The organism is Pseudomonas graminis (genome assembly GCF_013201545.1).
In the GTDB taxonomy this organism is placed as follows: domain Bacteria; phylum Pseudomonadota; class Gammaproteobacteria; order Pseudomonadales; family Pseudomonadaceae; genus Aquipseudomonas.
The window spans coordinates 5,190,005-5,305,347 of record NZ_CP053746.1 but is presented as its reverse complement, the minus strand read 5'-3'; the positions used below and the strand labels follow the sequence as shown (position 1 = coordinate 5,305,347).

General features: G+C 62.2%; 98 protein-coding genes (2 of these 98 running past the window's edge). 37 read left to right on the top strand and 61 right to left on the bottom strand.

From position 1 onward, the window contains the following. Nucleotides 1-797 carry the 3' portion of an MFS transporter gene (locus FX982_RS23540; RefSeq protein ID WP_172612808.1) on the top strand. Its footprint begins 400 nt before the window's first position, so the window shows 797 of its 1,197 coding nt (coding positions 401-1,197); the start codon falls outside the window, past its left edge; its stop codon occupies nt 795-797. Between the two features lie 61 nt (nt 798-858). Here FX982_RS23540 and acpA read toward each other — a convergent pair whose 3' ends face one another. Together acpA and FX982_RS23530 are read right to left on the bottom strand one after the other, a co-directional pair. Then, nucleotides 859-2,565, bottom strand: a complete 1,707-nt coding sequence (acpA, locus tag FX982_RS23535; RefSeq protein ID WP_172612807.1) for an acid phosphatase — start codon at nt 2,563-2,565, stop codon at nt 859-861. 316 nt (nt 2,566-2,881) lie between these two features. After that, entirely contained in the window at nt 2,882-3,658 is a 777-nt protein-coding gene (locus FX982_RS23530; RefSeq protein ID WP_172612806.1) for a substrate-binding periplasmic protein, read from the bottom strand. A gap of 209 nt (nt 3,659-3,867) precedes the next feature. Between FX982_RS23530 and dnaX the strand changes: the two genes are divergently transcribed. The 4 genes from dnaX to recR all read left to right on the top strand — a co-directional run bounded on the left by dnaX (nt 3,868) and on the right by recR (nt 8,308). Next, nucleotides 3,868-6,003 (top strand): DNA polymerase III subunit gamma/tau, encoded by a 2,136-nt coding sequence (gene dnaX, locus FX982_RS23525; RefSeq protein WP_172612805.1) that lies wholly within the window; start codon nt 3,868-3,870, stop codon nt 6,001-6,003. Between the two features lie 95 nt (nt 6,004-6,098). Beyond that, a complete protein-coding gene (locus tag FX982_RS23520) occupies nt 6,099-6,425 on the top strand; it encodes a YbaB/EbfC family nucleoid-associated protein (protein ID WP_065988699.1) in 327 nt (108 codons plus the stop codon). A gap of 182 nt (nt 6,426-6,607) precedes the next feature. Then, a complete protein-coding gene (locus tag FX982_RS23515; RefSeq protein WP_122622663.1) occupies nt 6,608-7,636 on the top strand; it encodes an NADP-dependent oxidoreductase in 1,029 nt (342 codons plus the stop codon). Nucleotides 7,637-7,705: 69 nt separating this feature from the next. Then, the gene (gene recR / locus FX982_RS23510) at nt 7,706-8,308 is read left to right on the top strand and encodes a recombination mediator RecR (protein WP_065988697.1); all 603 of its coding nucleotides are present in this window, start codon (nt 7,706-7,708) and stop codon (nt 8,306-8,308) included. A gap of 221 nt (nt 8,309-8,529) precedes the next feature. Here recR and FX982_RS23505 read toward each other — a convergent pair whose 3' ends face one another. From FX982_RS23505 to ccoN, 12 genes are all read right to left on the bottom strand, one after another. Then, nucleotides 8,530-9,078 carry an adenine phosphoribosyltransferase gene (locus FX982_RS23505; RefSeq protein WP_122622664.1) on the bottom strand — a complete coding sequence of 183 codons (549 nt, stop codon included), beginning with the start codon at nt 9,076-9,078 and terminating at the stop codon, nt 8,530-8,532. Nucleotides 9,079-9,141: 63 nt separating this feature from the next. Next, the gene (fnr, locus tag FX982_RS23500; RefSeq protein WP_122537282.1) at nt 9,142-9,876 is read right to left on the bottom strand and encodes a fumarate/nitrate reduction transcriptional regulator Fnr; all 735 of its coding nucleotides are present in this window, start codon (nt 9,874-9,876) and stop codon (nt 9,142-9,144) included. Nucleotides 9,877-10,010: 134 nt separating this feature from the next. Next, nucleotides 10,011-11,393: an oxygen-independent coproporphyrinogen III oxidase gene (gene hemN, locus FX982_RS23495; RefSeq protein ID WP_172612804.1), complete on the bottom strand. Its 1,383-nt coding sequence runs from the start codon at nt 11,391-11,393 to the stop codon at nt 10,011-10,013. 70 nt (nt 11,394-11,463) lie between these two features. Further along, entirely contained in the window at nt 11,464-12,231 is a 768-nt protein-coding gene (locus FX982_RS23490) for a sulfite exporter TauE/SafE family protein (protein ID WP_172613167.1), read from the bottom strand. Nucleotides 12,232-12,236: 5 nt separating this feature from the next. Continuing rightward, nucleotides 12,237-12,437: a cbb3-type cytochrome oxidase assembly protein CcoS gene (ccoS, locus tag FX982_RS23485; RefSeq protein ID WP_172612803.1), complete on the bottom strand. Its 201-nt coding sequence runs from the start codon at nt 12,435-12,437 to the stop codon at nt 12,237-12,239. 25 nt (nt 12,438-12,462) lie between these two features. Further along, nucleotides 12,463-14,937, bottom strand: coding sequence for a heavy metal translocating P-type ATPase (locus FX982_RS23480; protein ID WP_172613166.1), 2,475 nt, complete (start codon nt 14,935-14,937; stop codon nt 12,463-12,465). A gap of 16 nt (nt 14,938-14,953) precedes the next feature. Then, nucleotides 14,954-15,487, bottom strand: a complete 534-nt coding sequence (locus tag FX982_RS23475) for a FixH family protein (protein WP_172612802.1) — start codon at nt 15,485-15,487, stop codon at nt 14,954-14,956. A gap of 12 nt (nt 15,488-15,499) precedes the next feature. Then, nucleotides 15,500-16,915 carry a cytochrome c oxidase accessory protein CcoG gene (gene ccoG / locus FX982_RS23470; protein ID WP_172612801.1) on the bottom strand — a complete coding sequence of 472 codons (1,416 nt, stop codon included), beginning with the start codon at nt 16,913-16,915 and terminating at the stop codon, nt 15,500-15,502. A gap of 56 nt (nt 16,916-16,971) precedes the next feature. Then, nucleotides 16,972-17,952 (bottom strand): cytochrome-c oxidase, cbb3-type subunit III, encoded by a 981-nt coding sequence (gene ccoP / locus FX982_RS23465; RefSeq protein WP_172612800.1) that lies wholly within the window; start codon nt 17,950-17,952, stop codon nt 16,972-16,974. Beyond that, nucleotides 17,949-18,170 (bottom strand): cbb3-type cytochrome oxidase subunit 3, encoded by a 222-nt coding sequence (locus tag FX982_RS23460; protein ID WP_172613165.1) that lies wholly within the window; start codon nt 18,168-18,170, stop codon nt 17,949-17,951. Before FX982_RS23460 ends, ccoP begins: the two co-directional genes overlap by 4 nt. 5 nt (nt 18,171-18,175) lie before the next feature. Next, nucleotides 18,176-18,787 carry a cytochrome-c oxidase, cbb3-type subunit II gene (ccoO, locus tag FX982_RS23455; RefSeq protein ID WP_172612799.1) on the bottom strand — a complete coding sequence of 204 codons (612 nt, stop codon included), beginning with the start codon at nt 18,785-18,787 and terminating at the stop codon, nt 18,176-18,178. After that, nucleotides 18,787-20,229, bottom strand: coding sequence for a cytochrome-c oxidase, cbb3-type subunit I (gene ccoN, locus FX982_RS23450; protein ID WP_172612798.1), 1,443 nt, complete (start codon nt 20,227-20,229; stop codon nt 18,787-18,789). The genes ccoO and ccoN overlap by 1 nt, the downstream gene beginning before the upstream one ends. 855 nt (nt 20,230-21,084) lie before the next feature. On the opposite strand from ccoN, the gene FX982_RS23445 reads away from it, so the two are divergent. Next, complete coding sequence (locus tag FX982_RS23445; RefSeq protein WP_172612797.1) at nt 21,085-21,774, top strand: alpha/beta family hydrolase; 690 nt, start codon at nt 21,085-21,087, stop codon at nt 21,772-21,774. Here FX982_RS23445 and FX982_RS23440 read toward each other — a convergent pair. From FX982_RS23440 to FX982_RS24610, 4 genes are all read right to left on the bottom strand, one after another. Then, a complete protein-coding gene (locus tag FX982_RS23440) occupies nt 21,749-22,246 on the bottom strand; it encodes a hypothetical protein (RefSeq protein WP_172612796.1) in 498 nt (165 codons plus the stop codon). The genes FX982_RS23445 and FX982_RS23440 overlap by 26 nt on opposite strands. A gap of 155 nt (nt 22,247-22,401) precedes the next feature. Further along, nucleotides 22,402-24,303, bottom strand: coding sequence for a hypothetical protein (locus FX982_RS23435; RefSeq protein ID WP_254074860.1), 1,902 nt, complete (start codon nt 24,301-24,303; stop codon nt 22,402-22,404). Nucleotides 24,304-24,363: 60 nt separating this feature from the next. Then, on the bottom strand, nt 24,364-26,229 hold the full coding sequence (locus FX982_RS23430) for a hypothetical protein (RefSeq protein WP_216843203.1): 1,866 nt from the start codon (nt 26,227-26,229) through the stop codon (nt 24,364-24,366). An 809-nt stretch (nt 26,230-27,038) separates the two neighbouring features. Further along, nucleotides 27,039-27,614: a hypothetical protein gene (locus FX982_RS24610; RefSeq protein WP_254074959.1), complete on the bottom strand. Its 576-nt coding sequence runs from the start codon at nt 27,612-27,614 to the stop codon at nt 27,039-27,041. Between FX982_RS24610 and FX982_RS23425 the strand changes: the two genes are divergently transcribed. Beyond that, nucleotides 27,501-28,820 (top strand): autotransporter outer membrane beta-barrel domain-containing protein, encoded by a 1,320-nt coding sequence (locus FX982_RS23425; RefSeq protein ID WP_254074950.1) that lies wholly within the window; start codon nt 27,501-27,503, stop codon nt 28,818-28,820. The two genes, FX982_RS24610 and FX982_RS23425, sit on opposite strands and share 114 nt — an antisense overlap. Nucleotides 28,821-28,894: 74 nt before the next feature. Here FX982_RS23425 and FX982_RS23420 read toward each other — a convergent pair whose 3' ends face one another. From FX982_RS23420 to acnA, 5 genes are all read right to left on the bottom strand, one after another. Then, nucleotides 28,895-29,560, bottom strand: coding sequence for a hypothetical protein (locus tag FX982_RS23420; protein ID WP_172612795.1), 666 nt, complete (start codon nt 29,558-29,560; stop codon nt 28,895-28,897). Between the two features lie 422 nt (nt 29,561-29,982). Continuing rightward, the gene (locus tag FX982_RS23415) at nt 29,983-30,636 is read right to left on the bottom strand and encodes a hypothetical protein (protein WP_172612794.1); all 654 of its coding nucleotides are present in this window, start codon (nt 30,634-30,636) and stop codon (nt 29,983-29,985) included. Between the two features lie 285 nt (nt 30,637-30,921). Beyond that, on the bottom strand, nt 30,922-32,487 hold the full coding sequence (locus FX982_RS23410; RefSeq protein WP_172612793.1) for a methyl-accepting chemotaxis protein: 1,566 nt from the start codon (nt 32,485-32,487) through the stop codon (nt 30,922-30,924). A gap of 100 nt (nt 32,488-32,587) precedes the next feature. Further along, on the bottom strand, nt 32,588-33,379 hold the full coding sequence (locus tag FX982_RS23405) for a CPBP family intramembrane glutamic endopeptidase (RefSeq protein ID WP_172612792.1): 792 nt from the start codon (nt 33,377-33,379) through the stop codon (nt 32,588-32,590). 507 nt (nt 33,380-33,886) lie between these two features. Next, complete coding sequence (acnA, locus tag FX982_RS23400) at nt 33,887-36,628, bottom strand: aconitate hydratase AcnA (protein ID WP_172612791.1); 2,742 nt, start codon at nt 36,626-36,628, stop codon at nt 33,887-33,889. A 235-nt stretch (nt 36,629-36,863) separates the two neighbouring features. Between acnA and rlmM the strand changes: the two genes are divergently transcribed. The 3 genes from rlmM to FX982_RS23385 all read left to right on the top strand — a co-directional run bounded on the left by rlmM (nt 36,864) and on the right by FX982_RS23385 (nt 40,088). Continuing rightward, complete coding sequence (gene rlmM / locus FX982_RS23395) at nt 36,864-37,931, top strand: 23S rRNA (cytidine(2498)-2'-O)-methyltransferase RlmM (protein WP_172612790.1); 1,068 nt, start codon at nt 36,864-36,866, stop codon at nt 37,929-37,931. A 76-nt stretch (nt 37,932-38,007) separates the two neighbouring features. Next, nucleotides 38,008-39,435 (top strand): FAD/NAD(P)-binding protein, encoded by a 1,428-nt coding sequence (locus tag FX982_RS23390; protein WP_172612789.1) that lies wholly within the window; start codon nt 38,008-38,010, stop codon nt 39,433-39,435. A gap of 164 nt (nt 39,436-39,599) precedes the next feature. Further along, entirely contained in the window at nt 39,600-40,088 is a 489-nt protein-coding gene (locus tag FX982_RS23385; RefSeq protein ID WP_172612788.1) for a hypothetical protein, read from the top strand. Here the strand turns inward: FX982_RS23385 and soxR are convergent. Continuing rightward, nucleotides 40,079-40,540, bottom strand: coding sequence for a redox-sensitive transcriptional activator SoxR (gene soxR / locus FX982_RS23380; RefSeq protein ID WP_172612787.1), 462 nt, complete (start codon nt 40,538-40,540; stop codon nt 40,079-40,081). The two genes, FX982_RS23385 and soxR, sit on opposite strands and share 10 nt — an antisense overlap. Before the next feature lie 180 nt (nt 40,541-40,720). Between soxR and FX982_RS23375 the strand changes: the two genes are divergently transcribed. Next, nucleotides 40,721-41,062 carry an antibiotic biosynthesis monooxygenase gene (locus FX982_RS23375; protein ID WP_172612786.1) on the top strand — a complete coding sequence of 114 codons (342 nt, stop codon included), beginning with the start codon at nt 40,721-40,723 and terminating at the stop codon, nt 41,060-41,062. A gap of 31 nt (nt 41,063-41,093) precedes the next feature. Here the strand turns inward: FX982_RS23375 and FX982_RS23370 are convergent, their stop codons facing one another. From FX982_RS23370 to FX982_RS23325, 10 genes are all read right to left on the bottom strand, one after another. Continuing rightward, nucleotides 41,094-42,197: a sigma-54 interaction domain-containing protein gene (locus tag FX982_RS23370; protein ID WP_172613161.1), complete on the bottom strand. Its 1,104-nt coding sequence runs from the start codon at nt 42,195-42,197 to the stop codon at nt 41,094-41,096. Nucleotides 42,198-42,342: 145 nt separating this feature from the next. Beyond that, on the bottom strand, nt 42,343-43,479 hold the full coding sequence (gene ssuD / locus FX982_RS23365) for an FMNH2-dependent alkanesulfonate monooxygenase (protein WP_172612785.1): 1,137 nt from the start codon (nt 43,477-43,479) through the stop codon (nt 42,343-42,345). A gap of 344 nt (nt 43,480-43,823) precedes the next feature. Further along, a complete protein-coding gene (locus FX982_RS23360; protein ID WP_172612784.1) occupies nt 43,824-45,440 on the bottom strand; it encodes an inorganic phosphate transporter in 1,617 nt (538 codons plus the stop codon). A gap of 130 nt (nt 45,441-45,570) precedes the next feature. Next, on the bottom strand, nt 45,571-46,587 hold the full coding sequence (locus FX982_RS23355; protein ID WP_172612783.1) for a transporter: 1,017 nt from the start codon (nt 46,585-46,587) through the stop codon (nt 45,571-45,573). A gap of 107 nt (nt 46,588-46,694) precedes the next feature. Next, a complete protein-coding gene (locus FX982_RS23350; RefSeq protein ID WP_172612782.1) occupies nt 46,695-47,528 on the bottom strand; it encodes an aldo/keto reductase in 834 nt (277 codons plus the stop codon). A gap of 289 nt (nt 47,529-47,817) precedes the next feature. Then, nucleotides 47,818-49,254 (bottom strand): efflux transporter outer membrane subunit, encoded by a 1,437-nt coding sequence (locus tag FX982_RS23345; protein WP_172612781.1) that lies wholly within the window; start codon nt 49,252-49,254, stop codon nt 47,818-47,820. Further along, nucleotides 49,251-50,171, bottom strand: coding sequence for an efflux RND transporter periplasmic adaptor subunit (locus FX982_RS23340; RefSeq protein WP_172612780.1), 921 nt, complete (start codon nt 50,169-50,171; stop codon nt 49,251-49,253). The genes FX982_RS23345 and FX982_RS23340 overlap by 4 nt, the downstream gene beginning before the upstream one ends. Further along, on the bottom strand, nt 50,168-50,377 hold the full coding sequence (locus tag FX982_RS23335) for a DUF1656 domain-containing protein (protein WP_122534409.1): 210 nt from the start codon (nt 50,375-50,377) through the stop codon (nt 50,168-50,170). Before FX982_RS23335 ends, FX982_RS23340 begins: the two co-directional genes overlap by 4 nt. Then, nucleotides 50,374-52,389 carry an FUSC family protein gene (locus FX982_RS23330; RefSeq protein ID WP_254074949.1) on the bottom strand — a complete coding sequence of 672 codons (2,016 nt, stop codon included), beginning with the start codon at nt 52,387-52,389 and terminating at the stop codon, nt 50,374-50,376. The genes FX982_RS23335 and FX982_RS23330 overlap by 4 nt, the downstream gene beginning before the upstream one ends. 80 nt (nt 52,390-52,469) lie before the next feature. Then, on the bottom strand, nt 52,470-52,922 hold the full coding sequence (locus FX982_RS23325; protein WP_122622691.1) for a MarR family winged helix-turn-helix transcriptional regulator: 453 nt from the start codon (nt 52,920-52,922) through the stop codon (nt 52,470-52,472). A 571-nt stretch (nt 52,923-53,493) separates the two neighbouring features. Here FX982_RS23325 and FX982_RS23320 point away from each other — a divergent pair. Then, a complete protein-coding gene (locus FX982_RS23320) occupies nt 53,494-54,162 on the top strand; it encodes a polysaccharide lyase family 7 protein (protein WP_122534411.1) in 669 nt (222 codons plus the stop codon). A gap of 24 nt (nt 54,163-54,186) precedes the next feature. Here FX982_RS23320 and FX982_RS23315 read toward each other — a convergent pair whose 3' ends face one another. Further along, nucleotides 54,187-55,578, bottom strand: coding sequence for a heavy metal sensor histidine kinase (locus FX982_RS23315; RefSeq protein ID WP_172612779.1), 1,392 nt, complete (start codon nt 55,576-55,578; stop codon nt 54,187-54,189). After that, complete coding sequence (locus tag FX982_RS23310; RefSeq protein WP_122534413.1) at nt 55,551-56,246, bottom strand: heavy metal response regulator transcription factor; 696 nt, start codon at nt 56,244-56,246, stop codon at nt 55,551-55,553. Before FX982_RS23310 ends, FX982_RS23315 begins: the two co-directional genes overlap by 28 nt. Nucleotides 56,247-56,559: 313 nt before the next feature. On the opposite strand from FX982_RS23310, the gene FX982_RS23305 reads away from it, so the two are divergent. The 3 genes from FX982_RS23305 to FX982_RS23295 are packed head-to-tail and all read left to right on the top strand — an operon-like array spanning nt 56,560 to nt 58,627. Continuing rightward, nucleotides 56,560-57,183, top strand: a complete 624-nt coding sequence (locus FX982_RS23305; RefSeq protein WP_172613159.1) for a hypothetical protein — start codon at nt 56,560-56,562, stop codon at nt 57,181-57,183. Nucleotides 57,184-57,240: 57 nt separating this feature from the next. Then, nucleotides 57,241-57,864 (top strand): cytochrome b/b6 domain-containing protein, encoded by a 624-nt coding sequence (locus FX982_RS23300; protein WP_172612778.1) that lies wholly within the window; start codon nt 57,241-57,243, stop codon nt 57,862-57,864. Beyond that, nucleotides 57,857-58,627 carry a molybdopterin-dependent oxidoreductase gene (locus tag FX982_RS23295; RefSeq protein ID WP_074889123.1) on the top strand — a complete coding sequence of 257 codons (771 nt, stop codon included), beginning with the start codon at nt 57,857-57,859 and terminating at the stop codon, nt 58,625-58,627. Before FX982_RS23300 ends, FX982_RS23295 begins: the two co-directional genes overlap by 8 nt. 1,071 nt (nt 58,628-59,698) lie before the next feature. On the opposite strand, the gene efeO (FX982_RS23290) is transcribed toward FX982_RS23295, so the two are convergent. From efeO (FX982_RS23290) to FX982_RS23270, 5 genes are all read right to left on the bottom strand, one after another. Next, nucleotides 59,699-60,523 (bottom strand): iron uptake system protein EfeO, encoded by an 825-nt coding sequence (efeO, locus tag FX982_RS23290; protein WP_122534417.1) that lies wholly within the window; start codon nt 60,521-60,523, stop codon nt 59,699-59,701. Between the two features lie 27 nt (nt 60,524-60,550). Continuing rightward, a complete protein-coding gene (gene efeB / locus FX982_RS23285) occupies nt 60,551-61,867 on the bottom strand; it encodes an iron uptake transporter deferrochelatase/peroxidase subunit (protein ID WP_172612777.1) in 1,317 nt (438 codons plus the stop codon). A gap of 65 nt (nt 61,868-61,932) precedes the next feature. Further along, the gene (gene efeO, locus FX982_RS23280) at nt 61,933-63,144 is read right to left on the bottom strand and encodes an iron uptake system protein EfeO (RefSeq protein ID WP_172612776.1); all 1,212 of its coding nucleotides are present in this window, start codon (nt 63,142-63,144) and stop codon (nt 61,933-61,935) included. An 8-nt stretch (nt 63,145-63,152) separates the two neighbouring features. After that, nucleotides 63,153-64,034, bottom strand: coding sequence for an iron uptake transporter permease EfeU (gene efeU / locus FX982_RS23275; RefSeq protein ID WP_172612775.1), 882 nt, complete (start codon nt 64,032-64,034; stop codon nt 63,153-63,155). A gap of 381 nt (nt 64,035-64,415) precedes the next feature. Further along, nucleotides 64,416-65,309: a LysR family transcriptional regulator gene (locus FX982_RS23270; protein ID WP_172612774.1), complete on the bottom strand. Its 894-nt coding sequence runs from the start codon at nt 65,307-65,309 to the stop codon at nt 64,416-64,418. Nucleotides 65,310-65,456: 147 nt separating this feature from the next. Here FX982_RS23270 and FX982_RS23265 point away from each other — a divergent pair, with 147 nt between their 5' ends. Genes FX982_RS23265 through FX982_RS23255 form a run of 3 tightly spaced genes read left to right on the top strand, consistent with a single transcriptional unit; the run spans nt 65,457 to nt 68,458 of the window. Continuing rightward, nucleotides 65,457-66,779, top strand: a complete 1,323-nt coding sequence (locus FX982_RS23265; protein WP_367948765.1) for a CitMHS family transporter — start codon at nt 65,457-65,459, stop codon at nt 66,777-66,779. After that, nucleotides 66,780-68,144 carry an acyclic terpene utilization AtuA family protein gene (locus tag FX982_RS23260; protein ID WP_172612772.1) on the top strand — a complete coding sequence of 455 codons (1,365 nt, stop codon included), beginning with the start codon at nt 66,780-66,782 and terminating at the stop codon, nt 68,142-68,144. Continuing rightward, entirely contained in the window at nt 68,141-68,458 is a 318-nt protein-coding gene (locus tag FX982_RS23255; protein WP_172612771.1) for an AtuA-related protein, read from the top strand. The genes FX982_RS23260 and FX982_RS23255 overlap by 4 nt, the downstream gene beginning before the upstream one ends. 210 nt (nt 68,459-68,668) lie before the next feature. On the opposite strand, the gene FX982_RS23250 is transcribed toward FX982_RS23255, so the two are convergent. Together FX982_RS23250 and FX982_RS23245 are read right to left on the bottom strand one after the other, a co-directional pair. Further along, entirely contained in the window at nt 68,669-69,439 is a 771-nt protein-coding gene (locus FX982_RS23250; protein ID WP_438826349.1) for a DUF3142 domain-containing protein, read from the bottom strand. After that, complete coding sequence (locus FX982_RS23245; RefSeq protein WP_172612769.1) at nt 69,409-71,574, bottom strand: outer membrane assembly lipoprotein YfiO; 2,166 nt, start codon at nt 71,572-71,574, stop codon at nt 69,409-69,411. Before FX982_RS23245 ends, FX982_RS23250 begins: the two co-directional genes overlap by 31 nt. Nucleotides 71,575-71,840: 266 nt before the next feature. Here FX982_RS23245 and FX982_RS23240 point away from each other — a divergent pair, with 266 nt between their 5' ends. Continuing rightward, a complete protein-coding gene (locus FX982_RS23240) occupies nt 71,841-73,967 on the top strand; it encodes a TonB-dependent siderophore receptor (RefSeq protein ID WP_172613158.1) in 2,127 nt (708 codons plus the stop codon). 511 nt (nt 73,968-74,478) lie between these two features. On the opposite strand, the gene FX982_RS23235 is transcribed toward FX982_RS23240, so the two are convergent. Together FX982_RS23235 and FX982_RS23230 are read right to left on the bottom strand one after the other, a co-directional pair. Continuing rightward, on the bottom strand, nt 74,479-75,819 hold the full coding sequence (locus FX982_RS23235; protein ID WP_172612768.1) for an ATP-binding protein: 1,341 nt from the start codon (nt 75,817-75,819) through the stop codon (nt 74,479-74,481). Next, nucleotides 75,816-76,556, bottom strand: a complete 741-nt coding sequence (locus FX982_RS23230; RefSeq protein ID WP_122534429.1) for a response regulator — start codon at nt 76,554-76,556, stop codon at nt 75,816-75,818. Before FX982_RS23230 ends, FX982_RS23235 begins: the two co-directional genes overlap by 4 nt. Before the next feature lie 305 nt (nt 76,557-76,861). Here FX982_RS23230 and FX982_RS23225 point away from each other — a divergent pair, with 305 nt between their 5' ends. From FX982_RS23225 to FX982_RS23205, 5 genes are all read left to right on the top strand, one after another. Then, entirely contained in the window at nt 76,862-77,125 is a 264-nt protein-coding gene (locus tag FX982_RS23225; RefSeq protein WP_074891841.1) for a DUF2790 domain-containing protein, read from the top strand. A 78-nt stretch (nt 77,126-77,203) separates the two neighbouring features. Then, entirely contained in the window at nt 77,204-77,458 is a 255-nt protein-coding gene (locus FX982_RS23220; RefSeq protein WP_172612767.1) for a hypothetical protein, read from the top strand. Between the two features lie 139 nt (nt 77,459-77,597). After that, the gene (locus FX982_RS23215) at nt 77,598-79,547 is read left to right on the top strand and encodes an AAA family ATPase (RefSeq protein WP_172612766.1); all 1,950 of its coding nucleotides are present in this window, start codon (nt 77,598-77,600) and stop codon (nt 79,545-79,547) included. A gap of 235 nt (nt 79,548-79,782) precedes the next feature. Further along, nucleotides 79,783-80,352 (top strand): DUF6036 family nucleotidyltransferase, encoded by a 570-nt coding sequence (locus tag FX982_RS23210; protein WP_172613157.1) that lies wholly within the window; start codon nt 79,783-79,785, stop codon nt 80,350-80,352. Then, nucleotides 80,336-80,791 (top strand): hypothetical protein, encoded by a 456-nt coding sequence (locus tag FX982_RS23205; RefSeq protein WP_172612765.1) that lies wholly within the window; start codon nt 80,336-80,338, stop codon nt 80,789-80,791. Before FX982_RS23210 ends, FX982_RS23205 begins: the two co-directional genes overlap by 17 nt. A gap of 63 nt (nt 80,792-80,854) precedes the next feature. Here the strand turns inward: FX982_RS23205 and qhpR are convergent, their stop codons facing one another. After that, entirely contained in the window at nt 80,855-81,931 is a 1,077-nt protein-coding gene (gene qhpR / locus FX982_RS23200) for an AraC-like transcriptional regulator QhpR (RefSeq protein WP_172612764.1), read from the bottom strand. Nucleotides 81,932-82,378: 447 nt separating this feature from the next. Between qhpR and eat the strand changes: the two genes are divergently transcribed. The 4 genes from eat to FX982_RS23180 all read left to right on the top strand — a co-directional run bounded on the left by eat (nt 82,379) and on the right by FX982_RS23180 (nt 87,645). Then, nucleotides 82,379-83,731: an ethanolamine permease gene (gene eat / locus FX982_RS23195; protein WP_122534432.1), complete on the top strand. Its 1,353-nt coding sequence runs from the start codon at nt 82,379-82,381 to the stop codon at nt 83,729-83,731. A 27-nt stretch (nt 83,732-83,758) separates the two neighbouring features. Beyond that, nucleotides 83,759-85,150, top strand: coding sequence for an ethanolamine ammonia-lyase subunit EutB (locus tag FX982_RS23190; RefSeq protein WP_172612763.1), 1,392 nt, complete (start codon nt 83,759-83,761; stop codon nt 85,148-85,150). 49 nt (nt 85,151-85,199) lie between these two features. Then, nucleotides 85,200-86,018, top strand: a complete 819-nt coding sequence (gene eutC, locus FX982_RS23185; RefSeq protein ID WP_172612762.1) for an ethanolamine ammonia-lyase subunit EutC — start codon at nt 85,200-85,202, stop codon at nt 86,016-86,018. Between the two features lie 208 nt (nt 86,019-86,226). After that, complete coding sequence (locus FX982_RS23180; protein WP_172612761.1) at nt 86,227-87,645, top strand: CoA transferase; 1,419 nt, start codon at nt 86,227-86,229, stop codon at nt 87,643-87,645. Between the two features lie 22 nt (nt 87,646-87,667). Here FX982_RS23180 and argC read toward each other — a convergent pair whose 3' ends face one another. Then, complete coding sequence (argC, locus tag FX982_RS23175) at nt 87,668-88,591, bottom strand: N-acetyl-gamma-glutamyl-phosphate reductase (protein WP_172612760.1); 924 nt, start codon at nt 88,589-88,591, stop codon at nt 87,668-87,670. A gap of 116 nt (nt 88,592-88,707) precedes the next feature. Here argC and FX982_RS23170 point away from each other — a divergent pair, with 116 nt between their 5' ends. Continuing rightward, complete coding sequence (locus FX982_RS23170) at nt 88,708-89,592, top strand: LysR family transcriptional regulator (protein ID WP_172612759.1); 885 nt, start codon at nt 88,708-88,710, stop codon at nt 89,590-89,592. An 86-nt stretch (nt 89,593-89,678) separates the two neighbouring features. Here FX982_RS23170 and FX982_RS23165 read toward each other — a convergent pair whose 3' ends face one another. Further along, nucleotides 89,679-90,110, bottom strand: coding sequence for a nuclear transport factor 2 family protein (locus FX982_RS23165; protein ID WP_172612758.1), 432 nt, complete (start codon nt 90,108-90,110; stop codon nt 89,679-89,681). Nucleotides 90,111-90,373: 263 nt separating this feature from the next. On the opposite strand from FX982_RS23165, the gene yghX reads away from it, so the two are divergent. The 3 genes from yghX to FX982_RS23150 all read left to right on the top strand — a co-directional run bounded on the left by yghX (nt 90,374) and on the right by FX982_RS23150 (nt 94,618). Next, nucleotides 90,374-91,261 carry a YghX family hydrolase gene (yghX, locus tag FX982_RS23160; RefSeq protein ID WP_172612757.1) on the top strand — a complete coding sequence of 296 codons (888 nt, stop codon included), beginning with the start codon at nt 90,374-90,376 and terminating at the stop codon, nt 91,259-91,261. Nucleotides 91,262-92,024: 763 nt separating this feature from the next. Then, nucleotides 92,025-93,845, top strand: a complete 1,821-nt coding sequence (atzF, locus tag FX982_RS23155; RefSeq protein ID WP_438826293.1) for an allophanate hydrolase — start codon at nt 92,025-92,027, stop codon at nt 93,843-93,845. Nucleotides 93,846-93,928: 83 nt separating this feature from the next. Continuing rightward, complete coding sequence (locus FX982_RS23150) at nt 93,929-94,618, top strand: GntR family transcriptional regulator (protein WP_172613156.1); 690 nt, start codon at nt 93,929-93,931, stop codon at nt 94,616-94,618. A gap of 42 nt (nt 94,619-94,660) precedes the next feature. On the opposite strand, the gene FX982_RS23145 is transcribed toward FX982_RS23150, so the two are convergent. Both FX982_RS23145 and FX982_RS23140 read right to left on the bottom strand, forming a co-directional pair. Then, nucleotides 94,661-95,533 (bottom strand): NAD(P)-dependent oxidoreductase, encoded by an 873-nt coding sequence (locus FX982_RS23145; RefSeq protein ID WP_172612755.1) that lies wholly within the window; start codon nt 95,531-95,533, stop codon nt 94,661-94,663. A gap of 151 nt (nt 95,534-95,684) precedes the next feature. Further along, complete coding sequence (locus FX982_RS23140; RefSeq protein ID WP_172613155.1) at nt 95,685-96,560, bottom strand: DMT family transporter; 876 nt, start codon at nt 96,558-96,560, stop codon at nt 95,685-95,687. A 146-nt stretch (nt 96,561-96,706) separates the two neighbouring features. Here FX982_RS23140 and FX982_RS23135 point away from each other — a divergent pair, with 146 nt between their 5' ends. Then, a complete protein-coding gene (locus tag FX982_RS23135) occupies nt 96,707-97,561 on the top strand; it encodes a LysR family transcriptional regulator (RefSeq protein WP_172612754.1) in 855 nt (284 codons plus the stop codon). Nucleotides 97,562-97,573: 12 nt separating this feature from the next. Here the strand turns inward: FX982_RS23135 and FX982_RS23130 are convergent, their stop codons facing one another. The 6 genes from FX982_RS23130 to FX982_RS23105 all read right to left on the bottom strand — a co-directional run bounded on the left by FX982_RS23130 (nt 97,574) and on the right by FX982_RS23105 (nt 103,330). After that, nucleotides 97,574-97,939: a glyoxalase superfamily protein gene (locus FX982_RS23130; RefSeq protein WP_172612753.1), complete on the bottom strand. Its 366-nt coding sequence runs from the start codon at nt 97,937-97,939 to the stop codon at nt 97,574-97,576. A gap of 57 nt (nt 97,940-97,996) precedes the next feature. Further along, nucleotides 97,997-99,205: an MFS transporter gene (locus FX982_RS23125; protein WP_172612752.1), complete on the bottom strand. Its 1,209-nt coding sequence runs from the start codon at nt 99,203-99,205 to the stop codon at nt 97,997-97,999. Nucleotides 99,206-99,433: 228 nt separating this feature from the next. Continuing rightward, the gene (locus FX982_RS23120; RefSeq protein ID WP_172612751.1) at nt 99,434-100,453 is read right to left on the bottom strand and encodes an alpha/beta hydrolase; all 1,020 of its coding nucleotides are present in this window, start codon (nt 100,451-100,453) and stop codon (nt 99,434-99,436) included. 281 nt (nt 100,454-100,734) lie between these two features. Then, nucleotides 100,735-101,100: a hypothetical protein gene (locus FX982_RS23115; protein ID WP_122534448.1), complete on the bottom strand. Its 366-nt coding sequence runs from the start codon at nt 101,098-101,100 to the stop codon at nt 100,735-100,737. A gap of 193 nt (nt 101,101-101,293) precedes the next feature. Further along, nucleotides 101,294-102,043, bottom strand: a complete 750-nt coding sequence (locus tag FX982_RS23110; protein WP_172612750.1) for a creatininase family protein — start codon at nt 102,041-102,043, stop codon at nt 101,294-101,296. A gap of 96 nt (nt 102,044-102,139) precedes the next feature. Beyond that, nucleotides 102,140-103,330: a GAF domain-containing sensor histidine kinase gene (locus FX982_RS23105; RefSeq protein WP_172612749.1), complete on the bottom strand. Its 1,191-nt coding sequence runs from the start codon at nt 103,328-103,330 to the stop codon at nt 102,140-102,142. Between the two features lie 289 nt (nt 103,331-103,619). On the opposite strand from FX982_RS23105, the gene FX982_RS23100 reads away from it, so the two are divergent. Together FX982_RS23100 and FX982_RS23095 are read left to right on the top strand one after the other, a co-directional pair. Continuing rightward, a complete protein-coding gene (locus FX982_RS23100; protein ID WP_172612748.1) occupies nt 103,620-104,957 on the top strand; it encodes a PQQ-dependent sugar dehydrogenase in 1,338 nt (445 codons plus the stop codon). Between the two features lie 308 nt (nt 104,958-105,265). Then, nucleotides 105,266-105,955 (top strand): ATPase, encoded by a 690-nt coding sequence (locus FX982_RS23095; protein ID WP_172612747.1) that lies wholly within the window; start codon nt 105,266-105,268, stop codon nt 105,953-105,955. A gap of 230 nt (nt 105,956-106,185) precedes the next feature. Here the strand turns inward: FX982_RS23095 and FX982_RS23090 are convergent, their stop codons facing one another. The 3 genes from FX982_RS23090 to FX982_RS23080 form a co-directional block, all read right to left on the bottom strand. Beyond that, nucleotides 106,186-108,609, bottom strand: a complete 2,424-nt coding sequence (locus FX982_RS23090) for a glucose/quinate/shikimate family membrane-bound PQQ-dependent dehydrogenase (protein ID WP_172612746.1) — start codon at nt 108,607-108,609, stop codon at nt 106,186-106,188. Nucleotides 108,610-108,833: 224 nt separating this feature from the next. Beyond that, nucleotides 108,834-109,259, bottom strand: coding sequence for an NUDIX hydrolase (locus FX982_RS23085; protein WP_172612745.1), 426 nt, complete (start codon nt 109,257-109,259; stop codon nt 108,834-108,836). Between the two features lie 659 nt (nt 109,260-109,918). After that, nucleotides 109,919-110,668, bottom strand: coding sequence for an SDR family NAD(P)-dependent oxidoreductase (locus tag FX982_RS23080; protein WP_172612744.1), 750 nt, complete (start codon nt 110,666-110,668; stop codon nt 109,919-109,921). A 151-nt stretch (nt 110,669-110,819) separates the two neighbouring features. Between FX982_RS23080 and FX982_RS23075 the strand changes: the two genes are divergently transcribed. Both FX982_RS23075 and FX982_RS23070 read left to right on the top strand, forming a co-directional pair. Further along, entirely contained in the window at nt 110,820-111,737 is a 918-nt protein-coding gene (locus tag FX982_RS23075; protein WP_172612743.1) for a LysR family transcriptional regulator, read from the top strand. Between the two features lie 24 nt (nt 111,738-111,761). After that, nucleotides 111,762-112,157: an ester cyclase gene (locus tag FX982_RS23070; RefSeq protein ID WP_172612742.1), complete on the top strand. Its 396-nt coding sequence runs from the start codon at nt 111,762-111,764 to the stop codon at nt 112,155-112,157. A 61-nt stretch (nt 112,158-112,218) separates the two neighbouring features. On the opposite strand, the gene FX982_RS23065 is transcribed toward FX982_RS23070, so the two are convergent. Further along, nucleotides 112,219-113,436, bottom strand: coding sequence for a cytochrome c (locus FX982_RS23065; protein WP_172612741.1), 1,218 nt, complete (start codon nt 113,434-113,436; stop codon nt 112,219-112,221). A 10-nt stretch (nt 113,437-113,446) separates the two neighbouring features. Beyond that, nucleotides 113,447-115,343, bottom strand: the 3' portion of a protein-coding gene (locus FX982_RS23060; protein ID WP_172612740.1) for a xanthine dehydrogenase family protein molybdopterin-binding subunit. It continues 296 nt past the right edge of the window; 1,897 of the gene's 2,193 nt are visible here — the last part of the coding sequence; the start codon falls outside the window, past its right edge; it ends in the stop codon at nt 113,447-113,449.

Sequence of the window (115,343 nt, the reverse complement as noted above, 5' to 3'; positions counted from 1 at the left end):
GGCTGGTGTCGAGCGGCACCAGTTACGGCGTGTTCATTAACAGCCTGCTGGTGCCGTTTTATGCGCCCCAGGGCGAGTGGCGCACGGTGTGGTGGATCGTTGGGCTGATCACGGTCGTGCTGGCCGTCGGCGTGTTTCTGGTCTTCAAACGTGCGCTGCTCTTTATGCGCAACGACGAAAGTGCCAGTGATGGCGCGCCACGTGGAGGCGTTCTGCGTGAGGCGCTGCAGGGCTGGGTGTACGCAGTCTGGTCGATGAATTTTCTGATCGGCTTCTCGACCTTTCCGTTTCAGAACTACCTGTCGTCCTACTTGCGCACAGAGCTGCATTTCGGCGTCGAGTACACCGCGCAGATCTGGGCCAGCATCGGCTTCGTCGGCATGTTCAGCGGCCTGGCGCTCGGCGCGTTGTCGGACCGCATCGGCCTGCGGGCGGCGATGTTGCTGGTGTACGTCTGCGTGGCGACGGCGGCGTTGATTCTGGTCGTCGCGCCGACCGGCTACTGGCCGCTCGTGGCGGGCGTCGTGTTCGCCGTGGCCTTCTACCCGATCTTCGGACTGATCCCCGCGTACGTGTCGAAGATGGCGTCCCGCGCGGCGCTGGCCGTGACCATCTTCGGCATCGCCAACATCATGCAAGGCGTCGGCGGCATGCTCGGCAATTACTGCGCCGGGCTATTGGCGAGCGTCAGCGGTTCGTTCGTTGCGGTGTATGGGGTGATTGCGGGGGTCGCGGTGGTGCTGGCGGTGTTGACGGTTTGCTTGCCGAACGAGCCCGGCGGTCGGCAGGCGGCTTGATTACACATAAGATCAGCCCACCTGCCAGCGATGGTTGCGCGCGCGGCTACACTGGAACGAGCTACGCCGGAAACTGCAGCGCGTTGCTCAGATCACCCATCGGCGTCTGACCCCGTGCCGCCATGGCGTTGTCGCGCCCGGTCAATCCTTCCAGTTTCTCCAGACCATGCACCCGCGTAATCAGACGCAGGATCGAGGCGGTGTCGTACACCGTGTGGTCGACCGTGCCCTTGCGCGCGAACGGTGAGATGACAATCGCCGGCACCCGCGTGCCCGGGCCCCAGCGATCGCCCTTCGGCGGCGCGACGTGGTCCCACCAGCCGCCGTTTTCATCGACGGTGATGACGATCACCATGTTTTTCCACTGCGGGCTGTTGCGCAGCACTTTGATGGCGCGATCGATATGTCGATCACCCGCAGCCACGTCGGCGTAACCGGCGTGCATGTTGAGGTTGCCCTGAGGTTTGTAGAAGGTCACCGCGGGCAGCTTGCCGGCCTCGGCATCGGCGAGGAATTTATTGGTGCTCGACTCATCCCCCAGGCCACCGTCGCGCAAACGCTTGTGGCGCTCGCCCGGGTTTTCCGGCCCTTGCTGTTTGAAGTAGTTGAAGGGCTGGTGGTGGTACTGGAAGTTCGGGATCTTCGGGATGCCGGTCGAGTCCTTGTACTCGTCCAGCGTCACCTGCCAGGCGCCGGCGTACCAGGCCCAGTCGACGTTCTTCTTCGACAGCTTGTCGCCGATGTGGTCATGGGTTTGCGGCACCAGCACGTTGGCCAGCCCCGGCTGCGAATAGTCCGGTTTCTCCTTGTCCCGCAGCCAGGTCGGCCAGTAGGGCGGGGCCATGGTGTTGACGCCGTAACCGTCCGGCGTCAACGCGCTCGGGCCGAATTGCGGCGGGCCGGTCATGGCGCTGGCGGGTGACTTCTCCAGCGGTTTGAGCCGGTAGTCCAGCGGATCGCTGCTTTCCAGCACGGCGATCTGTGACTTGGCGGGGGAGTTTGCCGCATCCGGATAAAAGGGCGCACGGGCCGAGATCAGGTACTGGTGGTTGAGAAACGAACCGCCGAAAGCGCCCTGGAAGAAGTTGTCGCAGAGCACGAACTCTTTGGCGACGTCCCACAGGCGCAGGGAATATTGGGTCTGGGCGTAGTAGCCCATGGTCAGGCCGCCGGAGTCTGCCCAGGCAACGAAAGCGTCGTTCTTGCCACCGTTGATCTGCATCTGGTTCTGGTAGAACACGTGCCACAGGTCGCGGGTAACGACGCTCAATGGCAGGTCTTCGCCGCTCGGGCCTTTGAGGGGGAAGGGCGCGTTGGGCAGGTTTTCCTGATACTGCACGCCCGTCGCGTAGGTGACGCCGTCGACGCTTTGCGGGCCGATCTGGCAGACGCCCCCCCAGCACTGCGGCAGGCTGTCGAGGACCTTGCCGTCACGGTCGCGCTGGCGGTATTGCTCGGGTTTCACGGCTGAAAGCGGGTGCTCAACGCCCGGGAAATTGGCGAACAGGTTATTGAAGCTGCGGTTCTCACCGTAGATCACCACGATGGTTTTGATGTTGTCCTGCAGCGCTTTGTCCAGCGCCGGGCCGGTCAACAGGGTGTCCGTCGCAGGCTTGCCTTCAGGGGCTGCTTCGGCCGCGCCCACCACACCGCTGAGGGTCGCGCCGGCGCCCAGTACCGCGACGCCGCCGAGGAAGCGTCGACGGCTGCCATCCACCGGTGTCTGGGGGGCCGAAGCCTGTGCGGGATCTTCCGGTTTCTTGGTCATGGCGGGCGCTCGCAGGTCGAGTTGTTACAACATGTGTCGCCGGAGCCTAGCGAGGGAACATGACGGGATTGCTACAGCGATAGGCGACATCAAATTTGCGGTGTGCCACCTAATGCCTTCCCGGCTAAAGCCGGTCCCACTGAGTGCGCGCGATCTTTTAGTGGGACCGGCTTTAGCCGGGAAGAGGCCAGTGTGTACGCCATCAGTCTTGCGGTGTGACGCCTGACGCTTTCCCGGCTAAAGCCGGTCCTACGATCGGCGCCAGCCCCACAATCGAAAGTCGCAGGCAGTCTCACAACAGGAAAGCGGCGCAGCCTCAATACGGGTCGTCGGGGTTGCCCGAATGCACCTGATACCGCTCGACAATCCGCTCGATCTCCCCGGACATCTTCATCCTCAGCAGCGTGCGCATGATGCGTTGCGCGGGTACGCTCGGGTCGTTGCGCGCGACGCAACCCACGGGCTGTTCATCGATAACCCACACCGCCCTGAGTTTCTCGTCGGCTTTCTGGTCGCGGTTGTACCAGTCCAGCGACCACTGGGTGTCCACGGCGTATCGGTAGCGATGGGCCGAGAGCTTTTGCAGGACCTGCTCCTGGAGTCTGGCGTCTTCGCGGATCAAATCGCGCGTGGCGAACAGTGGGTCCAGCACCGGGTAGGCATAGCCCAGCACGGTGCCGATGTGATCGCCGAGAATCGCGCTCAACTGAAAGGGTGCGGTGTCGTAGGCACTGCCGACCAGCACGTTGCGCTGGGTCAGCAGTGGCAGGCTCCAGGTGTAGTCGCCCGACATGTCCGGCAACCAGGACTGCGCGGCGTAACAGCGCACATCGACGTCACCGCGCTCGGTCGCCGCCTGCACCCGAAGCCGTGGATACACGCGATATTCGGCAGTCTGGCCGATCTGCCGGGCCAGGCTTTCCATGATGTCGAAAAGAATGCCGGTCTCAGGTCCGTCGGGACCCACTTGCATCAGCGGCATCGACCAACTGTCGGCCACGGCGAAACGCAGGGGCGGGCCTTGCGCCGCAGCAGGTGCGCTCAGTAACTCCACGGCGCCCAAAAGTCCCAAGCCACTCACCCACACTCGCATCCGGATCCCTCGAAGTAACAGTGCGACGCTTCAAGCCTGCTGTGTCTTCGGAATCCAGGTGCGGAACCTTATGGGGGAACCATCTCGCGGAGCCGTCTTGCGGAGCCAGGCCAGCCATCATAAAGCGAAAGCAGCGGACATCAGATGCAATTTTGCCCCTGCTCCGCTAGCATTGGCGGTCTTCCGCAACCCAGTCGCGACGGTTTTCAATGAGTTATCAGGTTCTTGCACGTAAATGGCGTCCGCGCTCGTTCCGCGAAATGGTCGGCCAGACCCATGTGCTCAAGGCCTTGATCAACGCGCTGGACAGTCAGCGCCTGCACCACGCCTATTTATTCACCGGCACGCGAGGGGTCGGCAAGACCACCATCGCGCGGATCATCGCCAAGTGCCTTAACTGTGAAACCGGCATCACGTCAACGCCCTGCGGCGAATGCTCGGTGTGCCGCGAAATCGACGAAGGCCGGTTTGTCGACCTGATCGAGATCGACGCCGCCAGCCGCACCAAGGTCGAAGACACCCGCGAGCTGCTCGACAACGTGCAATACGCCCCCAGTCGCGGCCGCTTCAAGGTCTACCTGATCGACGAAGTGCACATGCTCTCCAGCCACTCGTTCAATGCGTTGCTCAAAACGCTGGAAGAGCCGCCGCCCTACGTCAAGTTCATCCTCGCCACCACCGATCCGCAGAAGCTGCCGGCGACCATTCTGTCCCGCTGCCTGCAGTTCTCCCTGAAAAACATGACGCCCGAGCGTGTGGTCGAGCACTTGACCCACGTCCTTGGCGTGGAAAACGTTCCGTTCGAAGACGACGCGCTGTGGCTGCTGGGTCGCGCGGCCGATGGCTCGATGCGTGACGCCATGAGCCTGACCGATCAGGCAATTGCTTTCGGCGAAGGCAAAGTGTTGGCGGCCGACGTGCGCGCCATGCTCGGCACGCTGGATCACGGCCAGGTGTTCGACGTGCTGGCTGCGCTGATCGAGGGCGATGCCCGCTCGCTGCTTGAAGCCGTGCGCCATCTGGCCGAACAGGGCCCGGACTGGAGCGGCGTGCTCTCGGAGATTCTCAACGTATTGCACCGGGTCGCCATCGCCCAGGCGCTGCCTGAAGGGGTCGATAACGGCCACGGTGATCGCGATCGCGTACTGGCGCTGGCGCAGTCATTGCCCGCCGAAGACGTGCAGTTTTACTACCAGATGGGCCTGATCGGTCGCCGCGATCTGCCGTTGGCGCCGGACCCCCGTGGCGGCTTTGAGATGGTGCTGCTGCGCATGCTGGCGTTCCGGCCCGCAGACGCCGACAACGCGCCGACGCAACCGTTAAAGTCAGTGGGGATCAACCCGGCCACGGTTGATTCCCGGACAGCGGTGGCGCGTTCAGCATCCGCAGCACCCCATCCTGTCACTGCCCCGTCGCCAGCGCCTGTTATCGCCAAGCCTGCTCCGGTGGCCGTGCCCGACGCTCAACCTGCGAAGGCAAAGGCTGAGGAAGAGATCGACCTGCCCTGGAACGAGCCGAAGGTCGCACCGCCAGCCCCTGCAGCAGAGCCTGAACCAGAGCCGTCTTCGCAGCCCGCTTCCGAATCCGTCGCCGAGATTCCCGAGCCCGTCCTCGACACCGTGGCCGAGCAGCCTGATCTGACGCCAATGCCGGCGCCGGTCCCCGCGAGCCCTGTGCCGGAAGCGCCCGAAGTCGAGTCGTCAGAGCAACGGCAAGCCGCCGCCGACGCCGTGACACTGCAGATGATCGAGCACGTGCCCGACGCGACGCCTTACGTGCCGGCGCCCATGGACCGCGACGACGAGCCGCCGCCCGATGACGACTACAACGAACCGGACATCGACATCGATCCGGCGTCGTTCGCCTATCTCGATGACCTGGCCCACGAAGCGGTCGAAGCGGTGGAGAAGGAGCCCGAGCTGTTGCCGGCTTCCAAGCCTGCCACCGGGCTGGCGGCGGACTGGCTTGAGCTGTTCCCGAAACTGCCGATTTCCGGCATGACCGGCAGCATCGCCGCCAACTGCACGCTGATTTCGGTGGAGGGCGACAACTGGCTGCTGCACTTGGATCCGGCCCACAGCGCGCTGTTCAACTCGACGCAGCAGCGCCGTCTGAACGACGCGCTGAACCAATACCATGAACGCACCCTCAACCTGAGTATCGAACTGATCAAGCCCGAGCAGGAAACCCCGGCTCAGGCAGCGGCGCGTCGGCGTGCCGATCGGCAGAAGCAGGCCGAAGCGGCGATTCACGGCGATCCGTTTATCCAGCAGATGATGCAGCAGTTCGGTGCGTCGATTCGCGATGACACAATTGTTCCGGTGGATGCGCCGACCCAGGCTTAAGTCCACGCCCGATGATTCCCGGGGGCGCTAAGCTGATAGGGCGCCCCTTATTGTTCAACGACTTTCTATCCAATGACTTCCGAGGAGTAACTCCCATGATGAAAGGTGGCATGGCAGGCCTGATGAAGCAGGCTCAGCAGATGCAGGAAAAAATGGCCAAGATGCAGGAAGAGCTGGCCAACGCTGAAGTGACCGGCCAGTCTGGCGCCGGTCTGGTCAGCGTGGTCATGACCGGGCGTCATGACGTCAAGCGCGTCAGCCTGGACGACAGCCTGATGCAGGAAGAGAAGGAAATTCTCGAAGACCTGATCGCCGCAGCCGTCAACGACGCTGTGCGCAAGATCGAAGCGGCCAGCCAGGAAAAGACCGCCAGCATGACCGCCGGCATGCAACTGCCGCCGGGCATGAAGATGCCGTTCTGATCGGACCGCTGTAGCGACACCCGAATGCCAGGCCCTCGCGCCTGGCATTTTTGTTTGCGGACGGCACCAAGACCGCCCGCATTACGCGCGTCATATGGAATCCCACATTCGACCGAACCCGTCCCGCCGCCCACGGTCTGCTTTCTATACCCTCGCAACCCTTCATCATGGAGCCCAATCCGATGACTCAAGAATTGATCCTCAACCAGCGTGTGGTCCTGGCATCCCGTCCCCAGGGCGCACCGACCCCGGAAAACTTCCGACTCGAGCGCGAGGCGCTGCCGGACTTGCAAGACGGCCAGGTGCAATTGCGCACGCTCTATCTGTCCCTCGACCCCTACATGCGCGGTCGCATGAGCGACGCCCCGTCCTACGCGGCGCCGGTAGAGATCGACGCGGTCATGGAAGGCGGTGCGGTCAGCGTGGTCGAGCAGTCGCGCAACCCGAAGTTCAAGGAAGGCGATCTTGTCGTGGGCCAAACCGGCTGGCAGACCCACAGCATTTCCGATGGCAGCAACCTGTTGATGGCGCCGAAGGATTTGCCCAGCCCGTCCATGGCGGTGGGCGTCCTCGGCATGCCGGGCATCACCGGTTACATGGGCTTGATGGACATCGGCAAGCCGAAAGCGGGCGAGACCCTGGTCGTCGCGGCAGCTTCCGGGGCGGTCGGCTCGGTGGTCGGCCAAGTGGCCAAGCTCAATGGCCTGCGGGTGGTGGGCGTTGCCGGTGGCGAGGACAAATGCCGTTATGTGGTCGACGAGCTGGGCTTTGATGCTTGCATCGACCACCGCAGCGACGACTTCGCCGAGCAGTTGAAGGCGGCCGTCCCGAACGGCATCGACATCTATTTCGAGCTGGTCGGCGGCAAGGTGCTGGAATCGGTCATACCGCTGCTCAATGAGCGTGCGCGGGTGCCTCTGTGCGGCCTGATCGCCCATTACAACGCCCAGAGCGAGCCAGAAGGGGCGAATCGGCTGCCGCTGCTGATGCGCACGCTGCTGACCAAGCGCGCGAAGATTCAGGGCTTCATCGTCTACGAGGAGTACTACCACCGTCTGGACGAGTTCATGCAGGCCATGATTCCGCTGGTGAAAGACGGCAAGGTGAAGTTCCGCGAAGACGTGGTGGAAGGCTTGGAGAACGCGCCGGATGCGTTCATTGGCCTGCTCGACGGCAAGAACTTCGGCAAGCTGGTGGTCAAGGTCTCATGACCCTGATTTGACGGTAATCGGAGGCGCGGGTATAAACCGCGTCTCGTGTTTTTGTCGGACGTTTCTCCAATGAGCTTCAGCCCCCTGATTCGCCAGTTGATCGACTCCCTGCGCATTCTCCCCGGCGTCGGTCAGAAAACCGCCCAGCGCATGGCGTTGCAGCTGCTGGAGCGCGATCGCAGTGGTGGCTCGCGTCTGTCCCAGGCGCTGAGTCAGGCGATGGAAGGCGTTGGTCACTGCAAACAATGCCGCACCCTCACAGAAGAAGAACTCTGCCCGCAATGCTCGGACGTCCGGCGCGACGACACGCTGCTCTGCGTGGTCGAGGGCCCGATGGACGTGTATGCGGTGGAGCAGACTGGGTACCGCGGGCGTTATTTCGTGCTCAAGGGCCACTTGTCGCCGCTGGATGGTCTGGGGCCTGAAGCCATTGGCATCCCGCAACTGGTCGCGCGGATCGAAGAGCAGGGCTCGTTCACCGAAGTCATCCTCGCCACCAACCCGACGGTCGAAGGCGAAGCCACGGCGCACTACATTGCTCAGCTACTGACCAACAAAGGCCTGGTCACTTCGCGCATTGCCCACGGCGTGCCGCTGGGTGGCGAGCTGGAACTGGTCGACGGCGGCACGCTGGCGCACTCGTTCGCAGGGCGCAAGCCGATTCAGTTGTAGGTAAGTTCCCTGTCTTCAGTACGCCCCCTGTCTTGCAGCGACTGCAGGACCTGTAGGAGCGAGATTGCTCGCGAAGGTAGCCTTCCTACCGCTAGATATCTGGCGGCGGTACCGGCCTCTTCGTGAGCAAGCTCGCTCCCACAATATCGTGTTCGCTCAGGAGCAGCAGTGTCAGCTGGCCTGACGTCTGGTGCTGTGATCAGACGTCCACGGGTGGCTTCTTACTTATCCGTCAACGCAAACTGGGTCAAACAGAACGTCGGGATTTCCATGTCGCGCAGGCGTTGTGAACCGCCCAGCTCAGGCAGGTCGATGATCGCAGCGGCTTCGTGAACCTTGGCGCCCATGCGGCGGATCAGGTTGGCGGCGGCGACCAGGGTGCCGCCGGTGGCGATCAGGTCATCGAACATCACCACTGAATCCCCGTCGCACAAGCTGTCAGCGTGGACTTCCAGCAGCGCTTCGCCGTATTCGGTCTGATAGGCCTCGGCCAACACGTCCGCCGGTAATTTCCCCTGCTTGCGAAACAGCACCAGCGGTTTGTTCAGTTCGTAGGCGACGATCGAGCCGATGAGAAACCCGCGCGCGTCCATGGCGCCGACGTGCGTGAACTCGGCATCGATGTACCGCTGGATGAAGCTGTCGATGACCAGGCGCAGGGCCTTGGGTGACTGGAACAGCGGGGTGATGTCACGGAAAATCACGCCGGGCTTGGGGAAGTCCACCACAGGGCGGATGAGGGATTTGATGCTGACTTCGTCGAAAATCATAAGGATCTCGGGCAGGACATGACTCAAAAGACGCCAGTCTAAGCCCGCCCGGGCCATGATGCATCAGCTTTCCAGCGATCCTCCGGCCAGCGCACAGAGCTGAATCGGATCGAGGATCTGGATTTCCTTGCCCTCGGCGGCGATCAACTCGTTCTGCTGAAAGCGGGTGAACACCCGGGACACGGTTTCCACCGCCAGCCCCAGGTAATTGCCGATCTCGTTGCGCGACATGCTCAGGCGGAACTGGTTTGCCGAGAAGCCGCGGGCGCGGAAGCGGGCGGAGAGGTTGACCAGAAACGTGGCGATGCGCTCGTCGGCGGTTTTCTTCGAGAGCAGCAGCATCATCTGTTGGTCATCGCGGATTTCCCGGCTCATCACCCGCATCAACTGGCGACGCAATTGCGGCAGTTGCACCGACAACTCGTCCAGTCGTTCGAAGGGGATTTCGCACACCGATGTGGTCTCAAGGGCCTGCGCCGTGACGGGATACGCCTCGGCGTCCATCCCGGACAGCCCGACCAGCTCGCTGGGCAGGTGAAAGCCGGTGAGTTGTTCTTCGCCGCTGTCACTGAGGCTGAAGGTTTTCAGCGCGCCGGAACGCACGGCGTAGACGGAATTGAAAGTGTCGCCCTGGCGAAACAGGAAATCGCCTTTCTTCAAGGGGCGGCCGCGTTTGACGATTTCGTCCAGCGCATCCATGTCTTCCATGTTCAATGAAAGCGGAAGGCACAACGGGGCCAGGCTGCAATCCTTGCAGTGAGCCTGGGTGTGAGCGCGGAGTTTGACTGGCTCAGACATCGGGTAATTCCTTTTGCAGAAACACACATAAGTCGTAAGGGTAACTCAGCGGTCAGCCCTGCGACTACCACGCGCCTTCCATGGCCAGAAATGATTCCTCCGCGCCAGGCGGAAAGTTCCTGTATCACTTGGGCCTATATCACCCGGGAAAAGCGCTGACGGTTCTGCGCGGCCAAATACGCGTCGAACACCATGCAGATCGAGCGCACCAGCAGACGCCCCGCCGGGGTGACGGTGATACCTTTCGGGTCCAGATGAATCAGCCCATCCGTGGCCATGGTCAGTAACTGAGGCCACTGCTCTCGGAAATGTTCTCGAAAGTGAATGGAAAATTCGTTCTCGACAGGGGCGAAATCCAGGCGGAAGTGGCAGATCAGTTGGCTGATGATGGTACGCCGCAGCTGATCGTCCTCGGTGCAACGCAGACCGCGCTTGGTTGCCAGTTGGTCGCTGGCCAGCAAGGTCTGGTACTCGGTGAGGTCGCTGGTGTTCTGGGCGTACAGGTCGCCGATCTGGCTGATGGCCGAGACGCCAAGACCGATCAGATCGCAGTGGCCATGGGTGGTGTACCCCTGAAAATTGCGCTGCAGCGTGCCTTCTTCTTGAGCGATCGCCAAGTCGTCATCGGGCAGGGCGAAGTGGTCCATGCCGATGTAGCGATAGCCTGCGCCGGTCAACTGTTCGACGGTGCGCTGGAGCATCTCCAGCTTGTGCTCCGGGCCGGGCAACTGAGCGATGTCGATGCGCCGCTGGGGCATGAAGCGCTCGGGGAGGTGGGCGTAGTTGAACACCGAAAGCCGGTCGGGCTGCAGCGCAATCACCTGCTCGACGGTGCGGGCAAAACCCTCTGGCGTCTGCAGCGGCAGACCGTAGATAAGGTCGATGTTCACCGAGCGAAACTGCAGGGTGCGCGCGGCTTCGACGATGGCGCGGGTTTCTTCAAGGCTCTGCAAACGGTTGATCGCCCGCTGTACCAGCGGATCGAGGTCCTGCACGCCGAGGCTGACGCGGTTGAAGCCCAGCTCGCGCAACAGGCCCATGGTCGACCAGTCCGCCTCACGCGGGTCGATCTCGATGCCGTAGTCGCCGGAGTGGTCGTCCAGCAGAGTGAAGTGCTGGCGCAAATGGGCCATGAGCTGGCGCAGTTCGACGTGACTGAGAAAGGTCGGGGTGCCGCCGCCGAAGTGCAGTTGCTCCACCACCTGACGGTCATCGACATGGGCGGCGATCAGGCTGATCTCGCGCTCCAGGCGCTGGAGATACGCCTGCGAGCGGCTGCGGTCCTTGGTGATGACTTTGTTGCAGGCGCAGTAGTAGCAAATGTTGGCGCAGAACGGGATGTGCACGTAAAGCGACAACGGCCGCGACGCTTTACGACTGTCGCGCAGTGCATGCAACAGTTCGAAGGCGCCAACCTGCGAATGAAATTGCACGGCGGTGGGGTAGGACGTGTAACGGGGCCCCGCCAGATCGTAGCGGCGGATGAGTTCGGAGTCCCAACGAAGGTCGTCGAGCATGGGGGCATTCCCGATGAGGATGGCGGTGCGGGAAGTGTAGGGAGCGCGCAGATCAAGGCGTTGATCTGGGTCAATGGATGGGAGGGTGGGATTTCTCGTGGACCATGCCTGAATGATCCATGGCGGGATTCATTTCGTGATTCATTGTGTGAGGCGTGTGCCCCATCAGCCACTGTTGATGAGGGCCGGGGAGTGTCCACAGGCCGAACAGAATCACCAGCACGCCACCGGCCACGCGCACGCTCCTTCGGCGGAGCAGGGCGGTGATGCGCTCGGCGGCCAGCCCCGTGGCGAGCAGCACCGGCCAGGTACCGACCCCGAACGCGAGCATCAGCAATGCGCTGTGCAGTGCATTGCCCTGGCTCGCCGACCAAAGCAAGGTGCTGTAAACCAGCCCGCACGGCAGCCAGCCCCATACCGCGCCCAGCAGTAACGCCCGGGGCGTCGTCGACACCGGCATCAAGCGGCGCGCCAGCGGTTGCAGGTAACACCAAACCCCGCGGCCCAGACCTTCGATGCGGGTCAGGCCGCTCCACCATCCGGCCAGGTACAAGCCCATGGTAATCATCAGCAACCCCGCGATCACCCGCAACAGCATCGTCCCCGAGCTGTTGGCGACGGCCCAGCCGAGCATGCCTGTGAGCAATCCCGCGCAGGCGTAGCTGAAAACACGTCCGACGTTGTAGGCCACCAGCAGACGCAGGCGTCGTCCGCGTTGCTCCTCGGGGATGGCAAAGGTGAGCGCGCCCATCAGACCGCCGCACATGCCCAGGCAATGACCGCCGCCGAGCAGGCCAAGGACGAGGGCGGAGAGGAGTTGGGGGAGGAGGTCATGCATAGGCGTCATTTATCATCCGCTTTCTCTTTCCCTGCCGCGTCATCCACCCCGGCCTTGTGCCCTGGATCTTGATCGTCGAACAGAATGCTGTGGGCCGGGCCGTCGAGGTCGTCGTACTGGCCGCTGTCCACTGCCCAGAAAAAGACGTAAATCGCCACCGCCACAATCAGCAGCGCCACCGGAATCATGATGTAGAGCGCAGGCATCGGGCCTCCGGGGTGGGTCGTGCATTCATGGGGTCACCGTCTGATGGGCAGGTAGGGACTCTGCAGAAAGCCGCTTTGTCCGTGTCAGCCGCAAGGCATTCAACACCACCACCAGCGAACTCACCGACATCCCCGCCGCCGCCCACAACGGTGTGACCCAACCCATCGCCGCGAAGGGCAGCACCAGGCCGTTGTACAACCCGGCCCACGCCAGATTTTCCAGAATGATCCGCCGTGTGCGCCGAGCGAGGCCAAGCGCCTCCACCAACACCTGCAGACGGTTCGACAACAACACCGCATCGGCGCTGGTCTTGGCCAGATCGGTCGCCGAACCCATGGCGATGCTGATGTCGGCTGCTGCCAGCACCGGCACATCGTTAACCCCGTCGCCAATCACCAGGATGGTCCGGCCCTCGGCGCGCAGCCGTTGAAGAATGGCGAGCTTGTCATCCGGCCGCAGGCTGCCTCGCGCGTCATCGATCTGTAGCTGAGCAGCGACGCTGGACACCATGGGCGAGCTGTCGCCGGACAACAGCAAGGTCTTCCAGCCGCGTTGTTTGCATGCTTCGACCAGGGCAGCCGCGTCGTCCCGCATCCGATCATCCAGCACCAGCCAGGCGAGGGCCTGTGTGTCATCCCCCAGCAACAACCACTGACCGGGCTCGTCGGGCATCCATGGCACGGCGACGCCACTCAAGGCGCAGACAAACGCGGGCTGACCGATACGTAACGGGCGCCCATCAACGACGCCTTCAAGGCCTAGCCCCGGCGTGGCGACAACCCCCTCGGCAGTCAGCGGCGTTTTCCCGAACGCCCGGGCAATCGGATGTTCGGAGCGACTTTCCAGGGCCGCCGCCAGGCTCAAACAGTCGTCACTGCTCAGCGCGCCGAGGCTGCGAATGGCTCTTAGCGTCAGGCGACCTTCCGTCAGCGTGCCGGTCTTGTCGAAGATCACCGTGTCGATTCGGTTCAGCCCTTCCAGCACATGGCCGCGGGTCAGCAACAATCCGAGCCTGTGCAGCGTGCCGGTGGCGGCGGTCAGGGCGGTCGGGGTCGCCAGCGACAAGGCGCACGGGCAGGTGGCGACCAGCATCGCCAGCACAATCCAGAACGCGCGAGCGGCATCGAGCTCCCACCAGACCACGCCGACACACGCCGCCAGCACCAGCGAAATCAGCAAAAACCACTGCGCCGCGCGGTCCGCCAACTGCGCAAGGGGCGGCTTCTCCGATTGGGCACGCTCCAGCAATCGGACGACGGCAGAGAGCCGTGTGTCAGCGCCGAGGGCAAGGACTTCTACTGTCAGCACGCTTTCCACATTGGCGGTGCCGGCGGTGACGGCGTCTCCCACCTCGCGTGGCTGAGGCAGGTACTCGCCAGTGAGCAGCGATTCGTCGATGCTCGACCGACCCGCGATGATTCGGCCGTCTGCCGGCAACATCGCGCCGGGGTGTACCACCACGTGATCGAGCAAACGCAGTTGATCAGTCAGGATGCGCTCGGTCTGGCCGTCCGCGCTCAGGCGCAGGCAGGACGCCGGCAGCAGATTGACCAGTTGCGCCGTCGCGGCGCTGGTGCGCTCCCGGGCGCGGCGTTCAAGGTAGCGGCCGGTGAGCAGGAACAGCGCGAACATGCCGACCGCGTCGAAATACAATTCGCCAACCCCGGTGCCCGCCGTCCAGAGGCCTGCGAGGTACGCCGCGCCGATCGCCAGCGACACCGACACATCCATCGTGAGATGACGGGCGCGCAGGTCGCGCAGCGCCCCTTTGAAGAACGGCGCACAGCTATAAAACACGATGGGTGTCGTCAGAAACATCGCCACCCAGCGCAGGATCGTATGCATCTCGGGGCTGAGGTCGATGTTGAATTCAGGCCAGGTCGCCATGGTCGCCATCATCGCCTGAAACCACAGCAACCCGGCGACGCCCAGTTGACGCAGGCTGCGGCGGTTTTCCCGGGCCAGCTGCTCGGTCGCCTTGTCCGCCTGATAAGGGTGGCCGGCGTAACCGATGCTGCGCAGCTCGGCCAACACCTCGCTCAGGGGCATTGACTGGTCTCGCCAGCGCAGGTGCAGGCGGTGATTGGACAGGTTCAGCCGCGCCTCGACCACGGCGGGCAACGTGCGAAGATGCCGTTCGATCAGCCAGCCGCAGGCCGCGCAAGTAATGCCTTCGATCATCAGCGTGGTTTCGGCGACATCGCCGTCATCGTCGTGCCCATGGCGGACAAAGGGCGCCTGCACGTCGGGACGATCAAAGAGGGTTTGTTCGTCGGCCAGAGGCGTCGGCAACACTTGGGGATTGACCGACGCTTCGCTGCGATGCAGGTAATAGCTTTCCAGGCCGCCGACGACGATGGCGTGGGCCACGGCCTGACAACCGGGGCAACAGAACTCCCGCGCCTCACCCAGCACCGAAGCGACGAAGCGCCCGCCCGGCGGGACCGGCAGCGTGCAGTGGTAACAAGACCGCAGGGCTTTTATCTCTGTGGCCGTCATTTGAGTGGCGTCCACGTCAATGCCTGCCCGCGCCCTGAATAGGCTCGTCGCCCAGGGTCAGTGGCTGCCCGGTAACGATCCGCTCTTCCTCGAACAGGCGCCAGGTCTGGGCGTTTTCCACCCCCAGCAATTCGACGAAGCGCCGGCCTTCAACCCTGTCGCTCAACTGCCCGACGTAACGCCCCGGCTGCGAAGGATTACGCGCCAACACGATTTTACGGTCCTTGTCCGGCTGGGTCGGGGAGATCAGGTTCAGCACCATGGTTTCCGGCTGGCTGGCGCCGCTCAGTTGCACATCCACTTCGCCGGTCAGCTCGTCAAGGCCCACTAGGGCTTGCAGGTTGAGGGACTGAGCCAGCAACTCGCGATCGAGGGAGCGGTTGATGCCTTTCCCGGCCTCGTAATAGTTGTCGGTGACGAGGTTGTCCGGGTGGGTCACGGCGATGGTGACCATCGCCGCGGTCAACGACACCGAGCAGGTCAGGATGCCGATGATGATCCATGGCCATAGCTGCCGGTGCCAGGGACGTGCTGCGGTGACTGCGGTCATTTCCGACTTCTCTCAGCGAATGGACGGGCCGATGAAACGGCTCTTGGCGTGGACTTCGGTGTCGCTGTGCTCGATCTCCCTGAGGCTGAAACTGACCTCGTTGGTGCTCGACGGCAGCTGCTCCGGCGCGACCGACAGCTGCACCGGCAGGCTGACGATTTCGCCCGCCGGCACCCTGATCTCGCGACGGCCTTGCAGCTTCAGGTCCGGCAGCCCGGTAGCGTCGAGCAGGTAGGTGTGGTCGACCTGGTCCTTGTTCATGACCTTCAGGCTGTAGACGTTTTCGATCCGGCCGTCAGCGTTTTCCCGGTACAGCATGCGGTCCTTGCTGACGTCCAGACCCACCAGCGAGCGGGTGAGAAACGCGGCGGTGAGCCCGCCGATCATCACCAGCAACACCAGGCCATAGCCGATCAACCGCGGCCGCAGTGTATGGGTTACCTGACCGGAAAGGTTGTGCTCGGTGGTGTAACTGATCAAACCGCGCGGGTAGTCCATCTTGTCCATGATCGAGTCGCAGGCATCAATGCACGCCGCGCAACCGATGCACTCGATCTGCAAGCCGTCGCGGATGTCGATGCCGGTGGGGCAGACCTGCACGCACATCGTGCAATCGATGCAGTCGCCCAGGCCTTCAGCCTTGTAATCCGTGTCCTTTTTGCGCGCACCCCGTGGCTCGCCGCGCCGTGGGTCGTAGGAAACGATCAGGGTGTCCTTATCGAACATCACGCTCTGGAAGCGCGCGTAGGGGCACATATGGATACAGACCTGTTCCCTTAGCCAACCGGCATTGGCGTAGGTGGCGAGGGTGAAGAAGCCGACCCAGAAATACGACCAGCCGTCGGCCTCGCCGGTGAAGAAGTCCGCCAGCAGCTCGCGGATGGGCGAAAAGTAGCCGACGAAGGTCAGGCCGGTGACCAGGCCGATCAGCAGCCACAGGCCGTGCTTGGCACTCTTGCGCGCGAACTTGTTGGCGTCCATGGGCGCCTTGTCGAGCTTGATGCGCTGGTGGCGGTCGCCTTCGGTGACCTTTTCGCACCACATGAACACCCACGTCCACACGCTTTGGGGGCAGGTATAGCCGCACCAGACGCGCCCGGCGAACACGGTAATGAAGAACAGCCCGAACGCGCTGACGATGAGGATGCCCGACAACAGAATGAAGTCCTGCGGCCAGAACGTCGCGCCGAAGATGTAGAACTTGCGCGCCGGCAGGTTCCACCACACCGCCTGATGCGCGCCCCAGTTGAGCCAGACCGTGCCGAAATACAGCAGGAACAGCACAACGCCGCCGCCCATGCGCAGGTTACGGAAGAAACCGGTGAACGCGCGGGTGTAGATCTTCTCCCGCGAGGCATACAGGTCAACGGTGTCGCCGTCCTTTTCAGTCGGCGGCGTGACGTTGTGCAGCGGAATCTGATTGCTCATGGCAGCGTCCTACGCCCTTCGGGCCGAATCATCAGCGTGTGCGACGGCGATATCCTTCACTCGGAGTTTGCCGCCGGTTCGTCCCCATGGGACAGGCTATACACGTAAGCCGCCAGCAGGTGCACCCGATCGTTTCCTTGCAGCAAGGCCTGTGCCGGCATCTGGCCCTGGCGACCGTACTGAATGGTCTGTTGCAGCTGGGCAAAGCTTGCGCCGTAGATGAACGCGCCGGGGTGGGTCAGGTCTGGCGCGCCCAATGCGGCAACGCCCTTGCCCTGCGGGCCGTGGCAGGCGACGCAGGTGGTGGCGTAGATTTTCTGGCCCGCCGCCGGATCGGCGTTCGCACCAGCCGGCAGCGTGTGGCCGTTCAGCTGGGTCAGCACGTAAGCCGACACGTCCCGCACGCCCTGATCGCCGATCACCGCACCCCACGCCGGCATCACGGCATGACGGCCGTTCATGATGGTGGTTTTGAGGCTCTGCGGATCACCGCCCCAGCGCCAGTCGGCGTCGGTCAGGTTAGGAAAGCCGTAGGCGCCTTTGGCGTCGGAGCCGTGGCAAACCGAGCAGTTAGAGGCAAACAACCGGCCACCCATTTTCAGCGCTTGGGGATCCTTGGCCACTTCTTCGATGGGCATGGCCGCGAACTTGGCGAAGATCGGTCCGAAGCGCGCTTCGGAGCGGGCCATTTCCTTCTCCCATTCATGCACGCCGGTCCAGCCGGTTGTGCCGTCGGAAAACTGGATTTTTTTCTCGTTGTCGGCGTAGTCGTACCCCGGCAGCAAGCCCTTCCAGTTGCCCAGGCCCGGGTAAAACGCCAGATAACCCAGGGCGAAAATGATGGTGCCAATGAACAACCAGAACCACCACTTGGGCAGCGGGTTGTCGTATTCCTCGATGCCATCGAAAGAATGGCCCACGGTTTCATCGGTGGTGTCGGCGCGCTGGCCCTTGCGCGTGGCGATCAGCAGCCAGCCCATCGCGAAGATCGTGCCCAGCGTCAGCACCGTGACGTAAAGGCTCCAGAAGGTGCTCATGGTTTCGGGCTCCTTTCGGCGTTGGAGGGGGCGTGCTCTTTGCTTTGGTCTTGCGCCTGTCTGACCTGCGCAATCGCCTCGGGATCATCGGCAAACGGCAGCAGCGTGGCATCGTCGAATTCCGCCTTGCGCCGCGGGCTGTACACCCACAACGCCAGACCAATGAAGGCCACCATCACGACGACGGTGCCCAGGCCTCGTATTGTTCCCATGTCCATGGCGATCACCGTTTGCTCTTGATGAGGGTGCCCAGGCCCTGAAGGTAGGCCACCAGCGCATCCATTTCGGTCTTGCCCTTCACGGCTTCGCTCGCGCCGGCGATATCGGCATCGGTGTAGGGCACGCCCAGGCTGCGCAGCACTGCCATCTTCTTGCCGGTCAGCGTGCTGTCGATCCTGGTGTCCGCCAGGAAGGGGTAGGCCGGCATGATCGACTCCGGCACCAGGTCCCGCGGGTTGTTCAAATGCGCGCGGTGCCAGTCATCCGAGTAGCGACCGCCGACCCGGGCCAGGTCCGGCCCGGTGCGTTTGGAACCCCACAGAAAGGGGTGATCCCAGACGCTTTCACCGGCCACAGAGTAATGCCCGTAGCGTTCAGTCTCGGCGCGGAACGGCCGGATCATCTGCGAATGGCAACCCACGCAGCCGTTGGCGATATAAACGTCGCGGCCCTCGAGCTCCAGCGCCGGGCGCGGCTTCATGCCTTCGACGGGCTGGGTGGTGACGTCCTGAAAGAACAGCGGAACGATCTGCGTCAACCCGCCGATGGCCACCGCGATGACCATGAAAATCGACAGCAGGCCGATGTTCTTTTCCAGTGCTTCGTGCTTGATCATCAGTGGGCCCCCACGACGGCAATCTGCGCGGCGGCTTCGGCTTCTTCCGTGTTCGCTGCACGAATGGTGCGGAACACGTTGTAGGCCATGAACAGCATGCCACTGGCGAAAATCCCTCCGCCCAGTGCGCGCACGATGTACCCTGGATGACTGGCCTGCAGGGCCTCGACGAACGAGTAGGTGAGGGTGCCGTCGTCGTTGATTGCGCGCCACATCAGGCCTTGGGTGATGCCGTTGACCCACATCGCGGCGATATAGAGAACGGTGCCGACAGTGGCGAGCCAGAAGTGCGTGTTGATCAGGGGGACGCTGTGCATCTGCGTACGGCCGTAGAGTTTCGGGATCATGTGGTAGACGGCGCCGATGGAGATCATCGCCACCCAGCCCAGCGCGCCGGCATGAACGTGGCCGATGGTCCAGTCGGTGTAATGGGAAAGCGAGTTGACGGTCTTGATCGCCATCATCGGCCCTTCGAACGTCGACATCCCGTAGAACGCCAGCGACAGCACGAGGAAGCGCAAAATCGGGTCGGTGCGCAACTTATGCCATGCGCCGGAGAGGGTCATCATGCCGTTGATCATCCCGCCCCAGCTCGGCACCAGCAGGATGATCGACATGACCATCCCCAGCGATTGCGCCCAGTCGGGCAGGGCGGTGTAGTGCAGATGGTGCGGGCCGGCCCAGATGTACAGGGTGATCAGCGCCCAGAAATGCACGATGGACAGGCGATAGGAATAGATCGGGCGCTCGGCCTGTTTCGGCACGAAGTAATACATCATTCCGAGAAAGCCGGTTGTGAGGAAAAAGCCCACGGCGTTGTGCCCGTACCACCACTGGATCATCGCGTCGGTGGCGCCGGCATACGCCGAATACGACTTGAACAGGCTCACCGGCAGCGAGATGTGGTTGACGATGTGCAGCATTGCCGTCACCACGATGAATGCGCCGTAGAACCAGTTGGCGACATAAATGTGTTGGGTCTTGCGTTTGACGATGGTGCCGAAGAACACCGCGCCGTAGGCGATCCAGACAATCGTCAGCAGGATCGCGATCGGCCACTCGAGCTCGGCGTATTCCTTGGTGGTGGTGTAGCCCATCGGCAGGCTGACGATGGCGCCGATGATCACGGCCTGCCAGCCCCAGAAATGAAAGGCCGCCAGACCATCGGAAATCAGCCGCGCCTGACAGGTGCGCTGGACGACGTAATAGGACGTGCCGAACAGTGCACAGCCGCCGAACGCGAAGATAACCAGGTTAGTGTGCAGGGGGCGCAGGCGACCGAATGTCGTCCACGGTAATCCGAAATTCAGGTCAGGCCAGACGAGCTGGGCGGCGATGAACACGCCCATGCCCATGCCGATGATGCCCCAGACCACCGTCATGATGGCGAACTGGCGGACGACCTTGTAGTTATAAGCAGTCGGGCGGGGTGCTGTGCTCATGTCAGGTTCCACGGTGTGTATTTTATTAGTGTGGTAACAGCCGCACCTTCGATCGCGCGTAGCCCGTCACGCAGTGGCGTGGTTGAGGATCGACGGAGGCGATAGACGCGGCGCACGCAGACGCCCGGTCGCCGAAGCGTGAGGGAGTTCTGGCTGAGTGGCCTGGGGGAAGGAAGACAGGTCGAGCTGGATCGCGCGCGTGAGTGGGAGGGATTGGATACAACCCTGCGGGTGAAAACAGCGCTGAGGCTGCTTGTCTGCAAGAGGGTTGCGTTGCCGGGCACAATCTTGTTGCTGGGCCTGTGGCTAGCTGTCGCCGGTCCACTGTGCGGACACAGCTTAGACGCGAATGATCGCGGAGGGAAGGCTTTGGAACAGCGCCTGCGACACTTGGCCGCGCTCGACGTGAAGTTGCCGCGTCCCTGGCGGGACGCGGCGATCAACCATTTCCGGAGATAGCTGAAACGCTTCTCTGCCTGCCGTTCCTGTGCATCGAGAGAGCATTTCGACCGCAAAGTTGTATACAAAAAGCCGCTGACATTGGCACTTATTACTGCCCAAAAATAATTGGCCCGAGCTGGCAAAAAGGCCGGCGATCGTCACGGGTGATCGTCCGGCGCGGACAAAAAGCATATTCCGTCGATGAAACCGCCCGGTTGTGTGCAGGTTGGGGCGCTCAGGGTTCGGTGCTTCTTGCCGAAGTGCCCAGCCAGACTAACGCCCGGGAGCTGAACCCTGGCTGTCGGGGCAGGGCAATCGGCGGGCAGGGTCATGGCGCGTCGAGGTTGCTGCATAATGCCGGCCGTGGTGCCCGCCTCAGTGGGGGGTGAGCGAAGTTTTGAAGAAGAGACCGGCATGAGCAAGCAACAGGCAGCGAAGCGAACGGCTGATCACTGCGCGCAACTGGCGCAAGAACACGGCTGGATCTGGGATGCGCCAACCGGCCCGGCGGCGAACGCGCCGTCGACGCTGATTCTCGCCCACGGCGCGGGCGCCCCGATGGACAGCGACTTCATGAACGACATCGCCACGCGCCTGGCGGCCTTAGGTGTCGGCGTGCTGCGCTTTGAGTTCCCCTACATGGCCCAGCGCCGAGTAGACGGGCGCAGACGACCGCCGAACCCTCAGCCGAAGTTGCTGGAGTGCTGGCATGGGGTGCACGCGGCGGTGCGCGCCGGTGTGAGTGGGCGGGTGGCAATCGGGGGCAAATCCATGGGCGGACGGATGGCCAGCGTCATTGCTGACGACGTAGAAGCCGATGGGTTGTTCTGTCTGGGCTATCCGTTCTACGCGGCAGCTAAACCCGAGAAGCCGCGGGTCGCGCACCTGGCGGAACTGCGGACGCCGACGCTGATCGTTCAGGGCGAACGTGATGCGTTGGGCAATCGAGAGGCGGTTGAAGGGTACAAGCTGTCGAAAGCCATTGACGTGCATTGGGTACCGACTGCCAACCATGACCTCAAACCGTTGAAATCATCGGGCCTCACTGTCGAGGCGTGCATGCAGGAAATCGCCGGGCTTATGGCGCGTCGGCTGATCGGATAGCGGGATGTTCCTCGGCGTTCAGGTCACAGACCAGGTCGAACAGGCCGTCGGTCACGTGAAAGTCCTTGGTCGGGACCGCAAACTCGAAGTTGCCATGCAGCGCGCCGGCTGCTGCATCGCAGGCCACCAACGTGAGGTTGCCTTGCTGCAAATCGCGGGAGTGATAAATCTTCGCCATGCGCGTGGGGGTCAGGTGATAGATCACGGTGATCTGTTCGTTGCGCAGCAGGTTGTAGCTGCCGGGTGGCACTGTCTGGTCGATGAACAGGCCGATCATGGTGCGGTGCCGACGAACCGTGCCAGTGGCGAGGATCTTCCAGATTCGGCACGTGGTCGGATCCGACCGGCCCGGGCGCAGGCACGCCATGGCACTCAGGCGGTGGGTGATGAAAGGGTGGCCGTTGACGGTGGCGCTGAACGTGCCGCGCGCCGCCGGTGCCTGCGGGCGTTGAAGAGGAGGTTTTGCGGGCATTTTTCTGAGCTTTCCGTGAATGGATTTTTGGGGCGATGTGGGCGTCGCACGTGTAAGACGCCGTCGGGTGGCGACGACGTCTTTGAAAGGGGGTGCTGCTTGGGTGTCTCAAGCTTGCTGGCGCGCGTGAGTGGCTGATTCGCGAATCAGCGAATTTAGCGAATAGCAACGCCCAAGCTGGAATTGATGTGGAGCAGTTTGTAGTCCTTTCCGGTGTTGAGGTTTTTCACGTAATACCACTTCGCGCCGAACACGTTCTTGGCGACGGTGGACGACCAATAGTTGGCGTTGCCCATCGGCCAGCGGTTGCCGTAGGCGTTATAGATCTCGATCAGCTCATGGATACTCGGGATGCGCCCGCCGATGCGTTGGGCGGCGTTGGACATCTGGGTGTAGTTGCCGGAGCCCACGCCGTGGCATTCGATGACGCCGGTGACGGTTACGTCGTAACTCTGCTTTTCGCCCGCTGAATCGGTGACCGTGATGGTTGCCACGCCGTTGCCGCGCACCGACGTCCAGCCGGACGCTGCCACGACGGCCACCTTCGCATCGCTGGTCGAGTAGGTGTAAGGAGGGCGACCGCCGCTGGCGATGCGATGGACCGTGGTACCGCTCGGGAATGTCGGCAGCAAATCCGGATGAGCGGGCAGCAGGTAGATCTTACCGGCCAGAGTCACCGGAGACGTGTCAAACATAATGCCCTCGCGCACCGATAGCTGAAGCGGCACGGACTCCATGTCGACGCCATTGCGCGTCACGATATAGGTCAGCGTCGCGGTGCTGCCGATACTCATCTCGATCAGCATCTTGGGTACGCCGAAAACCAGTTCAGTCATACCACCGACATTCATCATCATGGTCTCGAACGTACGCGCGCCGACCCATCGCACTCGCACCATATCCCGAGGGTCCATCCCGCGATAACTGACACGCACGATCGCGTCCCAGCCGGTAATCAGTGAAGGACGCAGAATGCCGTCCGGGCCTACTGTGTCGACGGTTGGCGCAGGCAGTTCCAGCGCGGCGCTCATGATCTTCAGCGCCAGTTTCGCCGATTCCTGCACGATGCCGCTGGTACGCGTCACGGTGTAGACCACCTCGACATTTTGTCCGTCGTTTATCGTGACTACGCTGCCAGGGAACACCAGAGTCAACGCCTGACCGGCTTCGGCGGCGGAAATGAGCTTTTCCTGGCGATCGTTACCCTTCGGACCGTTCCACTGAGCGATGACCGTTTCGCCTTCGCGCAGATCAGCCGTGGCACCAATCACTAATGTGGCGCCATTCACCGCATCGGCCGGGTCCAGAATCTGACCCTCGGCTTCGCGGATCACCGGTGCCGGCAGAGGTTGGCGCATGCCCAGGTCAAGCTGGATCATTACCGGATCAGAGACCATCGACACGTTGCCCGCGCGGTCGGTCACGGTGTAGGTGACCGCAGAGGTCTGGCAGTCCGACAGTTCCATGAACGGACGCGTGAAGTCCACCATCACCCGGTTCAAGCCCATATCGTTGGCATCAACGACGGTCATCGGACCTTCCATCGAACCCCAGTAGGTGCGGATTTCGTCCCCTGCAGCCATGCCGCTGTAGCCCGCGATCTTGCCGGGAAGGATGTTGTTGAGGCCTTCCAGCTCGGCGGAGGTGAGGCCGTTCTGGATGACGTCGGGGAAGATGATGGGACCGAGTTGAGGGGCGCCTGGGGCGGTTCGGTCGATTTTGATTGGGGTTGTGCCGGATTGATCCAGTCGCATGTTCACCGGATTCATGATCTCGTAGGCAATGCGGTGACTGCCTTCAGTGAGATTCGACACAGGGATTTCAAGCGTGAGTTCAGCGCCAGGCGGTTCATTTTCCAATGCCTTAAGGGGCCCGGTGCGCTCACCGTCCCACAGCAACTGATAGGTGTAGCCTGGCCGGGCGCCATCCCAGACCTGAAGCTTTACTGGAACAGGGCTGTCCAGCTGATCAGTCAGTAACAGCCCGTCTGGGAGTGCGCCAGGGACGATCGGCAACATGAGGCTTGGTAGTATGTTAGTCGTGGTTGAGGCGGCCATTTTGATTCCTTTGATATGGCTAAGTAAGGAGTGCGGGCCGAGTCGGCCCGCGGTTGTTGGTTAAATTGTGCAGGTGATTTCAGCGGGATCGAGCATGTTCACGATCACACGTGTGATTTTGGAGTTGGCAGGACTTTGATTGCTGCCTTCACTCGGTTCCACTTTGAAGCTGGCTTCAGCAAAACCCGTGCAAATAGTTCGCACGTTGCGGTGCGGTACGGTGAACACATAGCCATCGATGACGTCGTCATCATCGATCTTGCGACTCTCAACATATCCTGCTGAGTCGATAAGATTGTTGGAATCGTCAAAGCCCTTAAATGTTAAGGTCACAATTTGATCACGTACGATGTTCAGATAGGGAGCAATAGTTACGTCAGCACCGTTTGGATTTTCATTGGGCCCAAGTACACCAGTTGAGGTTAGATTAAATGATGGGCCCTCAAGCCCAGCAGTGCCCCCGGGAAGTTCTTCCTTGGATCGGACCACTACAAGTTGCAGTGGGCTGTTGGCTATGTTCGGATTGCCCGGACGTGAAACTTTGAAACTGACAGGGATCTCTGCTCCTGTCCCCTGTGCTTTGATAATTTCATTCCCAATGGGGATGTTCAGGTCACGACTGGAGCTGACGTCGGTAGATTTAATCTGATACCACTGAGAAACGATTTGCTCACCCCAGCAAAGCTCAATGTCATCACCCGTTTGGAAGTCGTTGTTCCATTCGATAATCCCGCGAGCACTGAGCTCATAGTCTTCCTCGTCGATGAAGTTATCTTCATTGCTGGGGCCAGATATGCTCGTGCCTTGAACCACAATAGCAGTGAGCGGCTCAGTGACGGGACGTGTAAGAAATACGTTGATAGTACTGGTTAATGAGCTGCCGACAATCTGATCTGCTCGCCAGACTTCGTAGCGGATCTGGACGACCCCTTCCGGGAAAGTATTAATAGTTCCGTAAGGGACGCGAAGCGATAGAACGATAGCGTTCGACTCGTCACCAGGCGGAATCTCGATCGATGTCATACGGGTTTCACCCCAGTACAGACGAATACTGTCAAAAGCACTCGCTTCCGGGAAGTGAGGGATATCGACGCGCACCCCCGCTAGAGCTTCCGAGTAATCAATCAAGCTGCCCACAGTGCTATCGATTACAGGTGCAGGAAAGTCAGTGGGTGCGTCCCGAAGTTTCAATACAACGGTTGTAGGGTTAGAAAGCATCGACGGATTGCCCGCCCGATCAAATACCTGATATTTGACGATGTGAGGTTCTTCACCTACAGACTCCAGGAAGTCACGTGAGAATTCGAGTGTAACCTCATCGAGCCCTAAGTCACTTTCACTGACAACAACCTCTGGGCCGGCAATGTCCCCCCAATAAGTCTTGATCAAATCGTGTTTTGCCATCCCTGTATACCCTGCCACGTGAGCGGGAAGAACCTCGCCCAATGCCGCAAGTTCAGCGGAGGTTAATCCTCCATCAATCTCTGGAGGGAACTGCAACGATGCCAGTTCAGGTGCGCCGGGCGGAGTTTTGTCGATAACCAGCGGGAATGATGGTGATGTTTTGGACACCTGGTTTGCCGGGTTGGTAACCTCGTACGCTACGGTGTGCGCTCCTTCCCGTGAAAGCAACTGAGTTTCAATTTCCAGGGTCAGCGGTTCACCAGGAACAGCATCATCGCTGATTACTTTCAAAGAACCTGTGGTTTTAGTATCGAAAACCAGTTGATAGGTATACCCGGGACGTGCTCCATCCCAAACAGCAAGGTCCACAGTTATCGGTGCGGTCAACATGCTGATAGGTACGAGTCCAAAGTTGTCCGTGTCATGAAATGCTCCTTGGATATCAGGGGGGAGCAGGGAAGGGTCAAGTTCGGATACCCGGCTATTACGAATGATCGTAGGGGTAAGCATTGAATCTTTCATATTATTTTTCCTTGGTAGTGCATTTTATTGGGTTTGCTGTGTGGCGTTGGTGTTGGCTTTTGTCAGTCCACGTTAAAGACGTAATCGGCAAAATGGCTTGGTGTCAAGGACTTTTTTGGAGTGGAATCTATGTGAAAAAACTTGGGATTGATCTTGAGCCTCGGCATATTTTAGTGTTTGGCGGCTTTTTGGAGTTGTCAGTCAGAGACCACTTTAATTTCCGAAATTTCCTACGACGGAAATGTTGAGTTGATGATGAGTGTATGAGTGAAGATGTGGATGCTGCGCTATTCAATATGTGAGGAATAGCTATGCAGTTGTCTACAACAAAACTCCTTAACGCAGGCTTGGGTATATACGCATTGAGCTACGTCTACGCTTCAAGTACCTATGCTTCGATTAGCGAATCAAACACTTCTTTTGAAATGCCTGGTTTGGTTTACAAACATGGCTCTAGAGATGGTATGCATTTCCTAATGCAAGTTGTGACTGGTCAAGAAGTAACCATTGACGCGTCGGTTCTAGCGGATTCTTATGATCTTTATGACGGAGCCTTGTTGAATATGATCGACGGCGCTGTAGCTCAGGCAGTAGATTCCGACGATTCAAGGATCAATGCCCAAAGCAGTGTGATTACGGCGGGACTTTATCTCACTCATAGCGATGCGATGGTGGTTGACAGTAAAGTCGGGAATGAAGATGGTTTTGGGATTTCGATAGGTGCATCAGGTAATAGAATCGGATATGGGTCCAATGTAAGTTTGTTTTCAAGTTCAGTCGTAGGCCAACATTACGGAATTGGCTTGGGTTTATATGGCACATTGAAAGTCACCGATACAGAGGTTCGCGGTTCGTCTGACTCCAGCACAGGAATTCTCGCTGCAAACGGTAAGCTCGATATTCAGGATGGGAGTAAAATTTATGGCGCTAAAAATGGTATTGAAGTCATAGATGGCTACGACTTCGTACCACCGACTATGGAGGATAAGCGCACCATTATTCGGCTTAATAACTCCCTCGTTGAGGGGGGCAGCGGTGCCGCGATACTCGTACATCGACCAGACAAATATGCTACTGAGGCAGATATTATCATTGAGAATAATGCCCAGTTGCTTGCGGGCAATGGCCATCTTCTGGATATTCAAGACGGAAGCACGGTGAATCTCTTGGTCGATAATAGCGAGTTGGAAGGGGATCTCGTTGCCGACGAAACTAGTCGCTTCAAGGTGAACTTCCAAAATGGCGCTCAGTTGACGGGCAAGATGACCAACGTGGCGTCTCTCACATTGTCCTCTGCCGCACGCTGGCTGGCCTTGGGCGATAGCCAAATTGGGACGCTTGATCTTCAGGATGGCGTCGTCGCTTTTGCCGATGGAGGTGGTCAAACACTTTCCATCGGCACGCTGTCCGGCCGTGGGCTTTTTGACATGCGTATCAACCTCGACGACGGCACCGGTGATTTGCTCAGCGTGAATGGGGAAGCCTCGGGCAGGCATCAACTGCGTATTCAAAACACCGGCACCGAAGCCGTTCCCGCCGAGTTTGACCCCCTTCGGGTGGTTCACACCGAAGGCGGGGATGCGGAGTTCGGGCTGGTGGGTGGTCGGGCGGACCTTGGGGTGTATTCCTATGAGCTTGAGCGCCAGGGGACGGACTGGTTCATCGTCGGGTCCGGCAAGGAGATCAGCCCGTCCACGCAAAGTGCGCTGGCGTTGTTCAACACGGCACCGACGGTGTGGAACAGCGAGTTGACGACGTTGCGCAGTCGCATGGGGGAGGTGCGCGGCCAGGAGCAGGGCGGCGGCTGGATGCGCACGTACGGCAGTCGCTTCAATGCGGCGCTGGATTCCGGCGTTGATTACAGCCAGAAGCAACAGGGTCTGTCGTTCGGTGCGGATGCGCCCGTGCCAGTGGGCAACGGCCAGTTGTTGCTCGGATTGATGGGCGGTTACAGCAAGTCCGATCTGGACATCGGCCGAGGCGCTTCGGGTCAGGTCGACAGCTACTACGTCGGCGCGTATGGCACGTGGTTGTCGGAAGGCGGTTATTACCTGGACGGCGTGCTGAAACTCAACCAGTTCCATAACGAGTCCAAGGTGGCGATGAGTGATGGCACCAAGGCCAAGGGTGATTACAGCAGCAAGGCGTTGGGCGGGTCGCTGGAAGTCGGCAAGCACATAAAGCTGGGCGATGAGTATTTCGTCGAGCCGTTCGCGCAGGTGTCCAGCGTCTGGATCGATGGCAGCAGCTACACTCTGGACAACGGCATGCAGGCCAGGACCAACCAGACCCAGTCGGTGCTGGGCAAGGTCGGCAGCACCTTGGGACGCAGCTTCGCCCTGAAGGACGGCGGCGTGGTTAAGCCGTACGCACGGGTGGCGTTGGCCCACGAGTTCTCCCGCAGCAATGACGTCAGCGTGAACGGTCAGCGTTTTGACAACGACCTGTTCGGCTCCCGCGCGGAATTGGGCGCAGGTGTTTCGGTATCGCTGTCCGAGCGACTCCAGGTGCACGCTGATTTCGATTACATGAAGGGTGAGCATGTTGAGCAGCCTTGGGGTGCGAACGTAGGTGTGCGTCTGGCGTTCTGATTCGCATTAGTAGATTAGATGGCGGTTCCGAGGCCCCGGCTGCAGCAATGCAGTCGGGGCTTTTTTACGTGGGCTTACGGCTTCGGCTGCATCCGGCGCCGTCGCGGTGGTCGGCCAGGGGACGAGCCCTTGCCGCGCCGCTTCCTCAGCCGGGGCAGGTTGACGGTCAGGGTTTCCGAGATGCCGACGAGCTTGGCGCGCCGCACCACTTCGTAGCGCACCTCGACGCATCCGCTTTCGTAGTCCGCCAGTGTTTCATTGTTGAGGTACTGAACCAGGCGAGGGCCTTTGCGGCCTTCTACTTTGCCGATGGTGGTGTAGAAGGTGTTGTGGCCCCAGCGCAGCTTCAGGTGATCCCCGAACCACAGCTTCGGCGAGCGCGGGATATTGATGTAGATGCCCACGTGCAGTTGTGCGTCGGTGGGGCCTTCGGGGTCGGCACCGGTGATGAAAGGCGCTTCGAATACCGGCGCCGGAGGCGGGTGCTTCATCTCGTGATGCCAAGGAAATCCCGGGGCGTTCTGCAGTTGGCCGGCGTAGACCATGGCCTGTTCAGCCGCACTTTTGCCCACGGGCGGCACTGCCTGCAGTTCTTCGTAGAGCGGGATTGAACTCTTGTCAGGTGATTTGCGTTTGGTCCTGCGGGTGTTTTTGGAGTTTGGCACCGTTAACTTTTTATTGTTATCTGACTCGGTCGGTTGTGAGTGGGGGGATGGCTGGATATCCGTTTCATCTTCCATTGGAACTCCTTGATCAGATCGCTAGTGCGAGAATTACAGGATTGGGTGTTGTGCGCTTGCTTGTAGGACTGCGGCGCTGCACATGCCTATGATCGATTCGAAAAATAGGACTGTCAAACAAGCGAAGTGCATGGGATTGCATGGCTTCTTCGAAAAAAATTCGCGGTTGAATATATCTTTGATGTGTGAATCGGGCCTTTTTTACGGCGTTTGCGAGCGATTTTAATAATTATGTATCGCGCGTAGTCTATAAAATTTTTATAGTCCATCAGACGCTTCCTACGGTGATGTAGGTTCTTTGGAATCGAGATGCCAAAAAATAATTTAAATTATTTTCTACTGGCTCATTTATTGACAGAACCTCCACGCATAAGCGTGGAGGGGGTTACTTTTGGTATTCAGTTGAATAGCGGGAAAGCTGGTTACAATTTAAGTGAAACCATGGCCGGCAGGCTGGTGATGGACACATTGCCCGCCCGGTCGGTGACGACGTACTCGATGGACACGGTTTCGGCTGCATGGGCTTGCAGGTGTTCACGGCTGAACGGGATTTCGATGGGTCGGAGGGTGAGCTCATCCGCCTGGACCTGATGGGCCGGGCCTGCGACGCCGTTGAGTAATGTCTGGATGATATCGCCCGGTTCCATGCCGGAGTAGCCAGGGAGCAGGCCGACGAGTTGATCGCCGAAGGTGGCGGTGGGGAAGATGAGGGGAGCGAGGAGGGTAGCGCCGGGTTTGGTGCGGTCGACGTGAATCAACGCAGGTTTGGAATCCGCGATGTTTCCGCCAGGGTAAGTAATGTATCGGTAGGCAATTTCGTACATGCCATCACCGACAAATTCGTTCTTTGGAATGTGAGCAGTCACCTTGGCGCTAGTTTCCGGATCAGGTATCGGAAAGCGTTGGCTGGGGCCAACTTCTCTATTGTTAAGCAACAGCTGGTACGAGTCGCCGGTTTTCACGAAGTCCGGCACGTCAAAAGTGATCATTAGATCATTTTCGAGTTCGCTGGTAGGTACTAAGCCGTCCTGCTCAGCTGTGGGGACGGACGGGGAGCCAAGGGCTTCAGTTTTCATAAGTTTCTCCATCAAGCACACCCCTCCACGTCCATCCGCAGAAAGAGCGCGCATTTAAATTAATTATCCAGATCAACAAATACTCCACCCATGGTGGTAATTATTTATCGTCTTTCAATAATCAACTAATAGAGTTTTACAAATTCTGTCAACAGCCTAACCCCCGCTCCAAACCAAAAACCGCTCTCTCAAACGATTTTCAGAAATGTCCTACTTAATCCCCCATACAAACAAAAAGGCCCCGGCAGACGATCTGTCGGGGCCTTCGCTTAACCCATCAATCACTCAGCGGTTAAAGCGCTCTACCAAGGAGTATTGCGTGTTGGCTGTCTGGGTGAGTTCCGCACTGAGCGTGGCAGAGCGACGGGCTTCGTCGGAGGTCTGGTCGGCCAGGTGCGCGATGGTGCTGATGTTGCGGCTGACCTCTTCTGCCACCGAGCTTTGCTCTTCGGTGGCGGCAGCGATCTGCGTGGTCATGTCGGTGATGTTGGCCACTGCGTCGCTGATGCCTACCAACGCCCTGTCGGCTTCCATGACCTGCTCGACGCCTTCTTCGGCCTGGCGCCGGCCTGTGTTCATGGTCTGAACCGCGTTGGTGGCCGTCTGTTGCAGCTTGGCAATGAGGGCGTGGATCTGGCCGGTCGACTCGGTGGTGCGTTGCGCCAGTTGGCGGACTTCATCGGCGACGACAGCAAAGCCGCGACCCATTTCGCCCGCGCGGGCGGCTTCGATGGCGGCGTTGAGGGCCAACAGGTTGGTCTGGTCGGCGATGCCTTTGATGACGTCGACAACGCCACCGATTTCGTCGCTGTCTTTCGCCAGCTGGGTCACGGTCAGGCCGGTTTCGCCCACCGAAGCCGAAAGACGCTGGATGGCCTCGCGGGTGTCGCTGGCGATCTCGCGGCCGCGACGGGTCAGTTCGTTGGCCTGCTGCGTGGCATCAGCGGTGCGCTGCACGTGATTGGCCACTTCCTGGGTGGTCGCGGCCATCTGGTTGACGGCGGTGGCGACCTGTTCGGTTTCGACGCGCTGACGTTCCAGACCGGTAGAGCTGGCCTGCGCCAGGCTGTCGGACTGCCGCGCCTGAGCGTTGAGGTGTTCGGCAGTGTCCTGCAGGCGGGTCAGGCAGGTCTTGAGACGGGCTTCCTGGCTGAGAATCGACATTTCCAGTCGTGCCTGTGCGCCGCGACTGTCGGTGTACATCTGTGCGATCAACGGGTCGGACGTGGTTTGCTCGGCCAGACGCAGCAGACGCTTGAGGCCGCGTTGTTGCCAGCTCAATCCCAGCAGGCCCAGCGGCACCGACAGGGCAGCCGCCAGCGCGAAGCCCCAGGGGGAGTTCAACCAGACGCCAATCAGAAAGCTCAGCTGGCTGACCAGGATGAACGGCAGCCAGTCCTGCAGCATCGGCAGCCATTTGTCGCGGCTTGGCACTGCGCTTTTGCCACTGTTCAGGCGTTTGTACAGCGCTTCGGCGCGGGACACCTGTTCCGCGGTCGGCTTGATGCGCACGGACTCGAACCCGACGACTTGCTTGTTCTCGAAGACCGGCGTGACGTAGGCGTTGACCCAGTAGTGGTCGCCGTTCTTGCAGCGGTTCTTGACGATCCCCATCCACGGCAAGCCCTGCTTGAGGGTGGCCCACATGTGTTCGAAGACCGCCGACGGCACGTCCGGATGGCGCACGGTGTTGTGGGGCGATTTGATCAGCTCATCCTTGGAAAAACCGCTGATTTCAATGAAGGCGTCGTTGCAATAGGTAATGACGCCGCGCGCATCGGTGGTGGAGATCAACCGTTGCTGCGCCGGGAAGGTCCGTTCGCGTTGAGTGATGGGCTGGTTATTTCGCATGAGCTATTCGATCCAGGAAGGCTGTCATCGGTTATCGGCTCGATGCGACAAAAATTAAGTTTTTGTGAACTGCTTCATATCCTCAATATCGTGAAGACCCTTACCGGTCGAACATCGGATAGGTAAACAGGCTGAAATGCAGCAGGTTCAGACCGAAGTGGGTGAGCACGGCAGCGGGCAGCCCGCCCAGTCGATAAGCCACTCCGTAACCTGTGCCTGCGATGCCCGCCAGAAGCGCCCATTCCCAGCCCGCGCCGATGTGCGCGAGGCCGAACAGTGCCGATGCCATTCCGATTGCCAGAGCGTCGTGGCAGGGTAAGTGCTGCAGCCATCTCTTCAGGCTCCCTTGCAGATAACCCCGAAAAAGCAATTCCTCAGTCAGCGCGACCAGCAAGAGGTTGTTCAGCGCCCAAATGCCCGTTTGCTCCGGCCACTTGGGCGACCAGCCGACGAGGCCCAGCACCATCGCTGTTGATAAACACGCTGCGGCGGAGACAGGCAAGGCGATGCTGGTCACGGCCAGCCAGCGTCGTGGGCTCAACGCGATAAACACCCACGGGCAGGCGATGGCGATCCAGAAGCCGATGAGGGGCTCGTCGAGATTCAGGTACATCGAATACGGCGCGGCCTCGGGGCTGAGGCGAACACCGGCAATCGCCCTGGCGCTGAGGAAGCCGGGCAGCCAGTGACTGGCCAGCCCCGCCGCAATGGCGATGAACAAGGCATGACCGAACAGGCGGACGGCGCGGTGCTGGAAATGGCTGACGCAGATGCCGGCCATGATCAGCAGTCCGAAGGTGATGACCACGGGAAGGCTGAGCTGGCCGTAGAGCAGCGCCAGGCTGTAGCCGAGAGAGAGCAGGAAGAGGGAAGTCCAGCGTTGCGCCGACATGAAGTCGTCCTTGGGCGTCGGAATAGGCTGGCGATTTTAACGTTGATTAAACACGGGTGTATGTCGGATCAACGGGGGGTTGGTCCGATTATTTCGGGGATGCAGGGCGGGGGTTGTGTAGGGCGTTTCTGATAACGAGGGATTTGGGTTAGACGCTGGCAATTTGCGGTGAGTCAGACGACGCTTTCCCGGCTAAAGCCGGTCCCACTAAAAGCTCGCGGTGTGTCAGTGGGCCCGGCCGCTCGCCTGGTTAAAGCCAGTCCTATTGCAAGAACGACTGCCAGTAGGACCGGCTTCAGCCGGGAAGTGGCCGGTTTGACCACCATTAATATTGCGTTGTGGCATCTGACGTCTTCCCGGCTAAAGCCAGTCCCACTGACAGCGAGACCGGCTTCAGCCGGGAAGGGGCCGGTTTGAGCATCATTAATATTGCGTTGTGGCATCTGACGCTTTCCCGGCTAAAGCCAGTCCCACTGACAGCGAGACCGGCTTCAGCCGGGATGAGGCTCAGGAAGCAATCAGCTGCCGCAGCACGTAATGCAGGATCCCGCCCGCCTTGAAGTATTCCACTTCATTCAGGGTATCGATCCGGCACAGCACGTCGATGTTTTCCTGCTGCCCGTCCTCCCGGGTGATCTGCACCGCCAGGCTCATGCCCGGTTGCAGCGTCGCGCCGGTAAGTCCGGTAATGTTCAGCACTTCCTTGCCGGTCAGGCCGAGGGTTTTACGGCTTTCGCCCGCCCTGAACTGCAGCGGCAGGACGCCCATGCCGACCAGGTTGGAACGGTGAATGCGCTCGAAACTCTCGGCGATCACCGCTTTGACCCCCAGCAGATTCGTCCCCTTCGCCGCCCAGTCGCGACTGGAACCCGTGCCATATTCCTGACCGGCAATGACCACCAGCGGCGTGCCTTCGTCCTGGTAACGCATCGCCGCATCATAGATCGGCAGCTTCTCGTCGGTGGGCACGTGCAGCGTGTAGCCGCCTTCTTCGCCGCCGAGCATTTCGTTGCGGATGCGGATGTTGGCGAAGGTGCCGCGCATCATCACTTCATGGTTGCCGCGCCGCGAGCCGTACGAGTTGAAGTCCTTGTACTCCACGCCCTTGCTGCGCAGATAACGACCGGCCGGGCTGTCGAGTTTGATGTTGCCGGCGGGGGAGATGTGGTCAGTGGTCACCGAGTCGCCCAGCACCGCCAGCACGCGAGCCTGCTGCACGTCAGCGATGATCGGCAATGGCCCGGCCACGTCCTCGAAGAACGGCGGGTGCTGGATGTACGTCGAGTCCGGCTGCCAGACGTAAGTCGCCGCCTCGGGCACCTCAATGGCTTGCCACTGCGCGTCGCCGGCGAAAACCTCGGCGTATTCCTTGTGAAACATGCCTGTGCTGACGTTCATGACCGCGTCAGCGATTTCCTGCTGGGTCGGCCAGATGTCACGCAGGTACACCGGCTGCCCATCGCTGCCTTCGCCCAGAGGCTCGCTGCTCAGGTCGGTGCGCACGGTGCCGGCCAACGCGTAAGCGACCACCAGCGGCGGTGAGGCCAGCCAGTTGGTTTTCACCAGCGGGTGCACGCGGCCCTCGAAATTGCGGTTGCCCGACAGCACCGACGCGACAGTCAGGTCCGACTGCTGAATGGCTTTCTCGATTGGATCAGGCAACGGCCCCGAGTTGCCAATACAAGTGGTGCAGCCGTACCCCACCAGGTCGAAGCCCAACTTATCGAGATACTCCGTGAGACCGGCGGCGTTGTAGTAATCGGTCACGACCTTTGAGCCCGGCGCCAGCGAGCTCTTCACCCACGGTTTGCGCTGCAGGCCCTTCTCCACGGCCTTTTTCGCCAGCAGGCCGGCCGCCATCATCACGCTGGGGTTTGAGGTGTTGGTGCAGGACGTGATGGCCGCAATGACCACCGCGCCGTTTTTCAAGCGGTAAGTCTGGCCGTTGTATTCATACTCAGCCTCGCCCACTTGCGCGGCGTTGCCCACTGCAACACCGCCGCCGCCTTCGCTTTCCAGTCGGCCTTCTTCCTGCTTGCTCGGGCTGACCGCCAACCCCAGGAAGTCGCTGAAAGCCTGGGACACATCGGGGAGGGCAACGCGGTCTTGCGGACGTTTTGGCCCTGCGAGGCTGGCCACGACGGAACCCATGTCCAGCTCCAGCGCATCGGTAAACGCCGGTTCCTGACCGGGCAAGCGCCACAGGCCCTGGGCCTTGCAATAGGCTTCGACCAGTTGCACGGTTTCGTCCGGACGCCCCGACAGACGCAGGTAATCCAGCGTGACATCGTCGACCGGGAAGAAGCCGCAGGTCGCGCCGTATTCCGGGGCCATGTTGGCAATGGTGGCCCGGTCCGCCAGCGGCAAGTCCGCCAGGCCATCGCCATAAAACTCGACGAACTTACCGACCACGCCTTTCTTGCGCAGCATTTGCGTCACGGTCAGCACCAGGTCGGTGGCGGTGATGCCTTCGCGCAGTTTCCCGGTGAGCTTGAAGCCGATGACTTCCGGAATCAGCATCGACACCGGTTGGCCGAGCATGGCCGCTTCCGCTTCGATGCCGCCGACGCCCCAGCCCAGTACGCCGAGGCCGTTGATCATGGTGGTGTGGGAGTCGGTGCCGACCAGCGTATCCGGGAAGGCGTAGGTGCGGCCGTCTTCTTCCTTGGTCCACACAGTGCGGCCGAGGTATTCCAGGTTGACCTGGTGGCAGATCCCGGTGCCCGGCGGCACCACGCTGAAGTTATCGAACGCATTCTGGCCCCAGCGCAGAAACGCGTAACGCTCGCCGTTGCGCTGCATCTCGATGTCGACGTTCTCGCCGAAGGCCTTGTCGTCGCCGAAGCGGTCGACCATGACCGAGTGATCGATGACCAGATCCACCGGCGACAGCGGGTTGATGCGCTGGGGATCGCCACCGGCCTTGGCCACAGCGGCGCGCATGGCGGCCAGGTCAACCACCGCCGGCACGCCGGTGAAATCCTGCATCAGCACGCGGGCGGGGCGGTACTGGATTTCGCGGTGGGATTTGCGCTCGATCAGCCAGTCGGCGAGGGCCTTGAGGTCGTCGCCGGTCACCGTGTGGTTGTCTTCCCAGCGCAGCAGGTTTTCCAGCAGCACCTTGAGCGACATCGGCAGTTTGTCGAGATCGCCCAGCGTGCGCGCGGCATCCGGGAGGCTGAAGTAGTGGTAGGTCTTGTTGCTGACTTCGAGGGTTTTGAGGCTTTTCAGGCTATCGAGGGAGGGCATGACTGACTCCTTGACGGTCCGTGCAGTACGCGCGGACGGGCGATCGACGGTAAGACGGGTATTGCTTCGGCGCTCTGGGCGGCGCCTTTGAATGTTCATTGAGTAGTACTGGACCCACCGGCTGAGCCAGTGGTTCCTGATTCGGCTATCATGCGCCGCTTTCGAGTCATTGAGGTTAGTCCTCATGTACAGCTTGCGCCGCGACCCGATTCGTGGCGCGCGAGGAGACCGTCCCGTGAACACCCTTTTCATGCATTGCCGCCCCGGTTTCGAAAGCGAGGTCTGCTCGGAGCTCAGCGAGCACGCCGCCCGCCTCGAGGTGTCCGGCTACGCCAAGGCGAAGACTGACGCCGCCTTTGCCGAATTCATCTGCACCGAGGCCGATGGCGCCGAGCGGCTGATGAACAGTCTGAAGTTCCACGAACTGATTTTCCCCCGGCAGTGGGCCCGTGGCGTGTTTGTCCAACTGCCGGAAACCGACCGCATCAGCGTGATCCTCGAGCACATGGCCGGGTTTGCCCCGTGTGGCAGCCTCTGGCTGGAAGTGGTCGACACCAACGACGGCAAGGAGCTCTCGACCTTCTGCCGCAAGTTCGAAGCGCCGTTGCGCAAGGCGCTGGAGAAGGCCGGCAAACTGATCGACAACCCGAGCCTGCCGCGTTTGTTGCTGACGTTCAAAAGCGGGCGCGAAGTGTTCCTCGGGCTGGCCGACGCGGACAACTCGGCGATGTGGCCCATGGGCATTCCGCGCCTGAAATTCCCCCGGGAAGCGCCGAGCCGCTCGACCCTCAAGCTCGAAGAGGCCTGGCACCATTTCATCCCCCGGGATCAGTGGGACGAGCGCCTGTCGGGCGACATGACCGGCGTCGACCTCGGTGCAGCACCCGGTGGCTGGACCTATCAGTTGGTGCGGCGCGGCATGCTGGTCACCGCCATCGATAACGGGCCGATGGCCGAAAGCCTGATGGACACCGGACTGGTGCAGCACTTGATGGCGGACGGCTTTACCTTCAAGCCGCGTCAGCCGGTGGACTGGATGGTTTGCGACATCGTCGAGAAGCCCGCGCGCAACGCCGCGCTGCTGGAAACCTGGCTGGGCGAGGGCTTGTGCCGCGAGGCCGTGGTCAATCTCAAGTTGCCGATGAAGCAGCGTTACGCCGAAGTGCGGCGTTTGCTGGAGCGTATCGAAGACGGCTTCAAGGCGCGCGGCGTCAAGGTGGCTATCGGTTGCAAGCAGCTGTACCACGACCGCGAAGAAGTGACCTGCCATCTAAGGCGGCTGGACATGAAACGCAAGGGCTGACGTCGGGTTGAATCCGGCGCCACGCTGTCCATAATCAGCCGTGCGCGCCTGCGGGGCGAAGAGAAGGGGAGATGCAATGAGCGCTGAACACAAGGGACCTGACGCCGACATCCTCATCGTCGGCGGTGGCCTCAGCGGCACGATGCTGGCGGTGCAACTGCTGCGCCTGCCGGGTCAGCGGCGCATCGTCATCGTCGAGTCACGCAGCGAGTTGGGCCGGGGCGAGGCCTACAGCGCCACCGAGCTGGGCCATACGCTGAACGGCAACGCCGCGCGGATGAGCGTCGACCCGGACGACGTCGACGATCTCACCCGCTGGCTGACCGACTACATCGCCGCCGGTGGCTGGCCGGAGTCTGATCAACAGCAAGTGCCCGTGGCCGAGCTGTTTCCGCCCCGAGGGATTTTCGGTCTGTACGTCCAGCAGCGCCTGGCCGAGGCCCGGCTGATCGGCGAGCGGTGCGGTTCGACCGTCGAGCACGTGCGCGGCGAAGTCACCGACCTGCAGACTAACGCGGCTGGCCTGCGCCTGACCCTCGCGAGCGGTGAGCATTTGACCGGCCGCTTCGGTGTGTTGGCAACGGGCATGTTCGCCGCCGCGCGCACGCCTCAGCGCGATTCAAACGCCCTCAACGCCGCCGCCGTCGATCCGTGGGACGTAAACGCCATGGGCCAACTCGACCCCCAGGGCCGCGTGCTGATCATCGGCTCGGGCCTGACCATGGTCGACGCCGTGGTGTCTCTGGAGCAAGCAGGCCATCGCGGGCCCATCGACGTGTTTTCCCGCCACGGTCTGCTGCCCCACGTGCGCCGTCAGCCGCCGACATGGCCGGATTTTCTCGCCGCCGACCTGAACATACGCAGCACCCGGCAACTGGTCAGGGCCTTGCGCGAGCAGTGCGCCCGAGCGGCGGAGCAGGGCATCGACTGGCAGGCGCCGCTCGACACGGTGCGCGTGCATATTCCACGGCTGTGGAGTCAGGCGTCTGACCTGCAGCGGCGCCAATTCGTACGCCATGTCCGGCCGTGGTGGGAAAGCCATCACCACCGCTCGCCGCCGCCCAGCGCGCACTTGCTGGATAGGCTGATCGACGAAGGGCGCTTGAACATCCACGCCGCTTCATTGCTCAGCGTGGGAAGCGCCGAGGCTGGTCAGATTTCCATCAGCGTTCGCTATCGCGGCCAGGACAAGGCCACCACAGAGAGCGGCGCAGCGCTGATCAACTCGACCGGCATTCAATACGACTGGCGCCGGGTTGATCGTGCCTTGCCGCGCAATCTGTTGGCGCGTGGCCTGATTCAGCCGGGGCCGCTGGCGCTGGGGATCGCCGCCGATGCGGGTGGCGCGGTGATGGACGCTGAAGGGCGGGTCTCGACGCGGCTCTATGCCATGGGCCCGCCCTTGCGCGGCCTGTGGTGGGAAAGCACCGCCGTGACCGACGTGGCGTTGCAGGCCAAAGCGCTGGCGGCGCGACTGGCGGCGGTGAGCAACGTGCCAAGCTGAATGAGCAGGGAATTGTGTCGACCGCGACACACTTTCCGCAGCCCCTCCTAAAGCACCCTCCGAACGAGCCGAAAGCCCATTATCGACCCGGTAAGACCGCCCGCTTTTCATCGCGAGGCGGCAGGGACGTCAGCGATCGGACAAGGCTATGGAGGCCAGTCGTCATGTTGAGCTTGAGTTTCAGAAACCCTGCAGAAGCGGCATTACTGCTGCCGCAAACCGTTGCGCCGACCCCCCTCGGCACTGACGACCCGCAACAGAGCCTCAGCGCCGCCGATCAGGTGCGTCAGGGCATCGAAGTACTGCTTTCACCGGACGCGCAGAAAGCGGCGAAGAAGGGTGACAAGAACGCCGACATCGACGCCACGCACCTGCCTGACCGGATCAAGGAGCAGCTCAAGCTGATCCGCTCGATTCAGGAGCGCATTGCCAAACGCATGCAGGACATGCAGGCATTCATGAGCGACCGGTCGCTCTCGCCCCGCGCCCGGGAGGGCAAGATGCGTCAGTTGCAGATGGAAATCATGGCGATGACCAACTCGCTCATTCAGGCCACTAATCAGCTCAATCAAGCGATGCAGCAGATGCATCTGTCAGTGGCGGACCAGACCCTCGCTGGCACCCTGGTCAGTCCGCAAAACCTTCAATCCTGATCCAGCAGGCGCGGCCCGGCGCCTTGCTCGCTCAGGCTGTCGCCGAAGTTACGCAGCGGGCAGGCCTCCATCGACAGGCAGCCGCAACCGATGCAGCCATTGAGTTGGTCGCGCAGGGCGGTGAGGCGGTTGATGCGTTCATCCAAATCGGCTTTCCAGCGCTCGGATAACCGGGTCCAGTCTGCAACGCTGGGCGCGCGGTCCTGAGGCAGGGTCTGCAGCGCGGTCTGGATGGTCGCCAGCGGAATGCCCAGGCGCTGCGCGGTTTTGATCAACGCCACGCGGCGCAGCACATCTCTGGGATAGCGACGCTGATTGCCGGCGTTGCGCTGGCTGCTGATCAAACCTTTGGCCTCGTAAAAGCGCAGCGCGGTAATAGCCACGCCGCTGCGGGCGGACAGTTGGCCGACGGTGAGTTCGCGGGCGATGGGCGGGATGTCCTGGGCGAGCATGCAATCTCCCTGTCTGCGGAACGACGCTTGACCTACAGTTAACTGGAGGTTTTATCCTGCGCAGCATCGCTTGGCCGGACCGGCTTGGCAAGTGGGGGCACCGGCGCAAGAAACGTATGGGGCCATACCGGTTTGCGCAGCATCCTGTTCAGCAACAACCGTCATCTGTGGAGAACGTTTATGACACCAGCAGCCGCTACTCTTCCGTTCAGTCAGTTCGTTGAGTTCGCCGTCGACCCGCAGCATCAGGCCGGGCTGGTCGGTGCGCTCAACGAGCGTTTCGAGCAGTTTACGCGCACCTACCCAGGCTTTGTCCGCGCCAGCGTGCAGGTCAGTGAAGACCGTCAGCGGGTGTTGAGCCATGTGCAATGGCTGTCGAAGACCGACTGCGAGCGTGCGTTCGAAAACGCCGAGCAGGGCGAAGGGGACATGTGGGAGTTGATTCGTCGACACCGGGCCACGTCGATGATCTTCAACGCGTACGAAGTGGCGGGGGAAATCGTAGGACCGCGTCAGGGGTGAGCGCAGTCCTACAGGTTGCATCGCTGTGGGATCACACCGACAAATGCAGCATCTGTTCACCCTGGGTCTGTTCACCGGGACGGCGCTTGTTGACGGCCAGTTCGCCGATCTTGATCAGCCGCGCGCGCACGACGTTGCGACTCAACCCCAGCAATTGCGCGGTGTGCACCTGGTTGCAGTGGCTGAAGCGATAGGCCGCGCGCAACAGGGCGTCTTCGACCTTCTCGTGCAGCGCGCCGGCCTGCTCCTCGAACAGACGCTGGAACGCCCGGGCCAGCAGCGCGTCGGTCGAGTCGTCGACGGCGGGGGCTGAATCCTCCTGGCGCTCAAGGCGCAGGTTCGACAGGCGCAGGTCGCTGGACTGAATCACGCCGTTGCGGCAGATGAGCAAGGTGTGGTGAATCACGTTCTCCAGCTCGCGAATATTCCCCGGCCAGCCGTAGGTCCGCAGCTTGTGCTCGGCATCGGCGCTGATCTGGATCGGTCCGCAGCCCAGACGCTGGCTGTAGACGTCGATGAAGTGGCGGCTCAGCGGCATGATGTCGCCCGGCCGGTCGCGCAGGGTGCTCAGCTCCAGATTGACGACGTTGAGGCGATAGAACAGGTCTTCGCGAAAGTGCCCGGCGTTGATGGCGCGTTCCAGTTGAACGTTGGTCGCCGCCAGCACCCGCACGTTGATCGGCGTGCTTTTGCGCGAGCCCAGTCGCACCACTTCGCGCTCCTGCAGGACGCGCAGCAGCTTGACCTGAATCGCCAGGGGCAGGTCGCCGATCTCGTCGAGAAACAAGGTCCCGCCGTTGGCTTCCTCAAACCAGCCGGCCTTGGCGGTGAGGGCGCCGGTGAACGCGCCTTTTTCCTGACCGAACAGCTCGGCTTCCACCAGTGATTCCGAAAACGCGCCGCAGTTGACCGCCACGAAGGGCTGGTGACGACGGCTGCTCAGGTTGTGAATGTGACGGGCCACCAACTCTTTGCCGGTGCCGGTTTCGCCGATGATCAGCACGCTGGCATCGCTGGGTGCAACTTGCTCGATGTGGGCCAGCAGCGCCTGGGACCTCGGGTCTTCGAACACCTGCGCGGTGGCGCGTATCGAAGTCGCCAGGGCTGGCGAGGGCGGTAGGGTCAATAGCTGCATAGGGGTCACTTGTGGTTGGAACGGGAGGCTGGCTGTCATGAAGGACTCCTTGTCGCGGTCGCCGTTGTCGCGCTGGCAGATCAACCGCTTCCCACGTGCTGCGCGGGCGCGCAGCAAGCGGTTGTTTCCAGGGGGGCGGTGAAACTTACTTCTGCGGCGGCAGATCGTTGGCAATCATTTCGCCGAACGGGCCGGTGAGGTTGGTGATGCCGCGGCCTGCCAGGCTGCGATACGGCTCAGGCAACAGCGGAAACACCAGCTCGGCGAAGCGGTAGGCTTCTTCCAGGTGCGGGTAGCCGGAGAAAATGAAACTTTCGATGCCCAGGTCCGCGTATTCCTTGATGCGTGCGGCGACTTCCTGGGGATTGCCCACCAGCGCCGTGCCTGCGCCGCCCCGTACCAGGCCGACGCCGGCCCACAGGTTGGGGGCGATTTCCAGGTTGTCGCGGCGGCCGTCGTGCAGCGCGGCCATGCGGCGCTGGCCTTCGGAGTCGAAACGCGAAAAGGATTTCTGCGCAGCGGCGATGGTGTCGTCGCTGATGTGCTCGATCAGGGTGTCCGCAGCTTTCCAGGCCTCTTCGCTGGTTTCGCGGACGATGACGTGCAGACGGATGCCGAACTTGACGGTGCGGCCGTTGCGCGCGGCGCGCTCGCGCACGTCCGCCAGTTTCTCGGCCACGGCGGCAGGGGGCTCGCCCCAGGTGAGATACACGTCGACCTGCTCGGCGGCCAGTTCGTGGGCTGCCTCGGAGGAGCCACCGAAATACAGCGGCGGGTAGGGCTTCTGAATCGGCGGATACAGTGCTTTGGCGTTCTGCACCCTCAGGTGCTTGCCTTCAAAGTCCACGGCTTCGCCCTGCAGCACGCGGCGCCAGATCTTCAGGAATTCGTCGGTGACTTCGTAGCGTTCGCTGTGATCGAGGAAACTGCCATCGCCGCGGTTTTCATCAGGGTCACCACCGGTCACGACGTTGATCAGCAGGCGTCCGCCCGACAAACGATCCAGGGTCGCGGCCATGCGCGCTGAAACGGTGGGAGAAATAATCCCCGGCCGAATCGCCACCAGGTAACGCAGGCGTTCGGTCAAAGGCACGAGGGCCGACGCGATCACCCAGGAGTCTTCGCAGGAACGGCCGGTCGGAATCAATACGCCGTGGTAACCCAGATCATCCGCGGCCTGGGCGACCTGCTTCAGGTAATTGAGCGTGACCGGGCGCGCGCCCTTGGTCGTGCCCAGGTAATGGCCGTCGCCGTGTGTCGGTAGAAACCAGAAAACATCCATGAGAAATCCTTCAAGCGGAATCGGTGGGCTTGTAACAAGTGCACTCGTTATAAAGGCTCCGATTTATTCCGTAAAAGAACTGAATCCCATATTTTTATAATATTTAGAGATATGCCCTGTTTGTTTGGATCTGAGAGGGCTTCGGCCAGTCCTGGCGTGGCGAAGAACCCGAGGAGCGCGCTTTGTGGGACTGGCTTTAGCCGGGAAGGCGTCGGGCGTCACGCCGCAAGGTTGATGGTGTTCACACTGGCCTCTTCTGGGCTGAAGCCGGTCCCACTAAAAAGCACCGCGCAAAAAAACAGGCGCCGAAGCGCCTGAAGGACAGTACGGGAGACGCTTCGACATCAGAAAATCTGGGTAAACAGCCAATACAGGCTGCCCGACAGCAGGATCGCGGCAGGCAGAGTCAGCACCCATGCCATCGCCAGATTGCGCAGGGTGCGCATCTGCAGGCCGGAGCCGTTGGCGACCATGCTGCCGGCCACCCCGGAGGACAGCACGTGGGTGGTCGAGACCGGCAATCCATACATGTCCGCCGCGCCAATGGTCAGCATCGCAACGACTTCAGCCGATGCGCCCTGGGCGTAGGTCAGATGGGTCTTGCCGATCTTCTCACCGACCGTGATCACGATGCGTTTCCAGCCCACCATGGTGCCCAGGCCCAGCGCGATCGCCACGGCCACCTTGACCCACAACGGAATGAATCGGGTCGCGGTGTCGATCTGCTGCTTGAACTGATCGACCTTGGCCTGGGTGTCTGCGTCGAAATTGCCGACCTTGTTCTTGTCCATCACGCGGATGGCTTCAGAGGTCAGGTACATGTCGTTTCGCACGTTGGCGGTGGCCTCGGCCGGCACCTTGGCCAGCGAGCCATAACTGGCGACCTGATCGCCGATCTTGCCGGCCATGACGGCCAGCGCTGGCACCAGCTCAGGAGTGGCCTGTTTGTCACGGATGTAAGTGGACAGCGTCTGACGTGAATCAGCCGGCGCGGGCAGCGGCGCGGCTTTGGTCAGGGCCTGTTGGGTGACCTGGGCGACTGCGGCGAACTGCACCGACTGATCGGCCGGCATGGCGCGGTTCAGCGCGTAGGCCATCGGCAGCGTACCCACCAGAATCAGCATGATCAGACCCATGCCTTTTTGACCGTCGTTTGAACCGTGGGCGAAGGACACGCCGGTGCAGGTCAGGATCAGCAGGCCGCGAATCCAGATCGGCGGCGGCTTGTTGCCTTCCGGCGCTTTGTACAGCGCGCGGTTCTTCACGAACATGCGCAGCGCCATCAGCAACAGCGCGGCGCAGGTGAACCCTACCAGCGGCGAGAGCAGCAGCGAATAACCGACTTTGGTCGCCTGAGACCAGTCCACGCCGCTGGTGCCGTCACGGCCGTGCATCAACGCGTTGGCGATACCGACGCCGATGATCGAGCCGATCAGCGTGTGGGAAGACGAGGCGGGCAGACCCAGCCACCAGGTGCCGAGGTTCCACAGGATCGCCGCAATGAGCAGGGCGAAGATCATCGCGTAACCCGCCGATGATCCGACCTGCAGGATCAGCTCGACCGGCAGCAGGGCAATGATGCCGAACGCCACCGCGCCGCTGGAAAACAACACGCCCAGAAAGTTGAAGGTTCCTGACCAGACCACGGCGAAGTTCGGTGGCAGGGAGTGGGTGTAAATGACCGTCGCGACAGCGTTGGCGGTGTCGTGGAAACCGTTGACGAACTCAAAGCCCAGCGCGATGACCAATGCGACGCCAAGCAGAATGAACGGCGTCCAGGTCAGCACGACGGTACCCAGATCGTCCATGTCCTGCTTGAGGCTGTAGCCGGTATAGAACAGGCCCAATGCCAGCACAACGAAGAAAATCACCATCGTCGTCATGCCAGGCTTGCGCCCGAATTGAGCACTCAGTCCGGGTCCCTGTTGCAGAGAGCCTTGAGCCAGTGTGGGGGTCGCCATGGGGCACAATCCTGTTGATGAGGGATAATGACCATGATCATTACAAAATGTGACAGAGATGCGACACGGGTCACGTTTTGCGCGGATTTGCTGGGGTCAGAGACCAATGGACGCGCTAATGACGCTGCCGCTAATAGTCACGACTCTTGCGAAACGCCCACCTTCCCGCAATAAACGTAAATGTCGCCACCAGCGCAACCAGCACCCAGAACCCATGGGGATCGGACGCCAGTGGTATACCGCCGACGTTCATGCCGAAGAAACCCGCGACGATGTTGATCGGCAGCGCCAGCACGGTGACGACGGTCAGGGTGAACAGCGTGCGGCTGCTCTGTTCGTTGAGGTTGGCGGCGATTTCTTCCTGCAGCAGTTTGATCCGTTCGCCGAGGGCGGTGAGGTCGCTGATCACCAGCGCCGACTCTTCGGTGGATTGCCGCAGCTCCTGTAAATCCTCCTCCAGCAGCCACTGCGGCGGGCGGTGCAGCAGGCGCATCAGCGAGCCGGGTTCCAGGGCCAGCAGCCGTTGCAGGCGCACCAGCACCCGTCGCATGGCGCCGAGTTCCGAGCGGTTGTTGCTCAGGCGTTGAGACAGAAGCTGGTCTTCGATTTTGTCGACGCTGAGGCTGGTCTTGCGCATGAACTGGCTCAGCACCTCGCTCTGATCGCGTAGCAGATGGGCCAGTAACTCAAGGGGGGAGCGGAAGGTTTCGCCCTGCTTGACCGAGGAGCGCAGCCGGTCCACAGACCGCAGGGGCTGATGGCGCGCGGAGATCATCAGGTTGCTGCGCACGCAGACCCACAACGTGGCGATGTCGGTGGAGACGCGGTTGAAGTCGAAGACCACGTCGTTGACCACGGCGAGCAGGGCAGAGTCGACGTGTTCGATGCGCGTGGAGCGCGACCCTTCGTGCAGGGCTTCGAGGAACTCGTCGGGCAGGTCGAGGTTGGTTTTCAGCCAGCGTTCACAGCTGGCGTGGGTCAGGTTCAGGTGCAGCCAGACAAACTCGTCCGGCGCGGTGGGCTGGCGCAGGCATTCAAGCGCCGCCGTCGAATCCAGCTCCCGACCAGGCTCACCGGGACGGAAGCGGTAGCCGTACAGCAAGCCGAACAGATCGGAGTCCTGATGGTGGGCGATGCGTTGATTCATGAAGGCTCGCAGACGGGAAGTGCCCCGCAGGGCACGAGATCGAAGGCGGCATCATCGCAAGGGGTTTTGACAGTTTTGTGACGCTTTGTGTCCGGCAGCGATCTTGTTCAGACCATTGACAGGCGCGTCTTGCGCAGGGGCGCCGGCCATGAGGAATCAATCAACAATTCATCCTCGATGGACAGCTCGATATCAACCGCCGCAGCGTTCAATTCCAGGTGATGGGGAGTGACGGCCTTGGGAATGGCGATCACGCCGTCCTGACGCAGCACCCACGCCAGGCTGATCTGCGCCGGGGTGGCGTCGTGGCGCTCGGCGACTTCGAGGATGGCAGGGTTCATCAGCAAGTTGCCGGCCTGGCCGATCGGGCAGTACGCCATCAGCGGCATCCGGGCGGTTTGCATCCAGGGCAGCAGGTCATATTCGATGCCGCGTTCTTCCGGGTTGTACAGCACCTGATTGGTGGCACATCCGCCGCCGAGGCCGAGCTCGTCCAGCTCAAGCAGGTCGGACACGTCGAAATTCGACACGCCCCAGCGGCCGATCTTGCCCGCTTCGCGCAGACGCTCGAAGGCCTCGACGGTTTCATCCAGCGGGTACTGACCGGCCCAGTGAAGCAAATACAGATCGATGTAGTCGGTCTTCATGCGCTTGAGGCTGCGCTCGCACGCCGCCGGAATGCCCGCGCGGCTGGCGTTGTGCGGGTAGACCTTGCTCACCAGCACGACCTCGTCGCGGCGCCCGGCGATGGCCTGGCCGACGACTTTCTCGGCGCCGCCTTCGCCGTACATCTCGGCCGTGTCGATCAGTGTCAGGCCCAGGTCGATGCCCAGTTGCAGCGCCGAGACTTCCGCCTCGAACTGATGGCGATCCTCACCCGTGTGCCAGGTGCCCTGACCGATAACGGGGACGGTTTTGTCTGCCAGTTCAAGCGTGCGCATCGGGGGTGCCTCCGGGCTGATGGGTCTGAGTCATTAAGAGTCAGGCAGTACCGGTCCGCAGGGGTTCAATCTCAAGCGAATACGCGGTGCGTGAGCGGGCTGCGCACCCATTGTGGACCGGCTTCAGCCGGGAAGAGGCCGGTGTGAACGACATCAATTTTGCGGTGTGACGACCGACGCCTTCCCGGCTAAAGCCGGTCCCACAACGAACGCGTTCAGTCAGTGGGACCAGGTAACCCCAGTAGGACCGGCTTCAGCCGGGAAGAGGCCAGTCAGCACACCATGCATCTCACTTATGCCCGTTTTCCCAACCCCCACCCAGCGCCAGGAACAGGTCGATCTGACCCATCGCAACCTGGGTGTTCGCCGCCGCCAGTTGTGCGGTGATGTCGGTGTAGGTGCGGGTGGCTTGCAGGTCGGCGAGGAAGGATTCGCGGCCGGCGAGGAAAAACCGGTGGGTCTGGTCCGCCGCCTGCCGTGCCGACTCCTCGGTTTCAACCAGCGCATCGCGGCGCTCCAGCAGCGCGGTGTACTGGGACAGCCCGGTCTGGGCTTCGCGGATCGCGTTCAGCACCACGCCATCAAAGCGCGCCAGGGCCACCTGATTCGAAGCCTCGGCAATGTGAATCCGCGCACGTGCGCCATTGGACGGGATGGTCCAATTGATCACTCCGCCAAAGCCCCAGCGGTTGGTCGACGGATCGCCCAGTTCATCGAGAATCCCCACGGTGCCCACGGTCGCGCCGATGCTGATGTCCGGATACAACTCGCCCGTCGCCACGCCAATGGCCGCCGTCGACATCGCCAGCCGGCGTTCCGCCTGGCGCACATCGGGACGGCGTTTGAGCAGCGCGGCGCCATCGCCCACCGGCATGACTTGAGCGATGTGCGGCAGCTCGGCGCACTCCGCGACCCCGCGGGGCAGCTGGTTGAGCGGCCGGGCGAGCAGCATCGACAGGCGATACAGCGCTGACTTCTGCGCCGCTTCGTAACGCGGCAGATCGGCACGCAGCGACCGGAACTGGGTTTGTGAGCGCGTCACCTGGGTTTCATCGCCACGGCCGGCATCGCGCAGGCGTTGGGTCAGGTTCAGGCTCTGCTGCTGCAGGTCAAGGGAGTGCAGGGCGATGTTGCGTTCTTCGTTGGCGGCGCACACTTGGGTGTACGCGCGAACCACATCGGCCACCAGCGTGATGCGTGCCGTGTCGGCAGCGGCCTGGGTCGCGTCGGCGTTGGCCTGGGCGGCTTCGATGCCGCGCTGCAACACGCCAAACAGGTCGAACTGGTACGAGGTGGTCAGCCCGACATCGCCGACGTTCGCGACCGGGACTTTTTCCGGCAGCAGGTAGGCCTGACCGGCTTCCTGCAGGCGTTGCGCCCCGGCCTTGGCCGTGCCGCTCCAGCCGCCCGCCGCATCGGCCTCGCTCATTTGAAACCGCGCCCGTTGCAGGTTCGCCGCCGCGACGCGAAGGTCAGTGCTCGACACCAGCGCCTGGCCCACCAACTCATCGAGTTTCGGATCGTGATAAAGACGCCACCAGTCCGCCGGCACCGGCGCCGACACCACATTGGTCGACGAACCCGCCAGCTCGCCCTGCAGGTCGGGGCGATTGACGGCGGCTTGATCAGGCAACGTGTAATCCGGGCCGACCACGGTGCAAGCCGACAGCAGCAAGCCCATGCACATGCTCATGCCCACCGTCAGCAGGCGTGCGCGGTGGTTCATTTCGGCGCTCCAGGCTGGACGGGTTGGTCATGTCCCTGAGCAGCTGTGCGGGCGTCATCGATGATCGACACCGTCGCCGTGCGCCCGGCAATCATGCGGAAATCCGCTGGCACGTCGTCGAACGCAATGCGCACTGGAATCCGCTGGGCCAGTCGCACCCAGCTGAACGCCGGGTTGACGTTGGGCAGCAGGTTCGAGCCACTGCTACGGTCGCGGTCTTCGATGGCCGCGACGATGCTCACCACATGGCCGCGCAGGCGGGCGTTGTCGCCAATCACGCGGATGTCCACGCCGGAGCCGATGTGAATCCCGTCCAGCTTGGTTTCTTCAAAGTAGCCGTCGATGTGGAACGAGTTGCTGTCCACCACCGACAGCACCGGACGCCCGGCACTGACGAATTCGCGGTCCCGGGGCGCACGGTCATTGAGGTAGCCGTCCACCGGGCTGCGGATCACCGAGCGGTCCAGGTTCAGTTGCGCCGAATCAACCGCCACTTGCGCTTCGTTCAGGGCTGACAGCGCGCGGGCTTCCCTGGACTGGCTTTCTTCCAGCTGCTCGCGGGCGACCAGATTGCCGAGGCTGCGGTTACGACGGTTCTCGCGTTGGGCCTGCTCCCAGGTTTCCTTGCGCTCGGCGACCGTGGCCTGGGCCTGACGCAAGGCGAGACGGAAACGGTCCTGATCGATGGTGAACAGCAACTGGCCTTTCTTGACCAATTGGTTGTCGCTCACCGCGACCTTTTCGATCAGTCCGGAAACGTCCGGCGCGATCTGGATCACGTCGGCGCGGATGTGCCCGTCGCGGGTCCAGGGCGCGTACATGTAATACATCACCATGCGCCACACGACGATCGCGGCAAGGGTGACAACCAGCAGGGTCAGGACCACGCGGCCCAGCGTCAGAAGAGGTTTTTTCATGTCATCAGGTATCGACTTAGGGTATCCACGACGCCGAGCAGCAGAGCGTATAGACCGACGTTGAACAAAGCCCGGTGCCAGACCAGGCGGTAGAAGCGGGCGCGCGTCAACACGGCGTGCACCACCAGAAAAATCAGGTAAGCGATGCCCATCAGCACCAGAAAGGTCGGCAGGAAGATCCCGCTGATGTCCACATCACCGATCATAACGGCGCTCCATCGATGCCATAGGGCGGTTGTTCTTCCTGCTCGGCGAGCACATCGACGATCTCCACACCCGGCAACAGCGCCAGGCGCAAGCCACTGAGGGCGTGCAGCAGATTCAGCCGCGCGGCGTCATCATCTTCGCCATTGAACGCCAGCGCGCGGCGGGCGCGGTCCATGGTCATCAACAGACCCTTGGGCGCCGGCAAACGCTCCCGGGCTTTCAGGCAGGCCCGGAAATGCGCACCGACCTCGCTCGTCACCTGACGCAGCAGCTGGCGCGGGACCGGGTCGACCCGCGGCATGTACGCCAGCAAATCGAGCATGTTCAGGGCGACCCGCGCTTCGCGCAGTGCACTGGTGGAATCCTGGGCCGTAATCGCCAGACGCGGCAGGTGCTGCATCAGCCGGTCGAGCATGCGCACGCCCATTTGCCGGTGCTCGGCCAGGGTCGCGTCTTCGCTGAGGGAGACGATGTCGCGCCAGCTGAAACGGGTCAGACGCTTGGCCGCCACCTCAGTGCCGAACGGCCGGACGATCAGCGTCCAGACGAAGGCGAATGCGAGACCCGCCGGCCCGGCCAGGTTGGAATTGACGAAGTTGACGAAGTCGGCGTCGTAGGCGCTCTGAATACTGATGAAGGACGAGGTGTTGACGATGGTCAGCAGGGTGCCGAGGTAGAACTTCGGCTGCACGGTCAGGGTGCCGACGCAGATAAACGGCACGGAAAACGCCAGCACCAGCATCGGGAAGTCGTGCAGATTGGGCAGCACCACGAACAGATAGAGGCTGGCGAAGATCACCGACATCATGGTCCAGAAGAAGAACCGGTAGATCTGCGGCGCAGGGTCGTCCATCGCCGCGAAAAAGCTGCACGACACCGCCGCCAGCGCCACCGCACTCGCGCCGTCCTGCCAGCCCAGCAAGATCCACAGCACCGACGCGACAATGATGGCGCTGACCGAGGTCGCCACCGAATACAGCATCATCCCGCGATCAAGAAACGGCGACAGCCGCCCCAGCCGCCAATGGCGATACACAGCGCGCCAGGCCGAGTGATCATCGGTCTCGATGGCGTGTTGCAGGCTGCGGCAGTCCTGCCACAGGTCGATCCATTCGCGCAGCCGATACAGCGCGTTCGACAACAGCAGTTGTCGGCGATCGTCGATCTGCGCAGGCGTGGGTTGCAGGCGGTCGAGCTCGGTGTGCAAGGCTTTCCAGTATTTGATCGGCGCGCCTTTGGCGGTCTGTTCGACCCAGTCGCGGCACTCGATCAACAGGGGCGCGAGGTCGGCGACGTGCTCGGGCGAACGCCGCTCCAGCGCCCAGAGGGCATCGTCCAGGGCATCAATAACGGGCAGCAGGTGAATCATTCGTCCGCGCAATTCTTTGGCATTGCGTACGGTCTGGCGATGGGCGCCTTCGTGGGGCAACTGACCGATCATCAACTCCAGGCTGTTGAACGTGCCGACCATGGCCGTGCGCAGGCCGCCGACCGCTTCCGGCGTGGCGCTGCGGGAGAGAAAGAGATCGCTGTAGGCAGAGGCATCCTTGAACCACTTGCCCATGGCATCCACCAGCACCGGCGCCAGCCGACGGGGCCAGAACATCGCGCCGACCACCGCAGCACAGACGATGCCGAGGAAGATTTCCTCGGTGCGCGAGACGGCGATGTCGAACACCGCCTGGGGGTTGTCGACCACGGGAAAGGAAATCAGCGGCATGGTGTAGCCCGCCAGCATCAGCGCATAACTGTTGGCCGTACGCAGATGCAGGGACAGGAAGAGCAGGGTACCGGTCCACAGGGCAATGACAACGGCCAGCAAAAACGGCGACTGCACGAACATCGGCACCAGCACCACCGAGGCGGCTGCGCCGAGCAAGGTGCCGGCCGCGCGGTACAGCGCCTTGGAACTGGTCGGCGCCACGAACGGGCTGGAGACGATGTACACCGTGGCCATCGCCCAATAGGGGCGGGGCAGTTCCATCATCAGCGCGATGTACAACGCCAGCATCGAGGCCGCGAACGTGCGCACGCCGTAGAACCAGTCGCGGCCCGGCGGGACGCCGTCGAAAAAGCCTTTGAACAGACCGCTCAAGATGACGACTCCGGCGCCATCGGCGTGGCTTGGGCGATGGCGCTGAAGACGCGCAACGTCGCTTCCAGATCCGCCGGGTCGACGTTGCTGAAGATGTCGCGGCGCAGGCGGATCAGCTCTGCCTCGATGGCGTTGGCCAGCGCGCGCCCCTCATCGGTGAGGCTCAAGGCCTTGGCGCGGCGGTCGGTGGGGTCTTCGGTGCGCTGCACCAGGCCGGCTTTGCACAGCTGATCCAGCAGGCGCACCAGTGACGGGCTTTCCAGCCCGCAGGCCTGGGCCACTGTCACCTGACGTACGCCTTCACCCAGACGCGCGATCATCAGCAACGGACCGGCGCAGGCTTCGGTGACGCCAGAGTCGATCAGCGTTGTCTGGCAGACGCGTCGCCACTGCCGGGAGGCGGCGACAACGCCGCCGGTGATGCGCATTTGCAGGGTGTCAGGGTTCATGAAAAGGCCATTGAAGCGGTGAGCGAGTTTGATTAGGGCCTGAATGATTAGGCGCTGCATTATTAGGTTGCTAACTATAATATCTTGTAACACTGTGGGGCCGTCAAATGGAATCTATCGTGGGGCGCCGAGCGGGTTGTTGCAGGAGGGGGTCGGCCGGATATCCAGCAGAGAGTAAAGGGCGCGCCAGATGCCTGTGATCGCTAAGGAAGACCGGGAAACGGCCCGAAGCAGGGATTTTCCGATACCGTCTGTCGGCTGATTCCTCGCTGGCTGAACTAATTTTCTGAGCGTCGTCTAAGTGGTCCTCCAAAAAAATGGCGCCAAATTATTAGCCTTGCTCCCCGTTTTCCGCTGGCTGGGCAAATGATGAGGGCAATGAGCCACTTTGCCTTAATAGTGGCACTGTGCTTTCTTCGGGCTCTGCTTCCGCAGCTTCGGCGGTTTCTTGACTCCGGGGACGACTAAAGATCAAACGGTTCAGCCGATAGCAAAGGTGACGGGAACGGCGGTCACAGGCCTGTTCCAGACACCTTCTTTGCTGTGCGCAACGCGCACCATGAGTGCACCCATGATTGATCTCGCCATCTGGAATCTTTCTATACCGGTCGGTATCGCAGCCGCCACCATCGACACGCCAAAACTCGTCGGCGGTTACCAGGATGGTTACTTCCGTTCAGGGGACACTTTGTTCTTCTGGGCGCCGGTTACAGGGTCAAGGACTGACAATGCCAAATTTCCCCGCACCGAACTGCGTGAGACCTACGCCAACGGTACGGTTCACAACTGGACCTACTCTGACGCGGACAATTTCCTGCGTGCGGCGCTGACCGTGGACCAAGTGCCTTCAACAGGCAAAATCGTCATCGGTCAGATCCACGCCTATGGCAGTACCGAGCCGCTGCTCAAGCTCGAATACCAGTACAAGGAAAAAACCAAGACCGGCAACCTCGTCGTGAAGTATCGCTCGACGCCTACTTCCGAGCCCGAAGTCATTCAGGTGGCCACCGGCGTGCTGCTCAAGCAACGCTTCACATACACCATCCACCTGACCCAGGCCGGCAACCTGACCGTCAATGCCTACGACATGCAGTGGGGTGCCAAGCTCGACCTGTCCTGGAAGGGCAAGCCGCTGTATTTCAAGGCAGGCGTCTACACCCAGGACAATGCCGGCTACGCCACCGAAGGCGGCGCGGCGACGTTCTACAAACTGGTGGCGACCCACGACAAGAAGGCGTGAGATCCACGGCAGCCGGCCTGCGGGCTATCGCGGAAACGCCAGCCCGAAACAGATCCGCCCCGGCGCCGGCTGGTTAACCGACACCTCGCCGCCGTGCAGCTGCATGATCGCGGCGACGATGGCCAGGCCCAGTCCATTGGAGTCGGAGCTCTGGTGGCGTGAGGCATCGCCGCGGTAGAAGCGGTCGAACAGCTTGCCCAGGGTCGCGTCGTCCAGTGTCGGGCCCTGGTTCTCCACCTCGATGCGGCAGTGCTGGCCGCTCTCGATCACACGAATCTTGATCTCACTGCCTTCATCGGCGTAGCGGATCGCGTTCGCCACCAGATTGCTCAGTGCCCTGCGCAGCAATAAGGGATCGGCCTCGATCCGCGCGTCGCCTTCCGTGTGCAGTGTGATTTCACGCTCTTCCGCCAGCCCTTCGAAATAGCCCGCGACTCGCTGCATCTCGTCCGCCAGGTCCAGCATCTGGCGGTTGAGCGCGGCTTGCGCTTCATCGGCCCGCGCCAGGAACAGAATGCTTTCGACCATGCGCGAGATGCGTTCCAGCTCCTCCAGGTTGGAGGCCAGCAGCGCCTGGTATTCATCCTCGGTGCGCGCTTGCCGCAGGGCCACCTGGCAATGCCCCATCAACGAACCCACCGGCGTGCGGATTTCATGGGCCAGGTCGGCGGAAAACTGTGTCAGCCGCTGATAGCCGTCGGCGAGCCGGTCAAGCATCGCGTTGTACGCCTCGCCCAGTTGCTGCAACTCCACTGGCGTGTCGCGGTTGTCCATGCGGCTGTCCAGTTGCGCCGGGGTGATGGCCGCGGCGTGGTTGGCCATTCTGCGCAACGGCCGCAGACCCCGGCGCAGTAACACGTAACCGAGCAGGGCTGTGAGCACGAAGGCCAGGGCCACGGCGAGCAGAATGCGATTGCGGAAACCCGCCAGGGTGGCCATTTCCTTGACCTCGATGTGCGCGGCCGTCAGGTGCACGATCCTGCCGCCTGACACCGCTTCGACCGTCGCCGCGCGCATCGGCACGCCTGAATCCAGCATGCCGCTGCGCATGTCGGCCACGCTCAGCGGCATGTTCGCGGGCACTACTGGCATCGACGGCAGGGACGCATGCAGCGGATTGACCCTGATCACCGCTGGCTTGCCCGGCTCGGCGATGATGAAGATGTCATCCTCGCTGTCGAGCATGTTCTCGAACAGCTGCGGGCTGCTTTGCAAGGTAGTCAGGGTCAGGTCGTACTGCAGCAGTTTGCGAAAGTGATCCAGCCGCGCCAGCACCGCATGGTCGCTGCGGGTCATCACCGCGCCCTTCATGGTTTCGTAGAGGTACATGCCGGCGCCCGCGACGGCGAGCATGGCCACCACCGAAAACGCCAGGGTCGCGCGCAGGGTCAGGGATGGCGGGCGTCGGGCTCGCATGGCCGCACCTCGCAGACGTAACCGATGCCGCGCACGGTGTGGATGAGTTTGATCGGGTAGGGCGTGTCGACCTTGCTGCGCAGGCGCTTGATCGCCACATCGACGACGTTGGTGTCGCTGTCGAAATTCATGTCCCAGACTTCCGAAGCGATCTGCGCCCTCGACAGCACGTCGCCCTCGCGGCGCAGAAACAGATGCAGCAGCGCGAACTCCTTGTTGGTCAGGGTGATGACCTGTTGCTGGCGCGTGACCCTTCGGCGCAGGAGGTCCAGCTCCAGATCGGCCAGGTGGAAATGGTCGGCCTCGCGCACCACCCCGCGACGCAGGATGGTGCGGATGCGCAGGAGCAGTTCGGTGAAGGAAAACGGCTTGACCAGGTAATCGTCGGCGCCCAGTTCAAGGCCGCGGATGCGGTCCTGCAACTGATCGCGGGCGGTCAGAAACAGCACCGGCACGTCCTGCTTCGCCCGCAGGATTTCGATGATCTGCCAGCCGTCGATGCCCGGCAGCATGACGTCGAGCACCAGCAGGTCGTAGCTGTGCTCCAGGGCCATGTGCAGGCCGTCGGTGCCGTGCTGGGTCCAGTCGACTTTGTAACCGGACTCGGTGAGGCCCTTCTTCAGGTACTCGCCAGTCTTGGTGTCGTCTTCGATAAGCAGAATGTGCATCGTCGATCAGGCTCGCTTCACGTCATTGGCGGCGTCGCCGGCGCGGGGTGTCGGATGGGTCATCAGATTGGGTCAGAAAAGGCACGAAGGGCTGCAGGCCGCGCCGGATGTGAAGTGTAACCAACGGATGGCGAGCGGTCGGTTACATTTTTGTCATTGATCCGCGCCATGACCAGCCTGCCGCCCGAATGACAAAAATGTAATCGGGCGGTCATTGTCGGGTGCCGGTTGCGGGTAGAGGATGGTGGTCATGCAACACCTGACGTTCAGCTTCAACTTTCCCCAACTGCCTGAAGGAATTCCACCGATGAAGATGAAGACAGCCCTGACCACCACGTTCGGCATGCTGATGCTCAGCGCCGCCGTCATGGCTTCCGCCGCTGGCATGGCCGCCGGTGACATGCCTGTGGTCAAGCCACTGCGCGGGACGGTCGACAGCGTCGACAGCAACACCCTGAATTTCACCACCCGTTCCGGCGCCCATCAGAGCATCGGGCTGACCGACAAGACTGGCATCCGCCTGGTCTCCAAGACCGACATCGCGTCGATCAAAGCGGACAGCTTCATCGGTTCCGCCGCGATCCCCCAAGCCGATGGCACGCTGAAGGCCCTGGAAGTCACCGTATTCGAGCCGAGCCTGAAGGGCAGCGGTGAAGGTCACTACGGTTGGGAAAACGCTGACGGCAGCACCGGTACCATGACCAATGGCACCGTCGGCAAGCTGAGCGGCAAGGCCAACGGCCGTACCCTGAGCGTCGGCTACAAAGGTGGCGAGAAGCAACTGGTGGTGCCGGAAGACGTACCCATTGCCTATGTGCAGCCGGGCAAGGTCGATGAGCTGGTCAAGGGCTCGAAAATCGTCGTGTTCCCGGGCGAAGACGGCAAGACCGCACGCGGTGTCGCGGTCGGCAAAGACGGCTTCCAGCCGCCGATGTAAGCGGGTTGCGGCGTCTCACGGCGCCGCTTTCACCGAATCCGTGATGAGTCTCGCACCATGAAAAAAACCAGAATTCATCCATGGCCCATCCGCCTGACGCACTGGATCAATGCCTTTGGCATGGTCTGCATGTTCATGAGCGGGTGGGGCATCTATAACGCGTCGCCGCTGTTCAGCTTCTCGTTCCCCCGGGATTTCACCGTGGGCGGCTGGTTGGGCGGCGCGCTGGCGTGGCACTTCGCCGTAATGTGGCTGTTGGTGATCAACGGCCTGATCTACGTGTTCTATGGCCTGTTCACGCGGCATTTCAAGCGCGACTTTCTGCCGGTCACCCCCACAGCGGTGAAGCGCGACATGCTCGATGCGCTGCGCTTTCGTCTCAAGCACGAGAAGGGCGTGTACAACGCCGTGCAGCGCCTGATGTATTGGCTGGTGCTGGCCGCCGGCGTGTTGATCGTGCTGACGGGGCTGGCGATCTGGAAGCCGATTCAGTTACAGGAACTGACCGCCGTGTTCGGCGGCTACGACTTCGCCCGGTACGTGCACTTTGCGGCGATGGCGTTCATTGGCGCGTTCGTGGTGGTGCATCTGGCGCTGGTGCTGATGGTGCCGAAAACCCTGATGCCGATGATCACTGGCGGTTCGCGTGGGATTGAGAGCGGGAAGGTCGAGCATGATTGAGCCTAAAAAACGCGCCATTGCGCGCATCAAACTGGAACCGGCCCAGCAGATTCAGCTGGAGAGCCTGCAGCGTCGGCATTTCCTCAAAGGCGGCCTGACCGTGGGCGCGATGGCGATGCTCACCGGTTGCAACCTGCAGGACGGCGATCAGGTGGATAAGGTGCTGTGGAGCATGTCGCGGTGGAACGATCGGGTTCAGGCCTGGCTGTTCAGCGGGCAGAAGCTGGCGCCGACGTTCAGTAAGGATCAGGTCCGTAACCCGTTTCCGTTCAACGCGTTCTACAGCGAGGATGATATTCCGGAGCTGGACACGGCGGACTGGAAGCTGGGTGTGTCGGGGCTGGTGCGCGACAAGGCGCCGTGGACGCTGGAGGGGTTGCGCAAGTTGCCGCAGCGCAGCGATATCACGCGCTTGATTTGCGTTGAGGGCTGGAGCGCGATCGGGCAGTGGGGCGGTGTGCCGTTGCGCACGTTTCTGGAGCATGTGGGGGCGGATACGACGGCGAAGTTTGTCGGCTTCAAGTGCGCGGATCGGTATTACTCGAGTCTGGACATGCCGACGGCGTTGCATCCGCAGACGCTGCTGGCGCTGGATTTTGCCGAGGTGGCGTTGCCGCCGGAGTATGGCTATCCGTTGCGGGTGAGGGTGCCGACGAAGCTTGGCTTCAAGAATCCGAAGCATATCGTCGAGATTGTGGTGAGCAATGAGAATCCCGGGGGGTATTGGGAGGATCAGGGGTACAACTGGTTTAGCGGGATCTGATCCCGGGGTTGTTTTCGGATCGATGTGTATATCCATTATCGGCGGTGACACTTGTATGGGTTCCGCCCTTACGGCGGGTCACTTTTTCCAACAGCCGAAAAAGTAACCAAAAAGGCCGTGCTCCTGGTTGGGTTCCTCCTGCGTCGGAATACCCTCCCTCCGACGACGCTCCGTGGGCCCGCGCCGAACGGACATCCATGTCCTGACGGCGCTCTCGCCGCATCCATGCGGCTCGGCCCACTGCGCGTCGTCTGCGTTCGGCCTGCACCAAAGTCGCGTTCTGCGGTGTCTGGGCTTTTTGCGTATGAGATCAAAAGCAGATCAAAAGCGGATCAAAAGCGGATCAACGGCGGATTGCGGCCTGAGGATACTGGGGACTTGTGGTAGAGAGCTTGCTCGCGAGGGGATTGGTACATCCGCCGAATATCTGGTGTTTGAAATGCAGCATTCGCGAGCAAGCTCGCTCCCACAGGATGGGTGTGCTATCAGCAAAATTGTTGGCGCCTGGGCTGGCCTCTTCCCGGCTGAAGCCGGTCCCACTGGGGAACGCGGTGTTTTAGTGGGACCGGCTTTGGCCGGGAAAGCGTCGATCGTCACGCCGCAAGACTGATGGTGAGCAATCCGGCCTCTTCCCGGCTAGAGCCAGTCCTACAGACACCGCGGTCACCGTATAACCGGCTTCAGCCGGGAAGCACTTGATCTGCTCTTGATGTTGATGTTGATCTTCATACGCAAAAGGCTCAAACACCGCCAATCGCGACTTGGGTGCAGGCTGAACGCAGGTTTCGCGGAGTGGGCCGAGCCGCATGGATGCGGCGAGAGCGCCGTTAGGACATGGATGTCCGTTCGGCGCGGGCCCACGGAGCGGGACCGGAGTGAAGGAACCCCGAGGAACGAGGGGCCAAACCAGGAGCAGGCACCCTTGGTTACTTGGGGTGCTTTTCCAAGTAACTCGCCGAAGGCGAAATCGAGGCCGTTAGGCCGACGCTCTTGATCTTGCTCCAACGCCCTAAAAACAAAAAAGCCCACCTGCCAATCTCTCGGCAAGCGGGCTCTTCACGGCCTGACGAATCAGTTCAGACCCAATTTCCCGCGCATCTGCGACAGATCTTCAGCCAACGTATTGACCGGGCCCGCCAGCGCCTTGCGGTCCTGCTCCTTCACCTTGTCGTAAGTCTCATAGCCACCGTCCTTGGTCTTGTACTTCGCGAGGATCTTGTCCACCGTCGCAAAGTTCTTCTCGACCTTCGCCACGAACGCCTTGTCCGACTTCTCCAGCTGCGGCTTGAACAGATCGACGATCTTCTTCGAACCGTCAACGTTGCCCTGGAAATCATACAGATCGGTATGGCTGTAACGGTCTTCCTCGCCCGACAGCTTCGTCGCCGCCACTTCTTCCATCAACGCAGCCGCACCGCCCACTACCTTCTCCGGCGGGAACGTCATGTCCGCGATACGCGACTGCAGCTCTTTCACGTCAGCCAGCAGCTTGTCCGCGAACACGGCCTGATCCTTGGTGGAATTCTGCGAGAACAACGCATATTCCAGACGGTGGAAACCGGTGAAATCGTCGGCCTTCACGCCGTTCTCGTGATCGTCTTCACGGGAGTCGATCGACGCGTCCAGGTCGCTGAACAGCTCGGCGATCGGCTCGATTGACTCATAGGACAGACGCGTGGTCGGGAACAGCTTCTTCGCCGTCGCCAGGTCGCCCTTCTTGATCGCGTCGGTGAACTTCTGGGTGTCGGCGGCCAGGGTGTCGACGTTTTCGGTCACGTAGATCTTGTAGTCCGAAACCGGCGTGACCAGGTCCAACGGCGCGGTGGCGGCGAACGCGGACATCGATGTCTGCAACACGCCAAAGGTAAGCAACAACGCGAGAGGCGACTTTTTCATAGAGCTCTTCCTGTGAGGTAAGGGTTGTCAGGCAGTTTTTGTTGTTTGGGCAGAGGCGGCCAACAGCGACCGGCCGATGAAATCGTTGTTGTCGACCACGCCCGGCAGGGTGAAGAAATACCCGCCGCCGATAGGCTTGAGGTATTCCTCCAGCGGCTCGCCGTTGAGGCGTGTCTGCACGGTAATGAAACCTTTCTCCAGGTCCGCCTGATAGCAGATGAACAGCAGGCCCATGTCCAGCTGACCGTTCTTGTTCACGCCGTTCGAGTAGTTGAACGGGCGACGCAGGATCAGGTTGCGCTGGGTTTCAGCGGTGCGCGGGTTGGCCAGGCGGATGTGCGAATCCAGCTTGGTGATCTTGCCTTCCGGGTCTTTGTGGTAATCCGGAACGTCGGCTTCGGTCTTGCCGTCCATCGGCGCGCCAGTGGTTTTGACCCGGCCGAAGATGGCTTCCTGTTCCTGCAGCGGGGTACGGTCCCAGCGCTCGACGAAGTTGCGGATGATGCGCACCGCCTGGTAGCTGCCGTTGGCGGCCCAGGCCGGCTCGTCGCTGCCGGGCTGCACCCAGACCAGCTCGTTCATGGTCTTCTGGTTGTTCGAATCCGGGTTGGCCGAGCCGTCGCGGAAACCCAGGAAGTTGCGCGCGCTTTCCGGCGCCTGGCCCGGTTTCAACGGGGCCTGGGCGGGCACCGTGCCTTCCTGTTTCCAGCGCACCAGCAAAAGGTCCGGCAGGTTTTTCACGATGTCGCGCAGGGCGTGAATGTTGCTGTCCGGGGCGTTCGAGCAGAACTGAATGCTCAAGTCGCCATGGCAGCAATCGGCTTCCAGCGCGTCGTTGGGGAAACCGACCATGCGCTGCAAGCGCTTGGGTTTGACGGATTCCAGCCCGAAGCGGTCGTCGAACAGCGAGTCACCCACCGACACGGTAATGGTCAGGTTGTCCGGCGTGACCACCGGGCCGAGGATGCCGGAATCCAGTGGCGGCAGTTTCGGATCGACCTGGGGCACGGCCCCGCCGGTCATCAAAAACGCAATGCGCTCGTTCAACGTACGAAACATGCGCTCGAGGTCTTCGCGGTCCTGGGCCAGTACGTCGAAAGAGACCATCATCCCGGCGGTTGGGCGCGGGTTGACGATGCCGCTTTGATGCTGACCGTGGAACGCGTTGTGGTCCTGGGTCTTTTCGCTTTTCGGTGCTTCGGTGACCTGCGCCGGCGCGGTGGCGGCGAACGCATTGCCGGTCAGGCTGGCACCGGCCACTGCTGCGCCTGCAGCGCCAAGGCCCAGCAGGACGCGGCGACGGTCAGTGGAGATCGGCGCGTTTTTTGAATCGGAGTCTTTCATGTGAATGCTGTCTTCGCTCTGGTTTCAGGGCCGGGCGGGTGCATCGGGCACCCGCCAGGGCACGCTTACAGGCCTGAGAGGCCGAGGGCCGGATCGATTCCATCGAGTGCGTCGGCCAGTGCCTTGGCCTTGTCTGCTATTTGTTTTCGTTGTTCGATGCTGACCTGGTCGTACGGCTTGAAGCCGTCGGCGGTCTTGAGCAACAGCAACTGGTCATCCAGCGCGGTGCTCGCGGTGTCGATCTTTTTCAGCACGTCGCCGGAGGACTTGGCCAGCAGCGGACGCAGCAGCTCGATAACCTTGCGCGTGCCTTCCAGGTTGGCGGCAAAGCCGTTCACGTCGAGGTGGCTGTAGCGTTCTTCTTCGCCGTTGCTGCGGACCTCGGCAATGCTGCGCATGTTGCGCACGACCATGCTCGCCAGCTGTTCCGGGGCGATGCTCTGGGCCAGCAATTGCTGCTTCAGGCTGGCGATGTCGGCTTGCAGCTTCTGCACGACCGGCGCCAGGCCGTCGATGGAATTCTGCGAGAACAGGCCGAATTCGAGGCGGTGGAAGCCGCCGAAGCCGGGATCCTGCTCGCGTTTTTCGTAGTAATCGGCGCGGGCGTTGATCGCGTTGTCCAGCTCGGACAGGCGCTGGGCCGCAGGGGCGATGCGCTGATAGGCAGCACGGGCCGGCGCGTAGGCTTTCTGCGCCTGGGCCAGATCGCCGCTGTCGATGGCTTGCTGCAAGTCGTTCGTCGCGCGGATCAGCGCGCTGCTCTGGGTACTCAGGTAGACGCGGTATTCGGACAGCGGCCCGATGAAGGCGACCATCGACGGACGCGCTTTGGCGGCGGCGTCAGACTCCGCGGTCGGCGTCACGTGCAAAGTGCCGCGTGGATTGCTCAGCAGGCCGCAGGTGATGGCGTAGTCGCCGGGCTGCAGGTTGGCGTTAATGATCTGGCTCAGGCCCGGGACGATGTTTTCCCGCTCTTCCACCACCAGCACCCCGTCGAGGATTTCCCACTCCACGGCGCGATCCGAGGCGTTGACGATGCGGAACGCGTTCTTGCCGGCGGGCACGGTGATCGAATTCGGCTCGCAGCTTTTCGCATTAATGGTCACGACCGTTTCATTGCCGCTGTTGGCGATGCGCTTCTTCTGCGCGGCCTGGGAGGCGAAATAGAACATGGCGCCGGCGGCGATCATTAGCACCACCGAGCCCGCAACGGCGAACTGCAGGGCGCGAGATGGCTTGGCTTTCTTGGGAGGAAGGCCGTTGGCAGTGGAGTTCATGAGTGCCCTTATTTGTTCGTAACTGAATTCGTAACGGAAGACGTGTGGCCGTGTTCATGGGCCGGGCGGGTGGGCAGACTCACCACCCGCGCCTGGGGCTTGAAGAACAGGAACAGCGCAAAAACCAGGTACGCCAGGTACGCCACCAGCACGCTGACGGTCGGCGCATCCTGATAACCGAACATGCCGGCCAGTACCGAACCGGTCGGGCCGTCCATCGGCAGGATCGAGCTGATGTCGAAGACCACTTCCTGAAAGTGGTTCCAGACCCCGGCTTCGTGCAGCGAACGCACGGAGTTGGCCAGAATGCCCGCTGCCACCACGAGGATGAACAGGCCGGTGTAGCGGAAAAACTTGCTCAGGTTCAGGCGCATGCTGCCTTTGTAGATGCCGACGCCGATGCACACCGCGATGATCAGGCCGAACAGCGCACCCAGCGGGCCTGACACGCCTTCGCTCTGCTGGAACACGGCGAGCAGGAAGAACACGGTTTCGAGGCTTTCACGGGCGACAGCAAAGAACACCATGCCGATCAGGGCGTAAGTCTGGTTTCTCGACCCGGCCAAAGCAGCGTCCAGGGACTGGTGCAGATCATGTTTGACCGAGCGGGCGACCTTGCGCATCCACACGACCATCGAACTGAGGATCACCACGGCCACCAGGCCGACGATGCCTTCGAACAGTTCCTGCTGCTTTTGCGGGAATTCAGCGCTCACCATTTCCAGGCCACCCCCGACGAACAGCGCCAGGGCGACAGCCAGGAACACGCCGATCCATACCGCGGGCATCCACTCGCCACGGCCGGTCTGTCTCAGGTAACTGGCAATGATGCCAACGATAAGCGCGGCTTCAATCCCTTCGCGCAGCATGATCAAAAAAGGAACGAGCATTTATCACCGGTGCAGATCTGTTAGGGTGTGTGACGTAAATGCGTCAGGTAGCCATTCGCATTCAGCCATTGTGTAACATAATGATACTCATTATTGAATGCGCGCACTGGTTTTTTTGCAAAACCCTGCTTGTTGTGCAGGTGTTCAGGTGGGGTTCAGCCAAGAGGCATTGCGAACTGCAGCAGACGGCTTGCCAGCTCTGATCAGACACTGCCGCAGGTGTACCGCCCGACAGGTCAATGGTGGGAGCGACCGGGGTGGCGCTCCACCTTGCTCGCGAATAGGACGGTACATCCGCTAAGTGTTCGGCGGCTGGAATGATGTCTTCGTGAGCAAGCTCACTCCCACAGGATTCGTGTTGGCAGGGCGACGGGGAATCTCCTACAGGTTCTGCGGTGACAGCGCGTTTTTCATGGTTTCGACGAATCGCTGGGCGGCGGGGCTCAGGCCTACACCCGCTCGGGTAATCAGGCCGATCTCCCGACACACCCCAGGATGCTCGACCCGCACCTGTATCAAATCGCCGCGGCCTTCGTCGGCGGATTCCGGCAGCAACGTCATCCCCAGGCCTTGCCGCACCAGCGCCATGACCGTCGACATGTAGTTCGCTTCCAGCCCCGGCGTCAGTGCCAGTCCTTCTTCAGCAAACAGTTGCTCCACCCGCTCGCGCACGCTGCTGTCGCGACCGGTAAGGATGATCGGCTGCCCGGCCAGGGCCTGCAGGGTGATCGAGCGCTCCCGTGCCAGCGGATGATCAGCGGGGACGAACAGACTCAGCCGGTCGACCATCACCACCTCGAACGTCAGCCCGTGGCCCATGCGCGCCCGCACCCCCAGCCCGAAATCCACTTCGCCCTCACGCACCAGCGAATCGATCCGCTGCGCCACTACGTCCCGCAGGCGCACTTCGACGCCGGGAAACTGCTCGCGGAAGGTTTTAAGTAGAGGCGGTAGCGTGCCTGAACACATTGAGGGCAGGGCAGCGATGGTCACCACGCCCCGGCGCAGCGCGGCCAGATCCCGAGAGCCGCTGACGATGTTGTCCAGGTCCAGCAGCAGTTTCTCCATGGGCCCGCGATTGTTCTGGCCCGCAGCGGTCAGGCTGACCTGACGCGGGCTGCGCTCCAGCAGGGCGACGCCGAGCCATTCTTCCAGCTGCTGGATCTGCACGGTCAGGGCGGAAGGCGACAGGTTCAGCTCCAGCGCCGCTTTGGCAAAGCTGCCGGTGTGGGCGACGGTGAGAAAGGCGCGGATGTGCTGAATCGAGTTCTTCATGGCTGAGTTTTCCGAAAAAGTTGCCGTACGCGCGCCATTCGGTTTTTCCGAACGCAGGGCGCCGAACATTTCAATTTACAAAGCTTACCCCCGTTTCGATACTCGATGAAAACAACAACAGCTCATCCCGCCGCCCGCCGGTCAGGGATGACGAAGGATCAAACCATGCTCGCCACCCTCGGTGTCATTACCATCCTCTGCCTGCTCGCTGCCGTCATGAGCAAGCGCCTCTCGCCCCTGGTCGCCCTGATTGCCTTGCCCATCATCGCCGCCCTGATCGGCGGATTCGGTCTGCAAACCAGCGGCTTCATCATCACCGGTATCAAAAACGTCGCCCCGGTGGTCGGCATGTTTGTCTTCGCCATCCTTTTCTTCGGGGTGATGACCGACGCCGGCATGCTCGACCCGATCATCGACCGCATCCTGCGCACGGTGGGCACCCGTCCGACGCGGATTGTCGTCGGCACCGCACTGCTGGCGTTGCTGGTGCACCTCGACGGTTCCGGCGCGGTAACGTTTCTGGTGACGATCCCGGCGATGCTGCCGCTGTACACGCGGCTGGGCATCGATCGGCGGATCCTGGCATGCGTTGCAGCGATGGCGGCGGGGGTGAATTTCCTGCCGTGGACCGGTCCGGTGCTGCGCTCGTCGGCAGCGCTGCATGTGCCGGTGTCCGAGCTGTTCCAGCCGCTGATTCCGGTGCAGATCGTCGGCCTGGCGTTTGTCTTCTTCTGCGCCTGGATGCTCGGGCGCCGTGAGGAAAAGCGCCTGGGGCTGGGCCGCTTTCAAACCACGGCCGAGGCCATCGACGTAGTGCCCCAGCGGGTGCTGACCGAACAGGAGGCGGTGCTGCGCCGCCCGCGTCTGTTCTGGCTCAACCTGCTGCTGACCATCGCCGTCATGGGGATCATGATCTCCGGCTGGGTCGACCCGGTGGTGATGTTCATGGTCGGCACGGTGCTGGCGCTGTGCATCAACTACCCCAACGTCGACGCCCAGCGCGCGCGCATTGATGCCCACGCCAAGACCGCCCTGACCATGGCCAGCATTCTTCTGGCAGCGGGTGTGTTCACCGGCATCATGCAGGGCACCGGCATGCTCAAGGCCATGGCCGAAGTGGCCGTGGCGCAGATTCCGGCCGGCCACGGCAAGCTGATCCCGATGGTGGTGGGTTTCCTGTCCATGCCGCTGAGCCTGTTGTTCGACCCCGATTCCTTCTATTTCGGCGTGATGCCGGTGATCGCCGAAGTCGGCCGCTCCCTGGGCGTCGATCCGCTGCAGGTGGCCCAGGCGTCGCTGCTGGGCGTACACACCACCGGCTTCCCGGTCAGCCCGCTGACGCCGGCGACCTTCCTGCTGGTCGGGTTGTGCAAGGTCGAGCTGGCCGACCACCAGCGCTTCACCATTCCGTTTCTGTTTGCCGCATCGGTGCTGATGACCCTGACCGCACTGCTGCTGGGAGTGTTTTAAATGAAGACAATACGTATCGGCTCTGGCTCCGGTTATTCCGGGGACCGCATCGAGCCTGCGGTCGAACTGGCCGAGAAGGGCGACCTCGACTACCTGGTCTTCGAGTGCCTCGCCGAGCGCACCATTGCCCTCGCACAACAGGCGCGGCTCAGCGATCCCGAAGCCGGTTTCGACCCGCTGTTGAGCGAGCGTATGCGTCGCGTGCTGCCGTTCGTGGGGCGTGGACGCGAAACCGGGCAGCGGCGGCTCCGGCTGATCAGCAACATGGGCGCGGCCAATCCGCTGGCGGCGGCGCGGGAAGTGCGGCGCATTGCGGTCGAGTTGGGGCTGCACGGGCTGAAGGTCGCGGCGGTGACGGGGGATGACGTGCTCGCTGTTCTAAAGGCGAGCCCTGAACAGCGGCTGGATAACGGCGCGACGATTGCTTCGTTGGGTGATCGGTTGATCTCGGCGAATGCCTACCTGGGTGCCGAGGGGATTGTCGAGGCGCTGGAGGCCGATGCCGATGTGGTGATTACGGGCCGTGTGGCAGACCCTTCATTGTTTCTCGCGCCGCAGGTCTTTGAGTTCGGTTGGGCCGAGGACGACTGGACACGGTTGGGACGCGGCACCTTGATCGGCCACTTGCTGGAATGCGCCGGGCAGATCACCGGCGGCTATTTTGCTGATCCGGGGGTTAAGGAGGTGCCGAATCTGGCGCGACTGGGGTTCCCGTTGGCGGAAGTCGACGCCGAGGGCAGGGCGGTGATCAGCAAGGTCGCCGGCTCCGGCGGGCGCATTGACACCGCCACCTGCACCGAGCAGATGGTTTATGAAGTGCACGACCCGGCGGCGTACCTGACCCCGGACGTGACAGCGGATTTTTCCGGCGTGTCGTTCCATCCAGTTGCCACCAACGAAGTGCGGGCTGAGGGCGCCGACGGCCGCGCGCGACCGGAGACGCTGAAAGTGTCGGTGGGTTATCTCGACGGCTGGATTGGCGAAGGGCAGATGTCCTACGGCGGGCCTGGTGCACTGGCCCGGGCGCAGCTGGCGCGGGACGTGGTGCTGGAGCGCTTACAGCTGACCGGCGTGGTTTTCGATGACCTGCGCGCCGAGCTGATTGGCGTGGACGCGTTGCACGGTGCGACGCTGGGTTCGCGCGCAGCGGCCGAGCCGTGGGAAGTGCGCTTACGTGTTGCGGCCCGTTGTGCAGACAAGGCCGAAGCCGTGCGCATCGGCAATGAAGTGGAAACCCTTTACACCAACGGACCTTATGGCGGCGGCGGCGCGACCAAGGGCGTGCGCCAAGTGGTGGCAGTGGCGTCGCTGCTGATGCCGCGAGATGCCGTCAAGGCGCAGGTTAATCTGGAGGACGCATCGTGAGCACCCTGACATTGCGCGAACTGGCCCATTCCCGGACCGGCGACAAGGGCGACACCTCGAATATTTCGGTCATTGCCTTCAAGGCGGAAGACTACCCGCGATTGCTCAAGGCGCTGACGGCTGAGCGGGTGGCTGAGTATTTTGCCGAGTTGCTGGGGGACGATGTTTTGCGGGTGCGTCGGTATGAACTGCCGAAGATACACGCGCTGAATTTTGTGCTGCCGGGCATTTTGAAGGGGGGCGTCACACGGTCTCTGGCGCTGGATGCACACGGCAAGGCACTGGGGGCGGCGTTGCTGGATATTGAGATTTAAAACGTCCGGATTTGCCGTGCGGTGACTGACGCCTTCCCGGCTGAAGCCGGTCCCACAGGGTGCGCGGCGTGTCAGCCATACCTGTGTTTCCCGGCTGAAGCCTGTCCTGCGAAGTGCACGCGAGTCCTTAGTGGGACCGGCTCTAGCCGGGAAGAGGCCAGTGATCACGGCGCAGTCCGACAGGCCGTACACGGAACGCGGTCCGTTCACCTACTTCTGATTCAGCAAAAACACCACATACCCGCGAAACCACGGGCTGTCCTGCAAATACCCGGGCGCTTCCCATTCTCCGCCCTGCACCAGACCGATCCTGAACGGCAGCCCCATCCGGCTGATGCGCGGCAGATAGGCGGCGTAATCGGGGATGCTGTGGCGGCCCTGGTAGGTCTGCACCACCACTTCGTCGACCACGCCTTTCAGCTCGCCGATCGTCTTCGCATGCGCGTTGCTGCTCCAGTCCATCAACCCGGTGATGCTCAGCTTCAGCGCAGGCGGCAGGCGCTGGCGCAGGTCCTTGAGAAAGACTAGGTAGTCCTGCAGATAACGCGTGCGCGCATCGAAATCGATCTGCACGCCGGCCACCGCCGTGCCGGCGTCCCGCCAGCGTTGCACCTGGCCCAGCAGCTGTTTGTAAACCGGTTCGGGCCAGCGCAGGGTGTGGGCGCGGTAGACGATCCACACCTCCCGCTGGGGCAGACGCCTCACGCTCATCCCCTGGGCAATCAGCGCCGGCGTTTGCCGATCACGACGGGTGGTGCTGATCTGGCCCTGGAGCACATACAGGGTTTTCGCCTGGTTCAGCACCGGCTGCGTCGCCACGCCGCTCCACAACCAGAAGGCATCGTGCTCGCGGGCGCCCACCGCCGCCCAGGCCACACTGCTGCTCAAGCCTGCGATGACCAGACCGATCAGCCCGCCGGCACACACCCGCCAGCGAAACAGCGTCCTCATCACCAGTAATACTGCAGGGATTTGCCCCAGCTGGTGGCGCCGTAAGTGGTTTTCAGTTGCTTGAACCAGCCCTTGCGCACGGCGGGCGCCACATCCTTGCCGCCGCAACTGTTATAGCCCGCGGGCGCGTAGCAGTTGATCGCCCTGAACAGGGCGTAGGCCTTGTCGTCCCGCGCGGCCTTGCTGTCTGCGATCACCGTCTGATAGCCGTTCAGCCGCGAAAAAACCTGGCCCTTGAAGCCGGGCTCGCTGCTGCCCAAATCACCCGCGTCGGGCTTCTGATCCAACGGCATGCCGTCCAGGCCGTTGCGCAGGATGAACTCACCCAGGCAGTTCAGACCTTTGGCGTCCTTGTCGTTGGCCTGCAACGCGGCGGCGATCTCGCCGATGCTTGGGCAGGCGTAACCCGATTCGGCCTTGGCGCCGTTCCAGCGGAACAACTGCAGCGTCTGGCCGGCGTCGTAGACATAACCCAGGCTGGTGCCGAGTTTGGTGTTCGCAGGCGGCTCCGGCAGTGTTTTCAGATCATCGGCGAACGCGGCGTACTGGCTGTGCAGCAGTTCCTTGTAGAGCAGGACGAACTGCGCGGTGGCCTTCTCGACATCGCTGATGCCCTGACCGATCTGCTGGCGCAGCAGCGGCGCGTCGGCCACCTTGCCCAGCAGAATCAGCCGCACCTGGGCGGACGTGACCGGCGAATCGCTGGCAAACACCTTCGTCAGTTGCCCGCTGCGTTCATAGTTCATCGCCAGCGCCAGTTGCAGTTGTTCGCGCTGCAGGGGCTGCTGCGCGAGGGGCAGCAGTTTCAGCCACAACGCCTGGGCGCCAGGCATATCATGGCCCGCCTCCAAAGCCAGGCCGCGCAGGGTCTGTTGGCTGAAGGCCAGATAATCCAGTGTGTCGGGAACGTCGTTCGGCAAATGCTTGAGCGCGTCGGCGGGTTTCTTGTTGACGTAGAACGCGAACGCGGCCTGCAAGTACTCGAACATCGCCGGTTGCTGCGCGAACAGCGCTTTTTGCCCATCGAGCTGCTGGCGGGTCAGCCGGTTCGGCAGGTCCGGGCGCATGATCATCAGGTCATGAGTCGCCGTCATCAACGGCGATGGCGTGGCGCCGGTGAGGGTCGTCAGCAGTTTGTTGTCGGCCTCCTGAATCAAGGCTTCCGGCGAAGCAGACGCGCGGGCGTCTCCTGCTTCCGTCAGTTGCCAGGCGTAATCGGCGGCCAGTTTGTCGGTGTCTCCTGCCAGCCAGTGGACCCGGCGCAGCAACCCGGTGGCGGAGCGCCTGTAGCGGCCGTCGGGGTAAACGCTGAGGTACTGTTCGATGGCTTGACCGACGGCTGCATAGGGCGCGCGATCGTGGCCCTCTTTCAGGCTACCGTATTCGTCGAACGCGTCCTGTTGCGCGGCGTTCAGCCGAGTGCGGACGATCATGTACAGCGCTGTTTCCTTGAGCCAGGGTTGCGTGCTCTCGACGAGGCCGCTGAATCCATTTTCAGCGTCGCTGAAGCGCCCGCTGTAAAAATCCGATGCCGCACGAAGGTAGGCGGCAAACGCCTTGGCTTCAGGCGACTGGACATCGGTCGGCAACAGGCTGGCCTGTTTGTCCGCCTCCCAGGTGCACGCGTCCAGCAGTTGCAGGCGGGCGCGGGCCAGGGATTGGCGCTCGGTGGCGGACAGCCCTTCGGTGTCGAGCAACTGGCCGATGAAATCAGCCGCGCTCTCGTCGCGGTTACTGCGGCAGCGGCTGCCTTCGCCCTGCAGAAAGGCCTGGCCCGCGGTGTCGTTGCTCTCACGGCTGACGCCGAGCTTGCCCAGCAAGTCAGCCATGGCGGCGGCGCCTGATTCTTCGCTTTCGTCGCCCTCGATCTCTTCGTTCGCCAACCTGAACGCCGCAAACGGGACGGGGCCATAGCCCTCGGCCAATTCCTGCTCGGTCAGTTCGCCGGGCTTGAGCGTCAGCGCCTTGCGATCGGCCAGCAGCAGACGCAGGTTGACCCGGCTGTCGTTACCGGGCGTGAGAAAGGGCAGGTTGTTACAGACGTCCAGCGAGTCGCGCAGCAGCGACCAGTTGGGGTAGCAGGAGTCGTCACTGCTGGCCTGGGCCTGGCCGCCCATCGTCGCGCCAATGATCAAAGCAAGAGGAGTCAGGGAGCGGATACGCATGAACAATCCTTGATTTCGCTACGTAAGAAGAGGGTGAGCGCGGCGAATGATACAGGGTGTTTCGCCGTATCCACCGAGCGCCACGGACGCCGGGTTAAAAATTATTTTCAGATTCATGTGAGGTAAACCGTGTCGGCATCCGTGTAGTGAGAATCAGATGCGTTTCGTGACAGGCGCATCGCTTCTCGACGCCTCAGGTTCTCGCTTCCATGACAGCTCAATCCGGTTTTCGCGTGTCCGCTTTCCCCGTGCTTCGTCCTGCATCGTTGTTGGGCATGTGCTCAGCCACGGCGCTGTTGTGCTCGCTGGGCATGAGCCCTGTTGCCGGCGCTGAAGAAATGCAGCTGGACGCGGTCAACATCGACGCCACGTCCCAGCCCGAGGTCAGCGAAACCCAGCACAGCCGCGACAGCTATCAAGCGCGCAAGGCGAGCGTGGCCACACGCACCGAAGCACCGTTGGTGGAGGTGCCGCAAAGCGTCAACGTGGTGACCAACCGGGTCATCGAAGACCGCCAGCCGTTCAGCCTGGACGAAGCGATCAACGCGGTCAGCGGCGTCAAGCAAAGCAATACCTTGGGCGGCACTCAGGACGCCATTCAGAAACGCGGCTTCGGCACCAACCGCGACAACTCGATCATGCGCGACGGCATGCAATCGGTGCGGGCGCGTAACTTCACCCCGACCACCGAGCGCATCGAAGTGCTCAAGGGTCCCGCGTCGATGCTCTACGGCGTGCAGGACCCGGGCGGCGTGATCAACGTGGTGACGAAGAAACCGGAATTGGTCGAGGCCCGCTCTGTTTCGGCCTTCGGCAGCAGCTTTGGCGGCGGTGGCGAGCAGATCGACCTGACCGGCCCGATCGGCACCAACGGTCTGGCCTACCGGGTGATCGCCGACAAGCAGAACTACGATTACTGGCGCAATTTCGGCAGCATCGATCAGTCGGTCATCGCGCCGTCGCTGGCCTGGTATGGGGATGACACGACGGTGTCCGTGGCCTACGAGCACATGGAATATTCGGTGCCGTTCGACCGTGGCACGCAGATCAGCCCCAAGACCGGCAAGGTACTGGACATCCCGCGCAGCCGGCGTCTGGACGAGCCATTCAACGTCACCACCGGGCGCTCCGATTCCCTTGACCTGCGCATGGACCATCGCCTCAACGACACCTGGACCCTGCGCACCGGTTACGCCTACAGCCGCAATTACTACAACGATTACCAGTCGCGCTTCATCTCGGCCAACTACAACACCGGCGCCGTGACCCGTCGCGGCGACGCCACCCGCGATGCCGTGCAGTTCGCCCACACCGCCACTGTCAGCGCGCTCGGCAACCTGTACTGGGGCGATGTGCGCCACGAAGTGCTGATCGGCGCCGATTACATGAAGAACGACCGCGACCTGGGCGATCTGTACCGCAGCGCCAACAAGGTCGACTTCAATTACAACGCGCCGGTCTACGGCGTTACTCAGCAACCGACTACGGCCAATGCCGCCCAGAGCGACCAGACCGATCACCTGCGTACCCATGCCTTCTTCGTTCAGGACGCCATGCACCTGGGCGAGAAGTGGATCCTGCAGACCGGCCTGCGTTATGACGCCTTCGACGAGCTGACCGGCAAGGGCCGGCCGTTCGTGGTCGGCGCCGACGTGAAGGACAGCAAGGTCGTGCCCCGCGTCGGGCTGGTGTACCTGATCCAGCCGGACTGGTCGGTGTACGGCAGCTACACCGAGTCGTTCCGCCCGAATACCTCGATTGCTTCGCCGATTGGCGACCTGCCGCCGGAGGAGGGCAAGGCCTACGAAATCGGCACCAAGTTCCAGAACGACGCGATCACCGCGACGGTGGCGCTGTTCAATATCAACAAGCAGAACGTGCAGACCAGCGAAGCGTGTGGCACCGAGACTTGCACGCGGGTGTCCGGCGAGGTGCGCTCGCGCGGGCTGGAGGCGGATATCACCGGGCAGTTGAACGAGTTCTGGAGTATTACCGGCAGCTACGCGTACACCGACACGAAGGTGCTGGAAGATCCGATCCTCAAGGGCGAGCCGCTGGATGGTGTGTCGAAGCATACGGGCGCGGTGTACCTGACCCGTGACTTCGGGCACGTGGGTGTGGGTGATCTGCGCGCGGGTGCCGGTGCACGGTTCGCGAGCCGCTGGGGTGTGAACGATGGCGCGGGGAGGGAGTATTACCTGCCGTCGTCGAAGGTCGCGGATGCGTTTGTGGCGTACAAGGTGAAGCTGGATGAGCGTGATGTGACGCTGCAGTTGAATCTGAAGAATGTGTTCGACGAGAAGTACTACACCTCGGCGAGCGGGTTGGGGTCGCCGGCGATTTCCATCGGTGAGCCGCGGCAGTTGGTGGCGAGGGTGAAGCTGGATTTTTGATTTCTCAAGATCAAGATCAAGATCAAGGGCGTCGGCCTAACGGCCTCGGGTTTCGCCTTCGGCGAGTTACTTGGAAAAGTCGAAAGTCGCACCATCCCCAAGTAACCAAGGGTGCTTGCTCTCGGTTGGGCCCTTCCTTCGTCAGGGTTCCTTCACTCAGTTCTTGCTCCGTGGGCCCGCGCCGAACGGACATCCATGTCCTGACGGCGCTCTCGCCGCATCCCTGCGGCTCGGCCCACTCCCGCAAAACCTGCGTTCAGCCTGCACCAACGTCGCGTTTGGCGGTGACTGAGCCTTTTGTGGTTGAACAGCGAAGGCAGATCAAAGGCACATCAAAAGCAGATCAGAGGCTTCCCGGCTGAAGCCGGTCCTACAGGCGCGCGCGGTCTGTTGGTGGGACCGGCTTTAGCCGGGAATGCGTCAGGCGTCACACTGCAGAAGGTTCGGTGCTCACACGGGCCTTTTCCCGGCTGAAGCCGGTCCCACCAAGGATAATCAACGTCAATATCCTCTAACGATCCGTGACCTTCACCGCGCCTGTCGCTATCCGTGCGGGCAGCTTCAACTGAGCACTCAACCCACCCCCTTCGCGGTTGGTGAGCGTCAAGGTGCCGCCCAGTGCGATCGTCAGTTGCTGCGCAATCGCCAGGCCCAGTCCGGTACCTCCGGTGTCGCGGTTGCGTGAGCTCTCGACGCGGTAGAACGGCTTGATCACTTCCGACAATTCCCCTTCGGCAATGCCCGGCCCGCGGTCCAGCACGTGAAGCGACAGGCTCTGATCGGCGTGGGCGATCACTTCAATCTCCGCTGCGCCACCGAACTTCAACGCGTTGTCTGTCAGGTTGACCAGCACTCGGCGCAAGGCATGGGGGCGGGTGTCGATGATTGCGCCGGTCTTGCCGTTCAACTGCACGTCGCGGCCTACGTCCTGATAGTCGAACACCAGGCTGTCGAGGAATGAATCCATGTCCACGCGCCGGGCTGTCTCGGTCGAGGTGTCCATGCTGCGGGCATAGGCCACGCCTTCCTGAACCAGGTGCTGCATCTCGCTCAGGTCGCTCCACAGCTTGTCTTTCTCGATGCCGTCGTCCATGAACTCGGCGCGCAGTTTCATGCGGGTGATCGGGGTTTGCAGGTCGTGGGAGATCGCCGCCAGCAGTTGCATGCGCTCCTTCACGTAGGTCGAGATCCGTTGCTGCATGGTGTTGAACGCCACGGCGGCAAAGGCCACCTCGGTCGGGCCGCTTTCATCCAGGCGAATGCCTTCGCCGTTGGGGTCGAGGTTGTCGACGGCGTGGGACAGGCGCGTCAGCGGGCGAATGGCCGTGCGCACCGCCAGCCAGGTGCAGACGAACAGCAACACCAATTGGCCGATCAACAGCAGCGGCAGCCAGGGCGACAGCGGGGTGATCTGCGGGCGCACGTCAATCGTCAGCGGGTTGCCGTCCTTCAGCGTCAGATGCGCCTGATAGTGCGGGCGGCTGTCGGTGATGTTATTGAAGGTCAGTGCGTAATCGTGGCCCAGGCTTTCCTGCATCGAATGCACCGACATTGGCGCCTTGTCCATGTCCACCGGCGTACCGGTCTGGCCGGCACCCAGGATGTAGACGTAGGTCGGGTGTTCGAAACGTGGCAGCCAGGCCTGGCGTTCGTCGGGCGGCAGGCGTTCGAGGATGGCAACGGTAGTGCTGAGATCGCGCTCCATGTTGCCGAGCATCGTGGTCATCGCGCTTTCATAGCGCTCATAAAATTGCAGGCCGAACGACAGACCGTGGGCCAGCACCAGGCTGATCAGAAAAATCAGCGAGAGACGCGAGGCCAGGGTGCGCGGCCATCCGAAGCTCAGCTTCATGGGCTTTCCCCGAGAATTTCCACAGCGTAGGTGAACACGTAGCCCTCGTTGCGCACGGTCTTGATGTAGGCCGGGTCGCGGGCGTCGTCGGCCAGGCGCTGACGCAAGCGGCTGACCAGCAAGTCGATGGAGCGGTCGAACAGATCGGCGTCGCGGCCTTGGGTCAGGTTCAGCAATTGATCGCGGCTCAATACCCGCTGCGGGTGGTCGAGGAAGGTGCGCAGCAAGCGGTATTCCGCGCCACTGAGCGTCACCACCGTGCCCTGGGCGTCGAGCAAGTGACGGGCGGTGGTGTCCAGCTTCCATTTGCCAAAGGCCAGCAAACGACCGGCTTCGGTGACGATCAGGTTCGGCGGCAGCATGCGGGTGCGGCGCAGCACGGCGTTGATCCGCGCCAGCAGTTCACGGGCGGCGAAGGGCTTTACCAGGTAGTCATCGGCGCCCATTTCCAGGCCAATGATGCGGTCGGTTTCGTCGCTGCGGGCGGTGAGCATCAGCACGGGCGTTGTCTTGTGCTTGCCGGTGCGCAGCTCGCGGCACAGCAGCAGGCCGTCGTCGCCGGGCATCATGATGTCGAGCACGATCAGGTCGACAGGCGTCGATTCCAGAAACGAACGCATCTGCCTGCCGTCCGCGACCACGGTGGTGCGCAGGCCGTTCTTCTTCAGGTAGTTGCCCACCAGTTCCCGAATCTCGCGATCGTCATCGACAATCAGAATGTGATCGACGTGCTCCATTGCCGCAGCTCCCGTATTCATGTGTGTGAGGCGCATCTTAACCAGTCGCGCGTGACTTGCCTGCCGGGGTTTGTATTCCACTGTATCTGGCGCTGCCGGGCATACACGCGCATGCAAAAGGCAGGTTTTTCGGCGCGAATGTATCGCTGTGTATCTGCAGCGGGCTCTGACACGTAAGGATGATTTTCCGGCGGTTCGCGACACAAGCGAGATACCTGCGGGGCGTTCAATGGGACCCATCGAGACGACAGACACACACCGCCTCGAACCCTGACCGAATGACCCTTTGAATACCGGAGAACATCATGAACTGGAAGAACCTCAGCATCGCCACCCTGTTTGCCGCCATGAGCCTTGGCGCCCTGACCGCCCAAGCCCAGCCCGTTGCTCAAGCCCACAATTATATGTACGGCGAGCACCTGGACATCGCCAAGGCCTTGTCCACCGAAGTCGACCCAAGCCCGGCCTGCGGCGTGGTCAATGCTCACCTTCGCTACCTCGACTCCCAAGGCCAGCAACAGGTTCTGAACTACGAGACCGTTGCCCAGAACTGCCCGCAGGACAACTGAGTCCAGGGCCGCGCGGATGCCGTGTCGCCGGCCGCCCGGTTCGCTCATTACCGTTGAAGATTACGTGAGGATCACACCATGACACCGATCAAAACCACCTTGTCGGCCGTTGCATTCGCACTCGCGGGTTTCGCCGTTCACGCCAACGCAGCCGTGACGCACACCGGCGGAGACGAGCGCACCTGCTTCCAGCTTGCGCCGAAAGTCGCCGAAAACGGCTCCGACAAAACGCCGCTGGTGATGTGGATCGAAAGCCGCGGGCAGATGGTCGCCGAAGGCGGCTCCGAACACACCCGGGTCGGCGTGGCGGGGCATCAGCAGAGCCGGGTGTGAAGGGCATGTCAGACGGTGGTCTTTCGGGCCGTCCGTGGTAACGGCGACACGCAAGTGAGCGGTGATCGGGCGGCAGGAGTAAGCTGTGCTCCTTTTTGACTGCCCGCGCCCACGCGCCGCTCAGGACCTGACACCCGCAATGAGATCACCCGCTGCCTTCGCGCCACCGCCGTCACTGTTTCTGCCCCTGACCGAAGAGGTGTGCAAAGGCCTGGCCGCTGGCGAATCGCTGGACGATTTCCTCAGTCAGGCGGGCCGGCCGCAACTCGCTGCGCTGATGCTGCTGCTCAATCTCAAGGCCCTGGCCGCGCAACACACTGCCGTCGAACAGCTCGAACGCATGCTCGATGACGTCCTGCGCGCGGCCGCCTCGGTCGAAGACGCCGGCGGCCGTTTTGCCGATCTGGTACGTGGCAGGTTCACCGCCGACCATCTGGCCGCAGGACTCTCGGTGCTTGAAATTGCCGGCGTCAGCCTGCTCGAAGACGCTGACATCGAGCAGCAGGATTACCTCGATGGGGAAGGGCAGTGGGACTTCGGTTTTGGCCTGCGTCATCGCGCCAAACTGGAACCCCTGACCCGCGAGCTGGTGATGCCGTCCGGCGACGTGCTGCGCCTGAGCGATCAACAGAGCCGGATCTTCGACGAGTTCAAGGTGTGCAGCGAGGAGTCGTTCCACCTGCAGGCCTATGCCGGCGTGGGCAAAACGTACTTGCTGGCGAAGTTCTTCGAGGTCCTGATCCCGGAAAAAACCCTGCTCATGGCGACCTTTCCCGGTCAGGTGAGCGCGCTTCAGGCACGGGTGCGCCAGGCCAATCCCGACGCGCGAATCAACGCGTGCACCTTCGGTCACATGGCCAACCTGCTTCTTAACCGTGACCTGACCGCGCGTGGCTGGCGCAACACCGACATTCAGCGCACCGGCGCCAGCTCGCTGGTCGATGATCGGCAAGTGGCGCAGTGGCTGAACCTGCAAGCCGTGGGCAAACTGCAGCCCCGTGATGTGGCGCGGGTCTGCCGCAGCACCGTGCACAGCTTCAGCCTGTCGCCGCTGGCGAATATCGAGGCGCGGCACTTGCCGTCCCTGGGCCATGCGGCGAGTCAGGCGGACATCGCCCTGCTGCTGGAATACAGCCGCCTGCTCTGGCGCGAGACGGTCAGGCCGTCGGCGCCGCACATTCGGTTGCCGATCCGCAACAGCCACCGGATCAAGTTTCTGGCGCTCACCACTGAAGTCATTCCCGAGAACTACAGCCACATCATCATCGACGAGAGCCACGAGCTGACGGCGCCAATGGTGCAGATCCTTGATCGCAGTCCCCAGGCGGTCATTACGTTGGGCGACGAATTCCAGCAGCTCAGCGGCAAGACCCCGCGCCACGGCGGCTTCATTCGTCAGCGTTTCATGACCCAGTCGATTCGCGCCGGCAAGCAAATGGCCGACGTGCTCAACCCGCTGATTCAGATGCACCCCAGCGACATAAAAGAAGGCTTCGTCGGCCGCGCGCCGCACCCGACACGCATCATCGGCCACGGCGTCATGCCGATCCCGGAAAAACCCACCACGATTCTGGTCGCCAACGAATGGGGCCTGTTTGCCTGGTTCAAGCGCCTGACCGAAGCAGGCGCGCGCTTTCAAATGCCACTGCGCACCCTTGAAAACCTCACGCTGTTCGTCAAAGGCCTGGACCTGCTCTACCGCGAAGACCTGCGCCCGCAACACCGGTTGATCTTCCGCTTCGCTTACTGGGACGCGCTGGCCTCGGCCATGGGCGGCAGCCACGAATTCAAGGCCATGCACGAGTGGCTCGGCCAGGGCAACCGACTGCAGGACTTCCTCGACACCACCCAGCGTTTCTGCAACGACCCGGCTGCCATCCTCAAACTGGCGAAGGTCGAAGACGTGAAGAACCAGGAGTTCGACGCCGTGCTCCTCTCCCGCGACCTCATGCGCCCACCGCGGGAAGGCTCGACGCATTCCCTCGCCAGCGTGTGCTCGCTGCTCTACACCGCCAGCTCCCGCGCCCGGCACGAACTGCTCCTGCCGGGGAACATGAGCGACTGGTTGCAGGATTTGGGGCGGAAGTAGATCGCTGACCGCTCCTTCGGTAACGATCCGATTTAAACGGAATTACCTTCGCGTATTTCCGGTGGTTCCTACGTGCAGAGACGATCCATGCTGACTTCGTAACAGCTCATTCATCGGTAAATTCCTGATCGACCTTTTTTCGATCCAGGGACGAACCGCGAACAAGAGCGCTGCCTGTGAAGTACGGCCTGCCATCCTTAACTGCGAGACCGCGCTGGGATATGCATTGGTCGCGATGTTCAAATCGGTCGAGAGCGAACTGACGTTTGAGAAGGCCCCGCCTGCGGCGCTTACCGTCGTTATCTTCGGTGGGTGCGCGGTGCATTTGTACACAAGTCATCGGGTTTCCAGTGATGTCGACGCTGAGTTCTTCGCCCCGGAGCTGCCTTCGCGCTTTGATTTACAGGCTTTGCTGGCGACGGTCCCCCAGACATTCGTGGATGAACGAAGCGGTCGCGTGGTGGAATTGTCTTATGACCTCAACTTCACGTCTGGACTGGGGCCCTTGCATGAAGACTATCTGGAGCGAGGAGTGCCGCTTGATTCGTTCGGGCCGCTGTCGCCATTGCGAGTTCTGATAGCGTCGCCGGTCGATCTTGCTATTTCCACGCTCGGACGCGGGACTGAGCAGGACGTCAGCGATATCTTCGCCCTGTTGCGTACCGGCTTCATCCTTGCTGCCGAGTTTGAGCGTTTGGCCCTGCAGGCCATTGATTGTTATGTTGGCAATCACGAAGCTCCAACATCCATCCTTGCCAATATTTTGCAGGACTATCTGGAGACCACTGATGGACAGCCCGGTTGAACGCCACTTACTTTCCGAAGCGATGGCCAGACTCGCTGATCAACCGCTGAGTCAGGCCGATGATTGCGCGTTGGTGAGTCTGGCTCAGGAGGTCTGGTATGAGCACTCGAGCATGGAGTCAGAATTGCGCAGATTTCTCGCCAGCAATCCTGGCGAGCTGGCGGCGCGTCGAGTGGGGTACCTTCTGGAAAAGCTGACCCGGTTCCCCTGTGCGACTGACGAGCGGGTTCGCGAGACCTTGCACGCGCTGAGTTTGCTAATGCAGCGTTTTCCGCGTCGGGGCGACAGCCTTCAACTTGCAGAGATTCGCCTGCGTGACCGTCGGGACGAGCTTGCCGTGTCGTGGGGACTTAGCGAGGGTTTAGGGTTGAAAGTGCAAACCCTGCTGCCCTATCAAACGCGGCATTACGCGGCCGGACGCAACTCGGCTTTCGAATAGCCTGCACCCGCTCATCCACGCTGGGCCAGGTTTTGCACGGAAGGCGTTCAGGAAAATGGGCTATCAACGGCGCCAGTCACCACCCCGCCACTGCTTCGGACTCACCCCGAACCATCGCTTGAACGCCCGCGAGAATGCGCTGGTCTCCGAGTAGCCCAGCAGCGAGGCGAGTTGGGTAATGCTGAGGTCCTGCTGTTTCAGGTGGCTCAGGGCCGAGTCCTGGCGGATCTGGTCGACCAGTTGCGTGAAGCTGATGCCGTATTCACGCAGCTTGCGCTGCAGGGTCCATTCGGACAGGCCCAGGGTCTGGGCGATGTCCTCCAGCGCCGGTTCGCCCAGGTGCAGGGTGGCGACGATGGTCTGCCGGGCGCGGTCAAGGAGCGTCGCTTCGTGGCGGTTGCCCGTGCTGCTGCCGTTCTCGCCCAACTGACGGATCGCGTCCTTGATCAGCATCAGCAGAATCGGATCGCTGCCCGGCATGGCCTTGCCGACGACATCGCCCTTGGGAATCAGCAGTGAATTGCAGCCCTGCCCGAAACACACATCAGCGCGGAAGACGTCGCGGTGCTCGTGCCAGCCTTGGGGTTGGGCGTGTTCGAAGGCCACTTGCCGAGGTGCCCAGTCCGGGCCGAGCACGTGGCGCACGAGGTTCAGCGCCATGCCCATGGTCAATTCGGCGTCCTGGCGGCGTTCGTTGATCGCGCCGTGGCGGACCTGATAATCAAACCGGTAGCACTCGCCTTGATCGACCAGTTCGATCAGCGTGCTGTGCTGGTGGAAGGGGAAGGCGGCGGAAAAGTTGATCAGCGCGTCTTCCAGCGTCGCCGAGCACAGACCAATGTAGCCCAGCAGGCCCAGTGCCTGAGGCCGGAATTGCTGGCCGTAACGCAGGCCGAAGTTGTCGCAGCCGGTCTGGCTCGCGGCTTCTTCCAGCACTTTGCAGTAGTTGGTCAGCGGCAGGCTCAGGGTCGGGTGCAGCAATTGCTCGGGGTCGATCCCGGACCGCCCGAATACGCGGTCCAGATCACCGCCGTGCTGCAGGATAAACCCGTCGAGCCCATTGGCCGCAGCCGACAGCACGCCGCGATTGCTGGCGGCGGGCATGTTCGATGCGGCGGCGGGGACAAGGGTCGGGAGCATGGGGGGACGGCTCTGACGGTGTGTAGGCAATGTGTGCTAGCAAATGTCATACCTTCATGGCTTGAGCACACCTTCCGGCACCCACGCGCCGGCCTGCCATTCAGCTGTGGAGGCTTGATCGCATCTCGGCTGGGCGGACGTCTTCGCGAGCAAGCTCGCTCCCACAAGAGGCGCGGTGCTACCCGGCGACTCATCCGGCAACCGTAGTTTTGGGAAGTACGGTGCCACGCTGACCCGGAAACACAGCCTTACACTGACTTCAATAGTGACCCCCGATAAAGCACCGGGCCGTTTTCACGCGCCAGCGTGGCGCACCGTCGGCAGATACCCGGAAAACTTGACCGCAGACGACATACGGTGCAACGCAGTGTCAAGCCATGGCCGGCGCGCTGTGACTATGCTCGACGGCAGACAAATACCGTCGCCTGGCTACCGGGGTACACGCTCATGACTGCTTCACAACTCAAACCGACCTTGGGAACCCTGCACTTGTGGGGACTGGCCGTGGGCCTGGTGATTTCCGGCGAATACTTCGGCTGGAGTTACGGCTGGGGCACCGCCGGGACGCTGGGCTTTCTGGTGACCACGCTGATGGTCGCGGTGATGTACACCTGTTTCATCTTCAGTTTCACCGAGCTGACCACCGCGATTCCCAACGCAGGCGGGCCGTTTGCCTACAGCTTGCGCGCCTTCGGCGTCACCGGCGGGATGATCGCGGGGCTGGCGACACTGATCGAATTCGTCTTCGCCCCACCGGCCATCGCCATGGCCATCGGCGCCTACCTCAACGTGCAGTACCCGTCCCTTGACCCAAGGGTTGCGGCCATCGGCGCGTACTTCGTATTCATGACCCTGAACATTTTGGGCGTGAGCATCGCCGCGACCTTCGAACTGGTGGTCACCGTCCTGGCGGTGGCTGAACTGCTGGTGTTCATGGGCGTTGTCGCGCCGGGCTTCAGCTTCAGCAATTTCGTGCTGGGCGGCTGGGCGGGTTCCGACACCTTTGGCCTGCCGGCCATCAGCGGCATGTTCGCGGCGATCCCGTTTGCCATCTGGTTCTTCCTCGCCATCGAAGGCGCGGCCATGGCGGCCGAAGAAGCCAAGGACCCGAAACGCACCATCCCGCGGGCCTATGTGGCGGGCATTCTGACCTTGGTGGTGCTGGCGATCGGCGTGATGATCTTCGCCGGCGGCGTGGGCGACTGGCGCACGCTGTCGAACATCAATGACCCGCTGCCCCAGGCAATGAAGGCCGTGGTCGGCGGCAATTCGAACTGGATGCACATGCTGGTGTGGATTGGCCTGTTCGGGCTGGTGGCCAGTTTCCACGGCATCATTCTCGGTTACTCGCGGCAGTTCTTTGCCCTGGCGCGGGCGGGCTTTCTGCCGCCGAGCCTGGCGAAACTGTCGCGCTTCCAGACGCCCCACCGCGCCATCCTCGCGGGCGGTGTGATCGGCATCATCGCGATTCTCAGCGATGGTGTGATCAATCTGCAGGGCATGACGCTGACCGCCGCGATGATCACCATGTCGGTGTTTGGCGCTATCGTGATGTACATCATCAGCATGCTCAGCCTGTTCAAGTTGCGCCGCAGCGAACCGAACCTTGAGCGCAGCTTCCGCGCGCCGGGTTACCCGGTCGTGCCGGGGATCGCCCTGGTGCTGGCGGTGGTGTGCCTCGTCGCCATGGTCTGGTTCAACCTGCTGATCTGCGCCATATTCATCTGCCTGATGGCCGTTGGCGCGCTGTTCTGCAAAATGGTCCGCGGACGCAGCGCGGCGGTCGCGGTCACCGGTTAATAACGCGGTTCGATAAAAGAGGTGTGCATGAGCTTTTCCCACAGCATCGGTGGCATGGTCTGGCGCTTCGACAGCCTGCGGGAACTCATGGCCAAGGCCAGCCCCGCGCGCTCCGGCGACTTCCTGGCCGAAGTGGCCGCGAGCAGCGATGCCGAGCGTGCGGCGGCGCAAATGGCCTTGGCCGACGTGCCGCTCAAGCAGTTCCTCACCGAAGCGCTGATTCCTTACGAAGAGGATGAAATCACCCGCTTGATCGTCGACAGCCATGACCGCGCGGCCTTTGCCGCGGTCAGCCATCTCACGGTTGGCGGCTTCCGCGACTGGCTGCTGGGGGACGACGCCACCGAGGCCAGCCTCAAGGAACTGGCGCCGGGGCTGACCCCGGAGATGGTCGCGGCGGTGTCGAAGATCATGCGGGTGCAGGATCTGGTGCTGGTGTCCCAGAAGATTCGCGTCGTCACCCGCTTTCGCAACACCGTCGGCCTGCGTGGGCGCATGTCCACCCGGCTGCAACCCAATCACCCCACCGACGACCCGGCCGGCATCGCCGCCAGCGTGCTCGACGGCCTGCTGTATGGCAACGGCGACGCCATGATCGGCATCAACCCGGCCACCGACAGCGTCAGCGCCATCAGCGAACTGCTGAAAATGCTCGACGGCGTCATTCGTCATTACGAGATTCCCACCCAGTCCTGCGTGCTGACCCACGTCACGTCTTCGGTTGCGGCCATCGAAAAGGGCGTGCCGCTGGACCTGGTGTTCCAGTCCATCGCCGGCACCGAAGCGGCCAACAGCGGTTTCGGCATCAGCTTGGAAATCCTCCGCGAGGGCTACGAAGCCGGGCTGAGCCTGAAGCGCGGGCCGCTGGGCGACAACCTGATGTACTTCGAAACCGGGCAGGGCAGCGCGTTGTCGGCCAACGCTCACCACGGCGTCGATCAACAGACCTGCGAGGCCCGCGCCTACGCCGTCGCGCGGCATTTCAATCCGTTTCTGGTCAACACCGTGGTCGGCTTCATCGGCCCGGAATACCTCTACAACGGCAAGCAGATCATTCGCGCGGGGCTGGAAGACCACTTTTGCGGCAAGCTGCTCGGCGTGCCCATGGGCTGCGACATCTGCTATACCAACCATGCCGAAGCCGATCAGGACGACATGGACGTGCTGCTGACCTTGCTCGGCGTCGCGGGGATCAATTTCATCATGGGCATTCCGGGGTCCGACGACGTGATGCTCAATTACCAGACCACCTCGTTTCACGACGCTTTGTATGCACGCAAGACCCTCGGCCTGCGCCCGGCGCCGGAGTTTGAGGAATGGCTGACGCGCATGGACATCCTGCGCCAGGATGACGGCGGCGTGCGGCTGGGGCAGGGCGTGCCGCCGCTGTTCCGCAAGGCGCTGGCGCAACTGAATTAGGCGAATTGAATGACCGGCGTGATCAGCAGTCGAGAGAAGGGCATGAGCCATGAGCGATGACAAGAAATCACCCGCACACGCCGATGCCTGGCAGCAGTTGCGATCGCTGACGTCGGCGCGGATTGCCCTCGGGCATGCCGGCACCAGCCTGCCGACGGCGGCGCAGCTGGATTTCCAGTTCGCCCATGCCCAGGCTCGCGACGCGGTGCATCTGGCGTTCGATCACGGGGCGCTGGCCGAGCAACTGGCGGGCCGCTCCCGCGAGACGTTGACCCTGCAAAGCTCGGCAGCCGACCGCCATATGTACCTGCAACGGCCTGATCTTGGGCGGCGTTTGTCCGAGGCGTCGGCTGCTCAGCTGAAGGATTACGCAGCTGCCCATCCTGAAGGATTTGATCTGGCGCTGGTGGTCGCAGACGGGTTGTCTGCGCTGGCGGTGCAGCGCCACAGCCCGGCAATGCTGGAGCGCATTGACGAAATGGCGGCAGCGGAGGGCTGGAGCCTGGCACCGGTGGTGCTGGTGGAACAGGGCCGGGTCGCCGTTGCCGATGAAATTGGTGCACTGCTCAAGGCGCGCATGGTGGTGATCCTGATCGGCGAGCGGCCAGGCCTCAGCTCGCCGGACAGCCTCGGCCTGTACTTCACCTACGCACCGCGGGTGGGCCTGAACGACGCGGCGCGCAACTGCATTTCCAACGTGCGCCTCGAGGGCATGAGCTACGCCATGGCAGCGCACAAGTTGCTGTACCTGATGCGCGAAGCCTGGCGCCGGCAACTGTCCGGCGTGAATCTTAAAGACGACGCACAAGTGCCGGTACTGGAAGCCGACGAGGGCAGCCGGCCGGGAAATTTCTTGCTGGGTGGATGATGAACCAAGCCAGCCCAGATGATCGTGCCCACGCTCTGCGTGGACATGCCTCCCGTGACGCTCCGCGTCACCTTTGCAGGGCTGGAAATATCTGGCGTCTTTTCCGACGCCTTCCCGGCTAAAGCCGGTCCTACGAGCTGCGCGGTGTCAGCCCGCTTTCCAGATTCATTTGCTAGGCTGCTCCCACCACTCCCGAGAGCGCTGCCCCATGCCCACTGCCCATTCCGACACTGCCGCCAGGCATTTCCTTCGTGAATTCTGGCTGGCCCTCGGCGGCGAGCCTCGCTACCTCGATCATCTCCAGCTCACTGGCGAAGGCGCGCTGGCGTCGGTATTTCCGGTCACCGATTTCGCCACCGCCGCCATCGCTGCCGCGCATCTGGCGGTGGGCGAACTGATTGATCAGGCCCACGGCACCTCGCCTGCGATCACGGTCGATCGGCGCCTGGCCTCGTTCTGGTTCTCAACGTCCCTTCAGCCCCAGGGCTGGTCACTGCCGGCGCAGTGGGACGCGGTGGCGGGGGACTATCGCGCGGCGGATGGCTGGATTCGTTTACACACCAACGCGCCGCACCATCGTCAGGCCGCGCTCGCCGTGCTGGAGACCGCCGCCGAGCGCGACGCGGTCAGTCAGTCTGTACTGCGCTGGAAGGCCAGTGAGCTGGAAAGCGCGGTGGTCGACAATCAGGGGTGTGCTGCCGCGATGCGTAGCGCTTCGGCCTGGCGCGAACATCCCCAGGGCCGCGCCGTCGCCGCCGAACCCTTGCTCCATCGCACGCGGGCCCCAGCGGCACCGGCTGCAGCGCATCAGCCAAACCCTGCACGACCCGAATGGATCGTCCCGCGCGAACGTCCTTTGCAGGGCATTCGCGTGCTCGACCTCACGCGCATCCTGGCCGGCCCGGTGGCGACGCGGTTTCTTGCCGGTTTCGGCGCCGAGGTGCTGCGCATCGACCCCCCTGGCTGGGACGAGCCCGGCACCGTGCCGGAGGTGGCGCTGGGCAAACGCTGTGCGCGGCTGGACCTGCGCGACCCTGCCGATCGCGCAGTGCTGGAGGGCCTGATCAGCGAAGCGGACGTGATGGTTCACGGCTACCGCGCCGACGCCCTTGCGCGGCTGGGCCTCAGTGCCGAACGCCGCCGCCAGCTCAATCCCGGTCTGGTGGATGTATCGCTCAACGCCTACGGCTGGACCGGCCCGTGGCGCGAGCGACGCGGTTTCGACAGCCTGGTACAGATGGGTTGCGGCATCGCCGATGCGGGCATGGTCGCAGCGGGAAGTGATCGCCCCGTGCCGCTGCCGGTGCAGGCGCTGGATCACGCCACGGGGTATTTGATGGCGGCGGCAGCCGTGCGCGGACTGACCGAGCGACTGACCACCGGGCAGGGCGTGCAAGTGCAGGCATCCCTGGCGCGTACCGCGTTATCGCTGATGTCGTTTGCCCCAACCGAGGCGCAGCCTTCAGCGCTGCTACCGCTGAATCCGAGCGATTATTCCGACGCCATCGAGCACACCGCCTGGGGCCCGGCGCTGCGCCTCAAACCCGCCGGGCAGATCGACGGCACGCCGACCCACTGGGATTTACCGGCGTGCGCATTGGGCAGCGTCGACGCGAAATGGCTGTAACGCGCGACGGGTCGAACGTCAGTCAGCCACCCGCAATCATCACATCCAGGTTCTGCACCGCCGCCCCGGCTGCGCCTTTGCCGAGGTTGTCGAACACGGCCGCGAGCAGCACGTGACCATCGTTCTCGAACACCATCAGCCGCAGGTTATCGGTGCCATTGAGCTGGCGCGGGTCGATCCCTGTCAGCGCGCGCGACTGCTCCATCGGCATCACATCGACGTACCCGCTGCCCTGATAATGCTTTGCCAGCGCGGTATGCAGCGTCGTGCCCGTCACGCCGTGGGGCAGCAGGCGCGTTTGCAGCGCGATGGTTAGCACGATGCCCTGACGAAACGCGCCATACGCCGGAACGAACACCGGCCGCTCGCTCAGCCCGCTGTACTGCTGGATTTCCGGGACGTGCTTGTGCGCGAGACTCAGACCGTAGACTTGAAACGGAATCGACTGGGCCGCGTCAGGCCCTTCGAATTCATCGACCCCGGCGCGGCCTTTGCCCGAATAGCCTGACACCGCGTTGATGCTGATCGGGTAGTCGCGGGGCAGCAGGCCCGCCTCCAGCAACGGCCGCAAGAGACCGATCGCCCCGGTGGGGTAGCAGCCCGGATTGCTCACCCGGCGGGCGCTGGCGATGCTTTGTTTCTGCGCGTCACTCATCTGCGCAAAACCGTAGACCCAGTCGGGGTGGGTACGATGCGCAGAGCTGGCATCGATGACCCGCACGTCCGGATTGGTGATGCTCGCGGCCGCATCGCGCGCGGCATCGTCCGGCAGGCACAGCACGGCGATGTCACACGCATTGATCGCGGCAGCTCGGCTCACAGGGTTCTTGCGATGCTCGGCCGGCAGGGTGACCACATGCAGGTCGGTGCGGCCTTGCAGGCGCTGGTGAATTTGCAGGCCGGTGGTGCCTTGGTCGCCGTCGATGAAAACAATAGGGAGAGGCATGGGTTCGATTCCGCAAAAAGGTCGTCAATGGACGCCATCTTCCAATCCACTCGTGGATAGAGAAAGTTGAATTTATTGACGGTAGACTTCAGTTTTTCTGAAGAGGGGGCCGTGCGATGCGGGAAATCAGTCTGGATCGGTTGCGCACGTTAGTGGCCATCGCCGATCAGGGGTCGTTCGCTGAAGCGGCGCGAGTCCTGAACCTCGCGCCGCCGACGGTCAGCCTGCACATTGCCGATCTGGAGCAACGGGTGGGCGGCGTCTTGCTGTCGCGCACTCGCGGACGGGTTCAGCCTTCGGCCATCGGCGACACCCTGATAGCGCGCGCGCGACGCCTGTTGGCCGATGCCGAGCAGGCGCTGGAAGATGTCGAGCGTCAGGTTCAGGGACTGGCCGGGCGGGTGCGGCTGGGTGCGTCAACCGGTGTCATCGCGCAATTGCTGCCCCAGGCGCTGGAAACCCTGGAGCAGGTGCACCCTGGCATCGACGTGCAGGTTGCCGTGCTGACGTCACAACAGACGCTGCAAAAGCTCGCGGACGGCAGCCTGGACATCGGGGTGATTGCATTGCCCCAAGCGCCGGTAAAGGGACTGTCGATTCAGCCGTGGCGGCGCGACCCGGTGATGGCGTTCCTGCCGGCTCGCTGGGACTCTCCGCCAGTGATAACGCCGTCATGGCTCGCCAGTCAGCCGCTGATTCTCAACGACGCCACCACGCGGCTGTCCCGCCAGGTGGCGGAGTGGTTTGCGGGCGAGGGGCCCCAGCCGACGCCGCGCATTCAGCTCAATTACAACGACGCGATCAAGAGTCTGGTGGGGGCGGGCTATGGCGCGACCTTATTGCCCCACGAAGCATCCACGCCAGCGCCCGAGAACCGCATTGTCATGCGTCCGTTGCAGCCGGCGTTGTGGCGGGAATTGGGCATTGCGCACCGGGCGGGAAGCGTCGAACGCTCGACCGGGTTTGTGCTGGAGGTGTTGCAGGAGCTGGAGGCGTTATAGCTCAAGGGGTGGTAAAGCAGACGTGTAGCCGACCGGTGCGTGATCCTGTCAGGCGCCCGGTCGGTTACAGCGTGGCTGTCATGCCATCAGAATTTGAACGCCTGGCGCCCGATCAGCAGCCATTGGCCTTTCTGTTTCTGCCAGACCTGAAAGTTTTCGATCTCGGTCGGCACGACCTTGCCACTGTTCACAGCTTCTGCAGAGAAGTGATTGCGCACCAGGGCAGTGTCGCCGTTCATGTTGATTTTCTGGTTTTTCATCTCAAGGGTATTGAAGCCGCTGCGACCGGTTTCGATGTCGGCGATGAACTCATCCTTGTTCTGCACTTTGCCGCTGGAGTGGCCGTAGGTGACGTTGTCGGATGTCAGGGCTTTGAGGCCGGGGATGTCCTTGTGCAGCATCGCCTGGGTCATTTTGTCGACCGCTTTGGCGACGTCTTGCTCATCGGCAGAGGGAGCAGCGGCAACGAAGCCTGAAAACAGGCACAGGAAGCCGAGGGTCAGTTTGAGTCTGGTCATGGGTGCATCCTTTTTTATTGTTGATGGAAGCGTAAGGCAGGGGCCATCTGGATAAAAGTGGCTTTTGTACGTCGTCGTACAACTGCGCCGCTCAGGCTAGCCCACAACGGGCGTGTTGGAAAGGGAGTGTTTGAAAGCGGGGAGCCGCCGCGCGTCTTGATACAGGCTGGCAAAATACTGCTTTACTGAGGACTCGCTGCGGCACGTTCAGACGCTCGCTATCGCGCCTATGGCCGTTGAACCACCGATGAGGATGCGCACAGATGACCCGTCTCACCGCCAAAGACTTCGCCCCGGAATTGCTTGAGCTCTATGACCACTATGTTCACGGCAAGATCAATCGCCGGGAGTTTCTCGATCGCGCGGCGGTATTTGCCGTGGGCGGGCTGGCGGCGACGACGATTCTGGCCTCATTGAGCCCCAACTATGCGCTGGCCGAGCAGGTCGAGTTTACCGACCCGGACATCATCGCCGAGTACATCACGTATCCGTCGCCCAAGGGCCATGGTCAGGTGCGCGGGTATCTGGTGCGGCCAGCGAAGGCCGATGCCAAAGTCGCGTCGGTGCTGGTGGTGCATGAGAACCGCGGTCTGAATCCCTACATCGAAGACGTCGCCCGCCGTGTGGCCAAAGCCGGTTTCATTGCCTTGGCGCCTGACGGTCTGACGTCGGTCGGGGGCTATCCGGGCAATGACGACAAGGGCCGCGAGCTGCAGCAGAAAGTCGACCCGGAAAAGCTGATGAACGATTTCTTTGCGGGCATCGAATGGCTGATGGCTCATCACGCCTCCACCGGAAAAGTCGGGATCACCGGGTTTTGTTATGGCGGGGGTGTCTCGAATGCGGCCGCAGTGGCCTACCCGGAGCTGGCGGCGGCGGTGCCGTTTTATGGCCGTCAGCCCAGGGCCGATGATGTGAGCCGGATCAAGGCGCCGTTGTTGTTGCATTACGCTGAGCTGGATAAGCCGATCACTGACGGCTGGCCGGCGTATGAAGCGGCGTTGAAGGCGGCGGGGAAGACCTATGAGGCGCATATTTATAAGGGCGCCAACCACGGTTTTCATAACGATTCGACGCCGCGGTATGACGATGCCGCCGCGACATTGGCGTGGAACCGGACGGTGGATTGGTTCAGGAAATACTTGGTCTGACTGGAAACGGCAGTGCGGCTGAGAGGGGTCTGCCTAAGGGCAGACATTTCGCCTTCGGCGACTTACTTTTGAAAAGCACCAAAAGTAAGCAAAAGTGCCTGCTCCTGGTTGGGCCCTTCCTTCGTCAGGGTTCCTTCACTCCGGTCTCGCTCCGTGGGCCCGCGCCGAACGGACATCCATGTCCTGACGGCGCTCTCGCCGCATCCATGCGGCTCGGCCCACTGCGCGAGACCTGCGTTCAGCCTGCACCCAAGTCGCGATAGGTGTCGTCTGGACTTCCCGGGCCCGAAGATCAAAAGCAGATCAAAAGCTTCCCGGCTGAAGCCGGTCCTACTGGATGCACGCGATGCTTTTTTTAGGACTGGCTTTAGCCGGGAAGAGGCCGGCGTGATCGCCACCACTCTTTTGATCGTTCCTCACGCTCCGCGTGGGAATGCATCCCCTGACGCTTTGCGTCACCGGTCTGGCTGAAGGAACGAGTACTCATTGTGGGACCGGCTTTAGCCGGGAAGAGGCCGGTGTGTTCGCCATCACTTTCGCGGTATGCCACCCGACGCCTTCCCGGCTGAAGCCGGTCCCACTAGGTGATCGCGGTGTGCCAACTGGCACCAAAACCCTGCACGGTGTGCTTTTTTAAGGCGAGCGCAGGCTCTTTCAACAGTGAGTAAGAAACCATCCACCCAGGCAGGCCGGGGCTTTCACCCCCGTGGCCCGGCTTTTGCTTTCGTTGAATCCAAACTTGGATACAAGATGGATGCCTCCCATGCACGACCTCCACAACCCGCATTTCGGCTGGACAATTAACGAGTGGCTAACGGCCTATCAGGCCGGGCAGTTGTCCCCGGAAGTCCTGCTCACGCTCCCCAGCGCTTACCCGGAATCCGACACCGCATGGATCGCCCGTGCCAGTGAGGCGCAGATCAGCGAGCAGCTCGAAGCCCTCGCCGAACGGCTCGCGGCGTTGAACGGCGACATCACCCAACTGCCGTTGTACGGCGTGCCGTTCGCGATCAAGGACAATATCGATGCCGCCGGCTGGCCGACGACGGCGGCGTGTCCCGAATTTGCCTACACCGCAAGCAAGGACGCGACTGTGGTGGCTCGACTGCGCGCAGCGGGGGCGATTCTGATGGGCAAGACCAACCTTGATCAGTTCGCCACCGGCCTGGTCGGTACGCGTTCGCCCTACGGCGCCGTGCCCAACAGCTTTAATCCTGATTATGTCAGTGGCGGCTCCAGCTCTGGCTCGGCGTCGGTGGTGGCGCGGGGCCTGGTGGCGTTTTCGTTAGGCACTGACACCGCAGGTTCGGGTCGGGTGCCCGCCGGGTTCAACAACATCGTCGGCCTGAAGCCCACCAAGGGCCGATTGCCCAACACCGGGCTGGTGCCGGCGTGCAAGACCGTGGACTGCATTTCGATCTTCGCGCTGACCGTTGAAGACGCGCACAAAGTCGCCGGCCTGGCCGAGGGATTTGATAGCGATGACGCCTATTCCCGCCACAATCCGGGCACGGCGCCGGTGGGCTTTCGCGTCGCGATGAAGCTGGCGGTGCCGGACACTTTGGAGTTCTTCGGCGATACGCACAATCAGGCCGTGTTCGAACAGGCGCTGCATCGTTTGAGCGACATGGGCGCCGAGATCACCCGCATCGACTTTGCCCCGTTCAAGGCCCTGGCCGAGCAGCTCTATTACGGCCCGTGGGTGGCGGAACGCGCAGTCGCTTTAACCGCGATGCTGGAAACCAACCCCGACGCCATCAACCCGGTGGTGCGCGGCATCGTCGAAAGCGGCCTGGCTTACAGCGCCTGTGACGCCTACCGCGCCGAGTACCTGCGCGCTACGCTGAGCCGCCAGATCAACGAGGCGCTGGCCGGCTTCGACGCACTGGTCGTGCCCACCTCCGCGACCTTGCGCACCCAGGCGGAAATGGCCGCGGAGCCGGTGCTGTACAACTCGCAGTTCGGCTTCTACACCAACTTCACCAACCTGGCGGACCTCTCGGCCCTGGCATTGCCTGCCGGTATGCGTGCGGATGGCTTGCCGTCGGGCATCACCCTGATTGCACCGGCGTGGCACGATACCGCGCTCGCCCGGTTTGGCCAGCGCTGGCAGGAAAGCGTCGGCTTGCCGCTGGGCGCAACCGGTCGCTCACTGCCCGCTTCGCCACCTTCGCCAGCCGTTGCACCGCGCGGCAGCGTGCGGGTTGCCGTGGTGGGTGCGCACCTGACCGGCATGCCGCTCAACGTCCAGCTCACGAGTCGTGATGCCGTGCTCGTCGAACAAACCCTGACGGCGGCCGATTACCGGCTCTACGCGCTGCCCGGCACCGTTCCACCCAAACCGGGTCTGGTCAAATCCCCAGGCGGTACGTCCATCATCGTTGAGCTGTGGGACCTCCCGATGGCGCGCTTTGGCGAGTTCGTTGCCGAGATCCCCGCGCCGCTGGGCATCGGCAACCTGACGCTGAAGGACGGTCGCAGCGTCAAGGGCTTCATCTGCGAACCCTGGGCGATCGACGGCGCGCTGGACATCACACCTTTCGGTGGCTGGCGCGCGTACATCGCCAGCCTGAAGAAAGCCTGACCCAACGCCTGACGCGGCCGGCGCACCATGCACAGCATAAAGCCACGTCACGTCTAACCATCCCGAGTCGGAGCACGCAGGCCATCATCCCTCATCAAAAACCCAAACTGCGCCCGGACAACCTGGCCGAGCGCATCTATCAGCAGCTCAAGGAGGACATCTTCGAGTTCCGCCTGCTGCCGGGAGATCGCTTCAGCGAAGGCGAGGTGGCCGAACGCGTGCAGGCCAGCCGCACGCCGGTGCGGCAGGCGCTGTATCGGCTAGAGCGCGAAGGCTATCTGGAGGTGTATTTCCGCAGCGGCTGGCGGGTGAGGGCGTTCGATTTCAACTATTTCGAAGAGCTTTACGACGTGCGCATCGTGCTGGAGTGCGCAGCTCTGACTCGTCTTGAAGCGCTGGATCTGGAGCAACACCCGGTCATCGATGAACTGAAACACACCTGGCTCGTCACCCCCTCCGAACGCCTGCAAGACGCCCAGCAAGTGTCAGCCTTGGACGAGCGTTTCCATTGCGCATTGCTGGAAGCGGCAGGCAACACCGAGATGGCGCGGCTGCACCTGGAGATCACTGAGAAGATCCGCATCATTCGCCGCCTGGATTTCACCCAGGCGGCGCGCATCGAGGCGACCTACGACGAGCACGCGCAGATTCTTGGCGCCGTGCTCGATCGCCAGACCCGGCATGCGCAGCAGTTGCTCACGCAGCACATCGAGATCAGCAAGCAGGAAGTGCGCAAGATCACCCTGCACCGGCTTCACGTCGCCCGGCCTTGAGCTGACGTCGGCACCTCGCATCGCCCACAAATCAAAGACCTCTCAGCGCGGATTGCGGCGCTCCGTCACTTCGGCCAACACCGCCAGGTCCATGTCGCCCTGACCGTGGTCGATGGCGTCCTGCAAGTGGGCGCGAATCATCTCGGCGCTTGGCATTTCTACCGACACCTGGCTGGCCGCGGCCAAGACCAGGTCCACATCCTTGAGCCCCAGCACCGCCTTGAACGCCGCCGGCTCGTACGTGCGTTCGCCAATCAGCGCGCCATAACCGGCGTACACCGGGCCGGGAAAGATCGTCCCCGCCGCCAGCTGCACCAGATCGGCGGATTTCAGACCGTGACGGGTGACCAGCACGGCGGCTTCGCTCATCGCCTCGATGGCCGAAACCAGCATGAAATTCATCGCCAGTTTCATCGCGTTGGCGCTGGAGGGCTTGTCGCCCATGGGCCAGGTCTTGCTGCCGATCAGGTCGAACAACGGCTGCACCCGCTCGATGGCTTCAGCGGAGCCGGCCGCCATGATGTTCAGCTTCGCGGCGGCGGCCATGTTGGGGCGGCCCATCACGGGCGCGGCGATGTAGTCGATGCCTTGTGCGGCGTGCAGCTCGGCCAGTTCATCGGCGAAGGCCACGGAGATGGTCGCCATGTTGACGTGAATCAGCGGGCCCTTGAGTTGTTTGAGCAGGCCGGAATCCAGCAGCACGGTGCGCAACGCGTTGTCGTCGGCGAGCATGCTGAATACCACGTCGGCGGCGAACGCCTGGGCAGGCTCGGTGACCGCCGTGGCACCTTGCTCGACCAGTGGCTGCGCGGCATCGGCAGAACGGTTCCAGACCAGCAGTTCATGACCGCCTTTCAACAGATTGCCAGCCACGGCCTGACCCATATTGCCGAGGCCCAAAAAGCCGATTTTCATGGGGGTACGCTCCAGTAGACCAAGGGAGTACGGCGCGAGAGAGCGCCACGCGGGGCGAGCAGGATCGTTCACGACCTGTGCAGCTCACCTTCCTGAAGGATGGGACCGCGCCGCTCTAGAACCGTGCCCGGCCATTGCACGTGCCCGAGTACTACCTGTGCTGCCCGTGCTGCGCAACTTGCCTCGCCTCGCCGCGTATCACCAGACCAATGCCGACACCGGAGACCGCCATGCCCAGGGCCATAAGCCACGACAGCGGTTCGTCGAACATGGCCCAGGCCAGCAGGAGGGTCAGTGGCGGACTCAGGTAAAGCACGCTGGCAACCCGCGTCGGCGTGGCCCGGCGCAGGCACATCCAGTACAGGCCGTAACCGCCGACCGTCGACACCGACGTCCACAGCACACTCATCGCGAAGCCTGCATTGGGGACGGGCGCGAGACTCCCGTGCAGTCCGGCAACGACAGCAAACACGAAGGTCGAGACGAAGCACTGCAACCACAGGTTGGGCAGCAGACCCAGCGCCTTCGGGTCCGGGGAGTGTTTTTGCCACAGCGTGGCGACCGCCAGCGACAGCATGCCCAGCACCGGCAGGGCATAGGCCCATGGCGGTGCGCTGCCCCAGGCCAGCGCGTCGTGGGTCGCCAGCATCACGCCCGCCAGGCCGATCAGCAACCCGGCCCATACGCCTCGGGTCAATCGCTGGCGGAGCACCACGGCCGCCAGCATGGCCATGCCGATCGGCAAGAGATCGGCAAACAGCGCCGCCAGCCCGGCGGGCACACCCAGGGCAATCCCTTCGGTCACACCGAACAGATAACCGGCCATGGCCAGCAGGCCGATGCCGGCGTTTTTCAGCAGCACCGCGGGCGGCGTCTGGCGCAGTGGCCGGGCGACGAAGGGAAACAGAAGAAACGTGACCAGGATGCAACGCCAGAACACCACCAGCGACGCCGGCGCGTAATCGATGGAGAAGCGCGCGCCGATGAAGCCCGAGCTCCAGATGACCACCAGCCCGGCTTCGAGCATCGGCAAGGGGAACGCCCGGCGCCGGGACGGAAGAGGGAGGCTCACGTTGGTCAGTTCGTTTGAAGTGTTCATGGACCCAACGTACCCAACCGCCGTAATCTAATAAATCAAAATAAACGACAGCAGTGCTTCGGGATCAGTGAACCATGAGCGCCATTCTGGATATCGAACAGGTCCGCACCTTTCACGCCGTGGCGCGCATCGGCAAGTTCAGTGCGGCGGCGGAACAGCTGCACAAAAGCCCGGCGGCGGTCAGCGTGCACGTGCAGCGGCTGGAAGCGCTGGCGGGCGGGCGACTGCTCAATCGTGACAATCAGTCGGTGTCGCTGACGCCGCTGGGCAAGCGTTTTCTGACCTCCACCGCTGCGCTGCTGAGCACCCACGATCAAGTGCTGGCCGAGCTGCAGGGCACGCAGCTGGCGGGGCGCATCACTCTCGGGGTGCCGGACGAATACGCCACGCACCTGATTCGCGACGTGCTGCCGATTTTCACCGCCGCCTGGCCGAACATCGTTCTGGAGCTGAAGACCGCGCCCAGCTTCACGCTTCGCGATCAGGTGCGGCGGGGTCGTCTTCAGGTGGCGGTCATCGCCCAGCCGGAAGGCCAGCTGGGCGCGGACGATCAATTGCTGGTGCCGACAACGCCGGTGTGGGTCGGCGCCGCGCATCTTCCGGGGGATATGCCGGACCCGTTGCCCCTGGCCGTGCATGCCGCGCAATGCTCGTACCGGCAAGCGATGATCGAGTCGCTCAAGCGCAGCGGCCTGCGCATGCGCATCGTGCTCGAGAGCTCGTCCAATCAGGCGGTCAAGGCCTGCGTCCAAGCAGGCCTGGGGATCAGCGTCATCGACCGCGCCCGGGTCACCGACGGCATGCGCATTCTCGACGGCCTGCCGCCGATCGCTGACCACGACATCATCGTCGTGCGCTCCTCAGCTTCCCACGGGGATGACGCCGTGGACCTGCTGCGTCGGGCGATCGGGCAGTATTTCCGGCTTTGAGGGCGCCGCGGGTCAGTCCTCGGAGCGCTCGCAGAAGCGCAGCCGATTGCCGAACGGGTCGGCGATTTCCATGACCTTGCCCCAGTCGAGGTCCTGGATGCCGGGGCGTGAGTAGCCGTAGTTTTTTGCCAGCAGTTCGCGCTGCAATTCGGCGATGTCGCTGACCGGCACGAAGAGCGTCGAGCCTGGCGTGGCGTCGCCATGGTGTTCGGTCAGGTGGATGACCAGTTGGTCGCGGCGGGCCTGGGCATACAGCGGCAGACCCGGTTCAAAGCGGTGCTCCCACTCCAGGCTGAAGCCGAGAAAATCCATATAGAACTCTTTCGCCTTGGCTTCGGAAAAGATACGAATCAGCGGTATCGCCGGGGACATCTGCACAGGGGGTCACTCCTTGATGGTCTGAGCGAGCGATTCTAGCCCAGAGTGGTCCGGCGGCTACCCCGCGTCGGCTTTAGAAGGCGGCTGGCGCACGTAAATCGCCAGCAACATCGCGCCGAGGCTCAAGGCCGCTAGGGCCAGCGAGCCCACATCAATCGCCAGATCCAGGCCCCATGCGGTGGCGGCGCGGCCCAGCAACAGAGCGACAACGCCCTGCATCAGGTACGCCACCAGAAACAGCGCCGACAGGGTCCCGGCCCGGTGATGCATCGGCGCGTGGGCGTTGATCAGATTGAGGCCGCCCATGAACAGCAGGCTGTAGCAGGCGCCGCTGGCCGCGCTGGAAAGCAGGAACACCGGTAGGGCGTGGGTCTTGGTCGCGAGCATGAGCAGCAACAGGCTGACGATGGAAACGCTCGCGCCGGCGATGATCGACAGCCTTGAGCCGAAGCGTTTGCCGACGATGCCGGTGATGCCGAGCACGATGGCGAACAGCGAAATGGCGCCGCCGTTGACCAGCGCGTTGCTGGAGCCGATCAGGTCGTGGGCGATCTGCGAGCCCAGCGACAGCATCGTCGCCCCGACCGAATACGCGCTAAGCACCGCGCTGACTGACACCAGAAATGTGCGGCGCAGTGGCGGATGAATGTGCGGCACCTTCAGCGACCATGGCTTTTTGCTCTCCGCCGGGGTGTGCCGGGGCAGTCGCCAGACGCCGAACAGCGTAGCGCCGAGCACGACGATCAACACCCAGAAACTCAGGCGCGTGGGGAACGGCGCGTACTGGATCAGGCCACCGCCGATGATCAGGGCGGCGGCAAGGCCCGAGGCCTGCGCGGCGGTGGTGATGGCGCCGGCAAGTTTCGCCTTGCCCGGCGCACTGAACTCGACCACCGCAGCCGCCGAAGGACCTGCCGACAGCCCGACGCCGATGCCCATGAATGCCCGGCCGATCAACAGCCAGGTGACATCGGGGGCGACGGCAAACAACAGCACGCCGATCAGTGAAGCGCCGACACCGAGCAACATCGCCGCACGGCGCCCGATGTAATCAGAGAGGTCGCCCAGGGCAATCAGCGTCGCCACCACGAACACCGGGAACACCGCGAAAATCAGCGTGGTCACGGTTGGCGTCAGTTGCCATTGATGGGCGTAAAGCGGGTACATCATGGCGGGCGCGGCGCTGGTCCACAGCGTATGGACCACCACGGCGGCCGCGACCCAGAAGCTGGTCTGCCTGCTCCATGTCGTGTGGGTGTGATTCATTCGAAGCGCCTCGCAGGGATCAGATGGGTGACATTAAGAGAGAGGGGTGGAGTGGGCTTGTACCGATGTGCGTTTGAGGGTGTTCACACTGGCCCCTTCCCGGCTAAAGCCGGTCCCACGGTCGAGGTCACAGCCCGTTCCGCTGGTGCACGCAGGCTCCTTGTGGAACCGGCTTCAGCCGGGAAGACGTCGGAGGCCATACCGCAAGACGGGTAGCCTCCGATGGCCTCAGTTCAGGTGAGCCTTCAGCTCGCCCGCGGCCTGGCGCATGGCTGCTTTGACTTCGGGAATGTTGCTCAGCGGGTTGAGCAGGCCGTAGTCGTGGACCATACCGTTGTAGCGCACGGCGGTGACGTCGACACCGGCGGCATCCAGCTTGCGGGCGTAGGCTTCGCCTTCATCACGCAGCACGTCCAGGGCGGCGGTTTGCACCAGCGCAGGCGGCAGGCCCTTGAGCTGTTCGGTGCTGGCGCGCAGCGGCGAGGCATGAATGTCGGCGCGCTGGTTGGCGTCGGTGGTATAGCTGTCCCAGAACCAGGTCATCATGTTTTTGGTCAGGAAATGCCCCTCGGCGTATTGCTGGTATGAGCCAGTGTCGAACGTCGCATCGGTCACCGGCCATAACAGTAACTGGAAGCGCAGCTTGGGCGTGTTGTGCTCCTTGGCCATCAGCGCTACCACGGCTGCCATGTTGCCGCCGACGCTGTTGCCGGCCACGGCCAGACGCGAGCCGTCGACATTGATCTCCTTGCCATGTTCGGCCACCCATTGGGTCGCGGCGTAGGCCTGATTGATCGCCGTCGGGTAATGCGCTTCGGGTGAGGGCGTGTAATCCACGTACACCGCGACAGCCCCCGAGCCCACCACCAGATCGTGAATCAATCGGGCGTGAGTCGGGTAGTCACCCAGCACCCAGCCGCCACCGTGGAAGAACATGAACACCGGCAGCGCACCCTTGACGTTGGCCGGGCGCACGATGGTCAGCTTGATGTTCTGGCCATCGGCCTTGATGGTTTTCTCGCTGACTTGAGTCCCGCTCAAATCCACCTTCACCGAATTCTGCGCGCCGGTCAGCACCGCACGGGCGTCTTTCGGGCTGAGCTGTTCCAGTGGCTTGCCACCCCCGGCGGCCAGCGCATTGAGGAACGCCTGGGTCTGGTGTTCAGGCACGGCGGTTTCAGCGGCGAAAGCCTGGCTGACGGAGAGAGCGAGGAGGGTAGCGGTCAGGGCTTTTGTCAGAGTATTCATGATGGCGCTCACATGGATTGGCACGGGAATCAAATGAGCCGGCTTAGCGCATCGAGCGCTTTCCGGCTGGCTTGGACCACACTGTACGGTGTTGCCATGAGTGGAACAATTGGCCTGATTAGAGACACATTGTTTCCGTTAAGGAGACGATAGGCTGTGAGGGACGCCAGTCGGTTTTACGTATAGAGGCCTCAGCCAGGGAATCCGTGCAGCAGAAACAAAAACGGCGCCGTGCTGAACATCAGCAACGGCGCACGTCTGAGAGGCGGGGGTGAAGCAAATTAGCTGCGCAGGTCCTTGTTGATCTCGTCTTCGTCCTTGTGAGGCGGCGCTTTCGGCAGCTCGGCAGGGTAGAACTCACCCTTTAGATTCAGTGCGGCGATGCGCGCCTTTAGTTTTTCGATGACCAGGTCGATGTCCTGTTGATCATCGAGATCGTCCACACGCAGCCACAGGTGCGGGAGGTTTTCAAAATACACGCCGTCGATTTCCACATCGGCGGTCATTTCGCGGTCCTGGCGCCACAGGCACTTGCGGTGAACCGTTGCGGGGTCTTGAGGCCAGGTTTCCGACGTGGTCAGCCAGACCTCGTGGTAATCCTGCAGGTCAATTTCTTCAATTTTGTCCAGTGGGATAAAAGTATTCACATATCACCTGTCAGCCAAGGGGACCGGGCGAGGTCGTTGCGCTGCTGACTGCCCCAGATCCCGAACCGTTTCATAAAGCGCACACCACTATGGCCGCCGTTTGGCTGACGAGTTCAACGCCCGCGCGCTATTGCCGCACGGCTAAGCCCCGTCAACGCAGCGACGTTAACGCATCGACCTCAACGCAGCGACGTCAGCGCAGCGTCGGCTCACGACTGAACGCATCCACCGCACGCACCAGGCCCCTGGACGCCAGCGCCACCAGCTCGGCGCCTTTTTCCGGAGTCGCCAACGCGGGGTCGGAGCCCATGCGCCCATCGGGGAAGCGCGCACGGAAGTCCTTCGCCTCCCGGATCGGCCCGGACGGTGCGATCTGCGGCGAGTAGTCCGCCGACTTGATCGAGTCCGGGTAGGCCCACTGGGTCACCGCGATCTCGGACGGCGTCGCGTGTGAACCGTGGCCTACCGGAAACTGCCGGTGGGCCAGTTCGCCGACGCCTTCCAGGTCCCACCAGTTGATCAGCTTCAGGGCGAAGCCGGCAGAACGCCCGGCGAAACTGGCCTCAGCGTACAGCTCGGAAAACGCCGCCTCGATCGACGCGACGTTACCGCCATGACCGTTGAGGAAGAGGATCTTTTCGAAGCCGTGACCCGCCAGCGAGCGCGCCCAGTCACCGATGGCGGCGATGAACGTCGAGGGGCGCAGCGAGATCGTCCCGGGAAAGCCCAGGTGGTGTTGCGCCATGCCAATGTTGAAAGTCGGGGCAATCAGGATATCGGCGCTCTTCTGCGCTTCGTGGGCGATGATCTGCGGGCACATCCAGTCCGTGCCGAGCAAGCCGGTGGGCCCGTGTTGTTCGTTCGAGCCGATGGGCACGACGATCGTGCGGCTGCGTTTGAGAAACTGCTCGATCTCGATCCACGTGGACTGGTGCAGAAGCATGTCAGGTGCTCTCCTCAGGGAAGTGGGCTTGAGAAAGCCGGGTTATAGCGAAGAATCTTGACGCGCGGCACCGGTTTGACGCGCCGAAGTCGGCGCTCAAGCGGGTGGCACGGCCGGGAAACGCGCAATGAAACAGGTGCCCAGCTCGGCCGATGAACTCACTGTCAGAATGCCGTCATGGGCCGTGGCGATCTGTGAGGCGATATACAGCCCCAGTCCCAGGCCTTCTCCGCGACCACCGGCTTCTGAGCGGGTGAAAGGCTCGAACAGCAGCGGCAGCAGCCGTGGCGAAATGGGCGTGCCGCGGTTCATGACGGAAATGATGACCTGATCGCATTCCTGCCAGATGTGCAGATGGATCGGCGACGTGGGTGAACCGTGAGTGACCGCGTTGCCCAGCAGATTGGACAGCAGCTGACTGATGCGCAGCGGATCGCAATAGACGTTGCCGCCGAGGTGGATGGACTCGATCAAGCTCGCCTGCGGGTGCGACGCGCGGATCTCGTCTACCGTCGCTTTCAGGACGTCGGAAAGATCGTCGGTGATGTGGCGCTTCACCGGAATCCCGCCGCCCATTCGGCCCCGGGCAAAGTCCAGCACGTTTTCGATCAGCGCGCCCATGCGGATCGAGCTCTGGCGTATGGCCGAGACCAGCCCCAGCGAGCGCTTGTCTTCGGTTTTGGTCGCCAGCAGGTCGGCGCTCATGCGGATCGCGCTCAGCGGTGTGCGCAGGTCATGGCCCAGCACCGCCATGAATTGCTCGCGCAGCCGGCCGTGTTCGTTGGCGTCGGTCAGTTCGGCCCGGGCGCTCTCCAGGTGACCCTGGGTGTCCAGGCTCATGGCGATCAATTGCGCGAAAAGGGTCAGCGTCTTGACGATGGCAGGATCGCTGAGGTCTGCCGGCACCGAATCGATCGCGCACAGCGTGCCGAAAAAGCGGTCGTCCGGCAGAACGATGGGGATCGAGATGTAGCTTTCCAGCCCGTAGGTGAGGGGCGTGTGATGGGTGGCGAACTGCGGGTCGGCGCTGGCGTGACCAAATACCACCGGCTGCTGATGCTGCCTGATCTCGTGGCAGATGGTCGTCTCCAGCACCAGTTCGCCGCCCGGCTTGAGGCCGAAATTGATCGAGTCATCAACGGCGCAGGCCACCCAGTGACGCTCCGTGACCCTGGCGATCGCCGCAAAGCGCATGCCGGTGAGGTGCTTGACCATGCTCAGAATGACGGGCACGGCCGGGATCGCACTGATCGCCTCAACATCCAAAGCAAACTCTGGGCGGGTCATCGGATCTGGCTCTGGGGTACTGGGAGGGCAGCGTATCTAAAATCGGCGGACATGGCTAACCCCTCAGTCCCCCAAGCGAAGTGTCGGCGCAGATTATTGAACCCTGACACTCACACGGTGGTCGTTTTATTGATGCCTGAACGGCACATGTCATTTGCGTCCGATGAGCTGTTTGCTGTCGGTCGACAGGGCGATACTTGTCAGCCCTGTGTCTCTCGAAGCATTTGCTTCTCCTGTCTCCTGATTCTCAAAACAATGGGCCCACGGATGGCCGCCGCGAGGTTGAACGATGATTGCCATGCACCGATTTGCACTGCTGATGACCACTGCTGCGATGCTCAGTGCCTGCGGCGAAACCGCCAAGCTGCCGTTTCAGGCCGGCGTCGGCGCGCAGCCGCAACTGCCCGAGCCCAACAGCACCCTGATTCCCACCGTCAAGGTGTCCAAGGCCGTCGGCTGGAAGGGCGCCGAGACGCCCAAGGCTGCCGAAGGCTTCAAGGTCAGCGCGCTGGCGGAGGACCTCGATCACCCGCGCTGGCTGTACAGCCTGCCCAACGGCGACATCCTGGTCGCCGAAAGCAACAAGCCGCCCAAGCCTGAAGGCGCGAAGGACGGCGGCCCGGGCTTCATGGCCTGGATCAAGCGCACCGCCACCGGGATCGTCATGAGCCGGGTCGGCGCCGAAGCCGAGAGCGCCAACCGCATCAGCATCCTGCGCGACGCCGACGGCGATGGCCGGGCTGAAATGAAGAAGGTGTTCATCAGCGGCCTGACCTCGCCATTCGGCATGGTGCTGGTCGGCAACGAGTTGTTCATCGCCAACGCCGATGCCGTGGTCAAGGTCCCGTACAACGACGGCCAGACTGAAAGCACGGCCAAACCGGTGAAAGTCACCGACCTGCCGGCGGGGATCAATCACCACTGGACCAAGAACATCATCGCCAACCGCGAAGGCACCAAGCTGTACGTCACCGTTGGCTCGAACAGCAACGTGGCCGAGAACGGTCTGGAGGCCGAAGAAGGCCGCGCGGCGGTCTGGGAAGTGGACGTCAAAACCGGGCAGAAACGCCTGTTCGCCAGCGGCCTGCGCAACCCCAACGGGCTGGCCTGGAAGCCGGGCAGCAATGAGCTGTGGACGGTGGTCAACGAACGCGACGAAATCGGCAGCGACTTGGTGCCGGATTACCTGACCTCGGTCAAGGACGGCGCCTTCTACGGCTGGCCGTGGAGCTACTACGGCAACCACGTCGACAGCCGCTTGCAGCCGCCGCGCCCGGACATGGTCGCCAAGGCCATCGCCCCGGATTACGCCCTCGGCACCCACGTCGCGCCGCTGGGCCTGACCTGGTCCGACCCGCGCGGCATGCCGGCCAAGTTTGCCGACGGCGTATTCGTCGGCGAGCACGGCTCGTGGAACCGCAACCCGCAGTCCGGCTACAAAGTCGTGTTCGTCGGTTTCCAGGATGGCCGCCCGACCGGCCTGCCGGTGGATGTCCTGACCGGTTTCCTTAACGCCGATGGCGACGCACAAGGCCGTCCGGTCGGCGTCATCCTCGACAAGCAGGGCGCGTTGCTGGTCGCAGACGATGTGGGCAACAAGGTCTGGCGCGTCAGTCAGGCCAAGTGATGGCTTAGTGATGAAATGAAAAATGCCGGTGATGATCACCGGCATTTTCCGTTCGAGGGCAGCTTTCTACCTTTCGCCCAAGGGGAGCAAATAAGGTTGAACGTCACCCACTACCTGGCGTCGTATTTTCTATAGGGCGGCGCCTCTATGGAACGCTCAGGCTTTGTTGAAGCATCGGTAAAGGTGTTTCTCACTCCGCCTACCATTCCTGAAATCGATAGTGACCATCACGGTAGGCGAGTTCTCTTTTTCCCGGAAGAGAGGAGGATGGCGTCCATACCGAACTTGCTTTAGAAGGACGCCACGCGATGAAAATTTCAACCCTGCTGACGCTTGTCGCCGTGCTGTCCAGCGGTTTCGTCGCGTCGGGTCCTGCTGCTGCAGCAGTCACTGTTTCGGCGGCGGACGCCGAGGCGTGCCATTTGCTGCCGGTGGTGGAAAGCCGCGTGGCATTGCAGTCTTCTCAAAGCGTTGGTGTGCTCTACAGCGAAAACACGGTCAACACCCTCGAATACCTTGAGCGTTATCACGCGGTGGCGTTGAAGGGCGTCAAGAACGGCGGGCTGGATTCGCGCATTCGCGAGGCGTTCGTCAGCAGCTCCGATCCGAAACTGGCAATGGACTGGCTGAAGGGTTCGTTGCAGAAGCAGTTCGCGTCGGTGACCGTGTATGACAACCTTGACGCGCTGATGCAGGCGCGGCCGGAAGTGGTGGTCATGCTCGACACCTATAGCCAGCTGGTGTCCCAGCGTAACTCCCAAGTGGAAGCGCGCTTCATTGCGAAATTCTACGACTCGAACCTGCAATACATCGGCAAGGCTGAAGGCCTCGGTGCCAAAGAGCTGACCTCGGTGTGGGTCCACGATAAGGCCGCCCCGGAGATTGCTGCGCAGATCAACCAGCAGCGCGACCTGCAGATCAACGCCCTGAGGCAATTTGATGCTTCGCTGAAAGCGTTGGTGACCACTGGTAACTCCGCGGAAGTGGCGAGTAATTGATTGCAATCTACAGGGCGAGCGCGGTTCGACAGTGGGACCGGCTTTAGCCGGGAAGAGGCCGGTGTAATCGCCCTCGATTTTGCAGCGTGACACCTGACGCCTTCCCGGCTGAAGCCGGTCCCACAAGGTAAACGCAGTTCCCAAGGTGAATCCGGCCTGAGCCTTTCCCCTGATGCAAAAAAAACCGCTGCGCCCCTCATCAAGGCAGCAGCGGTTTTTTAATGCGGCTGTTACTTGCCGTCAGGCAACGCGTAGGCAATCACATAATCACCGCGATCCGCCGACTGGCGTGCGCCGCCGGCGGTGATGACGATGTACTGCTTGCCGGTCTTCGGTGAAACGTACGTCATCGGACCGCCCTGGCTGCCGACTGGCAAGCGGGCCTTCCAGGCCTCTTCGCCATTGGCGCTATTGAACGCGCGCAGGTAGTAATCCTGAGTGCCGGCGATGAACACCAGACCGCCCTGTGTCGACAGCGTGCCCCCCAGCGTCGGCATGCCGATTGGCAGCGGCAAGTGCATTTTGATGCCCATCGGGCCAGTGTCCTGCACGGTGCCTACCGGTACTTGCCAGGCAATCTTCTGGGTTTTCATGTCGATCGCCGTCAGCGTGCCAAACGGCGGTGCCTGGCACGGGATACCCGCCACCGACAGGAAGCGGTTCTTGTTGACAGCGTACGGCGTGCCTTTCAGCGGCACGGCGCCCATGCCGGTGTTCAGCGCTTCACCGCCGGACGCAGCTATAGCGTCCTTCAACTGCGGCACCATCTGAATCCACAGACCCAGGCGCATGTCATTGACGAAGATGAAACCGTGGACCGGGTCAGTCGACAGGCTGCCCCAGTTCATCCCGCCCAGCGAGCCCGGGAAACTCAGCGAAATGTCGGTGCCCGGCGCGGTGAACAGGCCGTCGTAACGCATCTTCTTGAACGAGATCCGGCACAGCAGCTGGTCGAACGGCGTCGCGCCCCACATGTCCGATTCGGTCAGTGTCTGCGCGCCGATCTGCGGCATGCCCACGGATTTCGGCTGGGTCGGCGAGTAGGGTTCGTTGGGAATGTTAGACGCCTTGACCGGGACTTCCTTGACCTCGGTCAGTGGCTGGCCGGTGTGGCGATCGAGGACGAAAATCTGTCCGGCCTTGGTGCCGATGACCAGCGCGGGCACCTTGCTGCCATCAGGTTTGGCGAAGTCGATCAGGCTCGGCTGCATCGGCAGGTCGAAATCCCAGAGGTCGTTATGGACCGTCTGATACACCCACTTTTGCACGCCGGTAGTGGCGTTCAATGCCAGCACCGAGGCGCCGTAGGTGTGATCGAGCTCGCTGCGCTTGACGCCATAAATGTCCGTGGACGAACTGCCCATCGGCAGGAACAGCGTGTTCATCGCCGGGTCGTAGGACATCGGCGCCCAACTGTTCGGCGTGCTGCGCACATAGGTTTTGTCAGCGGCAGGCGCCTGCTTGTCTTCGGGATTGCCAGGGTCGAACGCCCAGCGCATCTGCCCGGTGACCACGTCAAAGCCACGGATTACGCCGCCCGGCATGTCGGCCTGGACGTTGTCGGCCACACGACCGCCGACGACCACGGTGGTCCCGGCCATCAGCGGCGCCGATGACAGTTGATAGTAGGAATCCGGCACGTTGCCCAGACCGGCTTTAAGGTCGACCTGGCCATTGTTGCCGAAGCTCTGGCAGAACTCGCCAGTGTCGGCGTCCACGGCAATCAGGCGCGCATCGACGGTGTTGGTGAGCAGACGACGCTGGCAGTTGGCGCCGGCAGGCACTGCGACCGATGCCGCAGGCGTGCTGCCGTCGGTGGGTGGCACTACGGCTGCGCTGGCGTCGAAGTAGGCCAGTCCGCGGCAGCGTTGCCATACGGCGGATTTGGCATTGATGTCGTTCTTCCACAACTGCTTGCCGGTGTCGGCGTCCAGTGCGATGACGTTGTTGTGGGGCGTGCAGATGAATACCTTGTCGCCGACCTGCAGCGGCGTCATCTGGTCTTCGGCGCCATTGCCGTCGCTGATGGCGACATCGCCGGTGTGGTAGGTCCAGGCCGGCACCAGCTTGCTGACGTTGTCGCGGTTGATCTGGTCCAGGGCGGCAAAGCGGCTGCCGCCTTCATCGTTGCCGTAATGGGCCCAGTCTTTCTGCGCGTGGGCAGGATCGACCTTGGTCAGCGCCGGACCATCCCCTGTCGGCGACACCGAGGCGTGGGGCTGGAACATCCCCCAGAACCCGGCGACCATCGCGACCGCCAACACACCGCCAACGAGGTAACCGCCGCGACCGGCTGCCAGCCCGTTAGCCTTGCGCAGGGAAGGGTAAATCAGCGCGACCAGCAGGCTCAGCACGCCGAGGGCAAACAGGCGGGAAACCAGCGGCCAGAACACCAGCCCGGCATCCACCAGCGCCCAGATCAGCGTGAGCAGCATCACCGCTGCAAACAGCCAGGCGCCTGACAGGCGACGCCGGAACAGCTGAACGGCGGAGAGAATCAGGCCAAGTCCGGCCAGCAGGAAATACGCGCTGCCGCCCAGCGTGACGAGATAGCCGCCGCCCGCTGCAAAAAGTAATCCGAAAACCAGCACGCCCAGCGCGACGACCCGAATGGGCCAGCGGCTGACGGCTGCCGAAGGTTGTGAGTGATTCATGAGGCATTCCTGCGGACGCGATGAAGGGTCGGGGGGACCGATCAAGTGAGGTGAGAGCAAAGGTTTAACGCATCGTCGTTGTGGTGTAGCCGAATGCACGGCACGATCTAATGCTTAGTTAACCGGTTAGTTAATTCCGGCGACGATAGCAAAAAAAGGACGCGCTGCGTCAATTTGTCTCGCACTGCAGTGTTTCTTGCAGCCGCTTGCCGCGCGCTGATGCCTCAGTCCGGCTGAGTCATGAACTGCCGCAAGCGGTGTTGCAGGCGGTCCACGGCGTTGTCCATTGCTAAAAAACCGTCGACTGTCATCACCTGCCAGCGCTGGCCTTCATCGCCAAATACCACCTGATCGAATAAGCCTTCTGCCACTTCAGCGACGAAGAACCAGGTGTCGAGCCCGCTGAGGCCCTGACCGGGATAGACCCGTTTGTAGATGAACGAAGCGGGGTCGAGAATGATGCCGAACTCCTCCAGCGTCTCCCGCACGGCGCACTCTTCCGGCGTCTCGTCACCCTCACGGCCACCGCCGGGCAGGTCCCACAGATTCGGCCACGGGATCTCCGGCTTGTCATCGCGCTGGTAAGTGAGCAATGTCCCGTTGCACAGAATCGCCACTTTCGCGCCGGAGAAAGGAGGGTGAGTGGACATGATTGCGCCTTGAGTGAGTCAGTGCGGATAACCTAGCACTTCCTGGCTGAGGCATCGCCTGCAGCCAAGGGGACTGACACGCCGCAGTAAACCTGGGAGGACCGGCTTCAGCCGGGAAGGCGTCAGCGGTCACACTGCGAATTTGATGGGGTTCACACTGGCTTTTTCCCGGCTAAAGCCGGTCCTACGAAAGCGCGCTCATCTTCTAGGACCGGCTTCAGCCGGGAAAACGTCAGTCGTCACACTGCAGAATTGATGGTGTTTACGCAGGCCTCTTCCCGGCTGAAGCCAGTCCTACACAAACATGTATGCATCCAGCGCAGTCGGTGTGTCCCAGATGAAACTGCCACACCGCAGTCATCCAGTGGGACCGGCTTCAGCCGGGAAGGCGTCAGCGGTCACACTGCAAAAGTGATGGTGTTCACACTGGCCTTTTCCCGGCTAAAGCCGGTCCACTAAAAGCGTCGCGTGTATCCAGCGGCACTGATGGTGTCCCGATGTAACTGACACACCGCAGTCATCCAGTGGGACCGGCTTTAGCCGGGAAAGCGTCAGTCGTCACACTGCAAATTTGAGGGTGTTCCCACTGGCGTATTCCCGGCTAAAGCCAGTCCCACTAGAAGGCCTCCAGTGGGGTTAACGTAGTCCGAATGACGTCCTCAGATCTGCGCGATCCCGCCATCCACAAAGAGCTCGATCCCGTTGATGAACGTACTGTCATCGGAGCCCAGGAACACGGCCACTTTGGCGATTTCTTCGGGCTCGCCCAGGCGTTTGATCGGCACCAGCGAGGCGAGGTGATCGAGCAGGCCCTGGGTCTGGTCGGCCGGCACCAGATCACCCAGACCTGCCGTGCGCACCGGGCCGGGGCTGATGACGTTCACGCGGATGTTGCGTGGTTGCAGGTCGAGCAGCCACGAACGCGCGAAGTTGCGCACGGCCGCCTTGCTGGCGCTGTAGACGCTGAAATTCGCGGTACCCTGTACCGAGGTGGTCGACCCGGTGAGGATGATCGAGCTGCCGTCCTTGAGCAGGGGCAGTGCTTTCTGCACGGTGAACAGCGTGCCCCTGACGTTGATGCCGAAGATCCGGTCAAAGTGCTCCTCGGTGATGGCGTCCAGCGGCATCATGTCGCCGCCGCCGGCGTTAGCGAAAAGAATATCGAGGTGGCCGGCCTGTCGTTTGATCTGCGCGTAGATCCGCTCCAGGTCCTCGGCCTTGGCAATGTCGCCCTGAATGCCGGTCGCCGCGCTGCCGATTGCCGCCACCGCTGCATCGAGTTCGGCCTGACGGCGCCCGGTAACGAATACCGTGGCGCCCTGTGCGGCGAATGCCTTGGCGGAAGCCAGGCCGATGCCGCTGGTGGCGCCGGTGATCAGTGCGATTTTGCCTGCAAGTTTGTCAGTCATTTCCAGTGCTCCGGTTCAGTGAGTGGGCCCGATCGGGCCGGTGAAGCCACTCTAGGCCCAGGGAATTTGCTGAAAAATAGCGATTTACCACCTACATTGTGCATACACGTGCACAAACCCAGTTGCAGCACACCTGTTTCGGAGAGGCCCCTTGGATCAATTGCTCGCCATTCGCTCATTCGCCCGTGTGGTGGAAGTCGGCTCATTCACCAAAGCGGCAGACTCCCTGGCCATGCCCACCACCACGGTCAGCAAACTGGTGCGCGAGCTGGAGGCATATTTGAACGTCCAGCTGCTGCAGCGCACCACGCGCAATGTTGCGGTCACCGCTGAGGGGGCGGCCTATTACGAGCAGACGGCCCGGCTGCTCCGGGATCTGGAAGAAGTCGACGGCAGTTTCCGCTCAGCCCAACTCAGTCCTCGAGGCCGTTTGAAAGTCGACATCGGATCATCGGTGGCCACCGAGCTGATCATCCCCGCACTCCCGCTGTTCTACGCCCGCTACCCCGACATCAAGATTGAAGTCAGCGTGGCCGACCGGCCCATTGACCTGATCACCGATAACGTCGATTGCAGCATTCGCGGCGGTGAACTGGGCGACCTCTCACTGGCCGCGCGCTCACTCGGTCAGGCGCGCTGGGCCACCTGCGCGTCCCCGGCGTATCTTCAGCGCTTTGGCACACCGACCCATCCTCGGCAACTGATCAACGATTTCCCCGTGGTCAATTACCTGTCCGCGCGCACCGGGCGCATCCTCCCGGCGCGATTCGGCAAGGGTGACCAACGACTGGACATTTCCGGTGGCGGGATATTCGACGTCAACGAGAGCAATGCCCACGTGGCAGCTGGGCTGGCAGGGCTGGGAATCATCCACACGTTCCACTACACCGTCGCCGAGCATTTGCGCACGGGTGCGCTGGTGCCGGTGCTGGAAGACTGGCGCCCCGAGGGCTATCCGTTCAATGTGGTTTACGCACCCAACCGCTACCTCAACCATCGGGTCAGGGTGTTCATCGACTGGCTGGTTGAACTGTTCGCGCAGATGAAAACCACGACGGCGTTCGAATAACGCCCTTCCACACCGGGTGACACCATGGACCACCTGACACTCAAAGACCTCTACACCGGCTATATCGCCTGCCTCAATCGCCAGGACTGGCCTTCGTTGGGCGACTTCGTGGGCGAGGACGTGTATTACAACGGCGAACGCGTTGGGCTGGCCGGCTATCGGCAAATGCTGGAGCAGGATTTCCGCGCCATTCCCGACCTGCGGTTCGTTATTGATCGGCTGATCGCAGAACCACCGTACATTGCCGCGCGGCTTATGTTCGACTGCACGCCGGTGGGCGAGCTGTTCGATGTGCCGGTGAACGGGAGGAGGGTAAGGTTTACGGAGAACGTGTTCTACACGTTTGAGGCGGGGCGTATCGTCAACGTCGAGTCGGTGATCGACAAGGCGGCGGTGGCGGCGCAGGTGCCGAAGCCCTGAACCGCCGAATGGCCTGGCAGCGCGGCTGACTCAGAGGAGAATCAGCGGCGCCACCCCTCCATCAATGCAACGCGCTGGCGCGGTTCTTCGCGACGTCTTCGGCTTTGACCTCGCCGTCGCTCTGACCGAACCGACGCAGCACGAAGGTGCTCACGGCCGCCAGTTCAGCGTCGCTGTAGCTGCGGGCGAAGTCAGGCATGCGCTGGTCGACCCGTGCCGCCGTTGGCGTGTGACCTTCCAGCAGCGTCGCCATCACGTTTCGGCCTTTGGGGTCGTTGACGGTTTTCAAGCCGGCCAACCCACCCGCCGATGATTGCCGCCCGCTACCGTCGATCTGGTGACAGGCCACGCAGGTGTCGTTGAACAGCTTCTGGCCGAGCCCCTTTTGCAGCGCGGCGTCGTTCACCGCCATGGTTGGGCGGGGGATGCCTTCGCTTCTGGCCGGCGTGCTCTTTAGGTACACCGCGATGGCTTTCAGGTCCGCCGGATCGAGATAGCGCAGGCTGTGCTCGACCGCGTCACCCATCGGCCCGCCCGCACCGCCGAAACCGGCCGCGTAGCCCTTGGACAGGTAGCTGACGATGGCGTCTTCCGGCCAGGCGCCGATGCCGTATTTGGCGTCGGAGCTGATGTTGTAGGCCATCCAGTTGCCCAGTTCAGCACCGGCCAAGGAATTGCCGGAGCTCATTGCCTGGAAGATGTTGCGTGGGGTGTGGCATTCGCCGCAATGGCCTGGGCCCTGCACCAGATACGCGCCACGGTTCCATTCGGCCGATTGCTTGCTGTCCGGGACGAAGCGTTCGTTGCCGGCGAAAATCGCGTTCCAGAACATCATTCCCCAGCGCTGATTGAACGGGAACGAGATCTTGTTCTCAGGCGGCATCTGCTTCACCGGTTCCAGACTGAACAGATAGCCCTTGATCGCCAGAATGTCTTCGCGGGACATCAGCGTGTACGAGGTGTAAGGGAAGGCCGGGTAGTAATGCTTGCCGTCCTTGCCCACGCCCTTCTGCAGCGCATCGACGAACTCGTCGTCGGTCCAGTTGCCGATCCCGGTTTCTTTGTCCGGGGTGATGTTAGGGGAATACAGGCTGCCGAACGGCAACTTGAATTCCAGCCCGCCGGCGTACGGCTTGCCGCCCGGCACGACGTGGCAGGCCACGCAATCAGCGGCGCGGGTCAGGTATTCGCCCTTGCTCATCGCCGGGGTGTCGCTCGCGTAAACGGTGCTGGCCAGCAAACCGGCCACAAGTCCGAGCGCAGTGTTGAAAACGTTCATGACGCGCTCCTCAAACAGTGAAATAGCCAAAGCGGCTCAACGGCAAACGACGCTCACGCACACCGGTCGCGGCGTACACCGCATTGACCAGCGCGGCTGCGGCCGGCACGGCACCGGTTTCACCAACACCGCCAGGGGTCTCGACGCTGTCGACGATGTGCACCTCCACCGGTGGCGCGTCGCTCATGCGGATCTGCCGATATTCGTGGAAGTTGGTCTGCTGCACTTGACCCTTCTCGATGAGGATTTCGTTGAACAACGCGGCCGACAGACCGAACAGCGTGCCGCCTTCCATCTGCGACGCTACGGAGGTCGGGTTGGTCGCGAAGCCGCAGTCGATGGCCGTCACCAGCCGCTTGATGCGCAGGCCTTTGTCGCCTTGCTTCTCCAGCTCGACGATGGTCGCAACGAAGCTGCCGAACACCGCCGTCACCGCCACGCCACGGCCGGAACCGGCAGGCAGCGGTTTGTCCCACTCCACCAGTTCCGCCGCTTTGGTCAGCACTGCCTGGGCGCGGGGTTGCGACTGCATCAGCGCCAGGCGGTATTTCACCGGATCGACCTTGGCGTTGTGCGCCAGCTCGTCGATGAAGCTTTCGATGGCATAGGTGCTGCGTAGCGGCCCGACGCCACGCCACCACGAAACCGGGATCACCTCGGGGTCGTGACGGATGTAGCGCACCTGCAGGTTGGGCAGGGTGTAGATCGGGTCTTTCGCCACTTCGACGGCATCGCCATCGACGCCGTCGGCCGGCAACGCGCCGATGTAGGCCGCGACGACCGAGGCACCGGCGATCCGATGCTCCCAGCCCACCGGACGCAGGTCTTTGTCCAGCGCCGCGTTGAGGCGATCGACGTAGTGCGGACGATAACGGTCGTGGGTCATGTCTTCTTCACGGCTCCAGATCAGCTTGATCGGGTAGCTCAACTGGCGCGCGATGTCCACGGCCTGGAAGATGAAGTCGGATTCCAGACGACGGCCAAAACCGCCGCCGATCAGCTGGTTGTGGATCACCACTTTTTCCACCGGCATGCCGCAGACTTTGGCAGCGCCCGCCTGGGCCATCCCCGGCGCCTGGCAGCCGACCCACAACTCGCACGCGTCGGCGCGCACATGGGCGACGCAGGTCATCGGCTCCAGTGGGGAGTGGGACAGGAAAGGTTGTTCGTAGATGGCTTCGAAGCGGCTGGAAGCGTTTTTCAGTGCGCCGGCGATGTCACCGGATTGGTGTGCGAACACACCGTCGCCTGCGCTGGCCTCGAACAGCGATTTGTCCAGCTGCGCTGAATCCAGAGCGGCATGGGGGCCAAGGTCCCAATCGATGTCGAGGGCCTTGAGCGCTTGCTGACAGGACCAGAAATTGCTCGCCGTCACCGCCACCGCGTTGTCCAGGCGCACGATGTCGCGCACCCCGGGGACCTTGCGCGCAGCGTCTTCGTTCTTCACGCCGCGCAGCGTGCCGCCGTGAACCGGGCAGGTGAGGGTGGAGGCAATCAGCATCCCGGGCACTTGCAGGTCGATGGTGAATTTCGCGGTGCCGTTGACCTTGTTCGGGGTGTCCAGGCGCTGAACCGGTTTGCCCAGCAGCTTGAATTCGCTGACGGCTTTGAGCGGGATCTCGGTCGGCAGTGGCAACTTCGCGGCGGCGTCAACCAGCTCGCCGTAGCCGGCACTTTGACCGTTCGGGCCGATGACCCGGCCGTTCTCGGCGTGGCATTGGCTCGGCGCGACTTTCCAGCGCATGGCCGCGGCCTGGATCAGCACAATGCGCGCGCCGGCGCCGGCCTTGCGCAGGGGCTCCCAGCTGTAGCGGGTGGAGGTCGAGCCGCCGGTGGCCTGGAAGCTCAGCAACGCATCGGTGTACAGCGCTGCATTGGGCGGCGCTTCGGTGATGGTGATCTGGCTC

Excerpts from the sequence above, each read along its gene's own strand:
- acpA (WP_172612807.1), bottom strand. The coding sequence starts at position 2,565 with ATGACCAAGAAACCGGAAGATCCCGCACAGGCTTCGGCCCCCCAGACA.
- FX982_RS23530 (WP_172612806.1), bottom strand. The coding sequence starts at position 3,658 with ATGCGAGTGTGGGTGAGTGGCTTGGGACTTTTGGGCGCCGTGGAGTTA.
- dnaX (WP_172612805.1), top strand. The coding sequence starts at position 3,868 with ATGAGTTATCAGGTTCTTGCACGTAAATGGCGTCCGCGCTCGTTCCGC.
- FX982_RS23520 (WP_065988699.1), top strand. The coding sequence starts at position 6,099 with ATGATGAAAGGTGGCATGGCAGGCCTGATGAAGCAGGCTCAGCAGATG.
- FX982_RS23515 (WP_122622663.1), top strand. The coding sequence starts at position 6,608 with ATGACTCAAGAATTGATCCTCAACCAGCGTGTGGTCCTGGCATCCCGT.
- recR (WP_065988697.1), top strand. The coding sequence starts at position 7,706 with ATGAGCTTCAGCCCCCTGATTCGCCAGTTGATCGACTCCCTGCGCATT.
- FX982_RS23505 (WP_122622664.1), bottom strand. The coding sequence starts at position 9,078 with ATGATTTTCGACGAAGTCAGCATCAAATCCCTCATCCGCCCTGTGGTG.
- fnr (WP_122537282.1), bottom strand. The coding sequence starts at position 9,876 with ATGTCTGAGCCAGTCAAACTCCGCGCTCACACCCAGGCTCACTGCAAG.
- hemN (WP_172612804.1), bottom strand. The coding sequence starts at position 11,393 with ATGCTCGACGACCTTCGTTGGGACTCCGAACTCATCCGCCGCTACGAT.
- FX982_RS23490 (WP_172613167.1), bottom strand. The coding sequence starts at position 12,231 with ATGCATGACCTCCTCCCCCAACTCCTCTCCGCCCTCGTCCTTGGCCTG.
- ccoS (WP_172612803.1), bottom strand. The coding sequence starts at position 12,437 with ATGCCTGCGCTCTACATCATGATTCCGGTGGCGCTGCTGATTGTGGCG.
- FX982_RS23480 (WP_172613166.1), bottom strand. The coding sequence starts at position 14,937 with ATGACGGCCACAGAGATAAAAGCCCTGCGGTCTTGTTACCACTGCACG.
- FX982_RS23475 (WP_172612802.1), bottom strand. The coding sequence starts at position 15,487 with ATGACCGCAGTCACCGCAGCACGTCCCTGGCACCGGCAGCTATGGCCA.
- ccoG (WP_172612801.1), bottom strand. The coding sequence starts at position 16,915 with ATGAGCAATCAGATTCCGCTGCACAACGTCACGCCGCCGACTGAAAAG.
- ccoP (WP_172612800.1), bottom strand. The coding sequence starts at position 17,952 with ATGAGCACCTTCTGGAGCCTTTACGTCACGGTGCTGACGCTGGGCACG.
- FX982_RS23460 (WP_172613165.1), bottom strand. The coding sequence starts at position 18,170 with ATGGACATGGGAACAATACGAGGCCTGGGCACCGTCGTCGTGATGGTG.
- ccoO (WP_172612799.1), bottom strand. The coding sequence starts at position 18,787 with ATGATCAAGCACGAAGCACTGGAAAAGAACATCGGCCTGCTGTCGATT.
- ccoN (WP_172612798.1), bottom strand. The coding sequence starts at position 20,229 with ATGAGCACAGCACCCCGCCCGACTGCTTATAACTACAAGGTCGTCCGC.
- FX982_RS23445 (WP_172612797.1), top strand. The coding sequence starts at position 21,085 with ATGAGCAAGCAACAGGCAGCGAAGCGAACGGCTGATCACTGCGCGCAA.
- FX982_RS23440 (WP_172612796.1), bottom strand. The coding sequence starts at position 22,246 with ATGCCCGCAAAACCTCCTCTTCAACGCCCGCAGGCACCGGCGGCGCGC.
- FX982_RS23435 (WP_254074860.1), bottom strand. The coding sequence starts at position 24,303 with ATGGCCGCCTCAACCACGACTAACATACTACCAAGCCTCATGTTGCCG.
- FX982_RS23430 (WP_216843203.1), bottom strand. The coding sequence starts at position 26,229 with ATGAAAGATTCAATGCTTACCCCTACGATCATTCGTAATAGCCGGGTA.
- FX982_RS23420 (WP_172612795.1), bottom strand. The coding sequence starts at position 29,560 with ATGGAAGATGAAACGGATATCCAGCCATCCCCCCACTCACAACCGACC.
- FX982_RS23415 (WP_172612794.1), bottom strand. The coding sequence starts at position 30,636 with ATGAAAACTGAAGCCCTTGGCTCCCCGTCCGTCCCCACAGCTGAGCAG.
- FX982_RS23410 (WP_172612793.1), bottom strand. The coding sequence starts at position 32,487 with ATGCGAAATAACCAGCCCATCACTCAACGCGAACGGACCTTCCCGGCG.
- FX982_RS23405 (WP_172612792.1), bottom strand. The coding sequence starts at position 33,379 with ATGTCGGCGCAACGCTGGACTTCCCTCTTCCTGCTCTCTCTCGGCTAC.
- acnA (WP_172612791.1), bottom strand. The coding sequence starts at position 36,628 with ATGCCCTCCCTCGATAGCCTGAAAAGCCTCAAAACCCTCGAAGTCAGC.
- FX982_RS23390 (WP_172612789.1), top strand. The coding sequence starts at position 38,008 with ATGAGCGCTGAACACAAGGGACCTGACGCCGACATCCTCATCGTCGGC.
- FX982_RS23385 (WP_172612788.1), top strand. The coding sequence starts at position 39,600 with ATGTTGAGCTTGAGTTTCAGAAACCCTGCAGAAGCGGCATTACTGCTG.
- soxR (WP_172612787.1), bottom strand. The coding sequence starts at position 40,540 with ATGCTCGCCCAGGACATCCCGCCCATCGCCCGCGAACTCACCGTCGGC.
- FX982_RS23375 (WP_172612786.1), top strand. The coding sequence starts at position 40,721 with ATGACACCAGCAGCCGCTACTCTTCCGTTCAGTCAGTTCGTTGAGTTC.
- FX982_RS23370 (WP_172613161.1), bottom strand. The coding sequence starts at position 42,197 with ATGCAGCTATTGACCCTACCGCCCTCGCCAGCCCTGGCGACTTCGATA.
- ssuD (WP_172612785.1), bottom strand. The coding sequence starts at position 43,479 with ATGGATGTTTTCTGGTTTCTACCGACACACGGCGACGGCCATTACCTG.
- FX982_RS23360 (WP_172612784.1), bottom strand. The coding sequence starts at position 45,440 with ATGGCGACCCCCACACTGGCTCAAGGCTCTCTGCAACAGGGACCCGGA.
- FX982_RS23355 (WP_172612783.1), bottom strand. The coding sequence starts at position 46,587 with ATGAATCAACGCATCGCCCACCATCAGGACTCCGATCTGTTCGGCTTG.
- FX982_RS23350 (WP_172612782.1), bottom strand. The coding sequence starts at position 47,528 with ATGCGCACGCTTGAACTGGCAGACAAAACCGTCCCCGTTATCGGTCAG.
- FX982_RS23345 (WP_172612781.1), bottom strand. The coding sequence starts at position 49,254 with ATGAACCACCGCGCACGCCTGCTGACGGTGGGCATGAGCATGTGCATG.
- FX982_RS23340 (WP_172612780.1), bottom strand. The coding sequence starts at position 50,171 with ATGAAAAAACCTCTTCTGACGCTGGGCCGCGTGGTCCTGACCCTGCTG.
- FX982_RS23335 (WP_122534409.1), bottom strand. The coding sequence starts at position 50,377 with ATGATCGGTGATGTGGACATCAGCGGGATCTTCCTGCCGACCTTTCTG.
- FX982_RS23330 (WP_254074949.1), bottom strand. The coding sequence starts at position 52,389 with ATGCTGGCGTTGTACATCGCGCTGATGATGGAACTGCCCCGCCCCTAT.
- FX982_RS23325 (WP_122622691.1), bottom strand. The coding sequence starts at position 52,922 with ATGAACCCTGACACCCTGCAAATGCGCATCACCGGCGGCGTTGTCGCC.
- FX982_RS23320 (WP_122534411.1), top strand. The coding sequence starts at position 53,494 with ATGATTGATCTCGCCATCTGGAATCTTTCTATACCGGTCGGTATCGCA.
- FX982_RS23315 (WP_172612779.1), bottom strand. The coding sequence starts at position 55,578 with ATGCGAGCCCGACGCCCGCCATCCCTGACCCTGCGCGCGACCCTGGCG.
- FX982_RS23310 (WP_122534413.1), bottom strand. The coding sequence starts at position 56,246 with ATGCACATTCTGCTTATCGAAGACGACACCAAGACTGGCGAGTACCTG.
- FX982_RS23305 (WP_172613159.1), top strand. The coding sequence starts at position 56,560 with ATGAAGACAGCCCTGACCACCACGTTCGGCATGCTGATGCTCAGCGCC.
- FX982_RS23300 (WP_172612778.1), top strand. The coding sequence starts at position 57,241 with ATGAAAAAAACCAGAATTCATCCATGGCCCATCCGCCTGACGCACTGG.
- FX982_RS23295 (WP_074889123.1), top strand. The coding sequence starts at position 57,857 with ATGATTGAGCCTAAAAAACGCGCCATTGCGCGCATCAAACTGGAACCG.
- efeO (WP_122534417.1), bottom strand. The coding sequence starts at position 60,523 with ATGAAAAAGTCGCCTCTCGCGTTGTTGCTTACCTTTGGCGTGTTGCAG.
- efeB (WP_172612777.1), bottom strand. The coding sequence starts at position 61,867 with ATGAAAGACTCCGATTCAAAAAACGCGCCGATCTCCACTGACCGTCGC.
- efeO (WP_172612776.1), bottom strand. The coding sequence starts at position 63,144 with ATGAACTCCACTGCCAACGGCCTTCCTCCCAAGAAAGCCAAGCCATCT.
- efeU (WP_172612775.1), bottom strand. The coding sequence starts at position 64,034 with ATGCTCGTTCCTTTTTTGATCATGCTGCGCGAAGGGATTGAAGCCGCG.
- FX982_RS23270 (WP_172612774.1), bottom strand. The coding sequence starts at position 65,309 with ATGAAGAACTCGATTCAGCACATCCGCGCCTTTCTCACCGTCGCCCAC.
- FX982_RS23265 (WP_367948765.1), top strand. The coding sequence starts at position 65,457 with ATGACGAAGGATCAAACCATGCTCGCCACCCTCGGTGTCATTACCATC.
- FX982_RS23260 (WP_172612772.1), top strand. The coding sequence starts at position 66,780 with ATGAAGACAATACGTATCGGCTCTGGCTCCGGTTATTCCGGGGACCGC.
- FX982_RS23245 (WP_172612769.1), bottom strand. The coding sequence starts at position 71,574 with ATGCGTATCCGCTCCCTGACTCCTCTTGCTTTGATCATTGGCGCGACG.
- FX982_RS23235 (WP_172612768.1), bottom strand. The coding sequence starts at position 75,819 with ATGAAGCTGAGCTTCGGATGGCCGCGCACCCTGGCCTCGCGTCTCTCG.
- FX982_RS23230 (WP_122534429.1), bottom strand. The coding sequence starts at position 76,556 with ATGGAGCACGTCGATCACATTCTGATTGTCGATGACGATCGCGAGATT.
- FX982_RS23225 (WP_074891841.1), top strand. The coding sequence starts at position 76,862 with ATGAACTGGAAGAACCTCAGCATCGCCACCCTGTTTGCCGCCATGAGC.
- FX982_RS23220 (WP_172612767.1), top strand. The coding sequence starts at position 77,204 with ATGACACCGATCAAAACCACCTTGTCGGCCGTTGCATTCGCACTCGCG.
- FX982_RS23215 (WP_172612766.1), top strand. The coding sequence starts at position 77,598 with ATGAGATCACCCGCTGCCTTCGCGCCACCGCCGTCACTGTTTCTGCCC.
- FX982_RS23210 (WP_172613157.1), top strand. The coding sequence starts at position 79,783 with ATGTTCAAATCGGTCGAGAGCGAACTGACGTTTGAGAAGGCCCCGCCT.
- FX982_RS23205 (WP_172612765.1), top strand. The coding sequence starts at position 80,336 with ATGGACAGCCCGGTTGAACGCCACTTACTTTCCGAAGCGATGGCCAGA.
- qhpR (WP_172612764.1), bottom strand. The coding sequence starts at position 81,931 with ATGCTCCCGACCCTTGTCCCCGCCGCCGCATCGAACATGCCCGCCGCC.
- eat (WP_122534432.1), top strand. The coding sequence starts at position 82,379 with ATGACTGCTTCACAACTCAAACCGACCTTGGGAACCCTGCACTTGTGG.
- FX982_RS23190 (WP_172612763.1), top strand. The coding sequence starts at position 83,759 with ATGAGCTTTTCCCACAGCATCGGTGGCATGGTCTGGCGCTTCGACAGC.
- eutC (WP_172612762.1), top strand. The coding sequence starts at position 85,200 with ATGAGCGATGACAAGAAATCACCCGCACACGCCGATGCCTGGCAGCAG.
- FX982_RS23180 (WP_172612761.1), top strand. The coding sequence starts at position 86,227 with ATGCCCACTGCCCATTCCGACACTGCCGCCAGGCATTTCCTTCGTGAA.
- argC (WP_172612760.1), bottom strand. The coding sequence starts at position 88,591 with ATGCCTCTCCCTATTGTTTTCATCGACGGCGACCAAGGCACCACCGGC.
- FX982_RS23170 (WP_172612759.1), top strand. The coding sequence starts at position 88,708 with ATGCGGGAAATCAGTCTGGATCGGTTGCGCACGTTAGTGGCCATCGCC.
- FX982_RS23165 (WP_172612758.1), bottom strand. The coding sequence starts at position 90,110 with ATGACCAGACTCAAACTGACCCTCGGCTTCCTGTGCCTGTTTTCAGGC.
- yghX (WP_172612757.1), top strand. The coding sequence starts at position 90,374 with ATGACCCGTCTCACCGCCAAAGACTTCGCCCCGGAATTGCTTGAGCTC.
- atzF (WP_438826293.1), top strand. The coding sequence starts at position 92,025 with ATGCACGACCTCCACAACCCGCATTTCGGCTGGACAATTAACGAGTGG.
- FX982_RS23145 (WP_172612755.1), bottom strand. The coding sequence starts at position 95,533 with ATGAAAATCGGCTTTTTGGGCCTCGGCAATATGGGTCAGGCCGTGGCT.
- FX982_RS23140 (WP_172613155.1), bottom strand. The coding sequence starts at position 96,560 with ATGCTCGAAGCCGGGCTGGTGGTCATCTGGAGCTCGGGCTTCATCGGC.
- FX982_RS23135 (WP_172612754.1), top strand. The coding sequence starts at position 96,707 with ATGAGCGCCATTCTGGATATCGAACAGGTCCGCACCTTTCACGCCGTG.
- FX982_RS23125 (WP_172612752.1), bottom strand. The coding sequence starts at position 99,205 with ATGAATCACACCCACACGACATGGAGCAGGCAGACCAGCTTCTGGGTC.
- FX982_RS23120 (WP_172612751.1), bottom strand. The coding sequence starts at position 100,453 with ATGAATACTCTGACAAAAGCCCTGACCGCTACCCTCCTCGCTCTCTCC.
- FX982_RS23110 (WP_172612750.1), bottom strand. The coding sequence starts at position 102,043 with ATGCTTCTGCACCAGTCCACGTGGATCGAGATCGAGCAGTTTCTCAAA.
- FX982_RS23105 (WP_172612749.1), bottom strand. The coding sequence starts at position 103,330 with ATGACCCGCCCAGAGTTTGCTTTGGATGTTGAGGCGATCAGTGCGATC.
- FX982_RS23100 (WP_172612748.1), top strand. The coding sequence starts at position 103,620 with ATGATTGCCATGCACCGATTTGCACTGCTGATGACCACTGCTGCGATG.
- FX982_RS23095 (WP_172612747.1), top strand. The coding sequence starts at position 105,266 with ATGAAAATTTCAACCCTGCTGACGCTTGTCGCCGTGCTGTCCAGCGGT.
- FX982_RS23090 (WP_172612746.1), bottom strand. The coding sequence starts at position 108,609 with ATGAATCACTCACAACCTTCGGCAGCCGTCAGCCGCTGGCCCATTCGG.
- FX982_RS23085 (WP_172612745.1), bottom strand. The coding sequence starts at position 109,259 with ATGTCCACTCACCCTCCTTTCTCCGGCGCGAAAGTGGCGATTCTGTGC.
- FX982_RS23080 (WP_172612744.1), bottom strand. The coding sequence starts at position 110,668 with ATGACTGACAAACTTGCAGGCAAAATCGCACTGATCACCGGCGCCACC.
- FX982_RS23070 (WP_172612742.1), top strand. The coding sequence starts at position 111,762 with ATGGACCACCTGACACTCAAAGACCTCTACACCGGCTATATCGCCTGC.
- FX982_RS23065 (WP_172612741.1), bottom strand. The coding sequence starts at position 113,436 with ATGAACGTTTTCAACACTGCGCTCGGACTTGTGGCCGGTTTGCTGGCC.